The sequence below is a fragment of the Patescibacteria group bacterium genome (assembly GCA_004297215.1).
Classification (GTDB): Bacteria; Patescibacteriota; Patescibacteriia; order UBA9934; family GWF2-40-263; genus 2-01-FULL-63-20.
On sequence record SCUM01000001.1, the window covers coordinates 737794 to 842311 of the forward strand.

Consider the following 104518-nt stretch of genomic DNA (forward strand, 5'->3'; position numbering starts at 1 on the left):
CGGGCTCCCCGTGTCCATCCAGGTGGATTCCTCCTCCCCGGCCCGCTAGGGTCGGTTTTTCTTCGGGAAGGCCTTGAAAAAAAGCCTGTCGCGGTGTAGCATCGCGACACCTGCATGGTGCCTATAGCACAACGGCTAGTGCACCGGGTTGTGGTCCCGGCTATGAGGGTTCGATTCCCTCTAGGCACCCCACGCAAAGGCGCTCCCGAAAGGGGACGTTTTTGCGTATACGAACCGAATGCTCTGTTGACACAATGGCGGCATCATGGGTAATTACACGTGCAGTCTCCCTTTGAAATCGGAGGAACGCGTGGACATCGAAGAGAAGCTGCCGCCAGAGCAACGCGTCTGTACTCAACAGGTCCTCGTCCCGACCATCCGGGTGCAGTCGTTCGCGGCTCGCCGACCCGAGGAGGTGTTCGTCCAGTGGTTCGGATGTACGAGAGACGAGGATCTAGGCAAATGGCAGTTCCGATTCCCGGTCGGAGTGCCGGTGGATGACGTCCACTGGATGGGTCGTCCCGAAAACTTCGAGGTCATCTTTCTTGGCCCTGCCAAAGCTTGGCCCGAAGCCTCGGCTGTTCCGAAGGTTATTAAGACCCTGGGAAAGGGCGATCCCGAACAGTGTGTCTTGTGGCTCACCTCGGCACATTATGGAACGCGCACGGAGAGCGGCGTCGGGCCTGCCTGCATGGCGTTCGCACTCCGGGTTTCCCTGGCAGACGGCATTTACGGTGTGATCCAGCCCAAGCCGTACGCGGATCTTGAAGTGCTCACGCGCGTGAATGCAGACTTCAAACGGTCATCACGTTCGAATCATGAACGATGACGATTCCTCCCCCGTCTTCACGGATGGGGGAGGTTTTTATTCTCAAACCCGAACCGCCAGTCTGCCATTCCTGGCCAAAACCGCTGTTCTAACGTTTTCGCACAGCGCACCCCACGAAAAGACGTCCAGACGGGCGTTTTTTCGTTTCAGGCGTGACCATTCCTTTACATCCGCGTATCCGATGGTACGCTGCTCGCGCTGACGGTTCCTGATCGTATGAAACGCCTGTTCCCCGCCCTGATCGCCTCCCTGCTGCTCGTCGGAGCCGGCTGCCTTTCGCTTTCCGACGGCCTCACGCCGCAGCCGCAGCCGGCCATCGAGCCGGTGGTCGGGCTGTTCGGGGCCGTGGAGGCGTATGACAGCGCCACGAGGATCATCACCCTCGTGTCCCCGGACGGGGGCGCGGACGAGGTGTTCGTGGTCCCGGGAACGAACGTGCCGGAGGAAGTGGTCGGCCGCCTCGTCACCGTTTCCGGCGAGCGCGACCTCACCACGCGCCGAGTGACCGCGACCGGCTTGCAGCTCAATGACCTGCCGAACCTCGTGGTGACCTCCCCGCTGCTCGGATCCATCGTGACCTCCCCGCTGGTCGTGTTCGGGTTCGGGCGCACGTTCGAGCAGTCGTTTGCTTACCGTATCCGAGACGCGGCCAACAAGGTCGTGTTTGAGGGCCATGCGTTGACGGCCGCATCCGGCATGGGGATGTACGGGCCCTTCCGGACGGACATCATCCTGCCGGCGATGGCAGAGAAAGGCTTTTCCCTCGAAGTATTCCAGTTTTCGGCCAAAGACGGGACGGTCATCGACCTGGTCACGGTGCCGCTCACCCTGCTCACTACCGACACGACCGTCTTTGACGTCTTTTTCCCGAACCGCCTGAAAGGGTCGAACGCCGACTGCTCCCTCACCTTCCCGGTGTCGCGCACGGTGGCGAAGACCGCCGCCGTGGGGCGCGCCGCCATCGCCTCCCTGCTCTCGGGGCCCACGACGAGCGAACGCGCCCAGGGTTCCTTCACGAGCATCAACGCCGGCACGCAGCTGCGCTCGCTCTCCATCAACGACGGGACCGCCGTCGCGGATTTCAATGCGTATCTGAACGCGGCCGGTTCCTGCCGGGTCACGGCCATCCGCTCGCAGGTCGAGAACACCCTGCGGCAGTTCGATGCGGTGTCCGACGTGGTGATATCCGTGGAGGGGAAGGCGGACACGGCCTTGCAGCCGTAGCACGGGCCTTCTTGACGGGCCGCCGGGCCTCACGTAGAATCCGCGCTGCTCCTCAAAAAGCCGATCAGCCGATCGGCGGAGAAGCGACCGCTCCGTGACAATCCAAAAGAACTTTCTCCAAGATTCCGTCACGTGCGGCGTCCGAAAACCGCAGTGCACACGAGGTTCGCATGAAGACCCAGCAGATCAACCCCAAGACCATCGTCGAATTCCCGGTCGTCAGCCTTTCGGCCAACGACCGCAAGAAGGCGCAGGCGAAGGGGCAGATTCCCAACGACGTCGACATCAAGGACCTGCAGGCGATCAAGACGCTGAAGGCCAAGATTCCGTACGGCGAGCTGAGCCACACCAACAAGAGCCACTACGCCCAGCTGCGGAAGAACACCAAGGGCACGACCGCCAAGGCCCCGCCCGAGCTCGCGTGGGCGGGCGGGAAGCTCGTCACCCAGGGATACCAGCCCTGCGGCGTCGACTGCACGGGCTACCGCGGCGACGGCTACAACGCCGTCCTCGCGGCGCTCAAGGCGTGCGACAGCATCGAGGCGTTCGCCAACGTGCTGATCGACCCGGTGCGCACGCACTCCTCGCCCGAGGGCAAGATGCCGGCGGTCGAGATCGTCGTCATCGACGGCTATCGCGAGAACTTCAAGAACGTGAAGGCGACGTTCAAGGGCGAGTTCTCGGGCGGCATCATCCGCAAGGCGCAGGGCCGCTCCGAGATGGAGCAAATCGGCGGGATCAACTTCATGGTCGTCACCCCGGACGGCCTCCAGGCGATCAGCGCCTCGAAGTTCCTGTCCGAGTACGCCGAGCAGGGCGGCGTGGTGTGGAACTTCCTGAGCTTCCTGATGGCGCAGGCCATCACGCTCGGCAAGCTCAACCCGAAGCTCGGCACGCAGCAGTTCGACTTCATCGGCCTCGACGACGAGCGGGCAACCTTCATGCTCAAGAACGCGAAGCCCGTCGGCAGCCCCGTGCAGAGCGCCTTCCCGAAGGCCAAGACCACCGACCACGCCGTCACCTCGCGCGGCATCGGTGAGCTCGTGCCGGGCACGAAGCTCGTGAAGAGCATCGGCTGGGACGGGCTCTACGCCGCGGCGAAGTCGGGCAACAACCCCGACTACGTCGACCAGAACCTGCCGTTCAACGTGGACGGCTTCGGCACGTCCACGCGGCTGCACAACGGCCAGGAGGTCATCCTCGCCACGCCCAGCGAGGGGCAGAACCTCGCCGTGAGCCTGCCGGTGACCGCCACCGAGCGCGGCTTCGCCCTGGGGGCGCCGCAGAACGCGCTGCCCAACAACGAGCAGACCAAGCACCTCAAAGGGTGCGTGGCCATCCGCTCCGACGAGGGCGGCATGACCTGGCAGTTGACGCGCCAGAGCAACGACCGCACGGTGCACGACGTCCTGCGCCAGCCGCGGCAGAACATGACGCCGACGGAGCTCGCCTTCAGCAAGGCGACCGCCGGCGAGCAGCAGCACGCGGCCTGAACGACGGCGTCGATATCGACGCCGCAAGGGCCAACGCGCCCGCCGAAGCTCCATCCTGGAGCGACGGCGGGCCTTTTCTTTCTCTGTCCATTGACCGTTTCCCGTTCCTGTCGTATCTTTGCGCGACCCGACGCGAGGCATCCTGCCGCGCCGCCGGCCGCCCATTCCCACAAGGAGTACCGCATCCCATGGCGTACCTGAAGCGTTCGATCCAGAACCCCGGCGAGCTGTTCGCCCTTCCCGACATCTTTCTGCGTGGCGACGCGTTCGCGGGGTTCCAGGTGGACCTCGCCCGCGAGAGCCGTTTCGAAGTCCTGCTGGACAAGGACCTGATCGCGCCTCGCACGGGCGCCGGGGCGGAGGCGCAGAGCCTGCTGCACCCGAGCCGCTACACGCACGTGCGCAGGATCATGCACGACCCGCTGCGGCGCATCGCCGTGGTGTCGTTCCACAAGAACGCCACGAACAATCCGATCGCTCGCGCGCTCGCTCCGAAGATCGCCGCCCTCCCCTTCGCAAACGGCTTCCTGAAGGGCGACCCGCTCAAGCGCACGGCGCTCACCCTCGCGGGCCGTACGGGAAAGGGCGTGCCGTTCGCCGCGGTCGGCACCGCGCCGGCCGCGGAAATCAACCTCCCCGAGGGCTGGGCGCATGCCGAGTTCACGGCCACGCGCGACGACCTGTTCGCCTTCCTGCCAGGCGGCAAGGCCTTGTGCGCCGCGTCGTTCGACCAGATGGAGAAGGCGCTCATCGCCGGCACCAAGGTCCGCTGGGACCTCGCATACGAGTCGAGGTTTCCGATCATCTGGGCGAGCCGGCAGGTGGGCGACGGCATCGTGTTGGGCACCTTCGCCGCCGAACAGGCTCTCGTCGGCGGCCGCCTGATGTCCGCCCAGGGGTTGCGCCCCGTGCGCGGCGCGCACGGTCCTGCCAAGCTCACCCCCGTGGGACCCGCCATCGCCTCGGGCGGGCCGGACGCGGTCGCGCTCGACGGGCTCACCATGAGCCCGGACGGCGCCACGCTGCGCGTCGCCTTCCGGAGCGTGAGCGAGAAGGAACAGGAGACCCCGCTCCCCGTCACGAAGGCATTCAAGGAGACGGACGCCCCCTGGCGCGGCCTCATCGAGTCGATGAACGCCTTGCCGCGATAGCTCCAACGCCCGTCCGGACGCCTGTCCGGACGGGTCTTTTCTTTTTCCCCCATTTTCGCAGGAAATTTCATTTCCTGCCCTCATTCGTTCGGACAAGGGCGATAGAGGAATCGCCCTTGTCACTCACTCATTTCGGGCATAATATTCGCGCATGAAATCCTTGAAGCAGGACACATTCCTGGTCATCGACGGCAATGCCCTTCTCCATCGGGCATGGCACGCGATCCCCCTCCTTACCACCAGGGACGGCCGGGTGGTGAATGCCGCGTACGGGTTCTCGATGATGCTCGAAAAGATCCTCGAGCAGTTCCGCCCCGATTATGCGGCCGTGGCCTGGGACCTCCCCGGGGACACCTTCCGCCACGAGGCGTATGCGCCGTACAAGGCGCAGCGCAAAAAAAAGGAGCAGGAGCTCTACGACCAGATCCCGCTCATCCAGGAAATCCTCAGGGCGCACGGCATCCCTTCCCTCTCGGCCGAAGGGTTCGAGGCCGACGACGTGATCGGCACCCTTTCGAAGACGGCGGCGGACGAAGGGATGCAGACGCTCATCGTGACCGGCGACATGGACAGCCTGCAGCTCGTGGATGATTCGACGAAGGTCGTGTCGTTCGTGAAAGGCATCAGCGAGACCAAGACGTACGACGAGGCGGCGGTGAAGGAACGCTTCGGCCTCACGCCTTCGCAGCTCATCGACTACAAGGCCTTCCGTGGCGACCCGAGCGACAACCTGCCGGGCGTCTCGGGGATCGGAGAGAAGTCGGCCGTGGAGATGCTGCATCAGTTCAAGACGGTGGATGGGGTGTTTGCCGCGCTCAAGGAGGGGAAGGTGCCGGAAAAGTACGCGAAGAAGCTCGAGGGGCACGAGCAGACGGCTTCGCTCATGCGCGAGCTGGTGACGATCCGCCGCGACGTGCCGCTCCCCGGCTTCCGCTTCGAGGACGCCAAGGCCGGCCGGGAGGACCTCACGAAGGTCGTCGAGATGTACCGCGACCTGGAGTTCCGCACGCTTCTCAAGAAGCACATGTCCGCCGGGGTCGTGGAGGCGCCGCCCATCGGGGCGGTCGGTTCAGGGCGCGACCCCCTGCCTGCCCACCGAAGCTTCAGCGAAGGTGGGTCGTCCCCCTTGAAAAGGGGGACACTCGTCCTCGTGCGGAGCGCGTCCGAGGCGGAGAAATCGATGGACGGGTTGGGTCCGGAGGTCGGCGTTCTCGCGGCCGTGCAGATCCAGCAGGCGCTGTTCGGGCCTACGGTGGCGGTGTGCGCCATCTCGGACGGAACGAAGACGGTCGTGTTCCCACGCCCCGCGAAGGAAACGCTCGACGCGATCCTCGTCGCGCTCGAGAGCGCCAAGCGCGTGGTCACGCACGACCTGAAGGGGCTGATGCACGCCACCGGGTGGAAGCCCGATCAGCGCTGGAGCGACCTCATGGTGGGTTCCTACGTGCTGAATCCGGGCAGCCGCGCGCACGACTTGCACAGCGCGCTCGCGCAGCTCGCCGGCGCGAAGCTCCCGGAGTTCACGGGGTTCAATGGCGACGACGAGCTGCGCGCGTTCGGCGAGGCGGCGTCGCATCTTTCCGCGGCCGCGAAGACGCTATTCGCGAGGCTCGAGGAGACGGGAATGAAAAAGGTGTACCTCGACATCGAGCTGCCGCTCGTCCCCGTCTTGTTCGACATGGAAGCCGCCGGCATCGAGCTCGACGTGAAGGCGCTCGGGAAGCTCCGGAAGACGTTCGCCGCCGACCTCGGCCGCCTGCGCGCCGACATCATCAAGGAGGCAGGCGAGGAATTCAACGTGAACGCGCCCGCGCAGCTCGCCACCATCTTGTTCGACAAGCTCCATCTTCCCACGAAGGGCATCAAGCGCACGCAAAGCGGGTTCTCCACGGCCGCCTCCGAGCTCGAGAAGCTCGAGGACGCGCACGCAATCATCCCGCTCGTGTCGCAGTACCGCGAGCTCGCGAAGCTGCAGTCCACGTATGTCGAATCCCTTCCCTCGCTGGTGCGACCCGACGGCCGCGTGCACACCACGTTCAACCAGACGGTCGCCGCGACAGGCCGCTTGTCCTCATCGGACCCGAATCTTCAGAACATTCCGATCAAGACCGAGCTTGGTAACAAGATCCGCGAGGCGTTCGTGGCCGGCCGCGGCAAGCGCCTTATCGCCGTGGATTACAGCCAGATCGAGCTGCGCCTGGCCGCCGTCATCGCCAAGGACGAACCGTTCGTGAAGGCGTTCCGCGAAGGAGCCGACATTCATACGCGCACCGCGGCCGAGGTGTGGGACGTCCCTGAAGACAAGGTCACGCCCGAACAGCGTCGCTCCGCCAAGGCCATCAACTTCGGCATCCTCTACGGCATGGGGCCGCGCTCCCTCGCGCGCTCGACCGGCATGAGCATGGGCGAGGCGCAGCAGTTCATCGAAAAGTACTTCGCCATCCACCACAAGATCCGCGAATACATGGACGCCACCAAGCTCCAGGCGCACGAGAAAGGCTACGTGGAAACGCTGTTCGGCCGCCGCCGCTACCTGCCGGAGGTCACGTCCGGGGTCCCGATGCTCGTCGCCATGGCCGAGCGCATGGCCGTGAACATGCCCATCCAAGGCACCCAGGCCGACGTGGTGAAGCTCGCGATGATTTCCGTCGACCATTGGCTGAAGACCAGCGGCTGGCCCGCGCGACTCCTCTTGCAGGTGCATGACGAACTGGTCATCGAGTGCGACGCGGACGCGGTGAAGGCGGTTTCAAAGGGCGTGAAAGAGTTGATGGAGGGCGTGGCGAACTTCGAGGTGCCGCTTACCGTCGAGGTGGAGGTCGGGACCAGCTGGGGGAAGATGAAATAGGTATGCTCATCATCGTCTACGGCGACGACTCGTTCCGGGTGCAGGAGAAGGTGCGCCAGCTCACGGACGCCTTCAAGAAGAAATTCGACCCGACCGGGATGAATCTGGCTTCCTTCGGCGAGAAGGCCGACGTGGGCGAAGTGATGCAGGCCGTCCGTTCCATGCCGTTCATGGGGGAAAAGCGGATGGTGGTGATCCGCGATCTCGTGTCGAAGTCGAAAAAGGGAGACGAGGACGCATGGGTTGGGCTCAAGGCGACGCCGGACTCCACGATCGTCGTCCTATGGGAGAGCGATGACGCGAAGGCGCTTGAGAAGAAGGCGCTGTTCAAGTCATTGAAGGATGCGGCGGAGCTGCACCTCTATCCATTCCCCGTCCTTGAAGGTCCGGCTCTCACGAAGTGGATCACGGAACGCATCACGTCGCAGGGCGGGAAGATCGCCCCTGCCGCGGCAACGGAAATCGCTTCGCGCGTGTCCGGCGACTTGTGGCAGGCGGACGGCGAGATTCGGAAACTGACCGCGTTTGCCTCTGGTCGCGAAATCACGGCGGACGACGTGCGAGAGCTCGTCCGCCCGTCGTTCGAGGGGGAAATCTTCGCGTTCATCGACGCGGTGAGCCAGCGCAACGGGAAGGAAGCGTTCCGGCTCCTCGCGCAGGAACGGTCAGCTGGCAGCGAAGACCATTACCTGCTCGCCATGCTCGCACGCCAGGTAAGGATTTTGCTCGGCGTGCGCGCGATGATGGATGAGGACGTGCGCGTCGCCAAAGACGCGATTGCGACGGAACTCGCGCTGCACCCGTTCGTGGCGCAAAAGGCCATGGCGGCCGCGCGCCGCTTCACGCTGTCCGAGCTCATGGCCGCGCACGACGCTTTGTTCGAACGCGAAGTCGGGGTGAAGTCCGGGATGGATCCCGAGACAGCGGTGGACCTGATGACTGTTCAGATGACGGGATAAGGACCAAGGTCGGAAGGTTTTGAAAGGACCAAAGGACACGTGAAAGGATTGAAGGACGAAAAGACGAAGGTTTTAAAGCCTTCGTCTTTCAATCCCTTTGACCTTTCACGTGTCCTTTGGTCCTTGGTCCGTTCAACCTTTAATCCTTCGAAGCCACATTTACGCGCTTCATGAGGCGGCTCTTTGTGCGGCTCACGGTGTTCAGCTTGAGGATTCCGCGGGAGACGGCCTTGTCGAGCTTCTTTCCGATCAAGGTCATGAGCTCGGTGGCCTCCTTGGCCTTCTTTGCCTCGAGGAGCTTGCGCAGTTTGACCTGCATGGACTCGATCTCGGCCTTGGCGATCTTGTTGCGCAGGGTCCGTTTGACCGTTTGGCGCATCGCTTTTGCGGCACTGGCTTTATTGGGCATAGTGGGGCGATATTAGGATATCTCCGTTTCCCTGTCAATCTCGGGGGATGCAAGCGCCTTCCCCGTCTTCCCTGCGGCAATCTTGAAAATGTCCTTGTCGATTTTCTTCAGCTCGTTGCTCGACTCTGCATACGCGCGGGCGGTCGTCTCCAGATGCTTCCCGACCTTGCCGTGATACTCCTCGTACGCCTTGAGATGGCGATTGAGATGTTCCGCCTGCACCTGGATCTCCTTCACCGAATCCTCGATCTGCAGCGCACGCAAGCCAAGCAGCACCGTCTGCAGGTAGGCGAAGAAGGAGGTGGGCGACACGATCATCACCCCCTTCTCGAACGCGTACTCGATGAGATTGCGCGTGTTCACGTTCACGGCGCCGACGCTCGAGGTGATGAGATTGTGATAGACCCCTTCGGCCGGGACGAACATGAACGAAAAGTTCGTAGTTCCGCGCTCCGGACGGATGTATTTAGATGTCTCATCAATGCGCTTCTTGACGTCACTCTTGAATTCGCGCTCCAAGGCCTCTCGTCGGAGCGCATCTGTCTCAAGAGAAATTTTGTTGTAGTTCTCTAACGAAAATTTTGCGTCAATTGGTATCAACATTTCCTTCACGAAGATAACGGCATCTGGAATCAGTTTTGCATTCGTATCTTCGTCTACTCCCAGATCGTATTGCATTTGGTACTGGGTGGGTTGTAATACCTGTCCAAGAAGCGTTTCAAGCCAATATTCCCCAAGAATTCCTCGCTGCTTTGGATTCTTAAGAATATTTTCCAAGCTCTGTAGCTGTTTGGAGAAGTCCAGTACTTGCTTATTCGTTTCATCTAGCTTCGTGAGCTTTTCCGTTACATCCCGGACGATGCCAGAGGTATGAGCGGAATGCTTCTGGATCATCTGCATCGAATCATTCAGGCCTCGTGACATCCGGTCATCGATGCGATCCAGACGCCCCTGGAGTTCGGTTCTTCCCTTGGTTGATACCTCATCCATGTCCCGGCGGATGTCATTAAGCAGCTGGATCACTGACGAATCCAATGGGGCAGCTCCGACAGACCGCCTGGAATAGAAAAGAAAGGCGATAAGGCCGACAATCACGACAACCATGGCGATTTCAATCGAATTCATACGTTTGACGACTTGCTCGTATCCCCGTAAAATGCGCCCACTGGAAGCTTAGTATAGCACGGACATTCACAACCCACCCATCCAGCACATGTACGTTTTACGACACATAAATGTTTCATGTGAAACAAAATGGGAGTTCGTTAATGCCCTCATAGCTCAACGGATAGAGCAGATCCGTCCTAAGGATAAGATGGGGGTTCAATTCCCTCTGGGGGCACCAGCCTTCGCTCTTGATCGAGCCTAGGCAGACGCGCCAGCCACAGCTCGCTAGTGCGACATGTGGTAGCAGAGAATGTTTCACGTGGAACAAAATGGAAGTATGGGCCGATAGCTCAGCTGGTAGAGCGCTGCATTCGCATTGCAGAGGTCTGGGGTTCGATTCCCCATCGGTCCACCAGAGATCACTACGGAAGTAGTGATTTTTGTTTTGCTCAGCCCCGACGCTACGCCATCGAGTCTCAAGGCGTAGGTCGGGGGTCCGACCGAAGCGTCGGACCTGGTAGAGCGCTGCATTCGCATTGCAGCCCAGACGCTTTCTGATGAAAGGTCGGGGTCCCGGACCCATCAGGCGTCGGGAAGGTCTGGGGTTCGATTCCCCACAGGTCCACCAAAAGTCGCCTTGAAAGTGGCGACTTTTGTATTTCTAAGTCGTAACACTATTTGATTTCAAATATATGGATCCTTATCATCTTCCTAGCGGGGGACACTGCGCCTTTGTTGTTGATTAATCGTGCGGATTGATGTCCACGAGATCATGGAAATATATTACTACTTGTCTACAACATTGTACACAAACGTGTAATTCATTTTTTGAGCTGTGGATAACATGAGATTTCGAAGAGGATACGCGAGATTCATTTGAAAAACGTACAGTAGTAACAATTTTCTTTGCTGACGTTAGCAATAAAATGCTTTGACCAAAACATGTATTCAAGGTATAATATGGTCTGTAGCTTAGACTATGCGTTACGCATCGGTCGCCGCGACAATTGTGGGGATGTTTATCTATGTGCCTTTTGCATTCGCGGAAATGTCCTCCGCGAATTTTGAGATCCGTTGGGATACGTTGAGTTCTGGTGGAGACGATACGAGCTCGTCCGCATCGTATCTGCTTCGCGATACAGCGGGAGACGCGGGGATCGGAGATTCGACGAGCGCCAGTTACGAGCTTGCCGCCGGCTATCGCCAGGGCGTGAACGACCAGGTGATTACGTTCGAGGTGTTCGCCCAGGACAACGGCACGGAGCAGGCAGCCACGGCGCTCGTCTCGACGACCATCACCACGAGCACGGCCGGATTGTCCATCGATGACTTCATCCTGCTCGTGCAGGACAAGGGCGCCTCGCAGGTTTCCGCCGTGGGCAGGATCGTTTCGATCGGCGCGGGAACCATCACGCTCGACGAACTCAAGGACGGCGGGACCGCGCCGACGATCGACGGGACGAACGACTTCGTCTACGCGCTCACGTCTTCGACCGCCGCACTCGGTACGCTCGACGTCGCCGCGGTCAACACGTCGGTCGTCGCGTTCGACGTCACGGCCGAGGCGGATGCCGGATACACGGTGCAGATGATGGATGACGGCAACCTCCGCAACGGCGGCAACGACATCAACGACGTCGCGGACGGCACCGTGACCGCCGGCAGCGAGGAGTATGGCGGCCGTTCGTCCGATACGACGCTTGCGGGCTCCACGTTCGACACGGCTGACACGGCCGTAACGACGGGCTTCCAGGACGTTGCGGACCGCTCCGTCGCGTCGTTCTCTTCGCGCGATTTCGTGACGCTCAAGGCATCGATGACCGGCGCGACCGAAAACCTCGCGTACGCGAACGTCACGAGCTTCGTGATTTCCGGGAACTACTGATATGAAGCGTCTCGCCTCCGTCATCGCCATGCTCACGATGCTCACGCCGGTTGCCGCACGCGCTTTTTCCGTTTCTCCGGCGATCATCGACCTCTCCGCCACGCGCGGGACGGTCGCGTCGACGTCGATCACCATCACCAATGCCGACGCACGGGAGAAGACGTATTACCTGCAGGCGATCGCCTTCGAGCCGCGCGAGGACGCGGACGCGCCGCGTTTCCTCCCGCGCGAAGAGGGGACGGCGGGATTGTCGGAGTGGATTTCGATCGAGGACCGCGTGCGCGTGCCGGCGGGCGGGAAGCTCACGGTACCGGTAAAGGCGGCGGTGCCCATGGATGCGCTTCCCGGGACGCACTATGCCGCGATCACCGTGTCGGACGCGCCGTATGACGTGGTGGCTTCCCAAGGCGCCCCGATCCAGGCGCGGGTGGCGGTCTTGCTGTTCCTGACGGTAGAAGGAGGGACGGCGAAGGCCGCGCTCCTGGATTTCCTGCCGGATCCCGCCGGAGCCATCCGGGAGAACACCTCGCACAGGTACGCCCTTCGCATCCAAAATCAGGGAGACGTGGTCGTGATCCCCGTCGGTACGGTAGAGACGAGGGACCTGTTCGGGCGAGTCGTCGCGTCGGCGCAGGTGAACGGGGAAGGGAAGCGCGTGGTCCCCGGATCGACGCGGACGTTCGAGGTGATCGTGCCGGAGAAGGGACTCGCCCTCGGCCCGGTGACGGCCACGCTCAAGCTGACCTACGCATCGGACCAGCCCGCCCTGTCTTCGTCCGACTCCTTCTGGGTATTCCCATGGCCGGTCGTCATCCTGTCGGCCTTCGTCGGCCTGATGGGTCTCATGATCCTGGTCGGCATCGTCCGACGACGCGCCTGATATGCCCCATATAAGGAGGAACGTCCATCGTCTCATCGCCGCCGCGACCATCCTCGCGAGCGTCTTGCCGTTCCTCCCCGCGCGCGCGGCCACGGTCACCTCCGCGAGCGACGTCATGACCACCCTGGAGACGTCGGCCGCCGCGAACCACGTCATCGCCTTCGTCACCCCATCGGGCGTTTCGGAAGGGGACACGGTCACCATCGAGTTCGACGCGGATTTCGACACGTCGGGCCTTACCGAAGATGACGTGGACGTGGAGGACGACGGCGTCGACCTTACGACCGCCGCGGATTGCAGCGGCGCGGAACAGGCGTCGGTCATCCTTGCTGCCGACACGTTCACCATCACCATCTGTGCCGGAGACGGGGGCGCGATCGCCGCCACGAGCGAGGTGACGGTGGAAATCGGCACCAATGCCACCGCTTCGGGCACGGGCACCTCCCAAATCGACAACCCGTCCGCGGCGGGCACCTATTACGTGTCCGTGTCCGGCACGTTCGGCGACGCCGGCTCCATCGCCCTTCCCATCGGAGGGGATGACACGATCGGCGTGACGGCGACGGTCACCACCGGCGGCGCTGGAGGAGGTGGGCCGCCGGCCCCGCCCGCGGGCGACACCACGCCGCCCGTCATCAGCAACATCACCGTGAGTTCGATCACGGCCACCTCGGCAATCGTCACCTGGGACACGGATGAGGCCGCGGACAGTCGCGTGGATTTCGGGCCCACCGTCGCCTACGAGAACGGGAGCGTCACGAGCGGGACCCTCGTCACCAGCCACGCGCTTACCCTCACCGGGCTCACGGGAAGCACCGAATACCACTTCCGCGTGCGCTCGAAGGACGCGGCGCTGAACGAGCGGATCAGTTCCGACAACACCTTCATGACCACGGACGGCGTCGCGCCGCTCATCTCGGCGATCGTCGTGACGGACATCACGACGACCAGCGCGCGCGTGACCTGGACGACGGATGAGGCCGCCGACAGCGCGGTCGATTTCGGACCCACCGTCGCCTATGGGACGATCGTCACGGACGGGAGCCTGGTCGTGAGCCATTCCGTGGTGCTGACCGGACTCACGGAGAACGCCCTCCATCACTTCCGCGTGCGCTCGAAGGACGCGGCGCTGAACGAAGCCGTGAGCGGCGACGGGACGTTTACGACGCTCGACGATCCCAACCCGGGCAACGTCACCGGACTGTCGGTGACGGCGGGGGACGCGCAAAACCAGCTTTCATGGACGAATCCCCCGGACGGCGACCTTTCGTCGATCCGCGTCATCGCGTGCACGAACGAAGCGCCGAGCAGCCCGACCGATCCGGATTGCACGGTCGTGTCCAGTTCGCTCGCTTCCTCTTTCACCCACACCGGCCTTTCCAACGGCACCACCTACTTCTACGGCGTCTTCGCCGTGGACGCCGTTGGGCAGTTCAGTTCTGGTACGCTCGGGCAGGGTACCCCGAGCGTGCCAGAAGAAGAGCTGCCGCCGGAGGAGCCTCCCCCGGAGCCTCCCCCGGAAGCGCCGCCGGAACCGCCCCCAGAGGCGGTTCCACCCCCAGCCCTCCCGTCCGGCCAGGCGGGAGGAGCGTGCGGGGACGGCATCTGTTCGGACCTGGAGTCCGGCGCATCTTGCGCCGTCGACTGCGGTCCGCTCCCGCCCGCGGCCGCGTGCGGGAACGCCGTGTGCGAAGCCGGCGAGGACAGCGCCTCGTGCGCACAGGACTGTCCTCCCGGCCTCGTGCCGGCCGATGTCCTGCGGCAAGACCTCACGTTCCTTGCGGGAGCCGCCGGGCTCGCGCTCCCCGTGTCCGACCGGGGATCGGTCGCGGTGCTTTCGCGCCGTGCGCTCGTCGCGCGGCTTTCCGCCATCCACCTTGATCGACCGGTGGATCGCGTCGAACTTGCCCTTGAGGGCGAGACCTACCTCATGGCCCCAACCTTCTCGGAAGAGGAGGGACAGGGGTTGCGCGCCGCCGCCGTGGGCGACGACGCGTACGAGACCACGATCACGACGCCGGAGACGTCGGGATCCCATCCGTTAGCGGTGACCGTCCACTACGGGGACGGCACCGTGCAGGCCGTCGCCTTGCTCCTCGACGTAAAGGGCGACGGATATGCCTATGCGTCCGTCGACGATGCCGAACAGCGCGTTTCAGGCGCCACCGCCACGCTTCACGAGGTCAACGGGGGAACGGCCGTATGGGACGGGTCACCCTACGGGCAATCCAATCCGTTGACGACGGGCGGCAACGGCGCGTTCGCCTGGTACGCGCCGAACGGGACGTACGCCGTGTCCGTTTCGGCCGCCGGGTATGCGCCCGCGCGGACCGCGACGTTCTCGGTCACGGACCACATCATCAATCCTCGCGTGCGGCTCGCCCTCGAGGAGGAGCCGCCGCTGATCCCGCCCCCTTCGGCCCCCGTCGCGGCGATCCTGGACGCGGCCGCCGCCGTCAACGAGACGCTCGAGGCGGTACGCGACCTTCCCGCCGTGCAGACGGCCGCGGACATCTCGGTTCCCGCGCTTGCCGTGACCGCCTCCCTCACGGGCGTCACGCTCGCGATCGGGTTCAATTTCGTTCCTTTGCTCCAATATCTCTTCACCGCGCCCGTCCTGCTCGTGGGACGGCGCAAGCGTCGCGCTTTCGGGATCGTCTACAATTCGATCTCGAAGCTGCCCGTGGACCTTGCCACCGTGCGATTGTTCCGCCTGCCGGATGAGCTTCCCGCCGAGGGGGTTCCGGAGACCGGGAGGCTGGTGCAATCCCGCGTGACGGACCGCGGCGGACGCTATTTCTTCCTTGCCAATCCCGGCCGCTACCGCCTGGCGGTGACGAAGCAGGGATTCGATTTCCCGACGGGCTACCTCTCATCCTCGCGGGAAGACCATGACTTCCTCGACCTCTATCACGGCGAGCCCATCGTCGTCTCCGAGGCCGGGGCCGTCATCGCGGCCAACGTCCCGCTCGACCCGTCGCAGGCCGCCGCGTTCCACGCTCCGGCCGCCATCGTCCTCAAGGCGCGCCTGCGGACGATCCAACACGTCGTTTCCATCTCCGGCATCATCGCCTCGGTCGCGTTCGCGGTGATCAGGCCGGGCGCCCTGACGGTCGGGATGGTGCTCGTGCAGGCGCTCGTCTACCTTGCCGTGCGCCGCCTCGCGCGCGCGGCCAAGCCCAAGAGCTGGGGGATCGTGTACGACCAGGGGACGGACAAGCCGCTTGGCCGCGTCATCGCGCGCGTGTTCGAGCCGCGGTACAATAAGCTCCTTGAGACGGCCGTCACCGACGGCAACGGCCGCTACAACTTCGTGCTCGGGCCCAACGAGTATTACGTGGTGTTCGAGCATGAAGGCTACGACAACGTCGAGATACGCCCGGTGGATTTCACCGGACGCAAAGAGGCATCGGACTGGGGCGTCCAGGTCCGCCTGCCGCCAAAGCTCCTTCCCGCATCCGCGTGACGTCCCGGGTAACGTCGGGGATGTCACCCTCGGCACATCGTACGCGGCGATGTGCCCCGACCGTCGAGACTCATCAAGGATGGGTCGCGGCGGTCGGCCAACGGGCCGAATGTACCCCCTCATGCTCCCCCTTTGATAAGGGGGAGATAGCTCGTCCGCATGCTCAAGCGGTTCAAGGACAACCCGGATCACTTTTTCAGGAGGCTGTTCGCCTTCACGGCCTTGGGTCTGGTGATGGCCGGAGCGGTGTCGTACATGCTTACGGACAGTTACCTGTCCGTCTTCGCCGTCTCTCCTCCCAACATCATCCCGTACCAAGGCCGCCTGCTCAACGCCAACGGAGTGCCCGACGCTTCCGCTTCCCGCGACTTCCAGTTCCGTTTGTACGACTCCCTAGCCGCCGGCACGTGCCTGTGGAGCAACGACGACAGCTCCTGCGCCTCCGACGCCGATTTGGCCGTGACCCTCACCGACGGGTTGTTCTCCGAGAACCTCGGCGACACCGGGGCCGGATACGCCGCCATTCCGGATTCCGTGTTCGCGGATGATGCCTCCGTGTTCCTCGAGGTGGAGGTGGAAGGGGAGGTGCTTTCCCCGAGGAAGCAGATCGGAGCCGCGGCGTATGCGTTCAATGCCGACACGCTCGACGGGATGGATTCGGCGAGTTTCGCCCTCGTGGACGACGCGTTCGTGCAGGACGGCAACAGCTTCGGGGCAACGGCCGTCATCGGCACCAACGACACCGAGGATTTCGCGATCGAGACGGACGGGACCACGCGCATGACGGTCCTTTCAAGCGGTGAGGTCGGAATCGGCACGGCCACCCCGCTCGACACCGTCAGCATCCTCGGGACGTCGGGTTCGACCGGCATCGGCATCGATGACAGCACCGCGGGAGGGAACACCTATCTCATCCTCAACCACATCAGCGCGTCGGATTCGAGCGAGGAGATCCTCATGAACGGCGACGGAACGATCGGACTCAACATCACCAACCAGAACTCCGGCACGCTGGGCACCGACCTCACCGACATCCCTTCGAGCGCCAACTTCTACACCAACTCCGGGAATGCCGGCGGGCTCATCCTCGCTTCCCAGCACGCCACGGCCCCGATGATCTTCGCCACCGGCGGCATCGCCACGGGCGACGAGCGCATGCGCATCGACTCCGCCGGAAACGTCGGGATCGGCACGACGACCCCCGGCGAGACGCTGGAAGTATCCGGCACCTCGTACGTCTCCGGCCACGCCGCGATCGGCGCGGACGCGGCCGTGGACGACGGGAGCCTCCTCTATCCCGGCTCGATCTTCTCCAACACGCTCAACGTGTCCGAGCGGAGCACGGACGCGAGCGTGGACTACGTCGAGGGCACCACCAACTACCTCCTGTACGACCCGTCGGCGGACGCCTCGGGCATCTGGGCGATCGCCCTTGATTCCGAGGCGGCCACCGAGGCGACGAACGCCGAGGATGTCGGCACCCTGTCCGCCGGGTATTTCAACGCGACCCACAACGGGACCGGCGACATCACGAGCTGGATGTCCGGCATCGAGGCGTACGCCTTCACCACCGCGACCGGCGGAAGCTCGGTCGAGAGCATTGCCGGATACTTCTCGCTTAGCCTGTCGGATCCCCGTTCCTCAGGCACCGAGAACAACTACGGCGTGTGGTCGGCCGTGAGCCGCACCGGCGCCACCGGCGGCACCATCAACACCTACGGCGTGTACGTGGATGACACGGGCGTGGGCAACGCGGGAGCGGGCACTTCCACCGCCTACGGCCTGTACCTCGAGGATTTTCCGACCGCCGACGCCCAATATTCCATCTACTCCGAGGGCGGCCAAAGCTACCACGCTGGCAACTTCGGGATCGGGGCGACCACGCCCGACGCCGACCTCGACATCGAGGCCGCCGAGGACACGGAGCGCGTGAGGCTCACGGACACGAGCAACGCGGACTCGGTCGGTCTCTATGTCGGCGACGGCACGGCAGGGCTCGACGGGACCCTCTCGGCCCAGGCGGGGAGCCTGTTCCTCGACGAGGACGGGAAGCTGTGGGTGAACATGGACGGGGCGACCAACTGGGACCAGGTGGCGACCACGGCCGGAGGCGCCCTGGACCTCGACGGGGCGTACGACAACGATTCAGACAAGAAGATGGCCGTGGACAACGCCTCGGGCCTCGAGTTCGAGAGCTCCACGGCCGGCAACGTGTTCGTGGACCTGCAAAGCACCGGCGACTTCGTGATCCAGTCGGTTGGCACCGCCTTCGCCACCTTCAACGACTCGGGGAACGTCCTTTTCGAGAACTCGCTCACGGTCGGTTCCAGCTCCGCCGACGTCGTCCTGTTCAACGCCGACGTGGACAGCCACTTCATCCCCGACGACGACGACACCTACGACCTGGGCGCCGACGCCCAGCGCTGGAGGGACCTCTACCTTGGGGCCGCGACCCTCCACGTCGGTTCCCTTATCGGGGACGAGGGAACCATCTCCTATGACACCGGGGCGAACGCGCTCGTCGTGAACGAGGGTGGGGCCGACACCGACTTCCGCATCGAAGGCGACACGGAGGCGAACCTCCTCTTCCTCGACGCCGGCAACGGCCGCGTGGGGATTGGTACGGCTAGCCCGACCGCGCGCGTACACGCGACCCAATCGACGGACGGCGGCGGAGGATACGTCTTCGAGAATTCGAACGCGGGAGCGTCCGCCTTTTCCGAGGTTTCCGTCGTGTCCGATGGCGCGACGGGTTCGTGGAGGTCGTTCGGCACAGGAAATACGAACCTCGGCTTTGATTCCATTTCATTAGCCGATTCCGTGGCCATCGGCGCGAATACGGATGCGACCCGCATGTTCGTGGCCACCTTCGGCACCGCACCGCTCCTCATCGGCACCAATCTCAACACGAGCGGGACGCCACCGGGGATATTCATCGACACGTCCAACAACGTTGGGATCTTCGACGAGACCCCGTCCGCCAAACTCGACGTAGGAGGGACCTTTGCCGTGCAAGGGAATTCGACCCTCGGCAACGCCTCGGGCGACACAGTCACCTCAAACGCCGCCGCCTGGACGTTCGCGAATGACACCACTGTCGCGCTTTCGGGCGGCGTGAACGGCCTCAACTTCGACTCGAACACCCTTTCCATCGACGCCGCCAACAACCGCATCGGCATCGGCACCTCGACGCCATCGCACCTCGTGGACATCAGCGCCGGCACCTCCACCGGCTTCTGGCCGCTGCACATCGCCGCGACGGTCACGGACGGGTTCGCGGGGCTGCGCGCCGACATCACGAGTTCGGACACGATCGGGAACAACCAGCTGGCCGGCCAGTTCGTCCTCGCCGCCGGCGCCACCGGGGCAGGGTATTACACGGCCCTGGACGTGGAGAACCTGGCGGCCGGCACCGGGAGCGACCTCAAGCTCGATACGTCGTCGAACGCCTCCCTCGGCAACACCGGCCTCAGCAGCCTCGCCATCGCGACCACCACGGGCCTCAACGTCGGCTCTTACATGGAGGCCGCCAACGGCGCGACGAGCGTGGGCGGGGTGGGGAAGTCCATCACGGCCAAGGCCTCGGGGACCAACATCGGCGTCCTGGGCGTGGGCCGCAACACGAGCGTGACGTCCCCCATCGAGATCGGCGGGTACTTCGGCCTGTTCAACTCCACCCCCACCTTCGACGCCTCCTCCGGCCTCATCGCGAGCAACGGGTCGACCACCAACAACATCTTCCTCGCCCGCGACAACAACACGACGGTGTTTTCCATCGTGGACGGGGGGAGCGTGGGCATCGGCGACGCCACCCCCGACGCCCTGCTCGACGTGGCCGGCAGTTTCCAGTTCGACGGCGACGCGACCTTTGGCGACGCGGCCACGGACAACGTGGTGTTCACGGCCGACGTGAACAGCAACATCCTCCCCAACACCGATGACACGTACACGCTCGGCGACGCGGACCAGCGCTGGGCGGATATCTTCCTCGGCCCGGCCTCCATCCATATCGGCACCTCGGCCACGAACGAGGGCGTGATCAGCTACGCGGCCGGAACCTCGCTCGATTTCGGCACGGATTCGACCACGAACGCCGACATCGCCTTTTTCACCGACGACCTCTACCTCGACAAGTCCACGGGGCGCGTGGGTGTCGGCACCGCGGCGCCCGGTTACCTCCTCGACGTGAACGGCGCCATCCGCGCCGGCACGCCGGGCACGGATGGCCAGATGCGCGTCTACTCCGAGCAGGGAGCCACCGACTACGAGGTCGTGTTCGATCCCAACGCTGCGATGACCCAGAACGTGACGTATACCCTCCCAGCCAATGACGGCGACTCCGGCCAGTTCCTCACGAGCGACGGCGCAGGCGCGCTTTCCTGGACCACCTCGGCCGGCTCCGGCGACATCACGGCCGTCGGTTCAATGACGAGCGGCGACGCGTTCGCGGATTCCTCGGCCGATGACGACTGGCTCGGTCTCGGCGTGGCCGCCGGACGCATCGAGTTCGACGACCTCGCCACCGACGAGGTGAACGTCCTTGGGGCGCGCGTCGGCGTCGGCACCTCCGCGCCGGACGCGTTGGTTGACGTGGAAGGGAGCGTGAACGGCGAGGTCGCCACTTATGCCACGAATACGAACGCGGGCACGGCGGCCTTCGCCGCCGTCAGCCTCGTGAACGACCAAGGCAATTCGTTCCGATCCTCGGTGTACATGACCAGCAGCACGTACGTGGGTTCCGGTGAAGGCGCGAACGCGCTCGTGTTGCAAAACGGCGTGACCACGGGGCCGATCCGCTTCATGCAAGGGACCACTTCCCGCATGCTCATCGACGGCTCCGGCGACCTCTCCTGGAGCGGGAACGCGACCTTCGGCGATACCTCGGGGGACGCGATTACCGTGAATGCCGCCACTTGGACGTTCGCGAACGACACCGCGGTGGCGCTCTCGGGCGGCGAGAACGGCCTCAATTTCGACAGCAACACCCTTTCCATCGACGCGACGAACGACCGCGTGGGCATCGGGACCGCGTCCCCGGCCGCGATGTTCCATGCGACCCGGTCGGCTCCGGCCGCCGGCGCCGAGGCCTGGGCCGAAAACACGAGCGCGACCGGCTATGCCGCCATGCTCATCGTGAATGACGCCGGGTCCGGGAGCCGCAGCGGGTTGCAATTCGCGGGTTCGGGCTATGCCGACACCATCGTCGGGAACAACGACCTCGCCCTCACGCAGGCCACGGCCAACGACCTCCATTTCGCCACCAGCAACACGCGGCGCGTGACGCTCGACGCGTCCGGGAACCTGGGGATCGGCGACGCCACCCCCGACTACCTCCTCGACGTGGCCGGCACTCTCGGCGTGGACGGCAGCGTCACCCTCGGCGACGCGGTCACCGACAACCTCACCGTGGGCGCGGCCATCCAAGGGACGAGCGCGCTCGTGTTCGACGGCTCCACGGATGACGCTAACGAGACCACCTTCTCCATCACCAACCCCACGGCTGACAATACGATTACCTTCCAAAACGGCACGGGCACCGTGGCGTTCCTTTCTGACATCCCGGCTTCCGGCGACATCACGGCCGTCGGCTCCATGACCTCGGGCGACGCCTTCGCCGACGCCACGGCCGACGACGACTGGCTGGGCCTCGGCGCCGCGGCCGGCCGCATCGAGTTCGATGACCAGGCGACCGACGAGGTGAACATCCTATCGTCCCTCGTCGGCATCGGGACCTCGACCCCGTCGGCCATGCTTTCCGTGGGCGCCAGCTCGCAATTCCAGGTGGATAGCTCTGGAAACATCACGACCTCCGGCACTTTGGCGGTGAACGGCGGGATCATCACGGCGACCGGTTCGCTCGATATCAACTCCCTTACGACGACCGCGCTTACGCTCGACTCGGGCACGACCGGCGACGTGAATCTCGGGACAGGCGCAAACGCGAAGGCGGTCTTCGTGGGCAACAGCACCGGTGCGACGAACCTTACGTTCAATGTCGGCACCGGCGGCATCAACTTCGGCGACAACGCGAATACGAAGACGATCGACATCGGCGGGGTCACCAGCAGCGGCACGGACACGATCAATCTCGCGACGAACGGGACCGCCGCGGACGTCATCGCGGTCGGCAACAGCAACGCCTCCACCACGCTTGCGCTTACGGGCGGCAACGACTGGAGCATCAGCACGGCCGGCCTCATCACTACCGCGGGCGACGTGGCGGTGAACGGCGGGGACATCACCTCCACTGGCGCGATCACCATCACCCCGGCCTCGGGATCCAACGTTGACGTGGGACTTGCGAGCACCGGTGACTTTAACGTGAATGTCAGTGGAAGCCCGGTGTTCGTCGTCTCCGAAACGGGAGTCGTCGTCGCAGACTCGAACATTTTCGTCGGCAATGCGAGTTCGTCCAACGACGATTTCCTCTATTTCGACGGCGGGACGACCGAGTCCATCCGTTGGGATGAAACAGGGAGCGAATTCGAGGTTTCCGACGACTGGAATATCTTGGGCAACTGCCTTGAGACGGGCGTGGCCTGCGACCTGGCGGAGACGTTCTTCGCGGATGCCGGGGAGGCGCTTGAGGCGTACGACGTGGTGGTGAGCGATGCCTCTGGAACGAAGAAGGTGAAGAAGTCGTCGATGGCGTATGATTCCGGGCTCATGGGCGCGGTGTCGCTGCAGCCGGCGATCCTCATGGAAGGCAGCTACGTGGTGGTGGGCAACGACGATGCCGTGGTGGATCCGGAGCGTCCGGCCGTGGTGCTCTCCGGCGTGGTGCGCGTGAAGGTGAGCGAGGAGAACGGGGTGCCGGCCATCGGCGACATGCTCGCCACCTCAACGGTCGCGGGGCACGCCATGAAGGCCTCGCAGCCGGGCATGGCGCTTGGCCGCATGGTGGGCGGGTATACCGCGGTCAGTCCCGGCATTGCCACGGCGCTCGTGGACGTGAAGGTGGGCTGGCACTCCGGCGGCGTGATCGCCACCGACGGCACCATGGCCACGATCAATGACGATGTCGCGTTCACGGCCACTGGCACCGCCGATGGCATTACCCAAGGTTTCGACTCCTTCGGCCTCTCCCTTCGCGGCTCGGGCTGGGACGGCGCTGCCGCCCAGGAGCGCGCCATGAAGCTCGTGACCGACGTGACGGACGCCTCCACCTACAAGCTGTCCATCCGCAACCAGTCCGACGCCGAGGTCGCCTACATCACCGACGACGGGGTGATGAGCGTGGCTTCCGACCTGGTGGTGGGAGGAAAGCTGTACCCCTCGGCCCTGGGAGTCGCCCAGACGGACAAGTACGTCTATTACGGAGGCTCCGGCGACGACTACATGCGCACCAACGCCTCGGGCTGGGGGACCGGTAGCTACGACTTTGCGGAAATGTTCCCCTCAAGCCTGCCTCTCGAACCTGGTGAGGTGGTGGCGTTCGATACGGTTTCCGAACAGGTGAAACGCGCCTCGGGCGAGGACCGCGCGCGCCTCGCGGGCATCGTGTCCACCAAGCCCGGGTTCGTGGCCGGCAACGTGAAGGCGGGCGACCACCCGATCGCGCTCGCGGGCCGGGTGCCCACCAAGGTGTCCCTCGAGAACGGCGACATCGCCGTGGGCGACGCGCTTACCGTATCCGAAACGCAGCCAGGCTACGCCATGAAAGCCACCGAGGCCGGCATGATCATCGGCTACGCGCTTGAACCGTTTGATGGCAGTGGGTCGGTTGATGGCAGTGGGCAGTTGGCAGTTGGCAGTGGGGAAGCGATCATCGTGTTCGTTCATCTTGGCTACTGGACCGACGGAAGTCAGCCCATGGCCGGCACGGACAACGCGGCGTCCGGCTCGGGCACCGGGAGCCTGTCGGCGCTCAACATGACCGGCAACATCTACATGCAGGGGAACCAGATCCTGAACGTCGGCGCGATTGCCGGATTGGGCGGCATCTGGAGCGTGGACGGGGAAGGGACGTTCCGCACGGAGGCGACCTACAAGACGGTCATCACCAGCTACCAGAACGAGCAGGTGGAAACGATCGCCGTCACGAGTCCGGACGTGCAGATTACGCTTCTCGGGACCGCGGAACTCGTGAACGGGGAAGCGACCGTCTCGTTCGAGTCCGTCAATCCGTCGTTCAACGACGTCACGTCCACCACGGCCCCGGTGCGCGTGCTCGTGACACCCAACGGCCCGGTGTCGCTCTATATCGTGAGCAAGGACCACAACGGGTTCACGGTCCGTCAGGTCGGCCCTTCGACAAGCTCAGGGTCTTCGACGGATTCGAACGTGACGTTCGACTGGATGGTGAGCGCGTTCAGGAAGGATTATGAAGTGGTTGAGTCGTTGAGTGGTGGAGTGGTTGAGGAAACGGCTCCAGCCGAGGAGACGGCTCCTTCGACGGAACCGACTGTCGAAAACCCGGCCTCGACGGACACGACGGCCACGGAACCAGCTCCGTCAGAACCCGTCCCAGAATCGCTTCCCTCTGAACCTGTCCCAGAGTCCGCTCCCTCGGAAGAACTTCCCCCTGCCGATCCAGCTCCAGCTCCTGAAGAGCCGGCTCCTCCTGCGGAGGAACCCCCGGCTCCCACGGAACCGGCGCCTTGATCGGACCGTTCTTTCTCCCAAGTCAGATCGCAGAGGGCGACCTCGGTCGCCCGCATGCCGTGTCCATGAAGGAACCCCACACCTTCACGGCCACACGCATGCGCTACCCCCTCATGCCTGCCTGCCGGCAGGCAGGCTCCCCCCTTTGATAAGGGGGAGGTAGCGCAGCCGTTATGGATCTCCTCGAACGCAAGGACCACCCGCTTTGCCGCCTGATGCAGGGGGTGGTTGCGGTCGCGTTGGTGATCACCGGAGGGATCGCCTCGACCTGGGTGATGTTCGAGGCTCTCTCCGTCTTTGCCGTCTCTCCCCCGAATATCATCTCGTACCAGGGGAGGCTCCTCAACGCCAACGGCGTGCCGGACGCTTCCGCTTCCCGCGACTTCCAGTTCCGCTTGTACGACTCGCTGGCCGCCGGCACCTGCCTGTGGAGCAATGACGACAGCTCCTGCGCCTCCGACGCCGATTTGGCCGTGACGCTCACCGACGGATTATTCTCCGAGAACCTGGGCGACACCGGGGCCGGGTACGCCGCCATCCCGGATTCCGTGTTCGCCGATGACGCGAGCGTGTTCCTCGAGGTGGAGGTGGAAGGGGAGGTGCTTTCGCCGCGCAAGCAGATTGGCGCCGCGGCGTACGCCATGAACGCGGATACGCTGGATGGGATCAATTCCACGAGTTTCTTCGTCCAAAATGGCAACTCCCTCGGCGCCGCGGCCGTGCTCGGGACCAATGACGGCTTCGGACTTGAGCTGGAGACGGGCGGGACGACGCGACTGACGTTAGGGACAAGCGGCGCGATTACCGTTCCCCTTGCCGGCTCTTTCGTATTCGATGACGATGCGACCGACGGGTTGGATGACGACATGACCCTCGAAGTCGCCGCGTCGCTGGCGTACCCCGGATTCGACGTCACCGTCATGCATCCGTCCTTCGGATTGCTTGAACTCGTGGATCCCGTGAATAGCGCCCCGGGAATCGCGTTGCACGGCGACCTCCCAGCATACGCCATCAACGTGGATAACCCTGGAGGGGCGGGGACGGCCTTCTTTCCCATGTCGTTCTTTCGCGAGGGCGCTTCAAGTTCTCCCTTCTTCTCGATGCAGACCTATCCGGATGACGACGGTTGGGCCATCTACGGACCGAGCGTCGCTGATCCCGGGGTCATTCAGATCCTCGAAGCCGGCACGGTGAACGCCGGTGCCTATGCCGCTCGTAGCGACGCTTCGGCGATTCCGATCCTGTGCGCGTCCACGCGGGTCGAGGAGACCGCCGCGAACCTGGTCCAGGAATCATGCTTCATGGCCGACGGTTCTCTCGACCTCGGGCTCGCGCTCGCGGGCACGGACACGACCGTGGCCCAAGGCGGCATCGAGCGGTCCAGCGGATCGGACGAGACCTTCGCCTTCGCGAACCAGGGCGCGGGAGTCCTTTCTCTGACCGCGGATGGCACGGTGGACGTCTCCGGCCACGCCGCCATCGGCGCGGACGCGCTGATTGATGACGGAGGCCTCCTCTATCCCGGCTCCACCTTCTCCAACACGCTCAACGTGTCCGAGCGGAGCACGGACGCGAGCGTGGACTACGTCGAGGGCACCACCAACTACCTCCTGTACGACCCGTCGGCGGACGCCTCAGGCATCTGGGCGATCGCCCTCGATTCCGAGGCGGCCACCGAGGCGACGAACGCCGAGGACGTCGGCACCCTGTCGGCCGGGTATTTCAACGCGACCCACAACGGGACAGGCGACATCACGAGCTGGATGTCCGGCATCGAGGCGTACGTCTACACCACTGCGACCGGCGGGAGTTCGATCTCGAACATCGGCGGGTATTTCTCGGTCACCGCCCAGGACCCGCGCGCCACAGGCACCGAAGACAACTACGGCGTGTGGTCGGCCGTGCACCGCACCGGCGCCACGGGCGGCACCATCAACACGTATGGCATGTACGTGGACAACGACGGCGTGGACGCGGCCGGGGCCGGTACCTCCACCCTCTACGGACTGTTCCTCGAGAGCATGACCGGCGCGGACACCAACTATTCCATCTACTCCGCGGGCGGCCAGAGCTACCATGCCGGCAACTTCGGGATCGGGGCGACCACTCCGGACGCCGACCTCGACATCGAGGCCGCGGAGGACACGGAGCGCGTGAGGCTCACCGACTCGAGCAACGCCGACTCCGTGGGATTGTACGTGGGCGACGGCACCGCCGGGCTCGACGGCACCCTTTCGGCCCAGGCCGGCTCCCTCTTCCTCGACGAGGACGGGAAGCTGTGGGTGAACATGGACGGGGCGACCAACTGGGACCAGGTGGCCACCACGGCCGGCGGGGGGACGGACCTCGACGGGGTGTACGACAACGATTCGGACAAGAAGATGGCCGTGGACAACGCCTCGGGCCTCGAGTTCGAGAGCACCACCGCGGGCAACGTGTTCGTGGACCTGCAAAGCTCGGGCGACTTCGTGATCCAGTCGGTTGGCACCGCCTTCGCCACCTTCAACGACTCCGGCAACGTCAGTTTCGAGAACTCGCTCACGGTCGGTTCGAGCTCCGCCGACGTGGTGCTGTTCAACGCCGACGTGGACAGCCATTTTCTCCCCGACGACGACGACACCTACGACCTGGGCGCCGACGCCCAGCGCTGGAGGGACCTCTACCTCGGGGCCGCGACCTTGCACGTCGGTTCTCTTATCGGCGACGAAGGGACGCTCTCGTATGACAGCACGCCAAACGACTTCAATTTCGCAAATGGCGGCGCCACGCGGATGACCATCCAAAGCGACGGCGACGTGGGAATCGGGGATTCGATGACCTCGCCCACCGCCCAGCTGCACATCAAGCAGACCGCCGCCGAGGACGCCCTGCGCGTGGACGACGAGGCGGCCGGCACCACCTATTTCGTGGTGGACGACGGCGGCAACGTGGGCATCGGGGTCACCTCCGGCCCGTCCTCCACGCTGCACGTGGTGGGCGATACGCGCATCGGCGCCACGGATTACGTCACCATGGCGCAGGACGGCGGCGGGTTCTACGTGGAGCAGATCGGGAGTTCCGACGCGCTGCGCCCGATTCGCCTGCAGTCGCGCAACGCGGCGACCCAGTACAGCCAGTTCTTCGTGGACCCGGTGAACGGGTTCCAGTTCCTCATCAACGCCACCGGCGCCAACAACAACGTGGGCATCGCGGATTCCACGCCGGACAACCTGCTCGACATCCTCTCCGGTTCCGACGCCGCCCTCGCGCTTACCTCGACGGGCACGGACACGGACCCGCTCATCAAGTTCGAGCTTGCCGACGGCACGCCTACCTTCACCTTGGGCGTGGACGATTCGGATTCGGACAAGTTCAAGATCTCCACCACGGCGCTTGGCACGAGCGACCGCCTGGTCATCGACTCGTCCGGCTTCGTGGGCATTGGCACCTCGACGCCGGACGCGGCGTTCGACGTGGAAGCGGCCGTGGACGCCAACGGGGCGAATGTCCTGTTCGAAGCCAACGACTCGGGGGTGTCCGGCAGCTACTTCCGCATCGCCGACGGCACCGAGGCGGACACGCATTTCGTCCCCTACATCATGACGAAGGGGATCGGCACCGGGGCGGCGGACCGCGCCGGGCTGATCATCGACGCGCAGCCGGGCGAGGACGGGAGCGACGACGTCGCGGTGATCGTCGACGCGCATCTTTCCGGCGCGGCGCTCACGAGCGCGCACCTGTTCGAGGTGCGAAACGACGCGACGCCGCTGCTGCGCGTCGCAGCCAACGGCAACCTCGTCTCGTTCGGTTCCGTCGGCATCGGGACGGGAACGCCCGGGGCCAGCCTCGACGTGGATCCCGCCAACGTCGTGGGCGGCGGCACCTCCGAGCAACCCTCGATCCTCGGATCGAACCAGGTGATTGCGCTTGCCGACGGGACGACCCGGGCGAATCAGCGCCAGTTCAAGTTCCTCGCGCCGACCCTGAACGGGGTCGCGGGCGGAGGCACCGAAACGGTCACGGACGCGGCCACCTTCTACGTCTCCGACGCCCCGTCGGGTTCGGACATCACCTTCACCAACGGCCCGTACGCCCTGTGGGTGGATGCCGGGACGGCGCGGTTCGACGGGGACGCCATCGTGGGCGGCAGCACGTCGATCACGGAGACCCTCGCGAACGCCGGATTCTCGATTGGCGGCGACGACCTGTTCGTGGCCGGCACCGCGGGCGTGGAAGGGAACGTGTACACGGACGGGTCGTTCATCGCGGGCGCCACCCTCACGCTCGCGGATTCCGGCATCACCGAGAGCGGCGCGTTCACCTTCACCTCCCAGCTCGCCGCCGGCGGCACCACCTCTTCCGCCTACAACCTGGTCACGAGCAACGACCTCGGTTCCGCCGACGAAGTGCTCCAGATCGGTGACTCGACAGGCACCTTCGCGACCGTCCTTGGGAACGGCAACGTCGGGATTGGAGAAGTCGACCCGGCCACGATCCTACACGTTTCCGGCACCCAGGCTCGCGTCACCATCGAGGACACGGGAAAGGGGACGGGGCCGGCCGTGCTTGGGCACGATTCCGGCATGTTGTTTCTCGAGAACAACGGCATACGCGTCATCTCCATCAACGACTCCGGCGGTTCCACGGGATTCGGCGACCAGAGCCCGAACGCCATCGTGGAAGTCGACCAGGCCGGCGGCAGCGTCGACCCATTCCTCATCTCGAGCAACAACGGCGTGGACGGCGACCTGTTCAACGTGCAGGACGGAGGCGCCGTGGGCGTGGGCGACGTTTCTCCGGACGCCAGGTTCGACATTGACGACGGCGCCGCGACCGGGACGATCGTGGGGGTGCTCTCGAACGCCGGGACGCAGGCCGGATCCTTGATCGGCCTTTCGCTCGACTTCGACTCGTCGCTCGCCGGCGCCGCCAACCTGGACTTCACCGGCGTGAGGCTCCTCACCCCCAATCTCACGCAATCCACCGCGGATACCACCGACTACCTCGGGTACGACCTGGCGGCTGGCGCCATCACCCAGGACACGCTTGCCGGGACGATCAATTGGACCGGCGCGCGCATCGCCATGCCCGTGCAGGTGCAGACCACCGGCATCGTGAACACGAGCGGGCTCACGGTCACGGACAACGGGTCGAGCAACAGCGGGGTGAAGCGCGGATTGTTCGTGGATTTCAGCGGCATCCAAAGCGGCGGGACCCTGGTGGGCCTTGACGTGGACAGCATCACAACCGGCGGCGGCAACGGGCTTGGCGTGCGCATCGGGTCCGGGTTCGACACGGATCTCCAGTTTGTGAACGCCGCCGCCGTCATCCGCGTTCCCAACGCGGGCACGCTCGACTTCCAGGACGCCTCGGAGAACTCCCTCATGCTGCTTACGGACGCGGGAAGCACGAGCACCCTCGACGTGAACGGCTCCATCCGCGCCGGGACGCCTGGCACGGACGGCCAGTTCCGCCTCTACTCCGAGCAGGGAGCCACGGACTACGAGGTCGCGTTCAACCCGCATGCGGCCATGACGCAGGCCACCGCCTACACCCTTCCGGCGGACGACGGCGGATCCGGCCAATTGCTCACCACCGACGGGTCCGGCGCGCTCTCTTGGTCAACCGCCGCTTCGGGCGACATCACGGCCGTGGGCTCCATGACCTCCGGCGACGCCTTCGCGGACTCCACGGCCGACGACGACTGGCTCGGCCTTGGCGCCAGCGCCGGCCGCATCGAGTTCGATGACCAGGCCACGGACGAGGTGAACATCCTCGGCGCGAACGTCGGCATTGGCACCTCGACGCCTGGTTCAACCATCGACGCCACGTCCCCGGCGACCCTCACCACGGCCTATCAGCTCCTGGCCGATTCGGTGACGGACGGGACGGGATTGGAACTGTCCCTCGACAGCCTGAACGAGGGTTACGGCCTGCTCGTAACGAGCACGGCAGATGCGGATTACGGGTCTGACCTGGCCGGATTCCAGCAGTTCGCCGTGTCCACGGGTACCGCGACCATGGACGGGAACGTGGAGAGGATCGTTCAGAACCTGGACTCCAGTACCACGGGGACCCTCACGGTGAGCGGCAACGCGATGCGGATCCAGCGCGCGGTGAACGCCAACAGCGGCACGACCCTGGACGCGACGGGCGCGGTCATGCGTATCAGCGACCAGACCGGCGCCGGGACAGGGACCCTCAACTCGAGCTCGGACGTGCTTTCCCTCACCCAATTCATCACGACGAACAGCGGCGACGCGTTGGGCATCCTGCACCAGGGCACAGGCATCGGGGCCCACATCACCATGAGCACCGTGAGCGCCCCCGCATCCGGTTCCGTGGGCAACCAGGCCTTGGTGCTCGACACCAATGAGACGCAGAGCAACGACGACATGTTCATCATCCGCTCCGACGCCGACGGCACTCCGGACACGGAGTTCATCTTCGAGGCCGACGGGGATGCCGTGGCCGACGGCAGCTTCACCGGCGGCGGGGCCGACTACGCCGAGTACTACCGTGTTTCCGACCAAGGGATTGAGGCCGGCGACGTCGTCTGCCTCGACCAGGAGAACCCTGGCGACGTCACTCGCTGCTCCGCTTCCGCCCCTGTCCCCACCGGCGTCATCTCCACCAAGCCCGGGTTCCTCGCCAATGGCCAGGGCAGGGACGTGGCGGCCGACCCCTCGTTCAAGCCGGTCGGCCTGATGGGTCAGGTCCCGACGAAGGTCAGCCTTGAGAACGGCGACATCGCGGTCGGCGACCCCGTCGTCGCTTCCGTGACCGCTCCGGGACGCGCCATGAAGGCCGTCGAGGCCGGCCAGATCGTCGGCTACGCGCTCGAGCCCCATACCAGCCAGTCTCCTGACGCGGAGATCCTCGTATACGTGCGCCCTGGATACCACGCGGCACTCTCCTCCCAGACCGCCGCCGGCACCGACAACCGGGCTTCGGAGATCCCGTCCTCGGGCCTCACCGCGCTCAACATGAGCGGCAACATCTACATGGCGGGCAACGGAATCCTCGACGTTGGCGCGATTGAGGGCATCGGCGCGCGCTGGTCGGTCGACGCCGATGGGAAATTCGCAACCCAGGCTTCCTACGACGTGGTCATCAAGAGCTACCAGGACGAGGACGTGACCGTGCACGCGGTGCTCGGGCGCGAACACAAGGTGACGCTCGACGGCACAGCGACCCTCGAGAACGGGGTCGCGACGGTCGCGTTCGAGACGGTCGACCCGCTCTTCAACGACATCACGTCGACGACGGCCGACATCCGCGTGTCCGTGACCCCCAACGGCCCCGCCTACCTCTATGTCGTCTCGAAGGACCACAACGGGTTCACGGTGCAGCAGTTGAACGGCAGCGACTCGGGCATCACCTTCGACTGGTTCGTGAGCGCGTATCGGAAGGACTATGAGCCGGAGGTGATTGAGGTTGTTGAGGTGACGGAGGAGATGCCGGTCGAGGAATCGGTCCCGACCGAAGGACCCGTGCCGGAACCGGTCGTCGAAGAACCTGCACCTATCCAGGAGACGGCTCCCGTGACCGACCCGGCACCGACCGAGCCTGCTTCGACGGATTCGCCACTGGTTGAAGAACCGGCGCCAGAACCGCCCCCGACAGATGAAACCCCGACATAGCGTCGGGGTTTTGCTATACTGTGGGGACTATGACGCGCTCCTCCGACCTGTACCTGCGCCTCGCGCGCGGGTTCCTGTATGTCCTGCTCGGGCTGTTGCCGCTGTTCTATCTCCCCGTGAGCCTGGAGCCCTTGGAGGTGAACAAGCAGACACTGCTCGTGCTGCTCACTTCCGCCTCGGCGCTCGCGTGGATCGGATCCATGGTGAGCGCGCGCGCCGTGTCCGTGCGCCGCGGGTGGGTGAACCTGCTGCCCGTGCCGCTCGTCGCCTTCACGCTCCTTTCCGCGGCGTTTTCCTCGGGCCCGTACCTTTCCTGGGTGGGAACCGCGGGACAGGAATACATGAGCGCGCTCTCGGTGCTTGCGTACGCGCTGCTGTGGTTCTTGTGCGCCAACCTGCTCGCGCTTCCCGCGCATAGGCGCACGGCCTTTGCCGTGCTGCTTGGCTCCGGCGCGTTCGCCGGGATCCTGGGCATCCTCGGGATCCTGGGCGTGCGCGCGCTCCCCATCCCCGGCGGGATGCTGGGCAACACCGTGGGGAGCCCCAACGCCTTCGGGATGTACCTCGCCTCGGTCGCCGCGCTCGCCTGCGCCCTGTTCCTCGTGCACCGGGAGTCCGACGCGGTCATGTACCGGGGCCGCAAGGGCGCGTTCCAGCACGCCGCCATCTTCCTTGCCTGCGCCGTCGCATTTCTCGCGCTCATGCTGGTGGATTATGCGCCGGTGTGGGCCGCGCTTGAAGCGGGCGTGCTCGCGCTGTTCGCCCTTTCCATGGCGCGCGCCAAGGACATCGGCCCGGGGAACCGGTTCACGCTCCCGTTCCTCCTGCTGGTATCGAGCGTCCCGTTCCTGCTCGTGTTCGACCGGCCGCTGCCCGCGAAGATCCCCACCGAGGTCACGCCCGACGCCTCCTCCTCATGGGCGGTGGCGCGCGAGACGCTTTCCCATGACGGCGCCTTGCTGGGTTCCGGCCCCGGCACCTTCGTGTACCAGTACGGCCGTTACCGTCCGGAGGAGGTGAACAAGACCGCCTTCTGGAACACGCGGTTCGACCGCGCGAGCAGCTTCGCGTTCACCGTGCTGCCCACCTTCGGCGTGCTCGGGACGCTCGGCTGGGCCGTCGCGCTCTTGGGCTCGCTCGCCTGCGGCATCGGCGCGTTCCTGCGCGCGCGCGAACGGGAACGCCTGGTCGCGCCCTTCGTGCTCGTCCCGCCGCTTGCCGCGCTCCTCATCGCCCTGTGCCTGTACGGCGGCACCCTCACGCTGCTTACGCTGTGCTTCGCGCTCTCGGGGCTCGTCTGCGGCGCCGCGATGCGCGAGGGCCGCGCCGACCTCGACCGCGCCCCGCGCCTCTCGCTCGCGCTCTCGGCCCTGTTGGTGCTCGCGGCCACGGCCATCGCCACGGGGCTGTTCGGGAGCCTCATCCGGTACGCCTCGGAGGCCGCGTTCGCGCATGCCGTGCGCCTTGACCGCGCCGACGCCCCCATGAAGGAGATCGTGGCAAGCCTCGACCGCGCCGCGAGCCTCAACCGCTGGAACGACGTGTTCTACCGCAACCTCGCGCAGGCGTTCCTGCTCATGACCGGCGAGGAGATCAAGGCGCTTTCCGGCGCCGCGACCCCCATGACCGACGAGCAGCGCGCCTACGTGCAGGCGCTCACGGGCGCGGCCGTGAACGCGGGGGTGCGCGCCACCGAGCTCGGGCCCGACAACGCGCTCAACTGGCTCGCGCGCGGGGCGCTCTACCGCGAGTTCATCCCGCTCATCGGGAACGCCGGCGAGCACGCGGTGGAAGCCTACCAGCGGGCGATCGCGCTCGAACCCCTCGACCCGGAGAACCGCACCGAGCTCGGGAAGGCGTTCCTCACGCTCGCCGAGAACAACCGCGCGCTCACGGCCGCCGAGGACAAGGCCGTGGCCGACGAGGCGCTCGCCAAGGTGGCGGGGTACCTGAAGCAGGCCGAGGAGCAGTTTGACAAGGCGATCGCTCTCAAGGCCGATTACGCCCCGGCGCACTACCAGCTCGGCCTCATCTACGAACGCCAGGGGAAGATCGGCGAGGCCGTGGGAAAGATGGAATCCGTGTCGCAGTACAACCCGCTCGACGTGGGCGTGTTCTTCCAGCTCGGGATGCTCTACCTGCGCCGCGGCAGCGAGGGCGACCAGGACCGCGCGGAAAAGGCGTTCCTTTCGGCGATCGCGCTTTCCCCGAGCTATAGCAACGCGCGCTGGTTCCTGGCGAGCATCTACGAGCAGAAGCGCGACCTGCCCAAGGCCATCGAGCAGGTGGGGAAGGTGCTCGAATACAACCCGGACAACCAGCTCGTGAAAGCGAAGCTCGACCGCCTCAAGGCCGGCAAGGTAAGTTCCACCACTCCGGTCCCGCTCACCGACCCCGCGCCCGCGACGCCATGATCGACAAAAAAGCCGCCCGGAGGCGGCTTTTTTGGTGGACCCTAACGGGATCGAACCGTTGACCTCTTCCATGCCATGGAAGCGCTCTACCAGCTGAGCTAAGGGCCCGAACGTGCGGAAAGGATAGCGTCGAATTTGAACCCGGTCAAGGGCTTGGGAGGTTCGACCTGGGAGGTTGAACCTCCCAGGTTGAACCTCGACACGCGACCGTTTCTCCGCTAGCATGCGCCCATTATGCTCAAAGTCGGCATCGTGGGGCTTCCGAACGTCGGCAAGTCCACCCTGTTCAAGACGCTCACCAAGAAGCAGGTTCCCTGCGAGAATTTCCCGTTCTGCACGATCGAGCCCAACGTGGGGATCGTGGAAGTTCCCGACGCGCGGCTCGCGGCGCTTGCCAAGGCGTCGAACACGGCGAAGATCATCTCGGCGGCGATCGAGTTCGTGGATATCGCGGGAATCGTGAAGGGGGCGAGCAAGGGGGAAGGGCTTGGCAACAAGTTCCTCACCAACATCCGCGAGACGGACATGATCTTGCACGTGGTGCGCGCGTTTGCGGACCCGAACGTCCACCACGTGGACGGGGCCGTGGACCCTAAGCGAGACGTGGAGACGATCGAGACCGAGCTCGCGCTCGCGGACATCGAGCTGGTCCAGAAGCGCCTCGACGGGGTGCGCGGCAAGATGAAGTCCGGGCGCACCAAGGAGCTTGAGAAAGAGGAGTCGGCGCTCGCCAAACTGTTTGCCGCGCTCGAGCAGGGGAGGATGGCCAACGCCGTCGAGCTCGACGAAGATGAGGAAAAAGCGGTGAAAGGGCTGCTATTGCTCACGCGCAAGCCCATCCTCTTTGTCTTGAACGTTGATGAGAAAGCGGCGGCGGATTCGTCCTGGACGAGCCCGCTCGGTCCGGAGCGCCTGTCCATTCCCATCAGCGTGAAGATCGAGAGCGAGATCATGGAGATGCCGGTCGAGGACCAAAAGGCCTTCCTGACCGAACTCGGATTGTCGATGAGCGGCCTCGACCGCGTGATCGCCAAGTGCTACTCGATGCTCGGGCTCATCACCTACTTCACGTCAGGGGAGAAAGAGACGCGCGCCTGGACGATCCCCGTGGGGACGAAGGCCCCGCAGGCGGCCGGCGTGATCCACACCGATTTCGAAAAGAATTTCATCCGAGCCGAGGTCACCGATTGGAAGGATTTCGTCGCGCTCGGCGAAAGCGGCGCGCGCGACGCGGGAAAACTCCGCATCGAAGGGAAGGACTACGTGATGCGCGACGGGGACACGTGTCATTTCCGGGTGGGGGGATAGGCAGGTCGCATAGGCAGGAAGGCCTCAGGCCCCAGGCATGAAGGTTACACATGGCGCTCATGTTTTCCTTAGGCCTTTCCGCCTGAGGCCTTCATGCCTTGCGCATCACCACGATCTCCCGCGCCACCTTTTGCCCCTTGCGTTCGTACAGGAACGTCCGTTCGATCGTGAATCCGATCGGAGCAAGGATGGTGTTCAAGGGGAGGCGCAGCTTCTGGGTGCCGCGCACGAAGGCCGGGAAGGCGATCGCGGCCCGCGCGCCCGGCTTCATCACGGCATGCACGCCGACGAGCATCTTTGCGTAGGACTGGCCCAAAACGGCCATGTTTTTTTGGATCGTCTCAAGCGTTTCGCGGCCGGTCATCGGCGGGCCGAGATACGTTTCACCGGCCACGGCGTCGACGGGATCCTTGAGAATCGCCGCGAGGTCGGCCGCGTCACAAACGTACACCGACACGCGCGAGGCGCGAGCCTCCGGGAATTCCTTGCGCACCCATTCGAGGTTGCGTCCCGTGTCCGCAGTCGCCTTTTTCGAGATGTCCGAAGCGATGACCGCCTTGAACCCCATCAGCATCGCCTCCATCGGAACCGTCCCGCTCCCGCAGAACGGATCAAGGAGCACAAGGCTCGCTACCCCTCTCCTCTCGGAGGAGAGGGCATGGGTGAGGTCCGCGCCCGTGCCCGTGGCGAGGTTCACGAGCGTGCGCGCGAGCTTGGGCGGGAGCATCCCGCTTTTCGCGTCGCGGCTGGGGCGCCCGAAGTCACGTTTCGACCATGCCTCGAAATCCTGGACCGCCTCGGTGCGCCCGACGAGGATCCCGTCCTTGGTGGCAACGAGTACGATGTCGCCGGCCTTTGCCTGCGTGGTCACTGCCACGCTCGAGAGCGTGTCGCCCTTCATCGTGACGACACGCACCTTGCGTCCTTCGGCCTCGAGCGTGCGTTTCACGGTCATCCCGATCTTGCTTGCCTCGCCCTTGAGGTTGCCGAACAGGGGAGCGTTGCCGCCGTCATAGAGCGACAGGCCAAATGTCATTTTTTTCCCATCGTCATTGCGAGGAAGGAGCGAAGCGACTGACGAAGCAATCTCGTCGCTCGCGGGGGAACGGGATTGCTTCGCTTCGCTCGCAATGACGGAACCGGCCTTGACGACTCCAGCCAACCTGTTTATTGCCTCTTTCGGACTCGGACCGGACTCGTCGCACACAAGAACCGTCTCCGATGTCGCGACGGCCTTCGCGGACGGGTAAATGGCAAAAAATTCCGCCAATGACAGCGCAGGATTCGAGCCAAGGACGTAGAAGCGCATAAGCGTTTCAAAGTATAGCAGATGTGGATAACCGGTGCTTGTGTCGTGGAATAGATGTGCATAGGACGACGGTTTGCTTCGGACAGTCCGAGTTACCCACATGGATTGGTATTTTTTCGCTAAAATGGCGACCAAAATGCTTTGACTGCCCATTCCAAAAAACGTAAAATAGCTAAGAATATGGTCCGAGCCTTCATTTTTGCCGTAGGCGCTTGTGTTGGAACCCTGTTGCCCGGGATGGTTCTGGCCCAGTCCACCTCCACCAATTACATCCTGTGGGACACCGCGATCAATGCGGGAGGCGGAAGGACTACGTCCACGAATTACATCAATTTCAACACGGTGGTGGACGTGGGGAGCGACCGTCTTTCCAGCACCAACTATCGCGCCTACCAGGGGTTCGAAGCGATCACCGAGGACCCGCGCATCACCATGAGCCTTACCCCCACAACCATCACCCTCTCGCCCAATCCGCTCACCACCGCGTCGGTGAGCACGGGCACCACCACGGCCACCGTGAGCACGAACGCGGACTTCGGCTACACGCTCACGGCCACGGAGAACGACGCGTTCAAAAATCAAAGCGCCGATGAGCTCGCGGACGTCTCCGATGGCGCCGTCACTGCCGGGAGCGAGGAGTACGGCATCGCGGTGAGCGGTTCCGACGCCGCGTTCGGCGACGACCGCAGCGTTTCCGCGACCCCGCGCACGATCGCGAGCAAAAGCACCTGGGGAGCCGACCGCGCCACCGTCGTCACCGTGAAGGCCGCGATCGCGAGCGTCACGGACTCGGGGGAGTACTCGGGCACGCTCACGTTCATCGCCACGGGGAATTATTGAATAGTGCGTAGTGCGTAGTTGGTAGTACGTAGGAAAGAAAATCTACGCACTACGAACTACGTACTACGAACTACGTACTACGCACTACGCAAACATATGAACAACGAAAAAACGGGTTCGTACCAAGACTTGATCGTGTGGCAGAAGGCCATGGATCTTGTGGTCGGTGTTTATGAGATTACAAAAGATTTTCCTACAGATGAGCGGTATGGGATCGTGAGTCAGATGAGACGTTCCGCCGTGTCTATCCCGTCGAACATTGCGGAGGGATATAGGCGAAAAAGCGAGGTGGATTTTCAAAGATTCCTCCGGATCGCCTATGGCTCAGCGTCTGAACTCGAAACACAGCTCCTCATTGCGCAACGGTTACGATACGGGCCAGCAAGCTTTGCCCGAACGGATGCTCTCCTGGAAGAAATTCTGAAAATGTTAAACAAGATGACGGAAGGGAAGAGTTCGTAGTCCGTAGTCCGTAGTGCGTAGGAAAAACCTACGACTACGAACTACGGTCTAGGAAACCGGTCTACGTACTACGCACTACGTACTACGCACTCCGCGCCCCCTAAACCACAAAGGTCGAGCACAACAGCGTATGGGTCGGGACGGGTGCCGAAGGGTTCGGCGCCGTCGACATCTATCAAGGCCCAGACGCCCATCTAATCCACGAACTTCATATGAACAAATTCCATTCATTCATCGCGAAAGTGACCATGCTCTCGCTGGTGGTCGCGCTGGTGGCGATCGTCTCCCCGGCGCAGGCGGCCACGATCACCTCCGCCAAGGACACGATGTCGCGCGTGCAGATCTCGACCCTCTCCAACCACGAGATCCTGTTCACGACCCCGACCGGCGTCGCGAGCGGCGCCACGATCATCGTCACGTTCAACACCGACTTCTCGGTCGCGGCCGCGCTCGACTTCACGGATCTCGACCTCTCATCGGACTCGACACCGGATGCCGACTGTAGCGCGGACGAAACGGAGGCGACCCTCGCGGCCGCCCCGTCGGGCGCCACGGTGGGCGCCGTGCGCACGTCCGGCACCGTCATCACCTTCACCAACGGCACGACCGTGATCGCGGCCGGGTCGGAAGTGTGCATCCAGATCGGCACGAACGCCACGAACCAGACGACCGGCGTCCGACAGGTCACCAACGCCACGACGGACAGCTCGGCGAGCGCCAAGACCGTCGCTTTGAGCGGCACCTTCGGCGACTCCGGCACCATCGCGTTGGGCATCGTGGACGACGACACGGTAGCCATCTCGGCCACGGTCACGTCCGCGCTCACCTTCGACCTCGATACGGTCACCACGGACACATGCAGCACCACCGAGACTGCGGCCGCCTACGCGGTCGCGCTCGGCACTATCACCACCACCGACACCCGCGTGTCCGGCGGGACCGACTCGGTGGAATCCATCTGCGTAGACCTCAACACCAACGCCTCCGGGGGCGCCGTGATCACGGTCGTCTCGGCCAACGGGTCGAGCGGGCTCGTGAGCACCTCGGTGCCGGGCGACACCATCCCGAGCGCCGGAGCCACCATGGCCGACGGCACGGCCAACTACGGCATCTGCGTGGTGTCGGAAACGTCTTCCGCCGGCACGTTCGACGACGTGGCGCCGTTTGACAACGCCTCGTGCGCGGCCAACACCGAGACCAACGTGGTCGGCGGCCTCACCACCTCGGCGCAGACCATCCTCGACACCAACACCGACCCGATCGCCACCGGCCGCGCGCAGATCGCCGTGAACGCCGCCATCAGCGGAATCACCCCGGCGCACAGCGACTACGCGGACACCCTCACGTTCATCGCGACGGGGACGTTCTAACTCATCCGCAACGACATACATATGTGGAGGAAACTGTCATTTGCGGCCATGGTGGCGACCCTGCTCGCCCCGATCATGAACGTGCTTCCGGCCGCGGCGCTCACCGTGAGCCCGGTGGTGATCGAGCATGAGGCCGACCCCGGCGACGAGATCGTGGGGACCATCAAGCTGCACAACGAAGGGGCCCAGACGGAGACGTATTACCCGACCGTCCAGGACTTCGTGGGTTCCGACGAGTCCGGTACGCCCCAGTTCATCGGAACGAGCCCCGACCGCTCGCTCGTGGAGTGGGTGTCGTTCGGCCGCAGCTCCATCACCATCGATCCGGGCGACGGGGAGCTCGTGGTGTACACGCTCAAGGTGCCGAAGGATGCCGCCCCGGGCGGGTACTTCGGCGGCCTGCTGTTCTCGACCTCGCCGGCCAACGCCGCGTTCGGCGTGGGCACCGTGGGCGTCACGGGCCCGCTCCTGCTTGTGCGCGTGTCCGGCAACGTGGTCGAACGGGCGAGCGTCGCCTCGTTCGCGTCGAGCCAGGACTCGGGCACCTCGCTCCCGGTGGACTTCAAGCTGCGCGTGCAAAACGAAGGCACGGTGCACGTGAAGCCCACGGGCGTGATCCGCATCACCAACCTGTTCGGCGGCGTATCCGCCGTCATTCCGGTGAACGCGGGCGGCGGCAACGTGCTGCCTGGCGGTGCGCGCGTCTACTCCGAGAGCTGGGTCAAGTCCGAGCTTCCGGACAACGCGAGCGAGCTCATGAAGGAATGGAAGAACTTCGGGTTCGGCCCGTACACCGCCACCCTTATCCTGAACTACGGGGAAGGGAAGCAGGTGATGAGCGCCTCCGACTCCTTCTGGGTGATGCCGTGGATGCTCATGGTGCTGTTCGTGATCCTCATCGCGGTCGCATTGCTCCTGCTCGCCCAGTACAACAAGTGGGTGATCGCAAGGGCGATGATGAGCCAGAAGAAACGGTAGCTCCTCAGACCCCACCATGCCTCCCCTTTCCAAGGGGAGGGTAGCGGAAGCGAGCTATCTCCCCCTTGGAAAGGGGGAGCATGAGGGGGTCTGCGGCGTGGGAGCGTGAGTTCCCACGTCCGCCCCGTGTCACGAGCGTCTCGTGGCATGAGGCGGGTGGATTCCACCCGAACTTTGCACGCCCCCATGCTTGTCGTGCAGCCAGACAAATCCCTCATCCGAAGAGTAAGCGCGAGCGAGCCGTTCGCGCTCGTTGTGGTTTTCCTCATGATGATTTCCGGGTTCAGCGTGTGGATGCTGCTGTCGCGCGCGCCCGGGGCGGTCGCGACGCTCGACACGCCGATGCTCATCACCTATCAGGGGAAGCTCACCAACGCGAGCCGCATCACGGTGCCGGACTCGGCGCTCAACATGAAGTTCGCGATCTACACCTCGAGCTCCGGCGCCTCCGGCTGCGTGTGGAGCGCGGGCGACGACCCGGGCGACGGCGCGGACACTACCTTCTCGCAATCAAGCGACTGTCCGAGCCATGTCCCGTCGACCGCGATTTCCGTGACGCCCAGCGAAGGGGTGGTCACGGTGATCCTCGGCGCCTCCCCGCAAAACGCCATCCCCGATGCGCTGTTCGACGACAACTCCGCCCTGTACCTCGGCGTCACCGTGGGGGCTGACAGCGAAATGACTCCGAGGATCCGCCTCACCGCCACGCCCTACGCCTTCCAGGCCGGCGACGCGGACCTGCTCGACGGCCTCGATTCCACGGCGTTCGCCACCACGAGCACCGCGTTCGTGAACAACGGCAATTCCTTCGCCGCCGCCGGGGTGATCGGCACCAACGACGCGAACTCGCTCTCGTTTGAGACGAACAACGTTACCTATCTCACCATCGCCTCCGGCGGCGGCTTCACGCTTCCCGTGGACACCGACTGGACGCTCACGGGCGGCACGAACGGGTTGAGCCTCGACGGCACCACCTTCTCCGTGGACGCCGCCAACAACCGCATCGGCATCGGCACCGCGGCCCCGAGCCAGACCCTCACGGTGGTCGGCACCGGCGACGTGTCCGGCCACGTGGCCATCGGCGACGACGCCGCGATCAACGACGCGTCGCTCCTCTATGGCGCATCGACCATCACGAACGTCCTTACCGTCTCCGAGGAGATGACGGACGGCGCCTCGGACTACGTGGACGGCATCACCAACCACATCCTGTACAACCCGTCCACCGACGCCTCAACCACGTGGGTCGACGGCATGGACACGGTCGTGGAGACGGCCGCGGCAAACGCGCAGGACATCGACGTGATCGATGCCGGATATTTCGGGACCACCCATAACGGCACGGGCGACATCGTGGGCTGGCTCAACGGCGTCTCGGGGGTCGTCAGCACGACGGCGACGAGCGGGAGTTCTATTTCGAACAACGCCGGGTATTTCGCGGTCACCGCGATCGACCCCCGCGCCACCGGTACCGAGGACAACTACGGCTTGTGGTCGGCCGTGAGCCGCACCGGCGCCACGGGCGGCACCATCAACACCTACGGCGTGTACGTGCAAAGCAACGGCATGGACGCTGCCGGCGCCGGTACCTCCACCCTCTACGGCCTCTATATAGAGAGCATGACAGGGGCCGACACCAACTACGCCATCTACTCCGCCGGCGGCCAGAGCTACCACGCGGGGAACTTCGGGATCGGCGACGCCTCTCCCGCCTCCCTCCTCACCGTGGGCTCGGGCGACCTGTTCCAGGTGACCTCCGCGGGGAGGATCATCACGACCGTGACCCCCACGGCCGACTCGGGGACCACCAACAACGCGGCGTTCGTGATGCTCACCACCCCGGCGGACACCACCGGCACGAACGTGCACAACGCCCTGCGCGTGGACGGGAACGTGGGCAACGCCACCGGAGGCACCAACACCGTCAATCTCCTCGAGTTCGACGCTCTGACCGGCGACGCCCAAGTGACCCTGCGCGGCATCGACATCGGCGCGCTCACCGGCACCGCCGCCACGGAGGACGCCATCCTGGTCGGAAGCGGTTGGGACTGCACGTTCAAGGTGGGCTCCACCTGCGTGATCGATGGCTCCGGCACGCTCGGTTCCAGCGGCAACGCCTTCGTGAACGGGGGCAACTCCTTCGGCGCCAGCGCCATCCTCGGGACGAACGACGCCAACTCCCTTTCGTTTGAGACCAACAACACCACCTACCTCACCATCGCCTCCGGCGGAGGATTCACCCTCCCCGTGGACACCGACTGGACGCTCACGGGCGGGGAGAACGGGTTCTCCATCGACGGCACCACCTTCTCGGTGGATGGCTCGGCCAACCGCGTGGGCATCGGCGACGCCACCCCCGACGCGCTGCTCGACGTGGGCGGGGACGCGTTCATCGACAACGACCTCGTGGTGGGTGCCGCGACCTCGACCACCGAGACGCTCGCGAACGCCGGGTTCAGCTTGAGCAACGACGACCTATTCGTCTCTGACTCCATCGGCGCCGAGGGCAACGTCTACACCGACGGCTCCTTCATCGCGGGTGCCACCCTCACGCTCGCCGACTCCGGCATCACCGAGTCGGGTGCCTTCACCTTCACCTCGCAGCTCGCCGCGGGCGGCACTACTTCTTCCGCCTTCAACCTTGTCTCGAGCAACGACCTGGGCGCATCCGACGAGGTGCTCCAGATCGGCGACTCGGCCGCCACCTTCATGACCGTGCTCGGGAACGGCAGCGTGGGGATCGGGACGGTGAGTCCGTCAGTGATTTTAGATATCGCGAAAGTGGGTTCGGGAAGTACCGCGGCCCAAGTGACCATTTCCGGGTATGCGAATGACGCTTCCAGCGGGGCATACATGAACTGGCAAAAATCACGCGGAACGTCCGTCGGTTCTTTGGTCACGACCGATAGCGGAGATTATCTCGGGGTGATGGGATGGGCGGGCGTTACTTCTTCCAACACGAGCAGTTATGGCGCGAGGATCCTCGTGCAGCAAGATGCCGCGGCATCAGCGACGCAAGTACCCGGCGCCTTCATCATCAGGACGAGCGATGCCAGCGCCGAGTCTGAAAGATTGCGCATCACGAGTTCCGGCAACGTCGGCATCGGCGATACCACCCCCGCCTCGCTGTTCACCGTGGGCGACGGAGATGATTTCCAGGTATCCTCGACCGGTAACCTCACCTCTCCGGCCGACACCACATGGACGATTGGTGGCGGCGTGAACGGCCTCAACTTCGATTCGGACACCCTTTCGATCGACGCTACGAACAATTTCGTGGGAATCGGCACGAGCACCCCGGACTATCTCCTCCAGGCCGAGGCCAGCTCCGCGTCCGTTCAAGCCGCCGTGGTCACGAACACGAACACGGCCGGCGCAGGGGTGGTCATGGCGCAGGCGGGAAACGTGACGGCGCGCTATGCGGCGTACGGGACGACGGCGGCGATTAACAACTTCGCGTCCGGCACGGCGGCCTTCTTCGGAAGCGGCGCCGTCACCTCCGTCCAGATGGTCACGCCGGACGTGGCCGCCCCGTTGGCGTTCGGATACAACGATTTCGTCTCCACGAGCCGCGAATTCCTCCGCCTGACGGACGGGACGGCCGGCGCCGTGTTCAACGAGGACAGCCTCGACCGGGATTTCCGCGCCGAGACCGACGGGAACGTCAACGGCATCTTCCTCGACGCTTCCGCCGAGACCATCGACCTGGTGGGCGGCTCGGGCTCCACGGGCTGCTCCATCAGCTCGGCGGGCGCCCTGGTGTGCACCGCAGGGGTAGGAGGATGGACCGACGGGGGGACCGACGTCACCCTCACCACCTCCACCGACAACGTGGGCATCGGCGGTGCGTCGCTCGGCAAGCTCTCCGTGGACGGGGATACCGACGAGATCCAGCTCCTGGTGCAGGGAAACTCCAGCCAGACGGCCAACTACATGACGGTGGAGACGAGCGCCGGCACCGACCTGTTCCAGATTGACACTTCCGGGAACGTCATCCTCACCAACGACCTTGGCGTGGGCGCCGCCGCCTCCTCCGAGACGCTCGCGAACACGGGTTTCTCGCCGAATGGCGACGACCTGTTCGTGGCGGACTCGATCGGCGCGGAAGGCAACGTCTACACCGACGGCTCCTTCATCGCCGGCGCCACCCTCACGCTCGCGGACTCCGGCATCACCGAATCCGGCGCCTTCATTTTCACCTCCCAGCTCGCTTCCGGCGGCACCACCTCCTCCGCCTTCAACCTCGTCTCGAGCAATGACCTGGGTGCCGCCGACGAGCTCCTGCAGATCGGGGACTCGGCCGGGACGTTCATGACGTTCCTTGGGAACGGCAACGTCGGGATCGGGACCGTAAACCCCTCGGCCCCGCTCACGGTGGTCGGGGGAGCGGACGTCAATCTCGCCGCGGACGACAACTTCGTCATCGACGGGAGCACCAACCAGCGCACCATCACGCTCGGAGCCATGCGCTTCTTGCACACGCCGGCCATCCAGGGGACGCGCGCCATCAACCTGGTGGTGGACGCCAACAACCAGTCCGACACCTCCGGCATCGTGGTGGATTACGCCGCCACCAACTTCGACAGCGACCAGAACGGCACGGCGCTCAAGCTCTCGGTGGATTCCACGAGCGCGACCGGCGGGGAAGTGCGGGCGATCGACGTCACGAAGACGGCCGGCGGCACCCTCGACGTGTACGCGGTGCAAGCCGGGGTGGGCGTGACCCCCCTGCGCCAGGTCTCGGGCACGTTCGGGAACGTGGACACGGCGCTCATCGAGGCCGGCGGATTCACGGCCGTCACGTCGAGCTTCAACTCCACCGGCACCGACGTGCAGATGTTCGTGGCCAACGGCGACCGCGTGTACGTGGGCGCGGACACCACCTTCGGCGCCGTCTCCTTCGTGCTCGCCACCGTCGCCTCCGGCGCCGGAGTGAAGCCAACCTTCGAGTTTTCCACGGGCGCCGGATGGACGAGCTTCGGTCCCAACGACGGGACCAACGGGATGCGCACCAACGGGAGCATCAGTTGGGACGCCGCCGACCTCGCGACCTGGGCCACCCAGTCCGTGAACGCCACCACCAAGTACTGGATCCGCATCACGCGCACGCAGGCCGCGCTTACCACGCCGCCCACCGAGGACATCGTGCAATACGCGGCCGCGACCAATTACACCTGGGACGTGAACGGCGACCTCGCGATCCGCGACCTCGCGGTCAACGGCGGCGACCTCACCACGAGCACTTCCACCTTCAACCTGGCCGCGTCGGTCACGACGCTCGCGATGGCCGGCGGCTCCGGCTCCACGGGCTGCACGATTGACTCCTCGGGGAACCTGGCGTGTTCCGGCACGGTGTCAGGGAGCGGAGCCGTCGGGTTCGTGAACGGGGGCAACTCCTTCGGCGCCAGCGCCATCCTCGGGACGAACGACGCGAACTCGCTCTCGTTTGAGACCAATAACACCACCTACCTCACCATCGCCTCCGGCGGCGGGTTCACGCTTCCCGTGGACACCGACTGGACCCTCACGGGCGGCACGAACGGGTTGAGCTTCGACGGCACCACCTTCTCCGTGGACGCCACCAACAACCGCATCGGCATCGGCACGGCGGCGCCGACGACGGAGCTTGATATTGTCGGTTCGGGGACCGGCTACAACTTCAACGCGATCCGCAGCACGAACGGCAACATCGGCTATTTCTCCCAGAACGACACGGCCGGCACCGCCGCGACATCGCGCATGTGGTTGATTGCTGACGGGGTTTCGGGCAACAGCGTGCAAGGGAATCTCTGGGCGCTCTCCTCCTCCTATACGGATGCCTTCTGGGGAAGCTACGCGGCGGGCAAGGTCTTGCTTGCGGCTGCTGGTGAGGCGAGTCGGAAGGACCTGTTGATCGCGGCGGTCGGTTCCGGGACTGGCGGCAAGATCGCATTCCATGTCGGTGGATTGAACGAGGCGCCGTTAGCCGCCAACGAACGGGCGCAAATCGGCGCGACTGAGTTCGTCGTCAACGACAGCTCCAATAATTACGACTTCCGCGTGGAGGGCGACACCAACGCCAACCTCCTGTTCCTCGACGCATCCGCCGACCGCGTTGGCATCGGAGATGCCACCCCCGACCATTTCGTGGACATCGAGGCTGGTTCGCTCGCGAGCGCCGTGAACGCGCTTTCCGTGACCGGCACGCTCTCTTCGACGGCCGCGGCCCAGACGGGCGTCTCGGTAGACATCACGGGAGCCGGTAGCGACTCGAATCTCCATGCCGGCTTGGCAGTCAATCTGGGAGCCGGATATACGGGGGCCGGAGCCTCGGCGGCGATGTATTACACGAACTATTCCGCGGGTACGGCAACCACGCCTGTCGGGAACGGGAACGGGAATTACGGCGTGTCAGGTTTCGCCTTGGGAACGACGACCGGGACGAACGTCAGCGTGCTCGGTTCCGCAGGCTACGGCGACGTCAACTACGGCGTCATGGGGAAGGCCCAGGTCGCCAAGACGAGCGCGAAGAACGTCGCGGTCGCCGGCGTGGCGAATGCCGCCGGCGGTTCCGGCATGACGCTCCTCGGCGGGTATTTCGGCATCAATTCGACCGCCGGAGACCCGACGCTCGCAAGCGCCGCCCTCATCGCGGACAACGGCGACGTCTCCGCCCCCATCTTCCTCGCCCGCGACAACGGCACGGTCGTGCTCACGGTCGCCGATGGCGGCTCCGTCGGCATCGGCGACAGCACGCCTGCCTCATTGTTCACCGTGGGCGACGGGGACGACTTCCAGGTGGGCTCCGACGGCGATCTCGACAGCATCAAGAGCGTCGCGTATTCCTGGCCCTCGGCAAACGCCTCGGGCGTGCTCACCAACAACGGCTCCGGCGTCCTTTCCTGGTCCTCGGCCGGCTCCGGCGACATCACGGCGGTCGGCTCCATGACCTCGGGCGACGCCTTTGCCGACGCCACGGCCGACGACGACTGGCTGGGCCTCGGCGCCGCGGCCGGCCGCATCGAGTTCGATGACGTGACGAACGACGAGGTGAACGTGCTCGACGCGTACCTCGGCGTCGGCACGTCCACTCCGGCCGGGATCTTCCACGTGTCGGCGGCCGACCCGCGCACGCGCGTCACGCACACCTCCACCACCGGGTACAGCGTGTTCGACCTCTACGAGAACGCCACGGCCCAAGGCTCCCTCACCACCTACGGCTCCGCGGTGGGCGGGGCGATGGCGAACGATTTCGTGATCTCGGGCCGCGGCACCTCGGACCTCGTGTTCGCGAGCGCCGACGATACCGAGCGCATGCGCATCGCCGCCGGCGGCAACGTGGGCGTGGGGGACGCCACTCCGGACGGGTTCTTCTCGGTGGGCACCACTTCCCAGCTCCAGGTCACGAGCGCCGGCAACCTTTCCACTTCCGGCACCGTCACCTCCACGAGTTCCTCGGCCTCCGCGCTCGTGGTCGACACCACCACGCTCGTGGTGGATGCGAGCGCCAACCGCGTGGGCGTGGGTACCGCCTCGCCCGCCGCCGACCTGCACGTGTCGGCGGCCGATACGCGCATGCGCGTCACCCACACGTCGACCACCGGGTACGGACAGCTCGATTTCTACGAGAGCGGCACCGTCCAGGGCGACATCGTGGCGTATGGCTCCGGCGTGGGCGGGGCGCTTGAGAACGATTTCGTGATCTCGAGCCGCGGCACCTCGGACCTGGTCCTTGCGAGCAGCGCGGACACCGAGCGCCTGCGCATCACCGCCGCCGGCGCGTTCTCGCTCCCCGCGGACACCGACTGGACCCTCACGGGCGGGGTGAACGGCCTATCCTTCGACGGCACCACCTTCTCGGTGGACGCCACCAACAACCGCATCGGCATCGGCGACGCCAGCCCGTCCGCGCTGCTCACCGTGGGCGACGGCGACAAGTTCAAGGTCAACGCCGAGGGCGACATCACCTCCGCGTTCACGACCCTCGACGGTTCGACGACGGCGAACGGCGCGGGTTCCAACTCGACCACGCTCATCCTTACGAGCGCCACGAACTTCGATGTCGGGAATTACGTCCAGGTGGCCGCGACCGCCTGCGCCGCCAATCCTTGTTTTGCCAAGATCACGGCCATCGTGACCAATACGTTGACCGTCAGCCCTGCCATCTCCTGGAGCGACCTCGACGTCGTGACCGAGGTCCACGTCCCCGAGATCGGCGGCCTCGACCTCACCCAGGCGCTCGCCAACCGCTACGGCCGCGGCTACTTCATCGACGGCATCGTGGCCGGCAACGGCTCCACCTACATCACCGACGGCTCGATCGAGAGCGTCGGCGCGCTTCGCATCAACGCCTCCGGCAACCAGGCCGTGACCTTCGGCACCGGCACGGTCACGGTCAACGGCCCGCTCGTGACCGCGGCCGGCAACGACCTCAACGTGGACTCCGGCACCCTGTTTGTCGACTCTACCAACAACCGCGTGGGCATCGGCACGGCCACCCCCGGCTACCTGCTCGACGTTGCCGGCGCCATGCGCGTGGGCGTGGCCGGCACCGACGGCCAGATCCGCCTGTACTCCGAGCAGGGGGCCACGGATTACGAGGTGGTGATCAACCCCAACGCCGCCATGACCCAGAACGTCACCTACACCCTCCCGGCCGACGACGGCACTTCAAGCCAGGTGCTCACCACCGACGGCTCCGGCGGCTTGAGCTGGGCCACCGCCGGCGGCTCGGGTGCCAACGTCACACTCTCGAACCTCACCACCGTTGCCCTCAACGCCGACCTGCTTCCGTCCGCGTCGCCGTCCACCTCCTCGAGCAGCAGGACGACCACGGTGGCGGAAACGACCACCTCCACGGGGACGTATTCGGACATGGCGGTTCCCGCGGATGGGTTGCCGGTCTTAAGTCATACGGACGCATCCGGTTACCTGCGGGTCAGCAAGTGCAGCGACGCCAACTGCTCTTCCGGTTCGATTACCAACACTATCGTGGATTCCAGTTCAACGTTCCAATACACTTCCGTCGCCATTTCCGCCGACGGGTATCCGGTGATCAGCTATTACGACAGCACGAACCTGGATCTCAAGGTCACCAAATGCGGCAACGCCGCCTGTTCCTCCGGCAATACCACTACGACCCTGGATTCATCGGGCACCGTAGGCCAGTACACCTCCATTGCCGTCCCCGCAGACGGATATCCGGTCATCAGTTATCTTGATGGCTCAAATGGCGACCTGAAGGTGCTCAAGTGCGGCAATGCCGCCTGCTCCTCGGGCAACACCGCGACCACCGTGGATTCCACGGGCAGCGTCGGCTTGGATTCGGCCATCGCCATTTCCGGAGACGGATACCCCGTGGTCAGCTATCGCGACAGCTCGAACGGGTATCTCAAGGTCACAAAATGCGGCAATGCCGCCTGCTCCTCGGGCAATACCACGACGGACGTCGATACCTCGACGTCGGTCGGCAATTACACTTCCATTGCGGTTCCCGCAGCCGATTCCTTGCCGATCATCAGCTATTACGATGCGAACTTGGGCAATCTCAAGGTGCTCAAGTGCGGCGTCGCCGCCTGTTCCTCCGGCAACACCACCACCACCATCGATTCTTCCGGCGACGTGGGCAGCTATACCTCCATTGCCGTTCCTTCGAGCGCAGATCCGCTCATCAGCTATTACGACGTGACGAATGCGAATTTCAAGGTGGTGAAATGCGGGAACGCGACCTGTTCCTCGGGGAACACCATCACCACCTTGGATTCGACAGGTACCGTGGGCCAATACACCTCCATCGCCATCCAAACCGACAACCTGGCCATCGCCAGCTATTACGACGCCACGAACGGCGACCTCAAGGTACTCAAGTGCGCGAACGCCTCCTGCACTTCCGCGACCAGCACTTCGGCCGCGGTCCAGACCGGCGATACGGGACAATATTCAGACGTCGCCGTCCCCTCCGACGCCCTTCCGGTCATCAGTTATTACGACGCCACGAACGCCGACCTCAAGGTGCTCAAGTGCGGCGACTCATCCTGCTCCGCCGGCAACACCCTCACGATCGTCGATTCCACGGGCGACGTGGGCCAATACTCCTCCATCGCCATTTCCGCGGACGGGTACCCGGTCATCAGCTATTACGACAACACCAACGGCGACCTGAAGGTGCTCAAGTGCGGCAACGCGGCCTGTTCTTCCGGAAACACCACGACCACCGTGGTTTCCACGGGCTCGACCGGGACGTATACGTCCATCGCCGTCCCGTCCGACGGGTTCCCGGTCGTCAGCTTCCACGATTCCGGCTTCTCCTTATTCCGAATGGTGAAATGCGGCAATGCCGCTTGCTCATCGGGCAACACCACCGCGTCTTTTACATCGTCAACCGGAGGATCGACGTCCATCGCTATTTCCGCGGACGGTTATCCGATCCTTAGCTTCTATGCGGCGAATTCTACCGATTTCGTGGTGGTGAAATGCGGCAACGCCGCCTGCTCGTCGGGCAACACCACGACCACCGTGGATTCCACGGGCACGGTTGGCGAGTACAACTCCATCATCGTCCCCGCCGACGGGCTTCCGGTGGCGAGCTACCATGACAACACCAACGGCGACCTCAAGGTCATAAAATGCGGCAACGCCGCCTGTTCCTCGGGCAACACCACGACGACCGTGGATTCCACGGGCACGGTTGGCCTATTCACCTCCATCTCTTTGCCGACGGGCGGTCTCCCCATCATCAGCTATAGAGATTCTTCAAACGGATACCTGAAGACCGTGAAGTGCGGCAACGCCTTCTGTTCATCGGGGAACATCATCCTGACTCTGGATACGACGGTCGTAAGCGCTTACTCAACATCCGTCGCCGTTTCCTCCGACGGCTTGCCGATCATCACCCATTACGCGAGCTCCACCCTTCGGGTCACTAAATGCGTGGACGGCACCTGCTCGTCCACGGCCACCTCCTATTCCGGCGGGAAGAACATCGGGGGGGCGAGCCAGTATTTCAACAACGTGTACGCGGCGAATTACTATGGCAAGCGGTTCTATATCGAAGGATTCGACCTGGCGGAGTCGTATGCGGTTTCCGACCGTACAATCGGGGCCGGGGAGATCGTGCGGCCGAGCGTGATCGCGCAGGACGGGGAGCATCCGGTGGTGGAGCGCAGCGTGGGCGCGTACGACCCGGCGGCGATCGGGGTGGTGTCTACCAAGCCGGGGATCCGGCTGTCCACCTGGTCGGACGGGGAGGATACTCGTCCGGTGGCGCTGGCGGGGCGCGTGCCGCTCAAGGTCAATTTCGAAGGTGGGGCGATCGCGGTGGGGGATCCGGTCACCTCGTCGTCCGTGCCCGGCGAGGGGATGCGCGCCGCGCAGCCTGGGATGATCGTGGGATACGCGCTCACCTCGTACAACGGGCCGGAGAGCGGGACCATTACCGTGTTCGTGGCCCCCGGGTTCCACATGGGCGACAGCATCCTGCGCGGCACGGGGGCCTCGGCTTCGGCGGAGGCGCCGGGCGTGGATTCCTTCGGCCTTGCCCTGCGCGGGTCTGGCTGGGACGGGGAAACGGCGCAGGCCGTGGCCATGAAGCTGGTGACCGACGTGATCGATGCGGCCACCTACGGGCTGTCGATTCGCAACCAGGCCGACGCGCAGGTGGCCTACATCACGGACGACGGGGCCATGAGCATCGCCTCGGACATGGTCGTGGGCGGGAAGCTGTTCCTCTCTGCGCTGGGCGTCGCCCAGACCGACGTGTCCGTGTTCTATGGCGGGGCGGACGACGCGTACATCCGCACCGACGCTGCGGGATGGGCCGCCTCGGGCGAAGGGTACGCGGAACTGTTCCCGAGCAGCACGCCGCTTGCGGCGGGCGAGGTTGTGGCGTTCGACACGGCCGGCGCGTTCGTGAAATCGGCTTCGGGCGAGGATGCCATGCGCCTCGCGGGGGTCGTGTCCACCCGCCCCGGGTTCCTCTCCGGCACCAAGGAGGCCAATACCTACCCGATCGCGCTCGCGGGCCGCGTCCCGACCAACGTCTCGACCGAGAACGGCGACATTGCTGTGGGCGACGCGCTCACCGTGTCCGCCACCCGCCCCGGCTACGCCATGAAGGCCACGCAGGCCGGCATGATCATCGGCTACGCCCTCGAACCGTTTGATGGCAGTGGGCAGTTGGCAGTTGGTAGTGGGGAAGGGATCATCGCGTTCGTTCATCTTGGCTACTGGCCCGGCATGGGCACCGAGCCGGATGCGGGCACGAGCAACCAGGCGTCCGCCTTCTCCGGCGACCTCACTACGCTCACCATGAACGGCAACATCTACATGCAGGGGAACCAGATCCTCAACGTGGGCGCCATTGCCGGGCTTGGCGGGGTGTGGAGCGTGAATACGGACGGGCTGTTTGCCACCGAGGGGAGCTATATGGTGGTAATCGAAAGCTACCAGGGCGAGAAGGTGGAGACGGTCGCACCCGTGGGCCTCGAGCACAAGGTCACCCTCTCGGGCACGGGCACGCTCTCAAGCGGAACGGCAACGATCGCGTTCGAGCAAATCAACCCGTCGTTCAACGACATCACGTCCACCATCTCCCCGGTGCGCGTGCTCGTCACGCTGCGTGGCCCGGCCAACGGTATCTTCGTGGAAACGGCCAATCACAACGGGTTCAGCGTACGCGAGACCATGGGCGGCGCGTCCGACGCGGAGTTCGACTGGTACGTGGAGGCGTATCGCAAGGACCACGATCCGATCGTCGCGGAAGTCCCGCCCGAGGAGCCGCCGGCCGTCGAGGAGCCTCCCGTGGAAGAGCCGGTCGTCGAAGAGCCTCCCGCGGAAGAACCTCCCGTAGAGGAACCCCAGACGGAAGAGCCTCCAGCCGAGGAGCCTATCGTCGAAGAACCGCCCGCAGAGGCTCCAGCCGAAGAACCGCCCCCAGCCGAAGCTCCACCAGCCGAGGAGCCTCCCGCCGAGGAACCGGCACCGACGGAACCAGCCCCGACGGAACCTCCGCCTGAACCGACCCCATGACATGACGCGTCAAAGGAGGACAACCGCGCTCGCCGCCGCCCTGCTCATCGCCGGGACGGGGTTCGCGCTGTCGGCCCGGGCGCTCGACGTCACCATCTCGGCGATCGTGGCCGGCGACGTGACGGGCACGGTGCAATGGGCCATGCCGCAAGGGAGGGTGGGAGCGGCCGAGACGAATGACGACACGGACTTCTATCTCACCATCCGTACCTCAAGCGACCTTGACGACGTGATCTTGCAGACGATTCCCGCCTCGAGCCTGCTCACTACGGCCGTGGACGGCACGTACGCGACCGCGACGAATCTGGTCGTGACCCCCGGCACGTACGACATCGGGTTCAAGGGAAGCCAGCACCTCACCCGCGTGCTCGACGACGTCACGCTCACGTCCGGCAACAACGTGTTCAACTTCACCCAGACGGATAACTCGGCGCCGAAGGGGAGCCAGGTGCTGCTCGCCGGCGACGTGAACGGGGCCGGGACGAGTCCGGCCACCCTCGGCGACGACGTGGTGAACGCCGTGGACATCTCGACCTTGCTCGCCGTGCTCGACGACGACGACCTCACGGGCAACGCGCTGCGCCCCAACCTGAACCAGGACGTGGTGGTGAACAGCGTGGACTTGAGCCTGATGATTTCCAACCTCGACGAGGAAGGGGAGAATTGATATGGCATTTTTCTTCCGTCATTGCGAGCGCAACGAAGCGACCTCCCGTCGCGAGAAGTTTGTCATTGCGAGGAGGCATCAGCCGACGAAGCAATCTCCCGTCGCGACGGGGGGATTGCTTCGTCGCCCTGAACGGAACGCCGGGGCTCCTCGCAAAGACAGGTTTTTCTTGTTCGTCGCGACCGCTTTCTTGCTCGTTGCCCTCCCGGCCGTCGCGGCGGCTCCGAGCGGCGCGGACACGTTCCAGCTGCTCGCCTCTCCCTTCACGGGCGCTGACAACACGGGCGACGGGGGCACGGGCGCGGCGGCGGACCTCAACTACTTCTACGTGGGCCAGACGTTCACCACCACGATGGAGATCGTGAGCGGCGGGACCGACGCGGCCAACATCTGGATCGACCACGACACGACGAACGTCACCCCGTCGAGCCTTACGGACGGCAGCTACTTCACCTCCTACGCCGGGCAGAACACTGCGGGCGGCCAGGTGCGGCTCACCGGGTTCCGCACCAGCGGGACGAGCAGCGGCACCGGCACGTTCGGCACCGTGGACTGGACCATGGTGGCACCAACGGCCGCCGCGTACGGGACAGGGACTCCCGAGACGCTCGACATCGACGTGGGGGTAATCGGGGACAGCACCGAGTCCAACATTTCCTTGGGCGGCCTCGACATCCTCGACGACGAGGAGGACTTCCAGTTCCACGTGTGGGCCGACACGGAAAAGCCGTACGCGCTCAATCCGTCTCCGACCGACGCCGCGACAGGCGTGGCCGTCACGGTGAATTACCTGTTCGACCTGCGTGATTCGAAGAACGGCGAGGGCGACAACTCGGGGGTCGGCACCGGCGTGTCCACCGCCACCCCGCCCGGCGTCATCACACAGGACGACGGAGGCGGGCCTTCGAGCCTCACGGCGTTCGACAGCTATTCCTGTTCCGGCACCTGGGGGACTAACCTGTGCAACGTCACCGTGAACCCGACGAGCCCGAGCGGCATCCCGGGCGACACGCGCAACTGGGAGTACGACACGAGCTACGACATCGACATCTCCGGGTTCGAGGACCTCGCCTCGGCCTCCCAGGATCAGCTGGGGGACGCCAACGGCCCCAACGCGATGGATCCGAAGACGTACACCTTCACCACCGAAGCGGACACGGTGCCGCCGCAGGTCGTTTCCGAGACGCCGGCGCGTACCTCGTCGGGCAACAGCGTGTCCACGAACATCACCGTGGTCGTCCATGACAAGAAGACGTATCCGGGGACCGTGTCCGGCACGGGCGTGGATTCGTCCACCTGCAAGTTCAACGTCTCCTCGCCGAGCTTCACCCTCACCACCTTCCAGGAAGGGGACGCGGAAGTGACCGTCACCCCGGTGGACTACGGGTTCGAGTACGAGATCGATCCAGCGACGAGTTTCGCCCAGGACGAGACGGTCACGGTGAGCGCGTTCGATTGCGAAGATTTGGCGACGAACGTGATGGTGACCGACACCTGGACGTTCACGACCGCCGACTCGGACCCGCCGTTCGTTTCCGGGACCGTGCCTGGCGACGACGACGAGATTGCCGACGACGCCGTTTTGGTGCTGCACGTGGAGGACAACGGCTCCGGCGTGGACCTGGGAAGCGTGGTGATCTTCGTGGACGGGATTTTCTACACTGACGGGGGCGGGGCCGGGAGCGTCACCACCACCGGCACGGACATCAGCTTCGGGAGCTCGCTTGATCTGAACGGCGGCAACTACGTGGGCGACACCACGGGCGTGTCCGGCTCTCCCGCCGATTACACCTTCACGATCGACCCGGCCGCGGATTTCTCCGCCGGCGAGGCGGTGCCGATCATCGTCTACGCGTCCGACGCGGATGGAAACCTGATGCCGCAGGAGGTGTACGCCGCGGTCGTCGAGACGCCGGGAGGAGGAGGCGGCGGAGGCAGCGGAGGCGGCGGGCCCATCATCCTTCCCGGGCGGACCATCGACGACGTGCGCGCGACGGCGATCGACGAGGATTCCGTGCTCGTCGCCTGGCGTTCCAGCCAGGACGCCACCGCCCGCGTCGCCTACGGCGACCAGTCGCCCTTGTACCTCGGCAGCGAACCGAATTACGGGTATGCGTCCTCGACCGAGTCCGACGGCCTGTTCCGCACGTATCACTCGGTGGTGATCGACGGGCTTACGAGCGGCATCCTCTATCGGTTCCTTCCCATGAATCGCGACCGTTCCGGCGCGGCGTTCGTGGGCCCAGAAGTACGCCTCGCCACCAGGCCGCCGGTCGTGTTCGAGGCCTGCCCGGACGCAGCGTCCGCGCCGGAATGCCCGCCGGCCCCGGCGCTGTCTTGTCCTGTCGTCCCAGCCCTACCCCCTCCTCCCCCCTCCCCCCTCCCTCCTTCCAGCATCATCTACGTCCCCGTGCCAGCGCCCGTCACCCGCCCCGTCGCGGTCCCGTCCGCCCCGAGCGGCATCACCGTGCTTGCGCCTCCCGCGCGTCTCGAACTCATCGAGCGCATCCTGGGCGGCTATGCGCTCGGCGGCACGGCCCGGCCTGGATCCGTGGTCACGATCATCATTCGTTAGGATATGCCCGAACAAGAATGGGTCACCCAGGTCACGGCAGATGAGAGCGGGGAATGGTCCGCGCAGGTCGTTTCGGACGTGCCCTCGGGCATGCACACGATCACGGTCCTCGGCGAGGACGGCACCCGCTCCGACTCGCTCCTGTACGTGGACCGGGAAACGACCGAGGGCGAGGGCCGGCTCCTGTCCGGCGGGCTGTTCGTTTCCCGCACCGACGCGGTGGTGCCGCCCGCCTTCGCGCTGTCCATGTTCGTGTTCCTCACCGTCATCGTGCTGCTCGCGATCAACGGCGTGCGCCTCGGGCGCAAGACCGATAAGGCGGAGCGGCGTACGAGGGAAACGGCCCGACATCATCACGGTCGCAACGCCATGGTCGTATGCGTGATCGGCGTGGCCGCGTCGTTCTTCGTGGGCGTGCTCGTGAACCAGAGCGTGGGGGTGTTCGACCGGTTCTTTCCGGCGCCCGTCGCGCGAACGGTGCGCCTGTCGCTTTCCGGGGCAGTGATCGATCCCATCACCTCGAGGCCGGTCGCGGGCGTGGACGTCGCCGCGGGGGACACGGCCGTGCGCACCGACGACGCCGGCCGCTTCGCCTTCTCTGACGTCGACGCCGAGCAGGGCATGCGCCTCACGCATCCCGCGCTCGCGCGCGCCCTGCGCGTGCGTTTTCCCAAGAGCATCGTCGAGGCCGACCGCTCGCGCGTGAGCGCCTTCCCGGTGTACGTCCCGTTCGACGCGGCCATGTACAACGCGCTCATCTACGCCGTGGACGCCGATGCCAGGGCGGGCCGCGGCATCTGGAGCCCGGGCGACCTGGGGGACCAGGAACTCGACCTCGTCGAGGTCACCGCGGACGCCGCCAAAGCAACGGTGGACGCGATCGTCGGCAACGACGGGAACAGCGCGACGTACCGATTGAGGAAGGAAGGGGACGGATGGAACGTCGTTCCCTAGGCCGGGTCCCTTGACCCGGCCCTGCCTTGACCCTTGACCCGGCCCTGCCTTGACCCGGCAGACGGGATTGATTAAGATGCCCGCGATCATTATTCATCTGTCCATGGCCGAAAAACGGCCGCTCGGTTCCCCCCGGGCCAGACCCATATGAAGTTTTACGAATTCCTCTACATCCTCCCGAGCAAGTACGCCGAGAACGAGATCGACCCCGTCGTGAAGGCCGTGACCGAGATGACACAGAAGGCTGGCGCAGAGGTCGTGAAGACCACGGTGCTCGGCCGCCTCAAGCTGGCGTATGCGATCGAAGGGTCCCGGTACGGCACGTACGTGCTCACCTATTTCAACGCCGAGCCTGCCGCCTTGCAGGCGCTCGATCGCGCCTTGTCCCTTTCCGACGAAGTGCTGCGCCACACCATCCTTTCGGCCAAGGCCGGGGATGAGTCGAAGAAGGTCGAGCTCTCCGCCTACGTCGCGCCTCTCTCCGAGGAGGCCCGCGAGGAGCGCGCTCCCGACCGCCGCCCTGCGCCGCCGCGCGCCGCCGCCCCGGTCTCCGCCGTCGCAGCCGCGGTGAAGCCCGCCGAGCCCGCCATGTCCATCGAAGAACTCGACAAGAAGCTCGACGAGATCCTAGATTCGGATATTTCAAAAGGAGTTTAACATGCTACGAACCAACGAACGGCTACGAAACTACTAAAATACCTTTTGTTCGTAGTTTCGTAGCCCGTTCGAAGGTTCGTAACACCACCTATGTACTCTCTCAACCGCGCCACCATCCTCGGCAACGTCACGCGCGACCCGGAGCTGCGTCAGACCGGCTCGGGCCAGAGCGTGTGTTCCTTCTCCGTGGCCACCAACCGCAACTGGACCGACGCCGCGGGCGCCAAGCAGGAGGCGGTCGAGTTCCATAACTGCGTGGCCTGGGCCAAGCTCGCCGAGATCTGCGGCTCCTACCTCGCCAAAGGCCGCAAGGTGTACGTCGACGGGCGCCTCCAGACCCGCGAGTGGGACGGCCAGGACGGCCAGAAGCGCCGCACCACCGAGATCGTCGTCGAGAACATGATCATCCTCGATCGGGCCGGCACGGTCGCCGGGACCCCGGCAGCCGGCTCCGCCGCGCCTGCTGCGAACCGATTCTCCGCCCCGCCGTCTCCGCCTGTCCCCCGAAGCTTCAGCGAAGGGGGGAAGGCCAAGGACGACCCGGCCCCGAACCCGGACGACGAGATCAAGGTGGAGGATATTCCTTTTTAAAGTGCGTAGGTGGTAGTACGTAGTGCGTAGGATTTATTTTCTACGCACTACTGACTACGCACTACGTACTCCTTCATAAAACTATGCGCAACACCTCCAACAACCCCATGCAGAAGCAGCGACATTGCCACTTCTGTGCCAACAAGATCGACGAAGTGGACTACAAGGATGTCACCCTCATCCGCCGCTTCCTGTCTTCCTTCGCGAAGATCGTGGCGCGCAAGCGTTCCGGCGTGTGCATGAAGCACCAGCGCCAGCTCGCGAACGCCGTGAAGCGCGCCCGCATCATGGCGCTCGTCCCGTTCGTGCAGCGTTGAGAGAAGCATGCGCCGCGTCCAGGACATCGCTTCTGAACGACAACGATTGAACGACCTCATCCGGTCGTTCTTTCGGTCTAGGGGCTATGCCGAAGTGGAAACGCCCACGCTGGTCGCGAGCCCAGACCTCGCGCCGAACTTTACCTATTTCGAGACGACGCTCGTCGCCCCGGGAGAGAAGCCGCGGCAGGGGGCGCTCATCACGAGCCCCGAGTTTTCCATGAAGAAGCTGCTCGGGCAGGGAATGGAAAAGATCTTCACGCTCGCTCGCGTCTTCCGCAACGACGAGGACCTGGGCGGCACCCCTTCGACAGGCTCAGGGCAGGTGCACAACCCGGAGTTCACCATGCTTGAGTGGTACAAGCAGGGCGCGGACTATCACGAGATGATGGATGAGACGGAAGCGTTGGTGCGCGAGGCTTGCGCGGCGTTCTCAAAGCCAGCTACCTCCCCCTTGGAAAGGGGGGAGCCTGCCTGCCGGCAGGCAGGCATGAGGGGGTCTGCGGGCGCCTTCAGGCGCCTACGCGTCCGCGACCTGTTGCTCGACACCGCCGGCGTGGATCTCGACACGGCCTCCGCTGCCGACCTCGCCGAGGCCTGCGACCGGCTCGGCCTGCACCGCGACGCGGCAGACACCGAGAGCGACCTGTTCTACCGCCTGTTCCTCGCGAAAGCGGAACCGTCGATCGGCACGGTCCCCACGTTCGTCTACGACTATCCGCTCTGCCAGGCGGCGCTTGCGGCAAAGACGGCGGACGGGAAATACGCGCAGCGCGTCGAGCTCTATGTCGACGGGGTCGAACTCGCGAACGGCTTCACGGAACTCACGGACGCGACCGAACAACGCGCCCGATTCGAGGCGGAACGCGCCGAGCGCGTCGCGTCCGGGAAGAGCGCGTTCCCCGTTGACGAGGAACTGCTCGCGCTGCTACCATCCGTCCGTTCTCCGACGTACGGCAACGCGCTCGGCATCGACCGGCTGCACATGCTGTGCATCGGCACCAAGGAAATCGGGGATGTCCTGCTGTTCCCGGCAAGTAAATTATTTAAGGCATGAAGGCCTCAGGCGTTAAGGCTTCAGGATTTCCTGCGGCCTTGTCCGCCTAAGGCCTTGTCCGCCTCCCCTATGTCCCCCAACGACATCAAGAAAGGCACCGTCATCCGTTTCAACGGCGACTTGTGGATCGTGATGGACTTCCAGCGCGTCTCCCCCGGCAAAGGGAGCTCGTTCGTGCGCACGAAGATGAAGAACCTCAAGACCGGCAAGGCGGTCGAGAACAACTTCAAGTCCGCCGAGAACCTGGAGTTCGAGGACGTGCAGTACAAGAAGATGCAGTACCTGTTCACCGATGGGAACCTGTACACCTTCATGGACAACCAGACCTACGAGCAGGTCACCCTGTCCGCCTCCGACATCGGGGATGACGTGAAGTACCTCAAGGAAGGGATCGAGGTCACCATCCTCACCTACAACGACCTTCCGCTCACCATCCAGCTCCCCAAGAAGATCGAGTTCACCGTGAAGGACACCGAACCGGCCGTGAAGGGCGACACCGCCTCCGGCAACGTCACCAAGGAAGCGTTCATGGACAACGGCCTCATGGTGAAGGTGCCCATCTTCGTCAGCGAAGGCGACGTGATCATCGTGAACACCGAGGACGGCAGCTACGCCGAGCGCGTCGCCAAGTGATTCGGCTCTAGGCCGAATCATCCTGAAGCCCATCAGGGCTGAAGGATCTCGTGAAAGAAAAAACCGGCCCGTGAGGGTCGGTTTCGCGTCAGAGGGCATCGTCGATGACCGCGAGCAGGCGGCGGATCGAGGCCGGCGATACGTCGAGCGGGATGCGGATGAAGTTGCCGGGACAGGAGAGATGCGGGGCTCCATTGATGATGACACCGTCGTGTCCCAAAAGGGCCATCTCCAGGTTTTCCCGTTCTCCCGTGTGGAGCACGCCGAAGTTGGTTCGGGACGAGCGCCAATCGAGATCCTTCTTGCCAACGGCCCACGCCGCGATCGCGCGGTCGTTCGACTGGATCCGTTCGAGGAGTCTGGCGGGAGTCTTCTTGTCTTCGAGCAGGTGTTGGATCTTCCGAAGCGAACTGATGCCAGGCGTATGCGTGAACAGATGCAGGTCGAGCGGAAAGCATGGCATGACGACATATCCTACACGGTCCACGACTGCCCCGTGCGTCTTCGAGAACGACCGTACGACGGCCACGGTCTTGCCCGCTCCGGCCTGTCCGAGCCACCTCACCCCCAAGCGCTTCTCGGCGATGAGCGTCTGGTCAATGATGCAAAGCTGGTCCGCGTCGAGGGAAGCGAATAATCGTTTCAGGTCTCGGGATGGATAGATCGTCCCGAGCGGGTTGTTCGGCAGCGACAGGTAAAGCGCCTGCGGTTTACATTCCCCAACGAACCGCAGGAAGTCATCAAGCGAGTTCGCGGCGGACTGCGGAGGTCGGATGGTCCTGTGGCCGTGCAGAGCCGCTATCACGTGGATGTCGTAGTATTCGTACGGCATCGCGGCGATCATGGAGCCTTTCGGCAGTGCTCCGAACAGGAGGTCGATCGCACCGGTGGCCCCGCAGGTCACGGTAATCTGGTCGGCCCGGCACCCTTCGTGCCGCGCAATGGCCCTCCGACTTGCCTTCAGGCGTTCCATATACGGGCCGTACCCGTCGCCAAAACGGAGATCGACAGTCTTCATGCGTCCTCCCGTTACTTGGATTGCATTGGATTGTGAAAGAAGGACGCACCGTAACGGAAAAAGCGCATTCTGTCAATCTCCTATGGGTGGCACAGAAACGAACAAAGATTCATCCACTTCCGTTCATTGACAGAAGGACGAAATCATGATTGAATGGCAACAGCTGGATGAGGCAACGTGCTCAATCTCCCGGTGTCACGAATAAGACCCACGACCTTCAAAAAGTCGACGGGTCTTATTCGTTTTTTGGCCCCGGGCCGTGTGAGTGAGGAGGGCCTATGGAGGCGACACCTCAGTGTCGTCCTGAGGAGTCTCAACGACCAAGGATCTCGAGGTCCTTCGCTCTGCTCAGGATGACACTGACGTGTCGGTTCGACTCCCGCGAGGTCCACCAACCTTCGCTCTGCGGAGTTTCGGTTGGCGTAGCCGCGGCCCGGGACCAAGAAAACCGACCTCTGAGGGTCGGTTTTCGCTTCTGGCCAACACCGGGCGTTGGAGTTAGAACGCATCGTTGAAGACGCGCGCAAGCGCCTCGATCTCCTGCCGCGTTTCGGTGCCGGCACTGATGCGCAAGAACGGCGGAGTCCCTTCCACGGCGTGGAGAGCGGTGAGATAGACGCGCGTCACGTCGAAGCCGAAGCTGGTGCCGGCCGTGAGGTCGAGTCCTTCTTGCTTGGCTCCGGCGATGGCGCGGGAGAGGAACCGGCGGGCGAGCTTCACGGTCGATCCCAGGTCGCGGAACGTGACCGTAAGGTTTCCGCCGCAAAATGGCAGGCCGTTCGTCCAAGCGCGTCCTGGGTAGGAGGGGAGTCCTGGGTAGACGACGGTCCGCGCGGAAGATGGCGCGTCCTCGAGCGCTCGGGCGAGGATGAGCGCGTTTCGTTCGATGCGGGCGAGCCGCTTGAGGAGTCGCGGTCGGTCAGGTCGGGGGAGCGCATGGACAGACGCGTCGGGGAGCACGGTGCCGCCGTGCATGCGGGCCGACCACAATCTCCTCGTGCTGCCGATCGGTCCCCACACGATGCCGCCCGTGACCCGGTCGAACCCGTGCTCGTGGTACTTGTTCAGGCTCTCTAGGACGAGCAGTTTCGCGTGCCCGAGCACGGGAAACACCCTGAGCGGTTGGCATGCGGGGCCCAGCGCGCTGTTGTCGAGCACGAGACAGGCGTCTTTGGGCAGGGCGCGGCAGAGCCCGGGTACGAGCGTTTTGAGGTCTGGGAGCGGCAGGTCTGGCGCGTTGCACAGCGTGTCGAGAAACACGGCATGCGGCTGGATCGCCTTGGCGCGCGCGACGACTCCGACGGCATCCATCTCGTCCGCTTCCACGATGCGGCCAGGGAACAGCCCCTTAAGCAGCGTGCGGTTCTCGAAATAGGATCGCCGCCCAACGAGGATCGGGCCGCACGCGAGCGTGCCGCGCATCATGAGCGCCATCACCACGGTGGAAAGCGCCGCCATCCCGCTTACGGTGGCATACGCGGTTACGGGGACGAGCGCCGAGCCGTCCACGTAGGCCTTCACGAACGCGCGCTCGTACGCGGCGGCGTCCATGTGGTGGTCGCGCTTGTAATCGTTGACCGTGCCGCGGATGCGTCCCTCCTGCAGTCCTGCCTGTGAGCGCCGCGCGTGCATGAACGACGGCGACTGCCAGTCGGGCGCGGCTCGCGCGCCGGCGAACCGGCCATAGAGCGAGCGAAGGCGGTCGTGCGCGGTCGCCTTGAGTTCGCGCAGGCGCGGGATGTCGTCTTGCGTCCACCGCGGACGGCCCGCAAGCGCCGGCTCGAGTTCGCTCGACAGGAGTCCGCATGCCTGGGCAAGCGCCGCGCCCTCCATGCGCCCATCGAACTCCTTGAGACGGTCCCTCAGGTCCGACATGAGCGAGAAACGCTCCTCGAGGTCGGCCTGGAGGTCATTGAGCGTCTCGTCCGCCTGTGCTTCCCCGCGCGTGGTCATGCCATGTTAGGATGGGCTCGTTATGGGTTCGCCGTTCCGTCTTGTCCGCGTCGACCTCGGGGCCGCCAAGGCGCGCATTCCCGTTTCCGAGTTCGGTTCGGGCACGGGAAAACGTTTCCTGGTGACCGCCGGCATGGACGGGGACGAATACGCCGGCATCGAAGCCGCCTATGCCCTGGCCCAACGCCTGGACACGGAGGAAATCCAAGGTCGCGTCACGGTGATCCCTATCGTAAACGTTCCTGGGTTCGAAAGCGAGACGAGCGCGAATCCCCTGGACGGACGGCTCCCGAAAGCGTTTTTTCCAGGAAAGGCGACAGGGACGCCGACGGAGCGACTCGTTGACTGGTTGGCCCGGACCTATGCGCTTCAGGCCGACGCGTGGCTGGATCTGCACGACGGGGCGTTCGCCGAACGGCTGCGTCCGTTCGTGTGGACCTGGGAGACGGGAGCGGCCGCGGCCGACGCGTTCACGGCCGCATGCCTTGCCAAGCTCCCTTGCGAACGGTTTGTCCGCGAGAAGGCCGCGCGCGGCTCCAAGCCGTCCCGCCTTGCCGAGGTCGGGTGCGCGTATGTCCTGTCCGAATCCGGGGAGCGGGGGAGGCGCGATCCCGAGGCGATCGCACGGCACCTCTGCGTCGCGGAGGGGATCATGGCGATCCTGGGCCTGTCGCGCACCCCGACCCCCGATCCCCGACCCCTGACGCCAAGGACCTTCAGGCGCCTGTCCTATCTTTCGGCTCCCGCGGACGGCCTCTGGCGTCCGGTCCCCCTGTCAGGGACCCTGAGAAAGGGAGACCTGCTTGGCCATGCCGTCTCCGTCGACGGAAAGGCCCGCCCGCTGCGCTCTCCGGCGACCGGCGTCCCGCTGTGGTGGAAGGAAACGATGCGCATGCGTAAGGGAGAGGTGTTGTGCGCGATCGGCGTTGAGTAGCAAAGCCGGCCCCTGCGGGCCGGCTTTGGTCCGTGTCTCATTCCGCCGTCGGCGGCGGAGGGACGTCCTCGTCCTTGCTCCCCTCGAGCACGCCGTCCTTCACCCGCTTCTCGATTTCCTTTCGGATCGCCTTCATCACCTTGGGATGCTCGCGCAGGTACGCCTTGGCGTTTTCGCGGCCGAGGCCCAGCTTCTCCTCGCCGAAGGCGTAGCTGTTGCCGCTTTTCTGCACCGCGCCGCAAGGGACGCCCAGGTCGAGCAGGTCGCCGGCGATGGAGATCCCTTCGTTGTACATGATGTCGAACTCGCAGGTGCGGAACGGGGGAGCCACCTTGTTCTTCACGATCTTCACCTTGGTGCGGTTGCCGATGATCTTCTCCGCCTGCTTGATCTGCGCGCTGCGGCGGATCTCGACGCGCACGGAGGCGTAGAACTTGAGCGCGTTGCCGCCGGTGGTGGTCTCCGGGTTGCCGAACATCACCCCGATCTTCATGCGGATCTGGTTGATGAAGATCACGGTGGTCTTGGACTTGCTGATGATGCCGGCGAGCTTGCGCAAGGCCTGGCTCATGAGCCGGGCCTGGAGGCCCATGTGGGAGTCGCCCATGTCACCCTCGATTTCCGCCTTCGGGGTGAGCGCGGCCACGGAGTCGATCACGATCACGTCCACGGCGTTGCTTCGCACCAAGGTCTCCACGATCTCGAGCGCCTGCTCGCCGTTGTCCGGCTGGGAGATGAACAGGTCGTCGATGTTCACGCCGATCTTCTGCGCGTACTCCGGGTCGAGCGCGTGTTCGGCGTCCACGTAGGCCGCGAGCCCGCCGATCTTCTGCACCTCGGCGACGATGTGCTGGGCGAGCGTGGTCTTGCCCGAGGACTCCGGCCCGTAGATCTCGATGATGCGCCCGCGCGGCACGCCGCCGACTCCCAGGGCGAGGTCGAGCGAGAGGCAGCCGGTGGAGACGGCCTCCACCTCCATCGTCTTCGCCTCCCCCAGCCGCATGATCGATCCTTCGCCGAACTTCTGCTTGATCTGGCTCACGGCCTCCATCGCGGCCTTGGACCGGGCATCGGCGGAGACGTCTTCGGTGATGTGTTTGGCCATAAGGGGGAGGGGGTAGGGGGTAGGTGGTAGTGGGTAGGGAACGGCTAGTAGCCTAGCAGACGGGTAGGGGCGCGCAAGCGGAAAAAAGGACCAAGGCCGAAAGGCTTTGAAAGGACCAAAGACGACGTGAAAGGATTAAAGGATGTAAAAATAAAGGCTTTTAAAGCCTTCGTCTTTTTCCTTTTAATCTTTCACGTCTCCGTTGGTCCTTGGCCCTTAGATCCTCGGTTCTTCTCGTACGGCATCTGCCGTCTTTTCGCCTTCTTGGTCCAGGATCACGCGGCGGTAGAGCGAAGCGGTCTTGGAATACCGCTTGGCCCCCTCTACGGTTATGACGTTCAGCCCGCGCTCGAGCATCACGTCGGTCGCGAACGTCCCGTCGTCTTGCAGGAGCATGTGCACCCCGTTCACCAGCACCTTGGCGTCCGGATCGGCCTCGCCCGAAACGCGCACGCTCGCCTCATCGGTGGTGAATCCGTCCGAGGGCGAGGAGAGGGCGATGTCCGGGGCCGACACGATCCGGCGGACTTCGAGGCCGAGGTAGCCGCATAAGGCGAGCGCCACCGCCGCGAACCCTGCCGCCTTGAGGAGACGGCTTCCCACGAAGAGCTGCCTCGCGCTGGTGCGGCCGATGGGAAGCCGGGTGGCGCCGAGGAAATCGCAGGTGCCGCGTTCGGCATCGAAGCGGTGCAGGAAGTATTCCGGGTCGCCGCCGAGCGCTTTGGCGTACACCTTGAGGTATTGGCGGGCGTAGAGCGGGGCAGGGAGCTTGTCGTGGGCGTCTTTCTCGATCGCGTCAAGGACCGTCTTCGGGATCTTGGTCTTCGCGGCGAGTTCGGACAGCGTCCAGCCAACCGCCTTGCGCATCGCGTGCAAGGTGGCCCCAACGGTCCCGTTCTCATTGAGTTTTCGGATGACGAAACTCATGCCCCGATCGGCTACTCCTTCTTATTCTGCTCCTCTTCCCCCTCTTCTACAACCGTTGTGCCGTCCCCGTCTTCCTCCCCTCCGTCTTCATCGCTTTCCTCTTCGGAAGGTTCCTCCGCGTCCGCCTTCTCAAGCTCCGTCTCGACCTCCCCGCCCGGGGGCCATTCGTCGATCAGGATTTCCCGCGGCTTGGCCCCTTCGCCCGCGCCGATCACCCCGCGTTCTTCCATGAGGTCCATGATGCGGGCCGCCCGGCCGTAGCCCACCTTGAGCCGGCGTTGCAGCAGGGAGGTGGACGCCTTTCCGGATTGCAGGACCACCGCGACCGCGTCGTCGAGCAGCGGGTCGTCGTCGCCCTCGCCGTCGAAGGCGCTTCCTCCGCCCGGGGCGGGCTTCGTGATCGCCATGTTGTAATCCGGGACCCCCTGTTTCTTGAGGAACGCCACCACCCTGGCGCACTCGTCTTCGGACACGTACGCCCCCTGCAGGCGCCTGGGCTTGGACAGTTCGGCGCAGGTGAACAGCATGTCGCCGCGCCCGAGCAGCTTCTCGGCCCCGGAGGCGTCGAGGATGGTGCGCGAGTCCATCTGGGAGGCCACGGCGAAGGCCACGCGCGCCGGGACGTTGGCCTTGATGAGCCCGGTGATCACGTCCACGCTCGGCCGCTGGGTGGCGAGCAGGAGGTGGATGCCCACGGCGCGCGCCATCTGGGCGATGCGCACCACGAGCGCTTCCACCTCGCGGCCGCTGGTCTGCATGAGGTCGGCCAGCTCGTCGATGATCACCACGACCTTGGGCATCTTCTCCTCCGTCCTGGCGTTGAAGGAAGCGATGTCGCGCGCGCCGAACTTCGCGAGCACGTCGAGGCGGCGGTCCATCTCGCGCACGGTCCACTTGAGCGCGTTCACGGTGTCCTCGCCCTTGGTGATGGGCGGGACCAGCAGGTGCGGGATCCCTTCGTAGATCCCCATCTCGACGCGCTTGGGGTCCACGAGGATGAGCTTGAGGTCGTCCGGCCCGTTCTCGTACAAGAGCGAGATGATGAAGGTGTTGAGCGCGACCGACTTGCCCGAGCCCGTGGCGCCGGCCACCAGCATGTGCGGCATCTTGTCGAGCGCGACCACCGAGACGTTGCCGGACACGTCCTTCCCGAGCGGGAGCGCGAGGTTGGAGGCGCGGGCCTGGAACGGGCGGCTTTCCAGGAGTTCCCGCAGCGAGACCGTGGCCACGGTCTGGTTGGGCACCTCGATGCCCACCAGCGCCTTGCCCGGGATGGGCGCTTCGATGCGGATCGGGTGGGCGGCGAGCGCGAGCGCCAGGTCGTTCGTGAGCCCGACGATGCGCGCGAGCTTCACCCCCTGGGCCGGCCGGAGCGTGAACTGGGTGACCGTGGGGCCCACGCTCGTCTCGCCCATCTCCACGTCGATGCCGAATTGGACGAACGTCTTTTGGATGATCTCGATCTTCCGTTCGATGTCGCCCGCATCCGCCTTGCCCGCGCGTTTCTCGAGCAGGTCGAGCGGGATGATCACTTCGCGGCGTTCCTTGATGAGGAGGGCCTTCTCGCCCGGCGGCATCGTGACGGGTTTTGCCGGCTTCTTCTCGGACCCCTCCTCGTCTTCCTCGTCGAGCTCCTCTTCCTGCTCCTCAAGCTCCTCCTGCTCCCCAAGCCCCTCCTCGATCTCCACGTCCCGCGGCGCGAGCGTCTCCCGATGGAGCCGAGCGCCAAACCATCCCAGGAGATGCTCATGCGCCCCCGCGAGCCGTCGCAGCGAGGTGTTGAACGCGAGCAGGACGGCGATCACGAGCAGGGAAGAGGACACGATGAGGCTCCCCCAGTATCCGATGGCGGCCGGGAGCGCGAGGCCGAGGAACTGTCCCAGCCATCCGCCGGCCGCGGACAGGTCGGCGGTGAACGGTTCCGGCCGGTTCACCAGGATGAGGTTGAGCAGCGTGTTGAAGGAAAGGAAAAAACACAAGAGCCCCAGGTAGTTCCATCCGGAGAAGGTCCCGCGTTCCGGAAAGATCAGGGTCGCCCCGATGATGATGAGGATGACCGGCACAAGGAACCGGTCCCAGCCGAACAGGGCGGAGAGCCCTCCGTCCACCCAGCCGCCGAGGGAGCCGGCGATATGGAAAAACGACAGGAACATGAGCGCGGAGGCGGCGAACAGCCCCACGGCTACGATGCCACGCCTCGTGTCGGGGTCGAGCTCGAAACGGCCTTCCTCCTCCTCTTGCTGCCGGCGCTTACGTCTTCTGGCCATAGATGGCGGCATTTTACCAAACCATGCCCATCTTGACGATTTCGATTTTTTCTGCTAAAGTCCCACGTTCACAATCCAAGGTCGTCCCTCATGGGTCTGGAGAGAGCCGTGAGGGGAGAGAAGCCCCGTTTTTGCTGGTGATTTGTAGTAAATCCTCTCCGGCAAGAACGGGTTTTTTCATCCAGGAATACCCAAGTCCTTTCCAAGAACCCATCGTCGGAGGACGAAGACATGAAACTCCCGTTGTCCGTAGCTTGTATACGGAGAACGGGCGTGGATGGCGCCTCGATGCGGCAACGGCTCCGGCTGTTTCCGCACCGGCTGGTTCCCATCTGCCGAACATGCCGGCTGCGGCCGGCCACTGGGCGGACTCTTCGGCCTCCGACGATGGGTTTTTCATTCCTCGACACCCGTTCGTCCCAGGAGTATGATTGCGACCGATTTCCCGACCCTTGTCCCTTCCGGCGCGCCGGGGCCATGGGCTGGGAAATAACGGAAACGGTACCGTGAAAGCCCAGGGTCGATCCGTCGGATCGGCCACTCGTTCCCCCGCCCGCCGTAGTCCGCCGAAGTCCCACATGGATGGAGGTGGACGAAGGAGGGCCCACAATTCGATCAGAGGTCACCCAATGAAGCTGTTGGATAGCGTGTGTTGGAAGTGTTCGCTCCGGGCCTCCCCGGTCGCGATGGATGACGATGTCGTCCATCCCGGCAGCGGGATGAACGTCGGACGGATGCCGCGGCTCATGCGCGTGCGGGGCGAAGTGCTCTGCCGCGCGTGTGCCTTCGCGAAATACCCTGACGGGGCGTCATGGACCATGGTCCAGGCCGACCCCCCCAAGGTCGACCCGCTCACCGAAGCGCTCTTCGGCGATGCCCCCGTTTCCACGGCCAAGCGCCGCAAGCCGCCGCGGCCTTCCGAGGCCCGGCCGCCGCGCGGGGCCACGCGGCCGTCAGCGCTCAGCGCCAAGCCGAGCGATCGGCCTGCGCAGGAGATCCGTCAGAAGCCGCCAGGCGGCAGAGGAGGCCGTCGACGCGACGAGCTCGTCTGCCACCGGAAGAAGGCGGCGGCTGCGGCATCGGCGCCATCGAAGCCGAAGCCGCCGAAGAAGTGGACGGATCGTCCGTCGGTCCTGATCGGGACGGCGGTGCTCACGCCCGCGCAGGCCAAGCGGCAGTGGGAAGCCCTTGAGAAGGCACGCCTGAAAGCGATGTGGGCCGACGTCCGCAAGCGCAAGAAGGAGGAGAAGGCGCTCACGCGCAAGGCCGCGGCGAAGGCGAAGGAGCAGGCCGAGATCGCGAAGTGGGCCTGCCCCGAACATCTCGTCGGCTCCGTGGCGTTCGTCGGCGGCAAGAAGCGTTGGGCGCCCGCCCAGGACCCGGCCGAGGTGATCCGCCTCGCGGGGCCTGAACAGGAAGGGGAGATGTTCCCCAAGCCCCTGCGCAAGGCACCGCTCCCCATGGTCACGGGGGGCACGAGCCACGCGTCGGCGCCATCGATCCTCCTCAAGGAGATCGACGTCGTCGCCGAGGTGCTCGCGATGGCCGAGGAGAAGGTCATCGACCTGCAGGAGATGCTCGCTACGTCGCAGAAGGCGTACCGCTCACCGATGCTCCTCATGGAGACGAATCCGACCATGCGCCTGAAACAGGTGCGCTGGAGCGAGGACGGCTCCGCCAGCGGGTGGGAGGTCTACAAGGCGTACTGCGTCGAAGCGGCCGCCGCTGACGAGACCATGCTGTTCAGCATGGTTCCGTAGGCACAGGCTGAACGGGAGCTCGCGGGGCCGGAGAGAGTACGTCTCTCCGGCCCCGCACACCCAAACCCCTTGATTCTTTTCAAAAAATCCGATACGGTTTCCCCAGTCGTCTTTCGCAGGCTGCGAAGGGGAGTACGGTTCCGTCGGGTGATTGCCGCAAGCGCTTCGTTCCGTCGCAAGGCGGGGCAAAATCTCTCTCCTCGGCGTTTGGCAGGCACGCGTCCGGCTCTTCGAAAACCGTGGCTTCCACTCGCAGCCTTTGACAGGCGACTTGACCCTTTTCAGGCCCACTGGTATCCTCCCGCCAGCGTCTCTCCGTCTCTTGCCGAACGGTCTACCGGGATACGCGGAACGAAGCGAAAAGCTAACCCTTTTCCTGATGTCCGCATCCCTTGTAACCAACCAATGAACCACCGAATTTCCTTCGGTGCGTTTTGTTTTTTTGACCAAACCGTATGATGACCTTCCGCCGTACCGCGCCAACGACACGCGTCCGCAAGACGTTCGGGGCCGTCGCCGACGCCATGGAGCTCCCGGACCTCATCGAGGTGCAGCGCCGCAGCTACCGCTGGTTCTTCGAGACCGGCATCCGCGAGCTGTTCGGCGAGGTGAGCCCGATCAAGGATTTCATCGGCCGCGACCTTGAGCTGTTCTTCGACGACTACTACTTGGACGAGCCCAAGTTCGACGAGAAGACCTCCCGCCTCAAGAACGTCACGTATGAGGCGCCGTTGCGCGTGAAGACGCGCCTCCTGAACAAGCGCAACCAGACGGTGAAGGAGCAGGAGATCTACCTCGGCGACCTGCCGCTCATGACCCCGCGCGGGACGTTCATCATCAACGGGGTGGAGCGCGTGGTCGTTTCCCAGCTCGTGCGTTCCGCCGGCGCCTTCTTCACGGCCGAGGCGTACCGCGGCCGCCGCTACTACGGCGCGAAGATCATCCCCAACCGCGGCGCCTGGCTCGAGTTCGAGACGGACCCGAAGAACGTCATCTGGGTGAAGATCGACCGCAAGCGCAAGGTGGCGGTCACGAGCCTCCTGCGCGCCTTCGGCGTGGTAAGCGACGAGGAGATCCTCGCCATGTTCGCCGACGTCGACACGCACCCCACCAACCGTTACATCGAGGCCACCATCAACAAGGACGCGGCCAAGAGCGAGGAGGAAGGGCACATCGAGGTGTACAAGCGCATCCGCCCGGGCGACCGCGCCACGGCGGACAACGCCAAGTCCCTCATCCACTCGATGTTCTTCAATTTCGACCGATACGACCTCGGGCGCGTGGGCCGCTACAAGTTCAACCTGCGCTTCAACCTGTCCACCGAGGAGGCGGACGTGGCCCCGGAGGAGAACCGCATCCTCAAGAAGGAGGACCTGGCGGCCATCATCAAGGAGATCATCCGCCTCAACATCGCCCAGGAGGACGCCGATGACGTGGACCACCTCGGGAACCGCCGCGTGCGCGCCGTGGGCGAGCTCATCCAGAGCCGGTTCCGCGTGGGCCTCGCGCGCATGGAGCGCATCATCAAGGACCGCATGTCCACCCAGGACATCGAGACGCTTTCCCCGGGCCGCCTCATCAACGCCCGGCCGGTGATCGGCGCGGTGCGCGAGTTCTTCATGTCCTCGCAGCTGTCGCAGTTCATGGACCAGACCAATCCGCTCTCCGAGCTCGAGCACAAGCGCCGCCTTTCCGCGATGGGCCCGGGCGGGCTCACCCGCGAGCGCGCCGGGTTCGAGGTGCGCGACGTGCATCCGTCCCACTACGGCCGCATCTGCCCGATCGGCACCCCGGAAGGCCCCAACATCGGCCTGATCGGCCAGCTCTCCTCGTACGCCGTCATCAACGACTACGGGTTCATCGAGACGCCGTACCGCAAGGTGGTGAAGCATACGCAAAAGGACGGCACGACCGTCGCCAAGGTGACCGGCGAGATCGAATACATCAACGCCTTCAAGGAAGAGCGTTCGGTCACCGTGCCCGCGACCACGCCGCTCAACGAGGACGGCACCTTCAAGGACGCCTACGTGGGCGCCCGCAAGTTCAACGAGCCGAAAGTGGTGCACAACGGGGAAGTGGACTACATGGACGTCTCCTCCACCCAGATCGTCTCGATCGGCACCGCGCTCATCCCGTTCCTCGAGCACGACGACGCCACGCGCGCGCTCATGGGCACCAACATGCAACGCCAGGCCGTGCCGTGCGTGCGCCCCGAAGCCCCCATCATCGGCACGGGCGTGGAGCACCGTTCCGCCAAGGATTCCGGCCACGTGGTCCTTGCCGAGGCGGACGGGACCGTCACGCGGGTGGACGGCAACCGCATCCAGGTGACCGACAAGAAGGACAACGTCTTCGACTACGAGCTCAAGAAGTTCCTGCGCTCCAACAACTCCACCGGCATCACCCAGCGCCCGTCGGTCGACCTCGGGCAGAAAGTGAAGAACGGGGACCTCATCGCGGACTCGAGCTCGGTGGACCATGGCGAGCTCGCGCTCGGCCAGAACGTGCTCGTGGCCTTCATGGCCTGGGGCGGCTACAACTACGAGGACGCCGTCATCATGAGCGAGCGCCTCGTGCACGACGACCGTTTCACGAGCGTGCACATCGAGAACTACACCATCGACCTGCGCGATACCAAGCTCGGCCCCGAGGTGATCACCTCCGACATCCCGAACGTGTCCGAGGAGAAGCTCAAGAACCTCGACGCCGAAGGGGTGATCCGCATCGGTGCGGAGGTGAAGAGCGGCGACATCCTGGTGGGGAAGATCACCCCCAAGGGCGAGAGCGAGCTCTCCGCCGAGGAGAAGCTCCTGCGCGCCATCTTCGGCGAGAAGGCCCGCGACGTGCGCGACTCCTCGCTCACCTTGGAGCATGGCGAGCACGGCAAGGTGGTGGGCATCCAGGTGTTCTCCCGCGAGGCCGGCGACAAGCTGCCCCCGGGCGTCATCAGGCAGATCCAGGTGTCCGTGGCCGACCTGCGCAAGATCCAGGTGGGCGACAAGATGGCCGGCCGCCACGGCAACAAGGGCGTGGTGTCCAAGATCGTCCCGGTCGCGGACATGCCGTTCTTGCCTGACGGCACTCCGGCCGACGTCATCCTCACCCCGCTGGGCGTCGTGTCCCGCATGAACCTGGGCCAGATCCTCGAGGTGCACTTGGGGCTCGCGGCAAACGCGCTCGGCTATCACGTCGCGACGCCGGTATTGAACGGGGTCAGCGAGGCGTCCATCCGCGCCGAGCTCAAGGCGGCCGGGTTCCGGGAGGACGGCCAGGTCACGCTCTACGACGGCCGCACCGGAGAGGCGTTCGAGAACCCGGTCACCGTGGGCTACATGTACATCCTCAAGCTCCACCACATGGTGGAGGACAAGATCCACCAGCGCTCCATCGGCCCGTACTCGCTCATCACCCAGCAGCCGCTCGGCGGCAAGGCGCAGTTCGGCGGCCAGCGCTTCGGCGAAATGGAAGTCTGGGCGCTTGAGGCCTACGGCGCGGCGCACACCCTGCAGGAGATCCTCACCATCAAGTCCGACGACGTGCCGGGCCGCTCCAAGGCGTACGAGTCCATCATCAAGGGCGAGGCGATCCGCAAGGTGAACATCCCGGAATCCTTCAACGTGCTCATCCGCGAGCTGAAGGGGCTGTGCCTGGACGTCGAGCTCATGAAGGACGGTCACAAGATGGACGTCGGTTCCGAAAAGAAGGCTTCCGCCTAGTTTCCTACCGACTACCACCTACCCCCTACCAACTCCAATATGTTTCAACGCCAAGACACGCTGAAGATCACGGACTTCGACGCCATCCGCCTGCGCGTGGCCTCCCCGGAAGTCATCCGCGGCTGGAGCCACGGCGAGGTGCTCAAGCCCGAGACGATCAACTACCGCACCCAGAAGCCGGAGAAGAGCGGACTGTTCGCCGAAGAGATCTTCGGGCCGGCCAAGGACTTCGAATGCTACTGCGGCAAGTACAAGAAGATCCGCTACAAGGGGATCGTGTGCGACAAGTGCGGGGTGGAGGTCACGCACTCCATCGTCCGACGCGAGCGCATGGGCCACATCGAGCTCGCCGCGCCCATCAGCCACATCTGGTTCCTGCGCGGGGTGCCAAGCAAGATCGGCACGGTGCTCGACCTGTCCGTGCAGGCGCTTGAGAAGGTGATCTACTTCGCCTCGTTCATCGTGACCGACGTCAACGAGGAGGCGCGCGCGCAGATGTCCGAGCAGGTGAAGCAGGAGTACAAGAGCAAGCAGAAGATGATCGAGGGCGAGTTCAAGCGCGATGCCGGGCGCCTCGCGGAGAAGTTCGCCGGCGACGAGAAGAAGGTCGCCGCGGAACTGAAGCACCTCGAGGAGATCCGTTCGGGCAAGGAGGCCGAGCTTGAGGAGGATTTCGAGGAGGTGGAGGCGGAGCTGAAGGACCTGAAGCCCATGTCCATCATCTCCGAGCAGACCTATCACGACTACTCCCTCAAGTACGGCCACATCTTCGAGGCCGCCATCGGCGCCGAGGCCGTGAAGGAGATGCTCTCGCGCTTCAACATGGGGAAGACCATGGAGCTGATCGAGGCCGAGCTCGAGGACGCCAGCGCCGCCAAGCGCGACCGCCTCATGCGCCGCCTCAAGCTCTTGAAGTCGCTCTCCGCCAACGACCTCAAGGCGTCGTGGATGATCCTCGACGCGCTCCCGGTGATTCCTCCGGACCTGCGCCCGATGGTGCCCTTGGACGGCGGCCGCTTCGCGACGTCCGACCTCAACGACCTGTACCGCCGCGTCATCAACCGCAACAACCGCCTGAAGCGCCTCAAGGAGCTCAACGCCCCGGAGGTCATCTCGCGCAACGAGAAGCGCATGCTCCAGGAAGCGGTGGACGCGCTCATCGATAACAGCGCGCGGCACTCGAAGACCGTGATCGCGGCGACCGGCAAGAAGCGCCAGCTGAAATCGCTCGCCGACCAGCTGAAGGGCAAGCAGGGCCGGTTCCGCCAGAACCTGCTCGGGAAACGCATCGACTACTCCGGCCGCTCCGTGATCGTGGTGGGCCCGCACTTGCGGCTCGACCAGTGCGGCATCCCCAAGAAGATGGCGCTCGAGCTGTTCAAGCCGTTCGTGATCGCCAAGCTCATCCAGCGCGAGTACGTGCACAACATCCGTTCGGCCAACCGCTTCATCGAAGGCGGCCGCGGCGAGACCTGGGACATCCTGGAAGAGATCATCAAGGACGCCTTCGTGCTCTTGAACCGCGCTCCCACCCTCCACCGCCTGGGCATCCAGGCGTTCCGCCCCACCCTCATCGAAGGGAAGGCGATCCAGATCCATCCGCTCGTGTGCGAGGCGTACAACGCCGACTTCGATGGCGACCAGATGGCCGTGCACGTGCCGCTCACCGACGAGGCCAAGCGCGAGGCGCGCGAGCTCATGCTTTCCACCAAGAACCTGCTGAAGCCCGCCCACGGCGGCCCGGTGGCGACGCCCGGCAAGGACATCGCCTGGGGCGCGTTTTACATGACCATGACCTTCGACGAGCCCGACGAGAAGAAGGCCAAGGCGTTCGCCTGCGCGCTCGACGCCACGTATGCGTACCAGGCCGGGGCCATCAAGCTCAACGACTGGATCCGGGTGCGCATGGAAGAAGGGCTCGTGCTCACCACCATCGGCCGCATCCTCGTGAACGAGCGCTTCCCCAAGGACATCCCGTTCATGAACCAGACGATGGGCAAGAAGGAGCTGGCGAACGTGGTGAAATACGCGCTCGAGCTCCACGGCTCTCAGGAGGCCGCCGACCTGCTCGACCGGCTCAAGGAGATGGGGTTCAGCTACATCACCAAGTCCGGCTACTCCTACGGCATGGGCAACCTCCCCGAGCTCCCGGGCAAGGCCGCGCTCATCGACGAAGGTTCCCGCCGCGTGCGCGAGGTGGAAGACTTCTTCGCGCAGGGCCTGCTCACGTCCGCCGAGCGCCACCAGCAGGTGGTGAAGGTGTGGAACGAGATCAAGGACCGCATCGCGGAAATCGCCAAGAAGGCGCTTCCCAAGAACAACTCGGCCTACACCATGATCGAGTCGGGCGCGCGCGGCACCTGGGGCCAGATGACGCAGACCATCGGCATGAAGGGGCTGGTGGCCAACCCGAGCGGCGAGATCATCGAGCTGCCCGTGAAGTCCTCCTTCAAGGACGGCTATGACGTGCTGGAGTTCTTCATCTCCTCCCACGGCGTGCGCAAGGGTCTTACCGACACCGCGCTGCGTACCGCCAACGCCGGGTACCTCACCCGCCGTCTCGTGGACGTCGCCCAGGACGTGGTGGTGCGCGACGAGGACTGCGGCGACGACCAGGGCGTGACGCTCACCAAGGCCGAGTCCGACGAGATCGGCGAGCCGCTCTTGGTGCGCATCCTCGGCCGGTTCGCCATGTCGCCCATCGTGAAGCCCGGCGGGCGCAAGACGCTCGTCGGCGCCGACGAGCTCATCACCGAGGACCACATCCGCGAGCTCGAGGCGGCCAAGGAGCCGCTTGAGAGCGCGCACGTGCGCTCCGTGATGACCTGCCGCGAGCGTCGCGGCGTGTGCCAGAAGTGCTACGGCTACGACCTCGCCTACAACAAGCTGGTGAAGCTCGGCACGGCCGTGGGCATCGTCGCGGCCCAGTCGATCGGCGAGCCCGGCACCCAGCTCACGATGCGCACCTTCCACACCGGCGGCGTGGCCGGCAAGGACATCACGCAGGGCCTCCCGCGCGTGGAAGAGCTGTTCGAGGCGCGAAGCCCCAAGCAGAAGGCGGTGATGGCCGAAGTGAGCGGCAAGGTCACCATCGAGACCGCGGCGCGCGAGATCGTGCAGGCCGGCACGGGAAAGCAGATCGTGGACATGCGCCCGGGACAGAAGACCGTGCAGATCGCGCACCTCTCCGTGGAGGAGAAGGAGTTCGAGTTCACGAAGGACGCTGTCGTGAAGGTAAAGGAAGGGGCCAAGGTGAAGGTGGGCCAGCTGCTCGCCGTGGGTGACGAAGGCGAGATCACGAGCGACGTGGATGGCGTCGCCAAGCTCGGGAAAGACGCCGTCACGGTGCTGTACGAGGCCGAGAAGGTGCGCGAGTACATCATCCCGCCCGGCTTCACCTTGTACGTGAAGGATGGCGACGAGATCGAGGCTGGCGCCCCGCTCACCGATGGCAACCTCGACCTCCAGCTCCTGTTCAAGCACAAGGGCAAGGACGCGGTGATGAAGTACCTGTCCAAGGAGACGCAGTTCATCTACGCTTCCCAGGGCCAGAAGCTCAACAACAAGCATATCGAGATCATCATCAAGCAGCTGTTCTCCCGCGTGCGCGTCATCGATCCGGGCGACACCGACCTGCTCCCCGGCGAGACCATCGAGCGCGCCACCTTCCTCGACGCCAACGACCTGGTGGGCAAGGGGGAGAAAGAGGCGACCGCCGAGGACCTGTTCCTGGGCATCACCAAGATCTCGCTCTCCACGGACTCGTGGCTCTCCGCCGCGTCCTTCCAAGAGACCGCCCGCGTGCTCATCAACGCGGCCGTCACCGGCAAGGTGGACACGCTCGCCGGCCTCAAGGAGAACGTGATCATCGGCCGCCTCATCCCGGCCGGCACCGGCTTCGGCGCCGAAAGCCAGCTCGTGAACACCCGCGTGGTGCCCGAGCCCAAGCGCGAAGAGGACGTCGCCTAGTCGCAAGACAAAACCTCCCCGTGATGGGGAGGTTTTGCTATACTGTCCATGATTTGACAGAAGGCCTGTTCTGCCTCAACCTCATCCATATGGTTCGCAAACTGTTGGAAAAATTCGGGAAGAAGCGACCATCGGCAGGTCGCAAGCGCGACGCTTATGAGGAGAAGCGGTTGAAGAAAGGGGCTGACGACTTCGTGAAACGTTATGGATCCGTCATCAAACAGCTCGCCGAAGAATAGCGAGCTGTTTTATCCGTCGTCTGAAGCGATTTTGGAATGGGGACGGTTGCTGGAGAAAAGCGAAGGAGGGGAACTGCAAGGCCTACTCCCATTCGTTGACGAGGAATGGGCGGCGGAGATGCGCGACTGCTTTGAGGTGAATCAGTTGCATCCTGACCACGACATCGTCTCGGCATCCGCGCGACTGTTCCATCGCATTACGAAGAATCATCGTCTGGTCGATGGTAACAAACGCAGCGCCGTCATTTGCACGTATTTATTTATCTTCGGAAATGGGCACAACCTTAAGATCGCCGCGCGTAATCTTTACGAGCTCACGCGACATGTAGCGGAGGATGAGGCATCGCCAGAAACAGCCGTGAACGTCCTGAAGCGGCTATTCTCGGAGTTCATCGCGAATGAAACGGACGCTCAATGACGATATGAAAGATGCCGATAAGCGGATCGTTGAATACGAGCGCATCCATTCGATTCGTCCGATTCAGTTCTTGAAGTTGAATCAGGCTATCGCACCGAAGAATGGCGAGCGCATCCTGGATGCGGCGGCGGGCTACGGTTCAGTGAGTAAATCGCTTCACGCATACGCCCGCTCCAAACATCTAGAAGTCGATCAATATCTACTGGAGGAGAGTCGTGTTCAAATGAAACGCGCTCGTCGTTTCCTTCCATGGATGAAGAAGGAACGGATGGTCGTGGGTTCGATGCTCCGTACGCCGTACCCCGACGGCTTCTTTGATACGATTGTGGTCAAGATGGGTCTTCATGAGGTGGCGCGGAAACAGCAATTACGGCTCTTCCGAGAAATGAGGCGGATCATTCGTGCTGGCGGAAAGCTAATCATTTGGGATCTCGCGTTCAATCGATCGAACCAGAAAATCCTTTCGGACATCATCCGAAAGAAGGATTTGTTGGCGGGCTACAAGCAACTGGCCAAAATGCGCTACTTCCCGACGTCGGATGAGATCCTGACGATGTACCACGATGCTGGATTCGCTAAGGTGAAGGCTCCCCACTCATTTACCTATCGATTTGCTTCACGTCTCCGCTTGGAGGAGGAGTTCGGTGGTGACCGCAGCAAGCTGTTGGCGTTGAATGCCTACATCGAGAAGCTCTTGCCCACGCCACTGAAAAAACGGTTAAAATTTGTGAAAGCCGGAGATAGCGTTTCTCTGAATTTTTCGAAAAAGATTTTCATCGGAGTGTAGATATGGCCCGCCATTCCCACTGGCACAACATCCAGCTCAAGAAAGGCAAGGCCGACGCCAAGCGCGCGGGCGTTTTTTCGAAGCTGGCGAAGAACATCACGATGGCGGCAAAGGAGGGCGGGGGAGATGCCTCGTTCAACTTCAAGCTGCGCATGGCCGTGGATGCGGCGAAGGCCGTGAACATGCCGAACGATAACATCCAGCGCGCCATCGATCGTGGGACGGGCGGGGGCGAAGGAGCCGTCCTGGAGGAAGTCATCTACGAAGGGTTCGGTCCAGCGGGCGTCGCGCTCATGATCGTGTGCGTCACGGACAATCGCAATCGGACGGTCGCTGAGGTGAAGACGCTCGCGAGCAAGAACGGCGGGAACGTCGGGGCGTCTGGATCCGTCGCCTGGATGTTCGACCGGAAGGGAATGGTCACCGTCGGTGACGCGACGGGCGTGAAGGACCGCGACGTGTTCGAGCTTACGCTTATCGAGGCTGGCGCAAGCGACATCCAATGGGACGCCGACGCCTGTCTCGTGTTGAGTGCGCCGAACGACCTCGCGAAGGTCGCTGCTGCCATCGAGGCGCAGGCCCTCAAGGCCGATGATGTGCGTATCGGGTATGTGCCGAAGACATCGGTGGCGGTCGAAGATGCTGCCGCGAAGGAACAGCTCGATAAGCTCCTAGAGATCCTTGATGACCATGATGATGTGGAGGCGGTGTACACGAATGAAGGGTAAAATAACTGTCTTTGCGAGGAGCGTGCCGTCCAAGCGACGAAGCAACCTCCCGGGAGATTGCTTCGTCGGCTGAGGCCTCCTCGCAAAACAAAATATTATGAGATTGATCACGCTCAATTGTTGGGGAGGGAAGGAGAGGATGCGCGACCTGCTGCTTGATTTCGTCCGTCGTGAAGGCGCTGCAACGGATTTCCTTTGTCTGCAGGAAGTGGACCATGAGGGCACGGGGAAGTTCCCGTTCGTCGACGAGGACCCGGAACTGTTCGGGAAGTTCGCCGACATCCTCCCTGACCACACGGGATATTTCCATCCGCATTTCCGCGACTTCTTCGGTCTCGGGGCGTTCGTCCGGACGTCCGTTCCCGTCATGAAGGCCGAGGAACGGTTCGTACACCTCCACAAAGGTTTCGAACCAGAAGGGGATATCGGGCATCGTGCGCGTCATCTACAGGTCATCACGTGCGAGATGGGCGGGAAGACATTTTCCGTCATCAACTTCCACGGGCTTTGGAATGGCCAGGGGAAAGGAGATTCGTCGGACCGGCTCGAGCAGTCACGCAAGATCGTCGAAGCCTTGAAATTTTTGAAGGGAGAAATCGTCCTCTGCGGGGATTTCAACTTGGAACCAGACACGGAGAGCATGGCCATCATCGAAGCGGCCGGGTTGCGGAACCTCGTGAAGGAATATGGCGTCACGAGCACGCGTACGAGCCTATACACGAAGCCAGGGAAGTTCGCGGATTACATCCTTGTTTCGAAAGGAATCAAGGTAAAGAATTTCCGCGTGCTGCCGGACGAGGTGTCCGACCATGCGCCGCTCATGTTGGAGTTCGAGGTTTGACATCGTTTTGACAGCCACACGATGAGCCGATAACGTGTAGATGTATGCAATGTACCGCCGTATATCAAAAGCATGGGGATTGGTACCTGGGATGGGTCGAGGAAATCCCCGGGGTGAATACCCAAGGGAAGACCATGAAGGAGGCGAAGGAGAACCTGAAAGACGCCCTCTCGATGGTGGTCGATGCGAATCGGCTCATGCTCGAACGCGACCGCCCGCGCGGCCGCGCCGTCCGCGAATCCATTCGCGTCGCCGTGTGAAACTCCGCGACCTGTTGGCTCACCTTCGGAAAAACGGCTGTGTCTTTGTCCGCGAAGGGGGCAGGCATAGCCTTTTTTTGAATCCATCGACGAACCGATTTTCGACCGTCCCGCGGCATACCGAGATTGACGACTACCTTGCGAAGAAGATCTGCAAGGATCTCGGAATCGGTTTGCCGTGAATATGCCCCGCATCATCCTAGGAATAGACCCAGGATACGGCCGTATGGGGTTCGGGTGCCTGCGGGTCGCGAACGGGAAGACGACCGTGCTCGATTACGGCATCGTGAGCACCTCGGCGGATGACGCGTTCGGGGATCGTCTGGTCCAGCTCGCCGACGACCTCGATGAGCTCATCCGTACGCACAAGCCCGATCGCCTGGCCGTGGAGAAGCTGTACTTCACCAAGAACGTGAAGACGGCCATGCAGGTGGCCGAGGCGCGCGGGGTCATCATGCTGACGGCGGCCCGGCACAAGTTGCCCGTGTTCGAGATGACGCCCTCGCAGGCCAAGTCCGCGCTCACGGGCAACGGCCGGGCCGACAAGAAGGCGATGCAATGGATGGTCAAAGAGATCCTGGCGATGAAGAAAGGTCCCAAGCTCGACGACGCGGCCGATGCGCTAGCGCTCGCGATTACAGCCGCCGCGATGCGCGTATGAAAGGAGTATTCCGCACATGGGTTGAAGTCGACCTGAAAGCCATCGGACGGAATATTGGGGCGTTGAAACGCGTCGCCGCGCCGGCGAAAGCGATGGTTGTCGTGAAGGGAAATGCGTACGGGCATGGGATGATTCCGATCGCGCGTGCGGCCGTACGCGCCGGCGCGGACATGCTTGCCGTCTTTACCATCGACGAGGCATTGGCGTTGCGTGCAGCCAGCATCCGATTGCCGGTCCTGGCTCTTGAACCGTTCGATGCTGCTGAGGCTCAGCGAGCGTCTGCTGCCCGTGTCGACGTCTGCGTGGCAAGCATCTCGACGTTGAAGGCGCTTGCCCGCTTGCGTCCGAAGCCGCCGTTGTCGGTACATCTGAACGTGGAAACCGGTTTGGGCCGGGACGGAATTCCCCTCGAGGATATGCCGGTGGCGGTCGGCCTGCTCAACCGATCGAAGGCGGTTATCCCCAAAGGATTGATGACGCATTTCTCCGGGGCCGAAAGCCGGATGTTCGACGGCTACACCAGGCGCCAGGTCGGCATCTTTCGGACATGGGAGCGTGCGCTCGCGGAAGCCGGCATCCACCCACTCGTTCACGCTGCTGGGACGGCCGGTTCGCTCATGCCGGACGGATATCGGTTCGGCTTGTGCCGGTTCGGTCTAGGGACGTACGGCCTTTGGCCTTCTAAGGAGACGGCAGCCCTCGGGAAGAAGTGCGGACTTTCGCTCACACCCGCCCTTGTCTGGCGGACGCGCATCGTTGATCTAAAGTCGTTGCCGAAGGGCAACTCCATCTCTTACGATCGTGCCCATCGCCTTAAAAGGAATTCTCGCATAGCCGTGCTTCCCATCGGGTATTACGATGGGTATCCGCGTTCGCTTTCAGGTCGTGGCGTCGTGCTCGTTCGCGGTAAGCGCGTTCCGGTTCTCGGACGTGTCATGATGAACACGACCATCATCGACGTAACGGACGTCCCACAAGTCCGTCTCGGCGACACGGTCACGTTGATCGGCAAGGATGGAGCGCAAAACCTCTCTATCGAGGAAGTCGCGGCTCATGCGGGGACCATCAACTATGAGATGGTGACGAGAATCAACCCCAGCATCCCCCGTCTGCCTTAACAGCCCGCAACATGACTTCGATCCAACTGAAACTCGACGACGCCGCGGATGCCTTGGCTCTCGCGCTCACGGCCGCTTCGATGGGAGGTTCAACCTTGGAGGTTTAACCTCCCATCTCGAGGCTGGTAAACGAAAACCGCCCGTGAGGGCGGTTTTACGTCTGCTGCTTTACGCCTTTTCGGCGCGGAAGCAGGTGAGGCACTTCACCGGGCGGTCGCCACGGGGCTCGAACGGCACTTCGCAGTTCTGGCCGCACACGGCGCACACGGCCGGGTACATCTGGCGGGGCGCATCCATGGTGTTGCGCTTGGCCTTGGCGCAATCGCGGCAGCGGGTGGGCTGGTTCTGCCACCCCTTCTCCGCGAAGAAGGCCTGGTCGCGGTCGGAGAAGACGAACTCCTTGCCGCAATCCTTACAAGTAATCGTGATGTCTGCCATACGCTGACTTGGAGACTCGAGTCTCCGGTTAAACTCATACGTGCCGGGTTCCGTCAGCGTATGATCTTTTTAATGCAGGATCCTGACGATCCAGGGATTGCCCAATCGATGTTTGGACACTCCTCGAACCGCCAACCTTCGCTCCTGCGGGAGCTTCGGCTGGCATTGTTAGTGGCACTGGCCGCGCCAGCCTTCGCGCCGAGGCGCTACGACTGGGGCTCCCAGCCATAGCTCCGACAGGAGCGCCGGCTGGAGCGGGCGACGGGAATCGAACCCGTGACTACTCCTTGGAAGAGAGTCGTTTGACCACTAAACTACGCCCGCATTTTGAAGCTCCAATGGCCATCAGTATAGCAGAAACGACCCCGTTTGTCCAGGGCCGTTTCGTCGGTCATTTGCGTCGTTTCCAGGCCAGATAGGCCGTAGAGAGCAAGAGGGCGGCTCCGAGGATGATATCGGCCGGCTTGGCGGATTCATACCAGGCTATGAGCGGCCGGTACCAGGGCCGTGCCGTGCCTTTGGCTGGCGGGAACCCGATGCCGGGCGCTACGTCGATCTCGGTGCGGCTCCCGTCGGAAACGCCCATCACCAGGCGCCAGGCGGGTTCCTTGGCCGGGACTTCCGAGAAGGGGATGGAGAGGGTGATCACGCTGCCCTTGATGCGGAAACGCATCGCCGTCTCCTTGTTGATCCCCCAAGTCTGCGCGGTGGGTTCCGGATTGTACCAGCGGAAGTCCGTGTACCAGCCGTTGTCCGGGTTGTGCTCGAGCGTGAATTCCGCATCCATGCCCCCGCGCACCCCCTCGTTGGGCGCATTGTTGTCGGGAACGCCGTCCGCATCGGCGTACGCGTGGAAGACCGCCCTTCCGGATGGCTTCACGGGCAGGTCGCCTCCGAGCGTCACCTCGATTTCCCATACCCCGTCCCCCTCTTTGCGCTCGATGGACGCGTGCCCGATGTCGCCCCAGGGCTGTTGCACGGTGGTAGTGCGTCCGACGCGGTCAAGCACGTCCCCGAGCGGATCGTCGATGAACGCCTCGCCCGTGACGGATTCGAAAGGCTCGCGATCCTCCGTAGGCATGCCGACCGCGAGCTGTTCGTCCGTGAGTCCGAGCTCCTGGCGAAGGTAGTCATCCGTGCCAGGCCGCAGCGCGTCGTCGTGGGCGGAGGCGGGAAGGGGAGAAATGGCGGAAAGGGTCGAAAGGATGATGATCAGGAATTTCATATGGGTCGAAGACCATGAGCGGTTCAATATCACACAACGCCCGCCCTTCGACAGGCTCAGGGCATTCGACTACCTCATAAAAAAGACAACGGTAGTCGAATGGTCGGGCTGGCCGGACTTGAACCGGCGGCCTCCTGCTCCCAAAGCAGGCGTTCTAGCCAACTGAACTACAGCCCGAAGTGCGCGAACGATAACAAAAATCCCTTGCTTTCGCAAGGGATTCTCGTCTAGTACGGGAACCGGATGTCTGGTTCGATCCCCAATGCCGTGCCGACGGCATAGGTGCTGGCAAGCCGCGTCGAAATGGTCACCACGAACTCGCCGCGGAACCGCATCTCACTGAAGGCCGGGATCGCGCGCGTGACGGCGTCGTCCACGTACACCACTTCGCCGGACGGCAGGGAGCCCAACGTTCCGTCCGGATGCGCCTCGTCGGTGAGCTCGGCGCCGACGACGTAGTTGCGGAAGAACGTGTCCGGGATGTCGATCACGCGTTTGGCCCAGTCAGCGCCATAGAGCTCGCGGGCGACCTCCTCCGAGGCGATGGGGCGCAGGATGGATCCCGGTTCCACGGCGTACACTTTTGGATCGGTCATGAGCTTCACGAGATACGTGCCCGCGCGGACGGTGACGTTCTTTCCGAGCTGGTAGGAGGCGAGATGTTCCGGATCGATGAACGCGACGTCCGAGAAGTCCGCGTACCAGGAGCGATAGACGGTAAGCGACGGGAACGCATGGCGCATGCCGTCGCCGCCGATCGCGTATACGGCGCTGTCCATGTCCGTCGTCGGATCCCCGTCGTCGGGGAGCTTCACGAGCAGTCCGCGCGTCCCCGCCGTTTCGGGTTCTTCCGCCGCCGGCAAGTCTTGCGCCGGAGTTCCCGCCGTCCCCGCGGACTCGACCGCGTCCAGCTTCCAGCGCTCCTCGCGGGTGCTGGTGAGCCGTACGAAACGATAGGGGGTCGCGAGGTCGTAGGGCACGACGAAGCTGGTTTGCGAGAGCGGGACCGCCCCCGCCACCTCTTTGACCTCGTTGCCCTCCGCGTCAAGGAATTCCGCCCGGTATTGGGCGCCGAACTCCAGGAGCACGTCGTACACCGTGAGCGCGCCGATCCCTTCCTCGCCTTCACCCAGGTCGAGCGTGAGCGTGGCGTCCTTTTCAAGGAAATCGGCGTACGCTTGGTCCGGCCCGCCCAAGGCATTGCCTGGGGAGAGTACGCCCCTTGATACTTGGGAGAAGGCGTCGGCGTACCGGTCGCTTTGCGCGGCCGAGGCGGCCAAGGGAAGCAGGAGGGAGGCCGTGACGAGCGCGGGGAAGAGTCGATTCATACGATGGACAGGATAGCAGACCTCTCATCCAAGCGGTAGCCGCAGGCTTGACCGTTTGGCTCGGATTTCCTAAACTATCGGCACATTACGGGCGTGTAGCTCAGTTGGTTAGAGCGCGACACTGATAATGTCGAGGTCCCAAGTTCGACTCTTGGCACGCCCACCATTCGACTCACTGCGTTCGCTCATGGTGTTCCACCATCTGACTCACTGCGTTCGCTCATGGTGTTCCACCATCTGACTCACTGCGTTCGCTCATGGTGTTCCACCATCGTGAGGAGAATGTCCTGAGCTTGTCGAAGGACATGCGGTATACTGGGAGGATATGACCGACATCAGCAGCCTCGATATCCTGATCCGTCTCGTGGTGGCCGCCTCGCTCGGAGCCGTCATCGGCCTCGAACGCGAGTACCGTCACAAGCCGGCCGGGGTACGCACCGACATCCTGGTCGCGCTGGGCACGGCCGTGATGACCATCGTCTCCGTCGAGATCGCGAGGTTTTCCGACTCCTCCTCGGCGGTGGACGTGAGCCGCGTCGTGAGCCAGGTGCTTCCGGGCATCGGCTTCATCGGCGCCGGAACCATCCTGCAGGCCAAGGGCCATGTGGAAGGGCTCACGACCGCGGCGAGCATCTGGCTCGTGGCCGGAGTGGGGATGGCGGTCGGTCTCGGGCTGTTCCCGCTCGCGGTGATGGCGACGGCGCTCGGCGTGGGGTCGCTCATCCTCCTGCACGTGGTGAAGCTCCCCGAGGACGGGGGAAAGGACAATTGAGAAGCGTCTGCCGAGGTAGCTCAGTGGTAGAGCGCAGGCCTGAAGAGCCTGGCGTCGTGGGTTCAATTCCCACCCTCGGCACCAAAAACACCCCGACATCATGTCGGGGTGTTTTCGTTTATCATCTGGGTGATTGCAACGTCTCAAGGTTCTACTACTGTCAATCAGTGTTTGAGACTGATCTCGACCTAGGACTGACCCCGACATGACGTCGGGGTGGTTTCCCTGGTAAAGGAGGTGATCCACCCACAGCTTCCGCTACGGGTGCCTTGTTACGACTTCGCCCCTATCATTGGTTTTGCCTTCCGCCGCCCTACGGCGACGTTCGGGCACCCCCAACTCTCTTGGCGTGACGGGCGGTGAGTACAAGACCCGAGAACGTATTCACGGCCACATAGCTGATTGGCCGTTACTAGCGATTCCGGCTTCACGAAGGCGAATTGCAGCCTTCGATCCGAACTGAGATCGGCTTTGAGGATTAGCTCCGCATTGCTGCTTGGCAACCCATTGTACCGACCATTGTAGCACGTGTGTAGCCCTGGACGTAAGGGCCATGCTGATTTGACGTCATCCCCACCTTCCTCCTTCTTACGAAGGCAGTCTCCCGTGACAAGTAACACGGGACAGGGGTTGCGCTCGTTACCCCACTTAAGGGAACAGCTCACGCCACGAGCTGACGACAACCATGCAGCACCTACCTAGCACCCTCGAAGGCGGCCACCGTTTCCGGCGGCTTGCAGCTAGATTTCAAGCCCAGGTAAGGTTCCTCGCTTAGTGTCGAATTAAACCACATGCTCCACCGCTTGTGCGGGTCCCCGTCTATTCCTTTGAGTTTTAACCTTGCGGTCGTACTTCCCAGGCGGAATGCTTAACGCGTTAGCTTGGTTCGTCGACACCGGGAGGGTCGATACTCCCGATATCTAGCATTCATCGTTTAGGGCGTGGACTACAGGGGTATCTAATCCCTTTCGCTCCCCACGCTTTCGTCCCTGAGCGTCAAGACTGTTCCAGTACATTGCCTTCGCCTTTGGTGTTCTTGCTGATATTAACGCATTTTACCGCTACACCAGCAATTCCATGTACCTCTCCCAGCTTCTAGCCGCGCCGTATCACACGCCGATCTCGGGTTGAGCCCGAGGATTTGACATATGACGCACGCGACCGCCTGCGGACCCTTTACGCCCAATAAATCCGGATAACGCTCGAGGTCTCTGTATTACCGCTGCTGCTGGCACAGAGTTAGCAACCTCTTATTCTTAGGGTACCGTCATTTGTTCGTCCCCTATAAAAGCCGTTTACGATCCGAAGACCTTCATCCGGCACGCGGCGTCGCTCCTTCAGACTTTCGTCCATTGAGGAATATTCTCGACTGCAGCCACCCGTAGGTGTCTGGGCAGTGTCTCAGTCCCAGTGAGCCGGGTCACGCTCTTACGCCCGGTATCCGTCATAGCCTTGGTGGGCCGTTACCTCACCAACTAGCTGATAGAACATAGGCCCCTCCCGAAGCGCCGGAGCTTTCATCCCGACGTTTACCGTCGGGACCATATCGCGTATTAGTCCCGGTTTCCCGGGGTTGTCCGCGACTTCAGGGTAGGTTACCAATGCGTTACGCTCCCGTCTGCCACTTCCCATCGTTGATGTAATCGCCTATGGGTCGTGCGACTTGCATGCCTTAGACACGCCGCCAGCGTTCATCCTGAGCCAGGATCAAACTCTCAGATTAAACCCTTCGATCGCCTTGCGGCGCCTCAGGGCTCTGCGATATCGAAGTGCCGGCACTCCCGTGAGGGAGTCCTGCACATCTACGAGACGTTGCAATCACCCAGGAGACAAATCCCTTGGAATGAAATCTCGTGACCCTTGACTCGTGTATTTATTGGCGTCTTACAACTTGAGTTGTACGACATCTGATTCGATTTTGAAGGCGCGCGCCCTCAAGGGTCAATGGAAAACTCATTCGGGGCAAGCCCTCGAATGAGTCCGTTTCCTTGGATCCGCTTGTGAACTTCGTGGCGGTATCTTAGTGGGGTCGCGAAACCCTGTCAACCCCGACGTCCCTGGAGGCAGGGAGTCGGGGCTCCGACCCCGGAAAACCGGGCGTCGGAGGAGCTTTTGGGGGAGGGGGTGTGGAAGGGCTGGGGAGGGCCGAATTCCGGCCTTCCGTGCTATCATTCCCCCAATGTCATTAACCAAGGAGGATATGATTCCCAAATGGAAAGAGAACAGGCCAGCCAGCCTCGCGCTCGTCCTGCTGTGCGCGTTCGGCACGATGTTCCTGTGGGCCAAGACCGACCTCGCCATGCGGCAGGCGCGGCAGGTGGGCCGGCCCGAGCCGCTCGAACATGTCATTTCCGTGGAGGGGACGGGCAAGGCACTCGGGAAGCCCGACATCGCCACGGTGTACTTCGGCGTGGAGAGCCGCGGCGCCGACGTGGCCTCGGCGCAGACGAAGAACACCGAGAGCATGAACGCCCTGCTCGGCAAGATGAAGGCGCTCGGGATCAGCGAGGATGACATCCAGACATCCTCCTACAATTCTTACGAAGACATCGAGTACACCTCATCGGGCCGTCAGCCCAAGGGATGGGTGGTGAGCCAGCAGGTCACGGTGAAGGTGCGCGACGTGGCGAAGATCGCCTCCGTGCTCCAGACGGCCGGACAGAACGGGGCCACCAATATTTCCGGTCCCTCCTTCACGATCGACGACCCGAGCAACCTGCTTGCCGAGGCGCGCGAAAAGGCGCTCAAGGACGCCCAGGAGAAGGCCGTGTCGCTGGCCGCCACGCTGGGGGTCCGGCTGGAGCGCGTCGTGGGCTACAGCGAATATTCCGGCGGCGGGCCCGTCCCGTACTATGACCGCGCCATGTCCGCCGGCTTTGGCGGGGGGATCGAGGCGCCCAACATCCAGCCCGGTCAGAACGAAGTGAGCCTCAACGTGAGCGTGACGTACAAGCTGGTGGACTAAAAGAAGGACCCCTCCCTTCGCGAAGGGAGGGGTTTTCTATTCCTCCGGTTCCTCTCTCCACCCCTTTTTCACCTCGGACGCCTCGATGTCCTCGTCCTCCCAACCGAAGTGATGCGCGATCTCATGCCAGAGCGTGCGGCGGATCTCCTCCCGCACCTCCTCATGGGCGTCGCCGCACTCGTCGAGGATGTCCTCCATGAACAGCACGACCTTGTCGGGGAGGGGAGCGACGTCCATGTCGGAGCGTTCCACTTGCGGGACGCCAATGTATTCGCCCAGGCGGTCGCCGTCCGGGCTCTCGTCCTCGATGACGATCGCGACGTTGTCGAGCTCGGCGATGACATGCTCGGGGAGCAGGTCGAAAGCTTCTCCGGCAAGGCGTTCGAATTCTTCGCGGGTCATAGGATTCTGTCTTTGCGAGAAGGCCTCAGCCGACGAAGCAATCTCCCGGAAGGTTGCTTCGCCCTGACGGGCTCGCAATGACAAGAAATGGAAATTGACAGTCGGTTTACCTCGGCGATACCATATTCCCTGCTAACTAAGCAAGGCCGAATCAGATGTCACTGATATGGAACGCGACCAGGAATTCGTCGAGTACGTCATCAAGGCGATCGTGAACAAGCCGGACGAGGTGAAGACCGAACGCACGGTGGACGAGCGCGGGGTACTCATCACGCTCCACGTGAACCCGGAAGACATGGGGTACGTGATCGGCCGCCAAGGCCAGACCGCCCGTTCGGTGCGCACGCTCCTGAAGATCGTCGGGGCCAAGAACGACGCGCGCGTGAACTTCAAGATCCACGAGCCGGAGGGTTCCCGCCGCATGCGCATCCCGCGCGAGGACATGGAAGCCGCCAACGCCCCGACGGGCGAAGCGTCCATCGACGACCTGGGCATCTAGACAAGACGTTCGTGAAAATCGACTACGGGGTAGTCGATTTTCGTTGGGACATCTACGATGCGTTGGTGGCTGATGCCGTTGGTATGCAATTGAATTACGAAAAGCTTGATGTCGTTCGGATGGCGCGTTTGCTGTGCATCGATGTTTACCGTCGGACGAAGTCGTGGCCGGGCGATGAGCGCATGTTAGGGGGATTGGGTCATCAAGTGCGGCGCGCATCCGTTTCCGTCTGTCTGAATCTTGCGGAAGGGAGCGCGGGTACCTCGGCCGACTTCGCTCGTTTTGTCCAGATTTCTACAAAATCGCTCGTGGAGGTACGAGAGTCATTGATGTTAGCAGCGGAGCTCGGATTTCAGCCGTACGATGATGCTATTGAAGAAACGCTTACAACCCTGTATTTTAAGCTGATTAACTTAAGGAGGGTTTTGCAGACCCAGCCAACCCGCGCCCGCCAGACAAAAAGCGAAATCCAACAAACACAAAGTACGAACAGCCCGTAGGGCTACCAACGCCGAAGGCACCAACATCTATGCCCAACCACAAACCTCGCCGCTTCGACATCCTGACGATTTTTCCCGAAGTGGTCGCCCCGTACGCGGAGGCGTCCATTTTGGGTCGGGCGCAGAAGGGGAAGCTCATCAAGGTCGTCGCGCACAACCTGAGGGACTGGTCGACGGACAAGCATCGCAAGGTGGACGACACGCCATATGGCGGAGGCCCCGGGATGGTAATGAAGGTGGAGCCGATTGAGAAAGGGGTGAAGAGCTTGAGGAGCTTGAAGGGCTTGAGGGGGAAGAAGGTCCGGGTGATCGTGACGAGCGCGTCGGGGAAGCCGTTCACGCAGAAGGACGCGAAGAGGTTGGCGAAGTATGATCAGCTCATCTTCATCTGCGGCCGCTACGAGGGGATTGATGCGCGCGTCGAGGAACATGTCGCGGATGAGGCGTTCTCGATTGGCAACTACGTCCTGACCGGGGGAGAGCTTCCGGCCCTGGTCATGATCGACGCGATCGCGCGGAACGTCCCAGGCGTGCTTGGGAAGAGGGAATCGCTCGCCGAGGAATCACACGGGGAGGAAGGGCTGCTCGAGTATCCGCAATATACAAAGCCGGAGGCGTACAAGAAGTGGAAGGTGCCGTCCGTGCTCCTGTCCGGCAATCACGCCAAGATCGAACAGTGGCGCAAGGCAAAACAGAAAACCGCCCGGTAAGGGCGGTTTCGTTTCAGGCGGCGAGGTCCTTCGCTTCGCTCAGGATGGCTTCTACGAAGCCACTTTGGCCTTCTCTTCGGCCATGGCCTTGGCGCGGGTCTTCGAGATATGGGTGACGCTGTGCTTCTTGCCCTCGACCAGCTTCTGGTCGACGAACAGGTTCCACACGGTGTCGGAAGGCTGGGCGCCCTTCTCGAGCCAGTGCTTCACCCGATCGGCCTTGAGCACGATCTCCCGCGGATTCGCGTGCGGGTTGAAGTGCCCGAGGATCTCGATGGACTTGCCCCACGGATCCTTCAGCTTGTCTTGGACCACCAGGCGGTAGCTGGGGGCGTTTTTTCGTCCCACGCGGGACAGGCGGATAGTGACCATGTGAGTACGGTTATCAAATCATTGAGCGTGATCTGACAGTGGAGCGAGTGTAGGGGAGCGCACCGGGATTGTCAACGCCGTGCCGTGCCGGCGTCCGTCACCTCCTCGAGCTTCACGGAAATGAGGTTGCTGACCCCGTCGTCGCCCATGGTGACCCCGTAGAGCACGTCGGCGCGCTCCATGGTGGCGCGGTTGTGGGTGATGACGATGAATTGGGAGAGCTTGGACAGCGTCTCGAGGATGCTCGCGAAGCGGAAGGTGTTGGCCTCGTCGAGCGCGGCATCCACCTCGTCGAGCAGCACGAACGGGGCGGGGTTCACGCTCATGATGGCGCACACGAGCGCGATGGAGGTAAGCGCGCGCTCGCCGCCGGAGAGCAGGTTGAGCGCCTTGAGCTTCTTGCCCGGGGGCGTGGCCTGGATGTCCACCCCCACCACGCGGTCCTCGCGCTCCTTGAGCTTCTCCTTGATGTCGGCCTTGGCGTCCTCCTCATGCTCCACGCGCTCGGCCGCCACCGTGTCCTGGCTCACGCGGTCGGGGGTGACGCCAGACTTGGAATCTGGAATCTGGGAGCTGGAATCTTCTGCTTCCACCTCTTCGCGCGTGAGTTTCACGAGCCCGCAGGACCCGCCGCCGAACAGCACCTTGAAGTATTTCTGGAACTCCTCGTTGATGGCCCTGAACGCCTTTTCGGACTGGCCTTTGATCTGCCGGTCGAGCTCGTCGAGCACCTTCTCGGTGGAATCCACGGCTTCCTTGAGGTCCTTCACCTGGGCGTCGAGGAACTCGAAGCGCGACTTGGTGTCCTCGTACTCCTTCACGATCTCGGGGTCGATGCCGCCGATGAGCTCGAGCTTGTAGCGCAGGCGCTGGATCTCGGGGTAGAGCGCTTCGGTGTCTGCTGTCGCGGCCGGACGCGTGGCGCGAATCGAGCCCCCCGCATCTTTGACGGCCTCGTCCATCTCGCGCGCGAGGTTGGCGCGACGCTCCTCAAGGCGCGCGAGTTCGATCGAGAGGCCGTTGCGCTGGTTTTCGACGAGATGCACCTGCGTCTGTTTCGTGCGAAGCTCGCGTTGCAGGTCAATGAGCTCGGTACGCACGGCGCGTTCCGATTTCGCGCTCGATTCCATCTGCCTTTCGACGTCCGCGAGTTCGCCCTCGACCGTCTTCAGGTCCTCATCGAGCTCGAACAGGCGCTTCATGTGCGCCGGGTCCGGCTTCACGTCTTCCGGCGCCGGGCGCTGAAGGCGGCCGACGAGCTTGCTCGAGCGGTCGAGCACGCGATCGATTACCACCCCAAGCTCCTCAAGCTCCTCAAGCTCTCTTATCTCCTTCACCCGCTTCAGCACCGACCGCTGATCGACCACCAATCCGTCCAATTCGGAAATGATCTTCGAAAGCGGCAGGGGAGCCCAATTGGACTGCGCGCGTACCTTGGCGAGCTCCATCTCCTTTTGCACGCCGAACGACTCGTCGCGCACCTTGCTGCGGCGTTTTTGCAATTCCTGATATTTCTTTTGGAGCGTCACGAGCCCGTCATCCGGGCCTTCCTTGGCGCGCTCTTCCTTTTCGATCTCAAGCACGCGTGCCTCAAGCTCCTTCATGCCCGCCGCCGCGGCAGCCACCTGGCCCTGCAGCGCGTCGTGTTTCTCCTTCGTGGCGCGCAGATGATCCTCAGTGTTCCACCACAAGGTGCCGTAGTAGGCGCGTTCGGCCTCGCGCAGGGCGGCCTCCACCTCGGCGCGGGCCTCGAGGCGCGATACCTGGCGCTTGAGGCTCTTGAGGCGCGGTTCGATCTCGCCAAGGAGCATCCCGACTTCCGACAGGTTCTCGTAGGTGCGCTTGAGCTTAAGCATCGCCTCGTGGCGCTTGATCTGGAGCGGGCGCACGCCCGTGGCGTCGTCGAAGAACGCCTTGCGCTCCTCGGGGGAGGACACGAGGATGTGGTCGATCATCCCCTGACCGATCACCGAGTAGCTGCGCGTGCCCACGCCCGACTGCGCGAGTAGGAGCTGGATGTCGGCGAGGCGTGCTGGCGCGTCGTTCAGGAGATATTCGCTCTCGCCGTCACGGTAGAGGCGCCTTGTGATCGCCACCTCGGCGTAGTCGATGGGCATGGCGCGGTCGTGGTTGTCGAGCGTGAGGGTGACCTCGGCGAACCCCGAACGCGAACGTCCTTCCGAACCCGAAAAGATCACGTCTTCGCCCTTCTTTCCGCGCAGGAGCTTGAGCGACTGCTCGCCCAGCACCCATCGGATGGCGTCGGCCACGTTCGATTTCCCGCTTCCGTTGGGCCCCACCACAGAGGTCACGGGGAACCTGCCGTCGGACGGAGGGAGGAAACGCAGGGTGGTCTTTACCGCGAAGGTCTTGAATCCTTGGAGGGTCAGTTCTGTCAGATGCATAACTGCGGGGAAGTATACCACCATTCGATTTCATGTTCATTTTGACCCAAGATGAGCTAAAAAATTAGGTATCACAATTTGTGATACCCAATTCCGAGAAGATGGGCATGAGACGTTCACCCCTCGCCTTGTTCTCCGAACCGGAACCGTCCAAGGACGAGATTGGTTTTCGGGCGTAGGCAAATTCCGAGGGTTTCGAACCCGACGCATTCGGTCGGGTCGCCGACCTCCGAAATACCGGAGCGTCGGCGTTGACAAAAGCCCGTTTTCATGCTATTTTCAACCGTCGTTCCTTAGAATGGATCATCGTCGCCTGCCTGCCGGTAGGCAGGTTGATAGTGGCGTTTTGAGGCTGGATCCGGCCCCAGGACGCCACTCTCAACGGTTATAGGCATGGTCCGCGGGGCGCATGGGGCGTTCCTGCGGGCTGGTCATGAGGTGGCGCGAGGTACGAGATGACGAACGTGTTTCTCAAACAGGCCGCGGAGTTCTTCGAGCGGTTCTTCCGCTTCGGGGGAACGGTCCCTATGGTGCTCAAGCTCCTTGGCGACGACGAGTCGATGGAGTGGCTGGTGAAGTCGCTCAAAGAGCGGCTCGAAGTGAACCCCTTCGAGCAGACCGTCGAGGAGCAGCTCTCGGCCATGCGTAAGCAGAATGCCGAGGGCAACTGGGGCATCTCCGAGGAGACGCTCGCCAAGCTCGCCGAGTCGGCACCGGCCTGGCCCAAGGGTCGCGATGCCTACCGCTCGTTCCGCATCCGCTTTGGTGAAGGGAATGATGGCGTGGCGCAGACCTTCGAGGCGCATGCCGCGGCCATGAAGCGCGTGCACGGCGAGAAGTTGTGGCGGTGGGAACTGCTCCACTCCGGCAAGGTGCCGTACAAGGGCAAGGACGTGGAGCGCCTCAAGCTCCACGCCGGCAACCACACCCACCACGCCGTGGTCGAGTGGATCATCGTGAACGACCTGTCGGCCAACCGCAAGCGCAAGGACGTCACGTCGGTGCGCGGCCCCAAGTCCCTCGCGGACGAAGGTATCGTGCTCGCGTGGCTGTTCCCCAAACGCGTTCAGGCCATCGACTACGACACGTGGTGCGCCTGGTTCTGCGGCGGCTACGAGTCGAACGTCCCCGAGGACGGCGACGAGGAGTGGCAGGGCGTGGTGATCGTGTTCCGCGATACCGCTTCGGGCGGGGTGCTCCTGGGCGCCCGTTGGCGCGGCAACGACGACCCGGACTACTCCGTTCCTCCCCTCGGGTAGTGCTCGGGACTCGAACGCTTGGCGCTCGATGGATCTTGGACCTTTGGTCCTTGGTCCGTCGAGTGCCTTTTCGTTTGGCGGGTGGATTTGGCGGTCGCGTACGTTGGGAGGTTGAACTTCCAAGGTTGAACCTCCCATGGTTAACGGGATGATTGACCGGCTTTCCTTGCCGCGGTAGAGTGTCCGATCCTTATGGAAGCCTTCGTGCACCAGCGCATCCATGACACGCTCAAGGCAGCGAAGAAGCCGCTGCTCGTTTGCGACGCGCGCATTGACGGGGACAGCTTGGGGAGCGCCTTGGCCGTGGCGGACTGGCTCATGAAGGAAGGGAAATCGCCGCGCGTGTTCGTCGTGACTCCTGTCCCGGAGAGTTATCGGTTCTTGCCGCATCTGGAGCGGACGACGAGCGACCAAAGCGTGTTCGCGGACGTGCAGCTCGACGCGATCGCGTTCTTCGACTGTTCGCGTCAGGAGTTCGCGGCGGAGCTGCTGAAGCCCGTCCCGGGGCGGCCCGCCATCATCAATATCGACCATCATTCCACAAACCCGCGGTACGGCGACGTGAACCAGGTACTCACCGACGCGCCGGCCACGGCCGAGGTGGTGCACCGGTTCTTCAAGGAGAACGGCATCGTCCCGAGCAAGGAAGCGGCGCTGTGCCTGCTCGCCGGCATCTACTTCGACACCACGGCGTTTTCAAACGGGGCCACGTGCGAGCGCGCGTTCCTGTCGGCGGCGGAGCTCGTGCGATGCGGAGGGAAGCCCAAGGACGTGATCCGGGCGCTCATGTACAACCGGCCCATGTCGGCGTTGCGCGCGTGGGGGACGGCGCTTGAGCGCCTCCGCGAGCTCCCGGGCACGGGCTGGGTCGTGACCCACGTCACCCTCGCGGACCTCGCCGCGCACGGCGCCACGGACGACGACCTGCAGGAGTTCTCCACCTTCCTTGCCATGATGATCGACGCGCCCACCGTGGCCGTGCTGCAGGAGGCGCCGGGCATGGTCAAAGTGAGCATGAGAAGCCACGGCAGCGACGTGTCGGCCGTTGCCAGGCGCTTTGGCGGGGGAGGGCATGTGAAAGCCGCCGGCTGCCGCATGAGCGGCGTTACCCTTGAGGAGGCGGAGGAGTGTCTAAAAACGGAAATATGTAGGATGTAGGATGTAGAATGAATCATCCTCAGTCCCATCCTTCATTCTACATCCTACATTCTTCATAAAACCTTATGGATACCCCTACCGCCAACTATCTCATCCCTACGGTCATCGAAAAGACGCACCAGGGCGAGCGCGCCTACGACATCTATTCGCGCCTCCTCAAGGACCGCATCATCTTCCTCGGCACCCAGGTGGACGACACGGTGGCGAACCTCATCATCGCCCAGCTGTTGTTTCTCGAGAGCCAGGACAAGACCAAGGACATCAAGCTGTACGTGAACTCCCCGGGCGGCTCCGTCACGGCCGGGCTCGCCATTTACGACGCCATGCAGTACGTGAAGCCGGACGTGTCCACTATCTGCGTTGGCATGGCGGCCTCGATGGGCGCGGTGCTCTTGGCCGGCGGCGCAAAGGGGAAGCGCTTCAGCCTGCCCAACTCCGAGATCATGATCCACCAGGTGCTGGGCGGGTTCCAGGGCCAAGCCACCGACATCCACATCCACGCCACCAGGATCCTCAAGATCAAGGATCGGTTGAACGAGATCCTCGCGACGCACACCGGCCAGAAGAAATCGAAGGTCCAAGAGGACACGGAGCGCGACAACTTCATGGACCCGATGGACGCGAAGAAGTACGGGCTGATCGACAAGGTGATCACGACGCTTTAGCCGGTCCTGACAGCCAAAATCAATGCTTTTCTAAGAAAACACACAGGCCCTGGCCTGTGTGTTTGTTCGGGATAACATCGGGATGGTGCAGGACGTTGACAAATATCCGTGTCACCCGTAAAGTAGCGAGTCAATCGTTCCTTCTCTTTGCAACCTTCCCCCGTCAGTGACGATAGGGGATAGAGAACCCGCCTTCGCCAAAGGCTACGGCGGGCAAACAAAAAGGCCCGTTGCAATCAGTGACCTGCAGGCACGACAAGCATGGGATTTCATTTCGTGGGTGTTCTGGCTAACGCTCGACCACCCCACGACTGAAATTTCTTGCCTGCAGTTCACTCGTTACAACGGCCTTTTGCATTCCCGGGGTATCTCGGGAGTTCCTTCGCCGCTGATGCGTCTCAGGATGACCAGACCCTCTGCGGGTATGGTCATTTTTTGTTTGTGTGCGTTGGATGCCATGTGCAGGAGCGTTGCCGGAGAAGCGACGCCGCTGACAGGTCATCCATGATGATACGCCTTCTGTTTCATGCGACAAGCGAGAGATGTGGATAAGCGTGTTTCGGAAGTGCGGAACGTATGGAGACACGGAATAGATGGAATCACGGAGTGACGGTCGGCGGAGCGGTGACCGCGCCTCCCGCGTCGATGGCCCCCGTCGGCGCCTCGACGCTCGATGCGCCGGTGCCCACGAGACAGATTTTCGGGAGCGGACGATAGTGCGAGGCGAACTCGGTCTGTTCTTCCGTCCCGTCGGGACGCGCGATCGTATACAGGAAGGTGGTATCGGCGCCGTTGTGCGGGGACTGGCATTGCTGCTCTCCGGCGGGGAGGCTTTCGGTCGGGGTGTCCACCTGGTCGCCGAACGGGATCCATCGGATCACCTTGGGCGGGGTGTAGGACCCTTTCCGGCCGTCGGAGGTTCCCCAGAAGTGGAAGTCGAGCGTCTGTTTCGTCTCGTCCATGAATGCCTGGAACAGGACGTAATGGCCCGTGTCATTCGTGAACTTCAGGTCCGGCGCCGGTTCGTAAATGGTGGCGTCCGTCCCAGGATTGCCGTTGCTCGGATCGCCGTAATAGGAGATCACGAGGCTGTGGTTGCGTCGCTCCACCACGGGGAGGCCGGAATTCATGATCGTTCGGAACGTGGTGGTGCCGATCTGGCACAGCCCGCCGCCGAGCTCGGGCGTGATCTTGTCCCCCTTGATGACCAGTTCGGCGAGATAGCCGTTCGCGGCATCGAACGGCTTGAGCGCGTTGATGAGCGAGAAGGTCTCATCGGGCGCGATGAGCAGGCCGTTCAGGAGCTTCACCCCGTTCTTGATGTTCTTGATGCGGTTCTTCGGGCTCCCTTTGAAGCTTGATGTCCCCGTGCCGAGTTCCGCGACGATGCCCAGGTCGTCGCCTTGAGAGGTTTGGACGCTCGGCTCGGTATCGATGAGAACGATCGAGGTCTCTCGTCCCTCCTCGAACACCCCGACGCTGGCATCGTTAAGGTCGCTCTCGAACCGTTCCTGTGTCAGACGCCTGTCGATGGCGCGTCCGGCTTGGCTCGTCGCGAATTCGGAGACTTTGCCGTCCACGATCTGGAACCGGGCGTTGCGCGCCGGTATCTCCACGACCTTCGCGAGCTCATCGAGCTCCTTGCCGAACGCTTCCTCATCCACCCCAAGGAAGACATATCCGTCCTGCAACCTCGGGACGAGCATGCGGGAGAGCTTCGCGGCGTTCATGCTCCAGATGACGGGATGTTCCTCCGTCCCTTGTTCCGCATCCTCCAGCTTAAAGGGGAAGGGAGCGCGCGCGAGGGCGTTTTCCGCCTGTTCGAGCCGCATGCGGACCGCTTCGGCTTCGATCGTGGGCCGCATGGCGGTCATGGAAAGGCGGACCGGGGCCGGGGAGAGCGAACGGAGGGCTTCGGTGAGACGGGGGACGAACGTATCGAAGTCGAACGTGCGGCCGACGGCGCCCTCCACGACGTCCGCCTGCCAGCCGTCGCGCTCTTCCGTGAATGAGAACGAAGCTTCCTTGAACGGGATTTCCAGGTCCGGGAAGGCGGCGCGGACGTTCGTCTCCACGTTCTCACGGGTGAGGGCGACCGGAACGTCGATCCGTCGCATGGGCCCGAACAGTCGCGCGCGCATGAGCAGCAGCACGTCGAGCGCCGGGGACTCGGAGCGGCCGTAGGCGAGCGCCGCCTCGGCGCCCGCGCTCACGTCAAACGTCACGTCCTCGGTGGTGTCCCCGCTCATGAAGGTGATGAGCGGGATGACGGCATGCCTGCCATCAAGGTCGATGGGAACGCCTTCTGCCAGGCGTCGGTCGACGGCGCGTTGCACCGCCTCGACCGCTTCTTCGCGCGTGAGACCGCCCACGGGCACGCTGCCGATGCTCACCCGCGGGGCGATGCGGCCGTCGTACGACTGCGCCCACACGGCCGACGTGACGACGGCGGCGCCGAGGGCGAGCAGGAAGGACACGACGGCCGCCGCGGTCGTCGTCCGCCAAAAGAACAGTTTCTTCAGCGCATCCTTCACACGTTCCGGTCCACGACGTTGATATGCGCCCGCGCTTCGGCTTTCGGGAGCGTGATCGTGAGGATGCCGTTGCGCAGCGAGGCGTCGGCTTCGTCGGGCCGCACGGCGCATGGGAGCATGACGGAGCGCGAGAAGCTCCCCCAGAAGCATTCTTGCACGTGCACGAGCGCCTCCGGGTGGTCGACGTGCCCGTGGGAGCGGCTGCCGCGGATGGTGACCGAATCCTCCGTGACGTTCACATCGAGCTCGTCGGCGGCGAGCCCGGCGATCGCCGAGCGGATCACGAGCGTGCGCGGGGTCTCGAGCACGTCCACGGAAAGCTGTCCCTCCTCGGGCTTGAGCACCGCGTCGGCAAGGGCGTCGATATAGGCGTGGTCTTCCACGTGTTCCATAGGGAGAGAGGGCGTTAGGCGAGATGGCGCTGCCGGACGTACTCGTACATCGGGCCGGCGGTGAATCCGACGACGGCCGCCCAGAGGAGTTCCGAGATCGGGATGCCGGCGAGCAGGATACCGGAGAGGTTTTCGGCGCTCCAGAACGCGGCCGCCGCTTCCGGGAACAGACGGACGAAGAATACCTGCTCCACGGAGAATACCAAGGCGGCGATCACGGTGCCGGTGACAAGGGCGTCGAGCAGGAGGTCTTTGCGGTCGGCGACGGCATGGAGCCCCATCATGACGCCGGAAAGGGCGAGCGCCGGCACGGGAGGGATCGCGAGCGTGAGCTGAACCGCCACCGCGACGAACAGCCACGCTCCCGCGACGATGAGCAGGGGCGCGACGAACGACAGCGTCGCCGATCGGATGCGCAGTCGCGCGCCGCGCCAGGCGGCGATGCGGGCATGCCCGGCAGCTGCCGGGGCATGCAGCGCGAGATGGCAGGCGACGGCAGCGATGCCGAACATCGCGGCGGAGAAAACGAATTCGGCGATGCCCGGCGAAACGGACGCCTGCGCGGAGCCTGAACGATGATCCGCGGCCACGAGCGCGAGGGCGGTGGGGGAGAGGATGAGGCCGAGCGCGGACATCGCGAGCTGCTCGAGGCGGGTGCGCTCGGAAACGACGAACAGGAACGCCCAGATGACGAGCATGGCGAGGGTGACGTAGGCGAACGGGGGCATATCTGCGTGAATCCTACCGCGTTCCGCCTCCGGTTCCTAGACGTCGCTTGCATGTGGATAAGGTCATTCGTTGTTGGGGATGTTTTTTTGGAGTACCATGTACGCATTGTGGCACCCCATATCCACAGCCCGAATTTTTTCGAGTGGGCCCGACGAGTGGTAGGCGTGCTGCTGGTGACCGGAATGATTTTCGGTCAGATTGGCGTTGCACATGCGGACGTGCCGCGCATCATCAGCCATCAGGGACGTTTGCTTGATTCCGCGGGAGATTTGCTTGGCGGATCCGGCGGGACCGATTACTGCTTCCGCTTCTCGATCTTCGACGACGCGACCGTGGGAGCGCCCGACAGCCAGCTGTGGCCCGCGGGCACGCCTTCCAACATGACCGCGGAGGTCACCCAAGGCGTGTTCAACGTGAACGTGGGCGACACCGGGGCCGGCGGCGACCTCCTGGACTTCAACTTCGAGGACGATGACGACGTGTACCTGAACGTGCAGGTCGCCACGCAGGTGGGCGGGAGCTGCGCCGGCGGGGACGAGTCGTTTGAGAACCTTTCCCCGCGCCAGCGCATCACCTCCGCGCCTTACGCCATCAACGCGCGCACGGTTGGCGGGTTCACGCCGGCCCAGAGCGCGGACGGCGACGAGATCCCGGTGCTCACCTCGGGCGATCTCGTCTTGGGCGACGCCGCTCCTAACGTCACGGCCACGGGCGCCACCGCGCTCACCATCCAAGGGGCCGGCGCCACGGGCGCGGTGCAGTTCTTCTCCTCCGCCAACTCGCTCGACTCCTCGGGCAATTTCACGATCGACGGGGCGCTCACGGCCGACGGCCTCACCATGAACGCCGCCGCCACGTTCAACGCGGACGTGGATTTCACGTTTGCGGGTACCGAGAACGTCGGCCTTACGTCGGATTTGGGCGGCACAGTGAGCATGCTTTCGCTCACGGGCACGCCAAGCGCCACGGCCGGGACCACGCGCGGCATCGCGATCGGCCAGGCGAGCAGCGCGAACACGAACGGCCTGGACGCCGCCCTCCTTATAGACAACGCGGACGCGGATCTCGCGATCGGGGACGCCATCCTCATCACCAACACGGGCGGGGGAGGATATACGGACCTCCTTGATTCGCCGACGCTCGACATTTCCGGCGCCGGAGCGATCACGGGCGCGACCGGCATCGCGGGCAGCGGCACCTGGGACACGAGCGGCGCGCTGGAGGGCGGCACGGTCAACGCCGTCACCTCGCTCTCCACCGCGGGAACCGTGCGCCTGGACTCTTCGGGTAACCTCACGAGCATCGGCAACCTCACCGCGACCGGGGCGATCACGGTCTCTTCGACCGGGGCGACGAACGACATCATCCTGGATTCGGCCGACCTTGTGATCGTGCAGGACGACCTCACGGTGAACGCAAACCTCGCCTTTGGCGCGGCGTCCCCCGCGATCGCGATCCCGAACACCGACTCGCTCGTCGTGACCGACGGCACTAACACGCTGCTCACCGTTACCGACGGGGGGACCGTGGGGAACGTCTCGGTCACGGGCACGCTTGGCGCGGGCGCCACCACCGTGTCCTCGCTCACGGTCGGCACCATCCTGCTTTCCGCGGTCGGGACCTCCAACAGCACCTCGGGCGCCAGCCTCGTGGGCGTGTTCGACGAGTTCACGAACTCCTCCGCCACGACGGTGCAGGACGTGCTCGACGACCTGGACGCCGCGATCGGTGCCGGGGGGTCCAAGTGGACCGACGACGGCACCTTCACGTACCTCTCGAGCGCCACCGACGACCTGGTGCTGGGCGGCTCCACCGTGGCCGGCGCCTCCTTCTTCTTCGACGAGAGCGCG

General features: G+C 63.8%; 65 protein-coding genes, 8 tRNA genes and 1 rRNA gene (1 of these 74 cut by a window edge). 53 read left to right on the plus strand and 21 right to left on the minus strand.

Features of this window, described 5'->3' with window-relative positions; all coding sequences use genetic code 11:
• From EPO34_03785 to holA, 8 genes are all read left to right on the plus strand, one after another.
• Positions 1-49, plus strand: partial view of a hypothetical protein gene (locus tag EPO34_03785; GenBank protein TAK04239.1) — the 3' portion only. The gene continues 470 nt to the left of window position 1, outside the view; 49 of the gene's 519 nt are visible here — the last part of the coding sequence; its start codon lies beyond the left edge, outside the window; the stop codon is at positions 47-49.
• Between the two features lie 68 nt (positions 50-117).
• Positions 118-192, plus strand: a tRNA-His gene (locus EPO34_03790).
• Positions 193-292: 100 nt separating this feature from the next.
• Complete coding sequence (locus tag EPO34_03795) at positions 293-829, plus strand: hypothetical protein (GenBank protein ID TAK04240.1); 537 nt, start codon at positions 293-295, stop codon at positions 827-829.
• A gap of 216 nt (positions 830-1045) precedes the next feature.
• Entirely contained in the window at positions 1046-2053 is a 1008-nt protein-coding gene (locus EPO34_03800; GenBank protein ID TAK04241.1) for a hypothetical protein, read from the plus strand.
• 170 nt (positions 2054-2223) lie between these two features.
• Entirely contained in the window at positions 2224-3546 is a 1323-nt protein-coding gene (locus EPO34_03805) for a hypothetical protein (protein ID TAK04242.1), read from the plus strand.
• 188 nt (positions 3547-3734) lie between these two features.
• Positions 3735-4697 (plus strand): hypothetical protein, encoded by a 963-nt coding sequence (locus EPO34_03810; protein TAK04243.1) that lies wholly within the window; start codon positions 3735-3737, stop codon positions 4695-4697.
• 151 nt (positions 4698-4848) lie between these two features.
• Complete coding sequence (polA, locus tag EPO34_03815) at positions 4849-7545, plus strand: DNA polymerase I (protein TAK04244.1); 2697 nt, start codon at positions 4849-4851, stop codon at positions 7543-7545.
• A 2-nt stretch (positions 7546-7547) separates the two neighbouring features.
• Positions 7548-8504 (plus strand): DNA polymerase III subunit delta, encoded by a 957-nt coding sequence (gene holA / locus EPO34_03820; GenBank protein ID TAK04245.1) that lies wholly within the window; start codon positions 7548-7550, stop codon positions 8502-8504.
• 139 nt (positions 8505-8643) lie between these two features.
• Here holA and rpsT read toward each other — a convergent pair whose 3' ends face one another.
• Both rpsT and EPO34_03830 read right to left on the minus strand, forming a co-directional pair.
• Positions 8644-8913 (minus strand): 30S ribosomal protein S20, encoded by a 270-nt coding sequence (gene rpsT, locus EPO34_03825; GenBank protein ID TAK04246.1) that lies wholly within the window; start codon positions 8911-8913, stop codon positions 8644-8646.
• Positions 8914-8925: 12 nt separating this feature from the next.
• Entirely contained in the window at positions 8926-10038 is a 1113-nt protein-coding gene (locus EPO34_03830) for a DNA recombination protein RmuC (protein ID TAK04247.1), read from the minus strand.
• A gap of 145 nt (positions 10039-10183) precedes the next feature.
• On the opposite strand from EPO34_03830, the gene EPO34_03835 reads away from it, so the two are divergent.
• The 8 genes from EPO34_03835 to EPO34_03870 all read left to right on the plus strand — a co-directional run bounded on the left by EPO34_03835 (position 10184) and on the right by EPO34_03870 (position 34891).
• A tRNA-Arg gene (locus EPO34_03835) sits at positions 10184-10258 on the plus strand.
• Positions 10259-10359: 101 nt separating this feature from the next.
• Positions 10360-10435: transfer RNA gene (locus tag EPO34_03840), tRNA-Ala, on the plus strand.
• Positions 10436-11047: 612 nt separating this feature from the next.
• Entirely contained in the window at positions 11048-11905 is an 858-nt protein-coding gene (locus EPO34_03845) for a hypothetical protein (GenBank protein TAK04248.1), read from the plus strand.
• Between the two features lies 1 nt (position 11906).
• Positions 11907-12785 carry a hypothetical protein gene (locus EPO34_03850; protein TAK04249.1) on the plus strand — a complete coding sequence of 293 codons (879 nt, stop codon included), beginning with the start codon at positions 11907-11909 and terminating at the stop codon, positions 12783-12785.
• A gap of 1 nt (position 12786) precedes the next feature.
• Positions 12787-16251: a hypothetical protein gene (locus tag EPO34_03855; protein ID TAK04250.1), complete on the plus strand. Its 3465-nt coding sequence runs from the start codon at positions 12787-12789 to the stop codon at positions 16249-16251.
• Between the two features lie 159 nt (positions 16252-16410).
• Positions 16411-24855 carry a hypothetical protein gene (locus EPO34_03860; GenBank protein ID TAK04251.1) on the plus strand — a complete coding sequence of 2815 codons (8445 nt, stop codon included), beginning with the start codon at positions 16411-16413 and terminating at the stop codon, positions 24853-24855.
• 173 nt (positions 24856-25028) lie between these two features.
• The gene (locus EPO34_03865; GenBank protein ID TAK04252.1) at positions 25029-32477 is read left to right on the plus strand and encodes a hypothetical protein; all 7449 of its coding nucleotides are present in this window, start codon (positions 25029-25031) and stop codon (positions 32475-32477) included.
• A 29-nt stretch (positions 32478-32506) separates the two neighbouring features.
• Positions 32507-34891, plus strand: a complete 2385-nt coding sequence (locus tag EPO34_03870; GenBank protein TAK04253.1) for a hypothetical protein — start codon at positions 32507-32509, stop codon at positions 34889-34891.
• A 32-nt stretch (positions 34892-34923) separates the two neighbouring features.
• Here EPO34_03870 and EPO34_03875 read toward each other — a convergent pair.
• Positions 34924-34999: transfer RNA gene (locus EPO34_03875), tRNA-Ala, on the minus strand.
• Between the two features lie 123 nt (positions 35000-35122).
• Here EPO34_03875 and ychF point away from each other — a divergent pair.
• Positions 35123-36199, plus strand: coding sequence for a redox-regulated ATPase YchF (ychF, locus tag EPO34_03880; protein TAK04254.1), 1077 nt, complete (start codon positions 35123-35125; stop codon positions 36197-36199).
• A gap of 91 nt (positions 36200-36290) precedes the next feature.
• On the opposite strand, the gene EPO34_03885 is transcribed toward ychF, so the two are convergent.
• A complete protein-coding gene (locus EPO34_03885; GenBank protein TAK04255.1) occupies positions 36291-37661 on the minus strand; it encodes a hypothetical protein in 1371 nt (456 codons plus the stop codon).
• An 84-nt stretch (positions 37662-37745) separates the two neighbouring features.
• On the opposite strand from EPO34_03885, the gene EPO34_03890 reads away from it, so the two are divergent.
• The 13 genes from EPO34_03890 to efp all read left to right on the plus strand — a co-directional run bounded on the left by EPO34_03890 (position 37746) and on the right by efp (position 61614).
• Positions 37746-38348 carry a hypothetical protein gene (locus EPO34_03890; protein TAK04256.1) on the plus strand — a complete coding sequence of 201 codons (603 nt, stop codon included), beginning with the start codon at positions 37746-37748 and terminating at the stop codon, positions 38346-38348.
• Between the two features lie 96 nt (positions 38349-38444).
• The gene (locus tag EPO34_03895) at positions 38445-38810 is read left to right on the plus strand and encodes a four helix bundle protein (protein ID TAK04257.1); all 366 of its coding nucleotides are present in this window, start codon (positions 38445-38447) and stop codon (positions 38808-38810) included.
• Between the two features lie 212 nt (positions 38811-39022).
• Positions 39023-40180: a hypothetical protein gene (locus EPO34_03900; GenBank protein TAK04258.1), complete on the plus strand. Its 1158-nt coding sequence runs from the start codon at positions 39023-39025 to the stop codon at positions 40178-40180.
• Between the two features lie 21 nt (positions 40181-40201).
• Complete coding sequence (locus EPO34_03905) at positions 40202-41158, plus strand: hypothetical protein (GenBank protein ID TAK04259.1); 957 nt, start codon at positions 40202-40204, stop codon at positions 41156-41158.
• 186 nt (positions 41159-41344) lie between these two features.
• The gene (locus EPO34_03910; GenBank protein ID TAK04260.1) at positions 41345-54163 is read left to right on the plus strand and encodes a hypothetical protein; all 12819 of its coding nucleotides are present in this window, start codon (positions 41345-41347) and stop codon (positions 54161-54163) included.
• A gap of 1 nt (position 54164) precedes the next feature.
• Entirely contained in the window at positions 54165-54830 is a 666-nt protein-coding gene (locus EPO34_03915) for a hypothetical protein (GenBank protein ID TAK04261.1), read from the plus strand.
• A gap of 1 nt (position 54831) precedes the next feature.
• Positions 54832-57405 carry a hypothetical protein gene (locus tag EPO34_03920; GenBank protein TAK04262.1) on the plus strand — a complete coding sequence of 858 codons (2574 nt, stop codon included), beginning with the start codon at positions 54832-54834 and terminating at the stop codon, positions 57403-57405.
• A gap of 3 nt (positions 57406-57408) precedes the next feature.
• Positions 57409-58359 (plus strand): hypothetical protein, encoded by a 951-nt coding sequence (locus EPO34_03925; protein ID TAK04263.1) that lies wholly within the window; start codon positions 57409-57411, stop codon positions 58357-58359.
• A 147-nt stretch (positions 58360-58506) separates the two neighbouring features.
• A complete protein-coding gene (rpsF, locus tag EPO34_03930; protein ID TAK04264.1) occupies positions 58507-59016 on the plus strand; it encodes a 30S ribosomal protein S6 in 510 nt (169 codons plus the stop codon).
• Between the two features lie 90 nt (positions 59017-59106).
• Positions 59107-59607, plus strand: a complete 501-nt coding sequence (locus EPO34_03935; protein TAK04265.1) for a single-stranded DNA-binding protein — start codon at positions 59107-59109, stop codon at positions 59605-59607.
• A 107-nt stretch (positions 59608-59714) separates the two neighbouring features.
• Complete coding sequence (rpsR, locus tag EPO34_03940; protein ID TAK04317.1) at positions 59715-59924, plus strand: 30S ribosomal protein S18; 210 nt, start codon at positions 59715-59717, stop codon at positions 59922-59924.
• A 7-nt stretch (positions 59925-59931) separates the two neighbouring features.
• A complete protein-coding gene (gene genX / locus EPO34_03945; GenBank protein TAK04266.1) occupies positions 59932-60981 on the plus strand; it encodes an EF-P lysine aminoacylase GenX in 1050 nt (349 codons plus the stop codon).
• A gap of 69 nt (positions 60982-61050) precedes the next feature.
• Positions 61051-61614, plus strand: coding sequence for an elongation factor P (gene efp / locus EPO34_03950; GenBank protein ID TAK04267.1), 564 nt, complete (start codon positions 61051-61053; stop codon positions 61612-61614).
• A gap of 88 nt (positions 61615-61702) precedes the next feature.
• On the opposite strand, the gene EPO34_03955 is transcribed toward efp, so the two are convergent.
• Positions 61703-62632, minus strand: a complete 930-nt coding sequence (locus EPO34_03955; protein TAK04268.1) for an aminotransferase class I/II-fold pyridoxal phosphate-dependent enzyme — start codon at positions 62630-62632, stop codon at positions 61703-61705.
• Positions 62633-63130: 498 nt separating this feature from the next.
• Positions 63131-64585, minus strand: a complete 1455-nt coding sequence (locus tag EPO34_03960; GenBank protein TAK04269.1) for a hypothetical protein — start codon at positions 64583-64585, stop codon at positions 63131-63133.
• A gap of 22 nt (positions 64586-64607) precedes the next feature.
• Between EPO34_03960 and EPO34_03965 the strand changes: the two genes are divergently transcribed.
• Complete coding sequence (locus EPO34_03965; GenBank protein TAK04270.1) at positions 64608-65519, plus strand: hypothetical protein; 912 nt, start codon at positions 64608-64610, stop codon at positions 65517-65519.
• A 37-nt stretch (positions 65520-65556) separates the two neighbouring features.
• On the opposite strand, the gene recA is transcribed toward EPO34_03965, so the two are convergent.
• The 3 genes from recA to EPO34_03980 form a co-directional block, all read right to left on the minus strand.
• Positions 65557-66624 (minus strand): recombinase RecA, encoded by a 1068-nt coding sequence (gene recA, locus EPO34_03970; protein ID TAK04271.1) that lies wholly within the window; start codon positions 66622-66624, stop codon positions 65557-65559.
• A gap of 216 nt (positions 66625-66840) precedes the next feature.
• Positions 66841-67551, minus strand: coding sequence for a helix-turn-helix domain-containing protein (locus EPO34_03975; GenBank protein ID TAK04272.1), 711 nt, complete (start codon positions 67549-67551; stop codon positions 66841-66843).
• A gap of 11 nt (positions 67552-67562) precedes the next feature.
• A complete protein-coding gene (locus EPO34_03980) occupies positions 67563-69830 on the minus strand; it encodes a DNA translocase FtsK (GenBank protein TAK04273.1) in 2268 nt (755 codons plus the stop codon).
• Positions 69831-70504: 674 nt separating this feature from the next.
• Between EPO34_03980 and EPO34_03985 the strand changes: the two genes are divergently transcribed.
• From EPO34_03985 to alr, 11 genes are all read left to right on the plus strand, one after another.
• Entirely contained in the window at positions 70505-71578 is a 1074-nt protein-coding gene (locus EPO34_03985) for a hypothetical protein (protein TAK04274.1), read from the plus strand.
• 458 nt (positions 71579-72036) lie between these two features.
• On the plus strand, positions 72037-75294 hold the full coding sequence (gene rpoB / locus EPO34_03990; protein ID TAK04318.1) for a DNA-directed RNA polymerase subunit beta: 3258 nt from the start codon (positions 72037-72039) through the stop codon (positions 75292-75294).
• Positions 75295-75333: 39 nt separating this feature from the next.
• Positions 75334-79263, plus strand: coding sequence for a DNA-directed RNA polymerase subunit beta' (gene rpoC, locus EPO34_03995; GenBank protein TAK04275.1), 3930 nt, complete (start codon positions 75334-75336; stop codon positions 79261-79263).
• Positions 79264-79467: 204 nt separating this feature from the next.
• Positions 79468-79920, plus strand: coding sequence for a type II toxin-antitoxin system death-on-curing family toxin (locus EPO34_04000; protein TAK04276.1), 453 nt, complete (start codon positions 79468-79470; stop codon positions 79918-79920).
• A complete protein-coding gene (locus EPO34_04005; GenBank protein TAK04277.1) occupies positions 79901-80707 on the plus strand; it encodes a class I SAM-dependent methyltransferase in 807 nt (268 codons plus the stop codon). Before EPO34_04000 ends, EPO34_04005 begins: the two co-directional genes overlap by 20 nt.
• A gap of 2 nt (positions 80708-80709) precedes the next feature.
• A complete protein-coding gene (locus tag EPO34_04010) occupies positions 80710-81435 on the plus strand; it encodes a YebC/PmpR family DNA-binding transcriptional regulator (protein TAK04278.1) in 726 nt (241 codons plus the stop codon).
• A 97-nt stretch (positions 81436-81532) separates the two neighbouring features.
• Positions 81533-82276 carry an endonuclease/exonuclease/phosphatase family protein gene (locus tag EPO34_04015; protein TAK04279.1) on the plus strand — a complete coding sequence of 248 codons (744 nt, stop codon included), beginning with the start codon at positions 81533-81535 and terminating at the stop codon, positions 82274-82276.
• Positions 82277-82320: 44 nt separating this feature from the next.
• Positions 82321-82536 (plus strand): type II toxin-antitoxin system HicB family antitoxin, encoded by a 216-nt coding sequence (locus tag EPO34_04020; GenBank protein TAK04280.1) that lies wholly within the window; start codon positions 82321-82323, stop codon positions 82534-82536.
• Complete coding sequence (locus EPO34_04025; protein ID TAK04281.1) at positions 82533-82718, plus strand: type II toxin-antitoxin system HicA family toxin; 186 nt, start codon at positions 82533-82535, stop codon at positions 82716-82718. Before EPO34_04020 ends, EPO34_04025 begins: the two co-directional genes overlap by 4 nt.
• Before the next feature lie 2 nt (positions 82719-82720).
• Positions 82721-83197: a crossover junction endodeoxyribonuclease RuvC gene (gene ruvC / locus EPO34_04030; protein TAK04282.1), complete on the plus strand. Its 477-nt coding sequence runs from the start codon at positions 82721-82723 to the stop codon at positions 83195-83197.
• A complete protein-coding gene (alr, locus tag EPO34_04035) occupies positions 83095-84315 on the plus strand; it encodes an alanine racemase (GenBank protein ID TAK04283.1) in 1221 nt (406 codons plus the stop codon). Before ruvC ends, alr begins: the two co-directional genes overlap by 103 nt.
• Positions 84316-84483: 168 nt before the next feature.
• Here the strand turns inward: alr and EPO34_04040 are convergent, their stop codons facing one another.
• The 5 genes from EPO34_04040 to EPO34_04060 all read right to left on the minus strand — a co-directional run bounded on the left by EPO34_04040 (position 84484) and on the right by EPO34_04060 (position 87306).
• The gene (locus EPO34_04040; protein TAK04284.1) at positions 84484-84753 is read right to left on the minus strand and encodes a zinc-binding protein; all 270 of its coding nucleotides are present in this window, start codon (positions 84751-84753) and stop codon (positions 84484-84486) included.
• 250 nt (positions 84754-85003) lie between these two features.
• Positions 85004-85077: transfer RNA gene (locus EPO34_04045), tRNA-Gly, on the minus strand.
• Positions 85078-85144: 67 nt separating this feature from the next.
• Positions 85145-85978, minus strand: coding sequence for a hypothetical protein (locus tag EPO34_04050; GenBank protein ID TAK04285.1), 834 nt, complete (start codon positions 85976-85978; stop codon positions 85145-85147).
• Positions 85979-86078: 100 nt separating this feature from the next.
• Positions 86079-86155 (minus strand) — tRNA-Pro (locus EPO34_04055).
• Between the two features lie 50 nt (positions 86156-86205).
• Positions 86206-87306, minus strand: a complete 1101-nt coding sequence (locus tag EPO34_04060; GenBank protein TAK04286.1) for a hypothetical protein — start codon at positions 87304-87306, stop codon at positions 86206-86208.
• 89 nt (positions 87307-87395) lie between these two features.
• Between EPO34_04060 and EPO34_04065 the strand changes: the two genes are divergently transcribed.
• The 3 genes from EPO34_04065 (at position 87396) to EPO34_04075 (ending at position 88162) form a co-directional block, all read left to right on the plus strand.
• A tRNA-Ile gene (locus EPO34_04065) sits at positions 87396-87472 on the plus strand.
• A gap of 159 nt (positions 87473-87631) precedes the next feature.
• The gene (locus tag EPO34_04070) at positions 87632-88078 is read left to right on the plus strand and encodes an MgtC/SapB family protein (protein ID TAK04287.1); all 447 of its coding nucleotides are present in this window, start codon (positions 87632-87634) and stop codon (positions 88076-88078) included.
• A 9-nt stretch (positions 88079-88087) separates the two neighbouring features.
• Positions 88088-88162: transfer RNA gene (locus tag EPO34_04075), tRNA-Phe, on the plus strand.
• 146 nt (positions 88163-88308) lie between these two features.
• Here EPO34_04075 and EPO34_04080 read toward each other — a convergent pair.
• Positions 88309-89795, minus strand: a 16S ribosomal RNA gene (locus tag EPO34_04080).
• A 462-nt stretch (positions 89796-90257) separates the two neighbouring features.
• Here EPO34_04080 and EPO34_04085 point away from each other — a divergent pair.
• Positions 90258-91043 (plus strand): DUF541 domain-containing protein, encoded by a 786-nt coding sequence (locus EPO34_04085; protein ID TAK04288.1) that lies wholly within the window; start codon positions 90258-90260, stop codon positions 91041-91043.
• A 36-nt stretch (positions 91044-91079) separates the two neighbouring features.
• Here the strand turns inward: EPO34_04085 and EPO34_04090 are convergent, their stop codons facing one another.
• Positions 91080-91445 carry a metallopeptidase family protein gene (locus EPO34_04090; protein TAK04289.1) on the minus strand — a complete coding sequence of 122 codons (366 nt, stop codon included), beginning with the start codon at positions 91443-91445 and terminating at the stop codon, positions 91080-91082.
• Positions 91446-91611: 166 nt separating this feature from the next.
• Between EPO34_04090 and EPO34_04095 the strand changes: the two genes are divergently transcribed.
• From EPO34_04095 to trmD, 3 genes are read left to right on the plus strand one after another with little or no spacing between them, the layout of a single operon-like run.
• Positions 91612-91944: a KH domain-containing protein gene (locus tag EPO34_04095; protein TAK04290.1), complete on the plus strand. Its 333-nt coding sequence runs from the start codon at positions 91612-91614 to the stop codon at positions 91942-91944.
• An 11-nt stretch (positions 91945-91955) separates the two neighbouring features.
• The gene (locus tag EPO34_04100) at positions 91956-92444 is read left to right on the plus strand and encodes a four helix bundle protein (GenBank protein TAK04291.1); all 489 of its coding nucleotides are present in this window, start codon (positions 91956-91958) and stop codon (positions 92442-92444) included.
• 29 nt (positions 92445-92473) lie between these two features.
• Positions 92474-93154 carry a tRNA (guanosine(37)-N1)-methyltransferase TrmD gene (trmD, locus tag EPO34_04105; protein ID TAK04292.1) on the plus strand — a complete coding sequence of 227 codons (681 nt, stop codon included), beginning with the start codon at positions 92474-92476 and terminating at the stop codon, positions 93152-93154.
• Positions 93155-93205: 51 nt separating this feature from the next.
• On the opposite strand, the gene rpsP is transcribed toward trmD, so the two are convergent.
• Both rpsP and EPO34_04115 read right to left on the minus strand, forming a co-directional pair.
• A complete protein-coding gene (rpsP, locus tag EPO34_04110) occupies positions 93206-93526 on the minus strand; it encodes a 30S ribosomal protein S16 (GenBank protein ID TAK04293.1) in 321 nt (106 codons plus the stop codon).
• Positions 93527-93597: 71 nt separating this feature from the next.
• Entirely contained in the window at positions 93598-95955 is a 2358-nt protein-coding gene (locus EPO34_04115) for a hypothetical protein (protein TAK04294.1), read from the minus strand.
• A 440-nt stretch (positions 95956-96395) separates the two neighbouring features.
• Between EPO34_04115 and EPO34_04120 the strand changes: the two genes are divergently transcribed.
• The 3 genes from EPO34_04120 (at position 96396) to clpP (ending at position 99013) form a co-directional block, all read left to right on the plus strand.
• Positions 96396-97190: a hypothetical protein gene (locus EPO34_04120; GenBank protein TAK04295.1), complete on the plus strand. Its 795-nt coding sequence runs from the start codon at positions 96396-96398 to the stop codon at positions 97188-97190.
• A gap of 192 nt (positions 97191-97382) precedes the next feature.
• Entirely contained in the window at positions 97383-98348 is a 966-nt protein-coding gene (locus EPO34_04125) for a hypothetical protein (GenBank protein ID TAK04296.1), read from the plus strand.
• 65 nt (positions 98349-98413) lie between these two features.
• Positions 98414-99013, plus strand: coding sequence for an ATP-dependent Clp endopeptidase proteolytic subunit ClpP (gene clpP / locus EPO34_04130; protein ID TAK04297.1), 600 nt, complete (start codon positions 98414-98416; stop codon positions 99011-99013).
• Between the two features lie 599 nt (positions 99014-99612).
• Here the strand turns inward: clpP and EPO34_04135 are convergent.
• From EPO34_04135 to EPO34_04145, 3 genes are read right to left on the minus strand one after another with little or no spacing between them, the layout of a single operon-like run.
• Positions 99613-101697 (minus strand): hypothetical protein, encoded by a 2085-nt coding sequence (locus EPO34_04135; protein TAK04298.1) that lies wholly within the window; start codon positions 101695-101697, stop codon positions 99613-99615.
• A complete protein-coding gene (locus EPO34_04140; protein ID TAK04299.1) occupies positions 101544-101939 on the minus strand; it encodes an Hsp20/alpha crystallin family protein in 396 nt (131 codons plus the stop codon). The genes EPO34_04135 and EPO34_04140 overlap by 154 nt, the downstream gene beginning before the upstream one ends.
• Before the next feature lie 14 nt (positions 101940-101953).
• Entirely contained in the window at positions 101954-102667 is a 714-nt protein-coding gene (locus EPO34_04145) for a hypothetical protein (protein TAK04300.1), read from the minus strand.
• Positions 102668-102775: 108 nt separating this feature from the next.
• On the opposite strand from EPO34_04145, the gene EPO34_04150 reads away from it, so the two are divergent.
• On the plus strand, positions 102776-104518 hold a 1743-nt coding region (locus EPO34_04150; GenBank protein TAK04301.1), incomplete at its 3' end, for a hypothetical protein.

Bases quoted from the DNA above. Each gene is read 5' to 3' on its own strand.
- EPO34_04140 (TAK04299.1), bottom strand. From the start codon at position 101,939: ATGGAACACGTGGAAGACCACGCCTATATCGACGCCCTTGCCGACGCG.
- rpoC (TAK04275.1), top strand. From the start codon at position 75,334: ATGTTTCAACGCCAAGACACGCTGAAGATCACGGACTTCGACGCCATC.
- genX (TAK04266.1), top strand. From the start codon at position 59,932: ATGCGCCGCGTCCAGGACATCGCTTCTGAACGACAACGATTGAACGAC.
- EPO34_04115 (TAK04294.1), bottom strand. From the start codon at position 95,955: ATGGTGGTATACTTCCCCGCAGTTATGCATCTGACAGAACTGACCCTC.
- EPO34_04095 (TAK04290.1), top strand. From the start codon at position 91,612: ATGGAACGCGACCAGGAATTCGTCGAGTACGTCATCAAGGCGATCGTG.
- EPO34_03985 (TAK04274.1), top strand. From the start codon at position 70,505: ATGGATGACGATGTCGTCCATCCCGGCAGCGGGATGAACGTCGGACGG.
- EPO34_03890 (TAK04256.1), top strand. From the start codon at position 37,746: ATGGTTCTGGCCCAGTCCACCTCCACCAATTACATCCTGTGGGACACC.
- EPO34_04060 (TAK04286.1), bottom strand. From the start codon at position 87,306: ATGAATCGACTCTTCCCCGCGCTCGTCACGGCCTCCCTCCTGCTTCCC.
- EPO34_04125 (TAK04296.1), top strand. From the start codon at position 97,383: ATGGAAGCCTTCGTGCACCAGCGCATCCATGACACGCTCAAGGCAGCG.
- EPO34_03915 (TAK04261.1), top strand. From the start codon at position 54,165: ATGACGCGTCAAAGGAGGACAACCGCGCTCGCCGCCGCCCTGCTCATC.
- EPO34_04020 (TAK04280.1), top strand. From the start codon at position 82,321: ATGCAATGTACCGCCGTATATCAAAAGCATGGGGATTGGTACCTGGGA.
- holA (TAK04245.1), top strand. From the start codon at position 7,548: ATGCTCATCATCGTCTACGGCGACGACTCGTTCCGGGTGCAGGAGAAG.
- EPO34_03965 (TAK04270.1), top strand. From the start codon at position 64,608: ATGGGTTCGCCGTTCCGTCTTGTCCGCGTCGACCTCGGGGCCGCCAAG.
- rpoB (TAK04318.1), top strand. From the start codon at position 72,037: ATGACCTTCCGCCGTACCGCGCCAACGACACGCGTCCGCAAGACGTTC.
- alr (TAK04283.1), top strand. From the start codon at position 83,095: ATGGATGGTCAAAGAGATCCTGGCGATGAAGAAAGGTCCCAAGCTCGA.
- efp (TAK04267.1), top strand. From the start codon at position 61,051: ATGTCCCCCAACGACATCAAGAAAGGCACCGTCATCCGTTTCAACGGC.
- EPO34_04040 (TAK04284.1), bottom strand. From the start codon at position 84,753: ATGGCAGACATCACGATTACTTGTAAGGATTGCGGCAAGGAGTTCGTC.
- EPO34_04015 (TAK04279.1), top strand. From the start codon at position 81,533: ATGAGATTGATCACGCTCAATTGTTGGGGAGGGAAGGAGAGGATGCGC.
- EPO34_03800 (TAK04241.1), top strand. From the start codon at position 1,046: ATGAAACGCCTGTTCCCCGCCCTGATCGCCTCCCTGCTGCTCGTCGGA.
- EPO34_03830 (TAK04247.1), bottom strand. From the start codon at position 10,038: ATGAATTCGATTGAAATCGCCATGGTTGTCGTGATTGTCGGCCTTATC.
- EPO34_04070 (TAK04287.1), top strand. From the start codon at position 87,632: ATGACCGACATCAGCAGCCTCGATATCCTGATCCGTCTCGTGGTGGCC.
- EPO34_03855 (TAK04250.1), top strand. From the start codon at position 12,787: ATGCCCCATATAAGGAGGAACGTCCATCGTCTCATCGCCGCCGCGACC.
- ruvC (TAK04282.1), top strand. From the start codon at position 82,721: ATGCCCCGCATCATCCTAGGAATAGACCCAGGATACGGCCGTATGGGG.
- EPO34_04010 (TAK04278.1), top strand. From the start codon at position 80,710: ATGGCCCGCCATTCCCACTGGCACAACATCCAGCTCAAGAAAGGCAAG.
- EPO34_03860 (TAK04251.1), top strand. From the start codon at position 16,411: ATGCTCAAGCGGTTCAAGGACAACCCGGATCACTTTTTCAGGAGGCTG.
- EPO34_04005 (TAK04277.1), top strand. From the start codon at position 79,901: ATGAAACGGACGCTCAATGACGATATGAAAGATGCCGATAAGCGGATC.
- recA (TAK04271.1), bottom strand. From the start codon at position 66,624: ATGGCCAAACACATCACCGAAGACGTCTCCGCCGATGCCCGGTCCAAG.
- EPO34_03900 (TAK04258.1), top strand. From the start codon at position 39,023: ATGAACAAATTCCATTCATTCATCGCGAAAGTGACCATGCTCTCGCTG.
- EPO34_03935 (TAK04265.1), top strand. From the start codon at position 59,107: ATGTACTCTCTCAACCGCGCCACCATCCTCGGCAACGTCACGCGCGAC.
- EPO34_03850 (TAK04249.1), top strand. From the start codon at position 11,907: ATGAAGCGTCTCGCCTCCGTCATCGCCATGCTCACGATGCTCACGCCG.
- trmD (TAK04292.1), top strand. From the start codon at position 92,474: ATGCCCAACCACAAACCTCGCCGCTTCGACATCCTGACGATTTTTCCC.
- EPO34_04135 (TAK04298.1), bottom strand. From the start codon at position 101,697: ATGCTTCTGGGGGAGCTTCTCGCGCTCCGTCATGCTCCCATGCGCCGT.
- EPO34_04000 (TAK04276.1), top strand. From the start codon at position 79,468: ATGGATCCGTCATCAAACAGCTCGCCGAAGAATAGCGAGCTGTTTTAT.
- EPO34_04085 (TAK04288.1), top strand. From the start codon at position 90,258: ATGTCATTAACCAAGGAGGATATGATTCCCAAATGGAAAGAGAACAGG.
- EPO34_03895 (TAK04257.1), top strand. From the start codon at position 38,445: ATGAACAACGAAAAAACGGGTTCGTACCAAGACTTGATCGTGTGGCAG.
- EPO34_04145 (TAK04300.1), bottom strand. From the start codon at position 102,667: ATGCCCCCGTTCGCCTACGTCACCCTCGCCATGCTCGTCATCTGGGCG.
- EPO34_03810 (TAK04243.1), top strand. From the start codon at position 3,735: ATGGCGTACCTGAAGCGTTCGATCCAGAACCCCGGCGAGCTGTTCGCC.
- rpsT (TAK04246.1), bottom strand. From the start codon at position 8,913: ATGCCCAATAAAGCCAGTGCCGCAAAAGCGATGCGCCAAACGGTCAAA.
- EPO34_03925 (TAK04263.1), top strand. From the start codon at position 57,409: ATGCCCGAACAAGAATGGGTCACCCAGGTCACGGCAGATGAGAGCGGG.
- EPO34_03975 (TAK04272.1), bottom strand. From the start codon at position 67,551: ATGAGTTTCGTCATCCGAAAACTCAATGAGAACGGGACCGTTGGGGCC.
- rpsF (TAK04264.1), top strand. From the start codon at position 58,507: ATGAAGTTTTACGAATTCCTCTACATCCTCCCGAGCAAGTACGCCGAG.
- clpP (TAK04297.1), top strand. From the start codon at position 98,414: ATGGATACCCCTACCGCCAACTATCTCATCCCTACGGTCATCGAAAAG.
- EPO34_03885 (TAK04255.1), bottom strand. From the start codon at position 37,661: ATGGGCAGTCAAAGCATTTTGGTCGCCATTTTAGCGAAAAAATACCAA.
- EPO34_03955 (TAK04268.1), bottom strand. From the start codon at position 62,632: ATGAAGACTGTCGATCTCCGTTTTGGCGACGGGTACGGCCCGTATATG.
- EPO34_03960 (TAK04269.1), bottom strand. From the start codon at position 64,585: ATGACCACGCGCGGGGAAGCACAGGCGGACGAGACGCTCAATGACCTC.
- rpsR (TAK04317.1), top strand. From the start codon at position 59,715: ATGCAGAAGCAGCGACATTGCCACTTCTGTGCCAACAAGATCGACGAA.
- EPO34_03980 (TAK04273.1), bottom strand. From the start codon at position 69,830: ATGCCGCCATCTATGGCCAGAAGACGTAAGCGCCGGCAGCAAGAGGAG.
- EPO34_04090 (TAK04289.1), bottom strand. From the start codon at position 91,445: ATGACCCGCGAAGAATTCGAACGCCTTGCCGGAGAAGCTTTCGACCTG.
- rpsP (TAK04293.1), bottom strand. From the start codon at position 93,526: ATGGTCACTATCCGCCTGTCCCGCGTGGGACGAAAAAACGCCCCCAGC.
- polA (TAK04244.1), top strand. From the start codon at position 4,849: ATGAAATCCTTGAAGCAGGACACATTCCTGGTCATCGACGGCAATGCC.
- EPO34_03865 (TAK04252.1), top strand. From the start codon at position 25,029: ATGGATCTCCTCGAACGCAAGGACCACCCGCTTTGCCGCCTGATGCAG.
- EPO34_03920 (TAK04262.1), top strand. From the start codon at position 54,832: ATGGCATTTTTCTTCCGTCATTGCGAGCGCAACGAAGCGACCTCCCGT.
- EPO34_03905 (TAK04259.1), top strand. From the start codon at position 40,202: ATGTGGAGGAAACTGTCATTTGCGGCCATGGTGGCGACCCTGCTCGCC.
- EPO34_03910 (TAK04260.1), top strand. From the start codon at position 41,345: ATGCTTGTCGTGCAGCCAGACAAATCCCTCATCCGAAGAGTAAGCGCG.
- EPO34_03805 (TAK04242.1), top strand. From the start codon at position 2,224: ATGAAGACCCAGCAGATCAACCCCAAGACCATCGTCGAATTCCCGGTC.
- EPO34_04050 (TAK04285.1), bottom strand. From the start codon at position 85,978: ATGAAATTCCTGATCATCATCCTTTCGACCCTTTCCGCCATTTCTCCC.
- EPO34_03870 (TAK04253.1), top strand. From the start codon at position 32,507: ATGACGCGCTCCTCCGACCTGTACCTGCGCCTCGCGCGCGGGTTCCTG.